General features: G+C 68.0%; 108 protein-coding genes and 1 pseudogene (2 of these 109 cut by a window edge). 69 read left to right on the forward strand and 40 right to left on the reverse strand.

What is annotated here, in order from left to right; translation table 11 throughout:
- On the forward strand, positions 1-209 hold the final stretch of the coding sequence (locus BLS74_RS02940) for an IlvD/Edd family dehydratase (protein WP_093102836.1). It extends 1,522 nt beyond the left edge of the window; only the last 209 of its 1,731 coding nucleotides appear in the window; the start codon falls outside the window, past its left edge; its stop codon occupies positions 207-209.
- Here the strand turns inward: BLS74_RS02940 and BLS74_RS02945 are convergent.
- Positions 206-1,084, reverse strand: a complete 879-nt coding sequence (locus BLS74_RS02945; RefSeq protein WP_093102838.1) for a LysR family transcriptional regulator — start codon at positions 1,082-1,084, stop codon at positions 206-208. The two genes, BLS74_RS02940 and BLS74_RS02945, sit on opposite strands and share 4 nt — an antisense overlap.
- A gap of 106 nt (positions 1,085-1,190) precedes the next feature.
- Here BLS74_RS02945 and BLS74_RS02950 point away from each other — a divergent pair, with 106 nt between their 5' ends.
- Both BLS74_RS02950 and BLS74_RS02955 read left to right on the forward strand, forming a co-directional pair.
- On the forward strand, positions 1,191-2,129 hold the full coding sequence (locus tag BLS74_RS02950; RefSeq protein ID WP_093102839.1) for a dihydrodipicolinate synthase family protein: 939 nt from the start codon (positions 1,191-1,193) through the stop codon (positions 2,127-2,129).
- Between the two features lie 63 nt (positions 2,130-2,192).
- Positions 2,193-3,203, forward strand: coding sequence for an aldo/keto reductase (locus BLS74_RS02955; RefSeq protein ID WP_093102841.1), 1,011 nt, complete (start codon positions 2,193-2,195; stop codon positions 3,201-3,203).
- A 24-nt stretch (positions 3,204-3,227) separates the two neighbouring features.
- Here BLS74_RS02955 and BLS74_RS02960 read toward each other — a convergent pair whose 3' ends face one another.
- Positions 3,228-4,211 (reverse strand): ABC transporter substrate-binding protein, encoded by a 984-nt coding sequence (locus BLS74_RS02960; protein ID WP_093102842.1) that lies wholly within the window; start codon positions 4,209-4,211, stop codon positions 3,228-3,230.
- Positions 4,212-4,340: 129 nt separating this feature from the next.
- On the opposite strand from BLS74_RS02960, the gene BLS74_RS02965 reads away from it, so the two are divergent.
- The 3 genes from BLS74_RS02965 to BLS74_RS02975 are packed head-to-tail and all read left to right on the forward strand — an operon-like array spanning position 4,341 to position 8,393.
- Positions 4,341-6,839 (forward strand): sensor histidine kinase, encoded by a 2,499-nt coding sequence (locus BLS74_RS02965; protein WP_093102844.1) that lies wholly within the window; start codon positions 4,341-4,343, stop codon positions 6,837-6,839.
- Positions 6,840-6,897: 58 nt separating this feature from the next.
- Positions 6,898-7,275 (forward strand): response regulator, encoded by a 378-nt coding sequence (locus tag BLS74_RS02970; RefSeq protein WP_093102845.1) that lies wholly within the window; start codon positions 6,898-6,900, stop codon positions 7,273-7,275.
- Entirely contained in the window at positions 7,272-8,393 is a 1,122-nt protein-coding gene (locus tag BLS74_RS02975; protein WP_093102847.1) for an adenylate/guanylate cyclase domain-containing response regulator, read from the forward strand. The genes BLS74_RS02970 and BLS74_RS02975 overlap by 4 nt, the downstream gene beginning before the upstream one ends.
- 23 nt (positions 8,394-8,416) lie before the next feature.
- Here BLS74_RS02975 and BLS74_RS02980 read toward each other — a convergent pair whose 3' ends face one another.
- The gene (locus BLS74_RS02980; RefSeq protein ID WP_093102848.1) at positions 8,417-9,055 is read right to left on the reverse strand and encodes a Crp/Fnr family transcriptional regulator; all 639 of its coding nucleotides are present in this window, start codon (positions 9,053-9,055) and stop codon (positions 8,417-8,419) included.
- A gap of 168 nt (positions 9,056-9,223) precedes the next feature.
- On the opposite strand from BLS74_RS02980, the gene BLS74_RS02985 reads away from it, so the two are divergent.
- Positions 9,224-10,873, forward strand: coding sequence for a phospholipase D-like domain-containing protein (locus BLS74_RS02985; protein ID WP_093102850.1), 1,650 nt, complete (start codon positions 9,224-9,226; stop codon positions 10,871-10,873).
- A gap of 34 nt (positions 10,874-10,907) precedes the next feature.
- On the opposite strand, the gene BLS74_RS02990 is transcribed toward BLS74_RS02985, so the two are convergent.
- From BLS74_RS02990 to BLS74_RS03010, 5 genes are all read right to left on the reverse strand, one after another.
- Complete coding sequence (locus BLS74_RS02990; protein WP_093102851.1) at positions 10,908-11,180, reverse strand: DUF4148 domain-containing protein; 273 nt, start codon at positions 11,178-11,180, stop codon at positions 10,908-10,910.
- A gap of 120 nt (positions 11,181-11,300) precedes the next feature.
- Positions 11,301-12,527 (reverse strand): M20 family metallopeptidase, encoded by a 1,227-nt coding sequence (locus BLS74_RS02995; protein WP_093102853.1) that lies wholly within the window; start codon positions 12,525-12,527, stop codon positions 11,301-11,303.
- Complete coding sequence (gene uraD / locus BLS74_RS03000; RefSeq protein ID WP_093102855.1) at positions 12,524-14,305, reverse strand: 2-oxo-4-hydroxy-4-carboxy-5-ureidoimidazoline decarboxylase; 1,782 nt, start codon at positions 14,303-14,305, stop codon at positions 12,524-12,526. The genes BLS74_RS02995 and uraD overlap by 4 nt, the downstream gene beginning before the upstream one ends.
- A 163-nt stretch (positions 14,306-14,468) precedes the next feature.
- Positions 14,469-15,404, reverse strand: a complete 936-nt coding sequence (gene puuE, locus BLS74_RS03005) for an allantoinase PuuE (protein ID WP_093102856.1) — start codon at positions 15,402-15,404, stop codon at positions 14,469-14,471.
- 5 nt (positions 15,405-15,409) lie between these two features.
- Entirely contained in the window at positions 15,410-16,084 is a 675-nt protein-coding gene (locus BLS74_RS03010) for a GntR family transcriptional regulator (protein ID WP_093102858.1), read from the reverse strand.
- A 74-nt stretch (positions 16,085-16,158) separates the two neighbouring features.
- Between BLS74_RS03010 and uraH the strand changes: the two genes are divergently transcribed.
- Complete coding sequence (gene uraH / locus BLS74_RS03015; RefSeq protein WP_093102860.1) at positions 16,159-16,509, forward strand: hydroxyisourate hydrolase; 351 nt, start codon at positions 16,159-16,161, stop codon at positions 16,507-16,509.
- Here the strand turns inward: uraH and BLS74_RS03020 are convergent.
- Entirely contained in the window at positions 16,494-17,030 is a 537-nt protein-coding gene (locus tag BLS74_RS03020) for a hypothetical protein (protein ID WP_093102861.1), read from the reverse strand. The genes uraH and BLS74_RS03020 overlap by 16 nt on opposite strands.
- Before the next feature lie 53 nt (positions 17,031-17,083).
- Here BLS74_RS03020 and xdhC point away from each other — a divergent pair, with 53 nt between their 5' ends.
- From xdhC to BLS74_RS03035, 3 genes are all read left to right on the forward strand, one after another.
- Positions 17,084-17,890, forward strand: a complete 807-nt coding sequence (gene xdhC, locus BLS74_RS03025) for a xanthine dehydrogenase accessory protein XdhC (RefSeq protein WP_093102863.1) — start codon at positions 17,084-17,086, stop codon at positions 17,888-17,890.
- Between the two features lie 171 nt (positions 17,891-18,061).
- The gene (locus BLS74_RS03030) at positions 18,062-19,267 is read left to right on the forward strand and encodes a urate hydroxylase PuuD (RefSeq protein ID WP_093102864.1); all 1,206 of its coding nucleotides are present in this window, start codon (positions 18,062-18,064) and stop codon (positions 19,265-19,267) included.
- 34 nt (positions 19,268-19,301) lie between these two features.
- Positions 19,302-20,630: a glycerate kinase type-2 family protein gene (locus BLS74_RS03035; protein ID WP_093102866.1), complete on the forward strand. Its 1,329-nt coding sequence runs from the start codon at positions 19,302-19,304 to the stop codon at positions 20,628-20,630.
- A gap of 34 nt (positions 20,631-20,664) precedes the next feature.
- On the opposite strand, the gene BLS74_RS03040 is transcribed toward BLS74_RS03035, so the two are convergent.
- The 6 genes from BLS74_RS03040 to BLS74_RS03065 form a co-directional block, all read right to left on the reverse strand.
- Positions 20,665-22,185: an esterase/lipase family protein gene (locus BLS74_RS03040; RefSeq protein ID WP_093102868.1), complete on the reverse strand. Its 1,521-nt coding sequence runs from the start codon at positions 22,183-22,185 to the stop codon at positions 20,665-20,667.
- A 21-nt stretch (positions 22,186-22,206) separates the two neighbouring features.
- A complete protein-coding gene (locus BLS74_RS03045; protein WP_170855483.1) occupies positions 22,207-24,330 on the reverse strand; it encodes a TCAD7 domain-containing protein in 2,124 nt (707 codons plus the stop codon).
- A gap of 13 nt (positions 24,331-24,343) precedes the next feature.
- Positions 24,344-24,721, reverse strand: coding sequence for a GYD domain-containing protein (locus BLS74_RS03050; protein WP_093102871.1), 378 nt, complete (start codon positions 24,719-24,721; stop codon positions 24,344-24,346).
- A gap of 10 nt (positions 24,722-24,731) precedes the next feature.
- Positions 24,732-26,378 (reverse strand): hypothetical protein, encoded by a 1,647-nt coding sequence (locus tag BLS74_RS03055; RefSeq protein WP_093102872.1) that lies wholly within the window; start codon positions 26,376-26,378, stop codon positions 24,732-24,734.
- Positions 26,375-27,637 carry a CHAT domain-containing protein gene (locus tag BLS74_RS03060; RefSeq protein WP_139191617.1) on the reverse strand — a complete coding sequence of 421 codons (1,263 nt, stop codon included), beginning with the start codon at positions 27,635-27,637 and terminating at the stop codon, positions 26,375-26,377. The genes BLS74_RS03055 and BLS74_RS03060 overlap by 4 nt, the downstream gene beginning before the upstream one ends.
- Before the next feature lie 213 nt (positions 27,638-27,850).
- Positions 27,851-28,753, reverse strand: coding sequence for a LysR family transcriptional regulator (locus tag BLS74_RS03065; RefSeq protein ID WP_093102875.1), 903 nt, complete (start codon positions 28,751-28,753; stop codon positions 27,851-27,853).
- Between the two features lie 99 nt (positions 28,754-28,852).
- Between BLS74_RS03065 and BLS74_RS03070 the strand changes: the two genes are divergently transcribed.
- The 5 genes from BLS74_RS03070 to BLS74_RS03090 all read left to right on the forward strand — a co-directional run bounded on the left by BLS74_RS03070 (position 28,853) and on the right by BLS74_RS03090 (position 33,913).
- On the forward strand, positions 28,853-29,725 hold the full coding sequence (locus BLS74_RS03070) for an HpcH/HpaI aldolase/citrate lyase family protein (RefSeq protein ID WP_093102877.1): 873 nt from the start codon (positions 28,853-28,855) through the stop codon (positions 29,723-29,725).
- A 112-nt stretch (positions 29,726-29,837) separates the two neighbouring features.
- A complete protein-coding gene (locus BLS74_RS03075) occupies positions 29,838-30,782 on the forward strand; it encodes a tripartite tricarboxylate transporter substrate binding protein (protein WP_093103248.1) in 945 nt (314 codons plus the stop codon).
- Complete coding sequence (locus tag BLS74_RS03080; RefSeq protein ID WP_244503733.1) at positions 30,779-31,657, forward strand: amidohydrolase family protein; 879 nt, start codon at positions 30,779-30,781, stop codon at positions 31,655-31,657. The genes BLS74_RS03075 and BLS74_RS03080 overlap by 4 nt, the downstream gene beginning before the upstream one ends.
- A 41-nt stretch (positions 31,658-31,698) precedes the next feature.
- Positions 31,699-32,682 (forward strand): Bug family tripartite tricarboxylate transporter substrate binding protein, encoded by a 984-nt coding sequence (locus tag BLS74_RS03085; protein WP_093102878.1) that lies wholly within the window; start codon positions 31,699-31,701, stop codon positions 32,680-32,682.
- Between the two features lie 16 nt (positions 32,683-32,698).
- On the forward strand, positions 32,699-33,913 hold the full coding sequence (locus BLS74_RS03090; protein WP_244503734.1) for a CaiB/BaiF CoA transferase family protein: 1,215 nt from the start codon (positions 32,699-32,701) through the stop codon (positions 33,911-33,913).
- A gap of 9 nt (positions 33,914-33,922) precedes the next feature.
- Here the strand turns inward: BLS74_RS03090 and BLS74_RS03095 are convergent, their stop codons facing one another.
- Positions 33,923-34,624 carry a TetR/AcrR family transcriptional regulator gene (locus BLS74_RS03095; protein WP_093102881.1) on the reverse strand — a complete coding sequence of 234 codons (702 nt, stop codon included), beginning with the start codon at positions 34,622-34,624 and terminating at the stop codon, positions 33,923-33,925.
- Between the two features lie 108 nt (positions 34,625-34,732).
- On the opposite strand from BLS74_RS03095, the gene BLS74_RS03100 reads away from it, so the two are divergent.
- From BLS74_RS03100 to BLS74_RS03120, 5 genes are read left to right on the forward strand one after another with little or no spacing between them, the layout of a single operon-like run.
- Positions 34,733-35,761: an HlyD family secretion protein gene (locus BLS74_RS03100; RefSeq protein WP_093102883.1), complete on the forward strand. Its 1,029-nt coding sequence runs from the start codon at positions 34,733-34,735 to the stop codon at positions 35,759-35,761.
- The gene (locus BLS74_RS03105) at positions 35,761-37,521 is read left to right on the forward strand and encodes an ATP-binding cassette domain-containing protein (RefSeq protein WP_093102884.1); all 1,761 of its coding nucleotides are present in this window, start codon (positions 35,761-35,763) and stop codon (positions 37,519-37,521) included. Before BLS74_RS03100 ends, BLS74_RS03105 begins: the two co-directional genes overlap by 1 nt.
- Complete coding sequence (locus tag BLS74_RS03110) at positions 37,518-38,639, forward strand: ABC transporter permease (RefSeq protein WP_093102886.1); 1,122 nt, start codon at positions 37,518-37,520, stop codon at positions 38,637-38,639. The genes BLS74_RS03105 and BLS74_RS03110 overlap by 4 nt, the downstream gene beginning before the upstream one ends.
- Before the next feature lie 10 nt (positions 38,640-38,649).
- On the forward strand, positions 38,650-39,780 hold the full coding sequence (locus BLS74_RS03115; protein WP_093102887.1) for an ABC transporter permease: 1,131 nt from the start codon (positions 38,650-38,652) through the stop codon (positions 39,778-39,780).
- A 13-nt stretch (positions 39,781-39,793) separates the two neighbouring features.
- Positions 39,794-41,278 carry an efflux transporter outer membrane subunit gene (locus tag BLS74_RS03120; RefSeq protein WP_093102889.1) on the forward strand — a complete coding sequence of 495 codons (1,485 nt, stop codon included), beginning with the start codon at positions 39,794-39,796 and terminating at the stop codon, positions 41,276-41,278.
- Here BLS74_RS03120 and BLS74_RS03125 read toward each other — a convergent pair.
- Positions 41,275-41,967, reverse strand: a complete 693-nt coding sequence (locus tag BLS74_RS03125) for a winged helix-turn-helix transcriptional regulator (RefSeq protein ID WP_212733613.1) — start codon at positions 41,965-41,967, stop codon at positions 41,275-41,277. The two genes, BLS74_RS03120 and BLS74_RS03125, sit on opposite strands and share 4 nt — an antisense overlap.
- Before the next feature lie 110 nt (positions 41,968-42,077).
- Between BLS74_RS03125 and BLS74_RS03130 the strand changes: the two genes are divergently transcribed.
- The gene (locus BLS74_RS03130) at positions 42,078-42,947 is read left to right on the forward strand and encodes a class I SAM-dependent methyltransferase (RefSeq protein ID WP_093102890.1); all 870 of its coding nucleotides are present in this window, start codon (positions 42,078-42,080) and stop codon (positions 42,945-42,947) included.
- A gap of 4 nt (positions 42,948-42,951) precedes the next feature.
- On the opposite strand, the gene BLS74_RS03135 is transcribed toward BLS74_RS03130, so the two are convergent.
- Entirely contained in the window at positions 42,952-44,301 is a 1,350-nt protein-coding gene (locus BLS74_RS03135) for a M20 metallopeptidase family protein (RefSeq protein ID WP_093102892.1), read from the reverse strand.
- Positions 44,302-44,474: 173 nt separating this feature from the next.
- Here BLS74_RS03135 and BLS74_RS03140 point away from each other — a divergent pair, with 173 nt between their 5' ends.
- Positions 44,475-45,365: a LysR family transcriptional regulator gene (locus BLS74_RS03140; RefSeq protein WP_170855484.1), complete on the forward strand. Its 891-nt coding sequence runs from the start codon at positions 44,475-44,477 to the stop codon at positions 45,363-45,365.
- A gap of 40 nt (positions 45,366-45,405) precedes the next feature.
- Here BLS74_RS03140 and BLS74_RS03145 read toward each other — a convergent pair whose 3' ends face one another.
- Entirely contained in the window at positions 45,406-46,371 is a 966-nt protein-coding gene (locus tag BLS74_RS03145) for a LysR family transcriptional regulator (RefSeq protein ID WP_093102895.1), read from the reverse strand.
- A gap of 121 nt (positions 46,372-46,492) precedes the next feature.
- Here BLS74_RS03145 and BLS74_RS03150 point away from each other — a divergent pair, with 121 nt between their 5' ends.
- The 4 genes from BLS74_RS03150 to BLS74_RS03165 are packed head-to-tail and all read left to right on the forward strand — an operon-like array spanning position 46,493 to position 50,033.
- Entirely contained in the window at positions 46,493-47,650 is a 1,158-nt protein-coding gene (locus tag BLS74_RS03150) for a CaiB/BaiF CoA transferase family protein (protein ID WP_093102896.1), read from the forward strand.
- A gap of 12 nt (positions 47,651-47,662) precedes the next feature.
- On the forward strand, positions 47,663-48,643 hold the full coding sequence (locus BLS74_RS03155; RefSeq protein ID WP_093102898.1) for a hydroxymethylglutaryl-CoA lyase: 981 nt from the start codon (positions 47,663-47,665) through the stop codon (positions 48,641-48,643).
- Positions 48,640-49,020: a VOC family protein gene (locus BLS74_RS03160; protein WP_093102899.1), complete on the forward strand. Its 381-nt coding sequence runs from the start codon at positions 48,640-48,642 to the stop codon at positions 49,018-49,020. The genes BLS74_RS03155 and BLS74_RS03160 overlap by 4 nt, the downstream gene beginning before the upstream one ends.
- 44 nt (positions 49,021-49,064) lie before the next feature.
- Entirely contained in the window at positions 49,065-50,033 is a 969-nt protein-coding gene (locus tag BLS74_RS03165) for a Bug family tripartite tricarboxylate transporter substrate binding protein (RefSeq protein ID WP_093102901.1), read from the forward strand.
- Between the two features lie 47 nt (positions 50,034-50,080).
- Here BLS74_RS03165 and BLS74_RS03170 read toward each other — a convergent pair whose 3' ends face one another.
- Positions 50,081-50,878, reverse strand: a complete 798-nt coding sequence (locus BLS74_RS03170) for a DUF1266 domain-containing protein (RefSeq protein WP_093102902.1) — start codon at positions 50,876-50,878, stop codon at positions 50,081-50,083.
- A 119-nt stretch (positions 50,879-50,997) separates the two neighbouring features.
- Entirely contained in the window at positions 50,998-51,363 is a 366-nt protein-coding gene (locus BLS74_RS03175; protein ID WP_093102904.1) for a bleomycin resistance protein, read from the reverse strand.
- 525 nt (positions 51,364-51,888) lie between these two features.
- Here BLS74_RS03175 and BLS74_RS03180 point away from each other — a divergent pair.
- From BLS74_RS03180 to BLS74_RS03195, 5 genes are all read left to right on the forward strand, one after another.
- Positions 51,889-52,272 (forward strand): VOC family protein, encoded by a 384-nt coding sequence (locus BLS74_RS03180; RefSeq protein ID WP_093102905.1) that lies wholly within the window; start codon positions 51,889-51,891, stop codon positions 52,270-52,272.
- Between the two features lie 88 nt (positions 52,273-52,360).
- Entirely contained in the window at positions 52,361-52,750 is a 390-nt protein-coding gene (locus tag BLS74_RS03185) for a GFA family protein (RefSeq protein WP_093102907.1), read from the forward strand.
- 60 nt (positions 52,751-52,810) lie between these two features.
- Positions 52,811-53,248, forward strand: coding sequence for a GNAT family N-acetyltransferase (locus BLS74_RS03190; RefSeq protein WP_348272412.1), 438 nt, complete (start codon positions 52,811-52,813; stop codon positions 53,246-53,248).
- Positions 53,249-53,329: 81 nt separating this feature from the next.
- Positions 53,330-53,464, forward strand: coding sequence for a hypothetical protein (locus BLS74_RS35640; RefSeq protein ID WP_348272413.1), 135 nt, complete (start codon positions 53,330-53,332; stop codon positions 53,462-53,464).
- 175 nt (positions 53,465-53,639) lie between these two features.
- Positions 53,640-54,047 carry a hypothetical protein gene (locus BLS74_RS03195; protein WP_093102908.1) on the forward strand — a complete coding sequence of 136 codons (408 nt, stop codon included), beginning with the start codon at positions 53,640-53,642 and terminating at the stop codon, positions 54,045-54,047.
- Positions 54,048-54,190: 143 nt separating this feature from the next.
- Here BLS74_RS03195 and BLS74_RS03200 read toward each other — a convergent pair whose 3' ends face one another.
- Positions 54,191-54,514 carry a hypothetical protein gene (locus BLS74_RS03200; RefSeq protein WP_093102910.1) on the reverse strand — a complete coding sequence of 108 codons (324 nt, stop codon included), beginning with the start codon at positions 54,512-54,514 and terminating at the stop codon, positions 54,191-54,193.
- Positions 54,515-54,955: 441 nt separating this feature from the next.
- On the opposite strand from BLS74_RS03200, the gene BLS74_RS03205 reads away from it, so the two are divergent.
- Genes BLS74_RS03205 through BLS74_RS03215 form a run of 3 tightly spaced genes read left to right on the forward strand, consistent with a single transcriptional unit; the run spans position 54,956 to position 56,451 of the window.
- Complete coding sequence (locus BLS74_RS03205; protein ID WP_093102911.1) at positions 54,956-55,342, forward strand: RidA family protein; 387 nt, start codon at positions 54,956-54,958, stop codon at positions 55,340-55,342.
- Between the two features lie 29 nt (positions 55,343-55,371).
- A complete protein-coding gene (locus tag BLS74_RS34950) occupies positions 55,372-55,599 on the forward strand; it encodes a hypothetical protein (protein ID WP_093102913.1) in 228 nt (75 codons plus the stop codon).
- A 15-nt stretch (positions 55,600-55,614) separates the two neighbouring features.
- Positions 55,615-56,451 (forward strand): class I SAM-dependent methyltransferase, encoded by an 837-nt coding sequence (locus BLS74_RS03215; protein ID WP_212733614.1) that lies wholly within the window; start codon positions 55,615-55,617, stop codon positions 56,449-56,451.
- Between the two features lie 3 nt (positions 56,452-56,454).
- Here BLS74_RS03215 and BLS74_RS03220 read toward each other — a convergent pair whose 3' ends face one another.
- Positions 56,455-56,931, reverse strand: a complete 477-nt coding sequence (locus BLS74_RS03220) for a DUF2147 domain-containing protein (RefSeq protein ID WP_093102914.1) — start codon at positions 56,929-56,931, stop codon at positions 56,455-56,457.
- 225 nt (positions 56,932-57,156) lie between these two features.
- Here BLS74_RS03220 and BLS74_RS03225 point away from each other — a divergent pair, with 225 nt between their 5' ends.
- From BLS74_RS03225 to BLS74_RS03245, 6 genes and pseudogenes are all read left to right on the forward strand, one after another.
- Positions 57,157-57,558 carry a surface-adhesin E family protein gene (locus BLS74_RS03225; RefSeq protein WP_244503749.1) on the forward strand — a complete coding sequence of 134 codons (402 nt, stop codon included), beginning with the start codon at positions 57,157-57,159 and terminating at the stop codon, positions 57,556-57,558.
- Positions 57,559-57,672: 114 nt separating this feature from the next.
- Complete coding sequence (locus BLS74_RS03230) at positions 57,673-59,055, forward strand: amidase family protein (protein WP_093102917.1); 1,383 nt, start codon at positions 57,673-57,675, stop codon at positions 59,053-59,055.
- Positions 59,056-59,150: 95 nt separating this feature from the next.
- Positions 59,151-59,327, forward strand: a complete 177-nt coding sequence (locus BLS74_RS34270; protein ID WP_170855485.1) for a hypothetical protein — start codon at positions 59,151-59,153, stop codon at positions 59,325-59,327.
- Between the two features lie 28 nt (positions 59,328-59,355).
- Complete coding sequence (locus BLS74_RS03235; protein WP_170855486.1) at positions 59,356-59,910, forward strand: GNAT family N-acetyltransferase; 555 nt, start codon at positions 59,356-59,358, stop codon at positions 59,908-59,910.
- Positions 59,907-61,326, forward strand: a pseudogene (locus tag BLS74_RS03240) (8-oxoguanine deaminase). Before BLS74_RS03235 ends, BLS74_RS03240 begins: the two are co-directional and overlap by 4 nt.
- Before the next feature lie 112 nt (positions 61,327-61,438).
- Positions 61,439-62,944, forward strand: a complete 1,506-nt coding sequence (locus tag BLS74_RS03245) for a PhoX family protein (protein WP_093102920.1) — start codon at positions 61,439-61,441, stop codon at positions 62,942-62,944.
- A 46-nt stretch (positions 62,945-62,990) separates the two neighbouring features.
- On the opposite strand, the gene BLS74_RS03250 is transcribed toward BLS74_RS03245, so the two are convergent.
- The 7 genes from BLS74_RS03250 to BLS74_RS03285 all read right to left on the reverse strand — a co-directional run bounded on the left by BLS74_RS03250 (position 62,991) and on the right by BLS74_RS03285 (position 70,798).
- Positions 62,991-63,452: a hypothetical protein gene (locus BLS74_RS03250; RefSeq protein ID WP_139191618.1), complete on the reverse strand. Its 462-nt coding sequence runs from the start codon at positions 63,450-63,452 to the stop codon at positions 62,991-62,993.
- Between the two features lie 297 nt (positions 63,453-63,749).
- Complete coding sequence (locus tag BLS74_RS03260; protein WP_093102924.1) at positions 63,750-64,163, reverse strand: acyl-CoA thioesterase; 414 nt, start codon at positions 64,161-64,163, stop codon at positions 63,750-63,752.
- 23 nt (positions 64,164-64,186) lie between these two features.
- A complete protein-coding gene (locus tag BLS74_RS03265) occupies positions 64,187-65,170 on the reverse strand; it encodes a Bug family tripartite tricarboxylate transporter substrate binding protein (protein WP_244503735.1) in 984 nt (327 codons plus the stop codon).
- A gap of 20 nt (positions 65,171-65,190) precedes the next feature.
- On the reverse strand, positions 65,191-66,798 hold the full coding sequence (locus BLS74_RS03270; protein ID WP_093103254.1) for an indolepyruvate oxidoreductase subunit beta family protein: 1,608 nt from the start codon (positions 66,796-66,798) through the stop codon (positions 65,191-65,193).
- A gap of 16 nt (positions 66,799-66,814) precedes the next feature.
- Complete coding sequence (locus BLS74_RS03275) at positions 66,815-68,968, reverse strand: thiamine pyrophosphate-dependent enzyme (protein ID WP_093102927.1); 2,154 nt, start codon at positions 68,966-68,968, stop codon at positions 66,815-66,817.
- Positions 68,969-68,987: 19 nt separating this feature from the next.
- Entirely contained in the window at positions 68,988-69,605 is a 618-nt protein-coding gene (locus tag BLS74_RS03280; protein WP_093102928.1) for a c-type cytochrome, read from the reverse strand.
- On the reverse strand, positions 69,605-70,798 hold the full coding sequence (locus BLS74_RS03285) for a PQQ-dependent sugar dehydrogenase (RefSeq protein WP_212733615.1): 1,194 nt from the start codon (positions 70,796-70,798) through the stop codon (positions 69,605-69,607). Before BLS74_RS03285 ends, BLS74_RS03280 begins: the two co-directional genes overlap by 1 nt.
- A gap of 86 nt (positions 70,799-70,884) precedes the next feature.
- Between BLS74_RS03285 and BLS74_RS03290 the strand changes: the two genes are divergently transcribed.
- Both BLS74_RS03290 and BLS74_RS03295 read left to right on the forward strand, forming a co-directional pair.
- Positions 70,885-71,796 (forward strand): LysR family transcriptional regulator, encoded by a 912-nt coding sequence (locus BLS74_RS03290; RefSeq protein WP_093102930.1) that lies wholly within the window; start codon positions 70,885-70,887, stop codon positions 71,794-71,796.
- 106 nt (positions 71,797-71,902) lie between these two features.
- Positions 71,903-72,502, forward strand: a complete 600-nt coding sequence (locus BLS74_RS03295) for an ORF6N domain-containing protein (RefSeq protein ID WP_093102931.1) — start codon at positions 71,903-71,905, stop codon at positions 72,500-72,502.
- A gap of 151 nt (positions 72,503-72,653) precedes the next feature.
- Here the strand turns inward: BLS74_RS03295 and BLS74_RS03300 are convergent, their stop codons facing one another.
- Positions 72,654-73,199 carry an Rrf2 family transcriptional regulator gene (locus BLS74_RS03300; protein ID WP_093102933.1) on the reverse strand — a complete coding sequence of 182 codons (546 nt, stop codon included), beginning with the start codon at positions 73,197-73,199 and terminating at the stop codon, positions 72,654-72,656.
- A 239-nt stretch (positions 73,200-73,438) separates the two neighbouring features.
- Here BLS74_RS03300 and xdhA point away from each other — a divergent pair, with 239 nt between their 5' ends.
- The 10 genes from xdhA to BLS74_RS03350 all read left to right on the forward strand — a co-directional run bounded on the left by xdhA (position 73,439) and on the right by BLS74_RS03350 (position 87,052).
- On the forward strand, positions 73,439-75,019 hold the full coding sequence (gene xdhA / locus BLS74_RS03305; protein WP_093102935.1) for a xanthine dehydrogenase small subunit: 1,581 nt from the start codon (positions 73,439-73,441) through the stop codon (positions 75,017-75,019).
- Between the two features lies 1 nt (position 75,020).
- Positions 75,021-77,447, forward strand: a complete 2,427-nt coding sequence (xdhB, locus tag BLS74_RS03310; protein ID WP_093102936.1) for a xanthine dehydrogenase molybdopterin binding subunit — start codon at positions 75,021-75,023, stop codon at positions 77,445-77,447.
- A 150-nt stretch (positions 77,448-77,597) separates the two neighbouring features.
- Positions 77,598-78,545, forward strand: a complete 948-nt coding sequence (locus tag BLS74_RS03315; protein ID WP_093102938.1) for a LysR family transcriptional regulator — start codon at positions 77,598-77,600, stop codon at positions 78,543-78,545.
- A 92-nt stretch (positions 78,546-78,637) separates the two neighbouring features.
- Entirely contained in the window at positions 78,638-79,984 is a 1,347-nt protein-coding gene (locus BLS74_RS03320; protein WP_093103257.1) for an NCS2 family permease, read from the forward strand.
- Positions 79,985-80,049: 65 nt separating this feature from the next.
- The gene (locus BLS74_RS03325; RefSeq protein WP_093102939.1) at positions 80,050-81,582 is read left to right on the forward strand and encodes an ABC transporter ATP-binding protein; all 1,533 of its coding nucleotides are present in this window, start codon (positions 80,050-80,052) and stop codon (positions 81,580-81,582) included.
- The gene (locus tag BLS74_RS03330; protein ID WP_093102941.1) at positions 81,575-82,729 is read left to right on the forward strand and encodes an ABC transporter permease; all 1,155 of its coding nucleotides are present in this window, start codon (positions 81,575-81,577) and stop codon (positions 82,727-82,729) included. The genes BLS74_RS03325 and BLS74_RS03330 overlap by 8 nt, the downstream gene beginning before the upstream one ends.
- 85 nt (positions 82,730-82,814) lie before the next feature.
- A complete protein-coding gene (locus tag BLS74_RS03335) occupies positions 82,815-83,735 on the forward strand; it encodes an ABC transporter permease (protein WP_093103259.1) in 921 nt (306 codons plus the stop codon).
- 51 nt (positions 83,736-83,786) lie between these two features.
- Positions 83,787-84,956, forward strand: coding sequence for a BMP family ABC transporter substrate-binding protein (locus BLS74_RS03340; RefSeq protein WP_093102942.1), 1,170 nt, complete (start codon positions 83,787-83,789; stop codon positions 84,954-84,956).
- 66 nt (positions 84,957-85,022) lie between these two features.
- Entirely contained in the window at positions 85,023-86,012 is a 990-nt protein-coding gene (locus tag BLS74_RS03345) for an aromatic ring-hydroxylating oxygenase subunit alpha (protein ID WP_093102944.1), read from the forward strand.
- Positions 86,012-87,052 carry an adenosine deaminase gene (locus BLS74_RS03350; protein ID WP_093102945.1) on the forward strand — a complete coding sequence of 347 codons (1,041 nt, stop codon included), beginning with the start codon at positions 86,012-86,014 and terminating at the stop codon, positions 87,050-87,052. The genes BLS74_RS03345 and BLS74_RS03350 overlap by 1 nt, the downstream gene beginning before the upstream one ends.
- A 23-nt stretch (positions 87,053-87,075) precedes the next feature.
- Here BLS74_RS03350 and BLS74_RS03355 read toward each other — a convergent pair whose 3' ends face one another.
- Positions 87,076-87,423 (reverse strand): hypothetical protein, encoded by a 348-nt coding sequence (locus BLS74_RS03355; protein WP_093102947.1) that lies wholly within the window; start codon positions 87,421-87,423, stop codon positions 87,076-87,078.
- Between the two features lie 137 nt (positions 87,424-87,560).
- Positions 87,561-88,832 (reverse strand): MFS transporter, encoded by a 1,272-nt coding sequence (locus tag BLS74_RS03360; RefSeq protein ID WP_093102948.1) that lies wholly within the window; start codon positions 88,830-88,832, stop codon positions 87,561-87,563.
- A gap of 81 nt (positions 88,833-88,913) precedes the next feature.
- On the opposite strand from BLS74_RS03360, the gene BLS74_RS03365 reads away from it, so the two are divergent.
- Entirely contained in the window at positions 88,914-89,843 is a 930-nt protein-coding gene (locus BLS74_RS03365) for a LysR substrate-binding domain-containing protein (protein WP_093102950.1), read from the forward strand.
- Between the two features lie 5 nt (positions 89,844-89,848).
- Here the strand turns inward: BLS74_RS03365 and BLS74_RS03370 are convergent, their stop codons facing one another.
- Positions 89,849-90,469: a pyridoxamine 5'-phosphate oxidase family protein gene (locus BLS74_RS03370; RefSeq protein WP_093103260.1), complete on the reverse strand. Its 621-nt coding sequence runs from the start codon at positions 90,467-90,469 to the stop codon at positions 89,849-89,851.
- 5 nt (positions 90,470-90,474) lie between these two features.
- Positions 90,475-91,632 (reverse strand): MFS transporter, encoded by a 1,158-nt coding sequence (locus tag BLS74_RS03375; protein ID WP_093102951.1) that lies wholly within the window; start codon positions 91,630-91,632, stop codon positions 90,475-90,477.
- A 79-nt stretch (positions 91,633-91,711) separates the two neighbouring features.
- Between BLS74_RS03375 and BLS74_RS03380 the strand changes: the two genes are divergently transcribed.
- The 3 genes from BLS74_RS03380 to BLS74_RS03390 all read left to right on the forward strand — a co-directional run bounded on the left by BLS74_RS03380 (position 91,712) and on the right by BLS74_RS03390 (position 94,253).
- Positions 91,712-92,599, forward strand: a complete 888-nt coding sequence (locus BLS74_RS03380) for a LysR substrate-binding domain-containing protein (RefSeq protein ID WP_093102953.1) — start codon at positions 91,712-91,714, stop codon at positions 92,597-92,599.
- 82 nt (positions 92,600-92,681) lie between these two features.
- Positions 92,682-93,077, forward strand: a complete 396-nt coding sequence (locus BLS74_RS03385) for a hypothetical protein (protein ID WP_093102954.1) — start codon at positions 92,682-92,684, stop codon at positions 93,075-93,077.
- A gap of 78 nt (positions 93,078-93,155) precedes the next feature.
- Positions 93,156-94,253 (forward strand): BMP family ABC transporter substrate-binding protein, encoded by a 1,098-nt coding sequence (locus tag BLS74_RS03390; RefSeq protein ID WP_093102956.1) that lies wholly within the window; start codon positions 93,156-93,158, stop codon positions 94,251-94,253.
- A gap of 20 nt (positions 94,254-94,273) precedes the next feature.
- Here the strand turns inward: BLS74_RS03390 and BLS74_RS03395 are convergent, their stop codons facing one another.
- A complete protein-coding gene (locus BLS74_RS03395; RefSeq protein ID WP_093102957.1) occupies positions 94,274-95,155 on the reverse strand; it encodes a LysR family transcriptional regulator in 882 nt (293 codons plus the stop codon).
- A gap of 98 nt (positions 95,156-95,253) precedes the next feature.
- Here BLS74_RS03395 and BLS74_RS03400 point away from each other — a divergent pair, with 98 nt between their 5' ends.
- Positions 95,254-95,856 carry a short chain dehydrogenase gene (locus BLS74_RS03400; protein ID WP_093103262.1) on the forward strand — a complete coding sequence of 201 codons (603 nt, stop codon included), beginning with the start codon at positions 95,254-95,256 and terminating at the stop codon, positions 95,854-95,856.
- Positions 95,857-95,903: 47 nt separating this feature from the next.
- On the opposite strand, the gene BLS74_RS03405 is transcribed toward BLS74_RS03400, so the two are convergent.
- Both BLS74_RS03405 and BLS74_RS03410 read right to left on the reverse strand, forming a co-directional pair.
- On the reverse strand, positions 95,904-96,566 hold the full coding sequence (locus tag BLS74_RS03405; protein WP_212733616.1) for an acyltransferase: 663 nt from the start codon (positions 96,564-96,566) through the stop codon (positions 95,904-95,906).
- Positions 96,563-97,708: a glycosyltransferase family 4 protein gene (locus tag BLS74_RS03410; protein ID WP_093102959.1), complete on the reverse strand. Its 1,146-nt coding sequence runs from the start codon at positions 97,706-97,708 to the stop codon at positions 96,563-96,565. Before BLS74_RS03410 ends, BLS74_RS03405 begins: the two co-directional genes overlap by 4 nt.
- Before the next feature lie 195 nt (positions 97,709-97,903).
- Between BLS74_RS03410 and guaD the strand changes: the two genes are divergently transcribed.
- Positions 97,904-99,184 carry a guanine deaminase gene (gene guaD, locus BLS74_RS03415; protein ID WP_093102960.1) on the forward strand — a complete coding sequence of 427 codons (1,281 nt, stop codon included), beginning with the start codon at positions 97,904-97,906 and terminating at the stop codon, positions 99,182-99,184.
- On the opposite strand, the gene BLS74_RS03420 is transcribed toward guaD, so the two are convergent.
- Positions 99,181-99,783 carry a phenylacetic acid degradation protein PaaY gene (locus tag BLS74_RS03420; protein WP_093102962.1) on the reverse strand — a complete coding sequence of 201 codons (603 nt, stop codon included), beginning with the start codon at positions 99,781-99,783 and terminating at the stop codon, positions 99,181-99,183. The two genes, guaD and BLS74_RS03420, sit on opposite strands and share 4 nt — an antisense overlap.
- Before the next feature lie 16 nt (positions 99,784-99,799).
- Positions 99,800-101,458, reverse strand: a complete 1,659-nt coding sequence (paaN, locus tag BLS74_RS03425) for a phenylacetic acid degradation protein PaaN (protein WP_093102963.1) — start codon at positions 101,456-101,458, stop codon at positions 99,800-99,802.
- A gap of 176 nt (positions 101,459-101,634) precedes the next feature.
- Between paaN and BLS74_RS03430 the strand changes: the two genes are divergently transcribed.
- The 10 genes from BLS74_RS03430 to BLS74_RS03475 all read left to right on the forward strand — a co-directional run.
- The gene (locus tag BLS74_RS03430) at positions 101,635-102,438 is read left to right on the forward strand and encodes an enoyl-CoA hydratase-related protein (RefSeq protein ID WP_093103265.1); all 804 of its coding nucleotides are present in this window, start codon (positions 101,635-101,637) and stop codon (positions 102,436-102,438) included.
- A gap of 12 nt (positions 102,439-102,450) precedes the next feature.
- The gene (gene paaI / locus BLS74_RS03435) at positions 102,451-102,888 is read left to right on the forward strand and encodes a hydroxyphenylacetyl-CoA thioesterase PaaI (RefSeq protein ID WP_093102965.1); all 438 of its coding nucleotides are present in this window, start codon (positions 102,451-102,453) and stop codon (positions 102,886-102,888) included.
- Positions 102,889-102,906: 18 nt separating this feature from the next.
- Entirely contained in the window at positions 102,907-104,226 is a 1,320-nt protein-coding gene (paaK, locus tag BLS74_RS03440; RefSeq protein WP_093102967.1) for a phenylacetate--CoA ligase PaaK, read from the forward strand.
- 12 nt (positions 104,227-104,238) lie between these two features.
- A complete protein-coding gene (gene paaA, locus BLS74_RS03445; protein WP_093102968.1) occupies positions 104,239-105,249 on the forward strand; it encodes a 1,2-phenylacetyl-CoA epoxidase subunit PaaA in 1,011 nt (336 codons plus the stop codon).
- Complete coding sequence (gene paaB, locus BLS74_RS03450; protein WP_093102970.1) at positions 105,246-105,536, forward strand: 1,2-phenylacetyl-CoA epoxidase subunit PaaB; 291 nt, start codon at positions 105,246-105,248, stop codon at positions 105,534-105,536. The genes paaA and paaB overlap by 4 nt, the downstream gene beginning before the upstream one ends.
- 10 nt (positions 105,537-105,546) lie before the next feature.
- A complete protein-coding gene (paaC, locus tag BLS74_RS03455) occupies positions 105,547-106,320 on the forward strand; it encodes a 1,2-phenylacetyl-CoA epoxidase subunit PaaC (RefSeq protein WP_093102971.1) in 774 nt (257 codons plus the stop codon).
- Complete coding sequence (gene paaD, locus BLS74_RS03460) at positions 106,314-106,838, forward strand: 1,2-phenylacetyl-CoA epoxidase subunit PaaD (RefSeq protein ID WP_093102973.1); 525 nt, start codon at positions 106,314-106,316, stop codon at positions 106,836-106,838. The genes paaC and paaD overlap by 7 nt, the downstream gene beginning before the upstream one ends.
- Positions 106,835-107,917 carry a 1,2-phenylacetyl-CoA epoxidase subunit PaaE gene (gene paaE, locus BLS74_RS03465; protein WP_093102974.1) on the forward strand — a complete coding sequence of 361 codons (1,083 nt, stop codon included), beginning with the start codon at positions 106,835-106,837 and terminating at the stop codon, positions 107,915-107,917. The genes paaD and paaE overlap by 4 nt, the downstream gene beginning before the upstream one ends.
- A gap of 34 nt (positions 107,918-107,951) precedes the next feature.
- Positions 107,952-109,103 carry an ABC transporter substrate-binding protein gene (locus BLS74_RS03470; RefSeq protein WP_093102976.1) on the forward strand — a complete coding sequence of 384 codons (1,152 nt, stop codon included), beginning with the start codon at positions 107,952-107,954 and terminating at the stop codon, positions 109,101-109,103.
- 72 nt (positions 109,104-109,175) lie between these two features.
- Positions 109,176-110,076, forward strand: partial view of a branched-chain amino acid ABC transporter permease gene (locus tag BLS74_RS03475; protein WP_093102977.1) — the 5' portion only. Its footprint extends 128 nt past the window's final position; 901 of the gene's 1,029 nt are visible here — the first part of the coding sequence; it begins with the start codon at positions 109,176-109,178; its stop codon lies beyond the right edge, outside the window.

Below are 110,076 nucleotides of genomic sequence, written 5' to 3' on the forward strand. Positions count from 1 at the left end.
ATGTCCGCAACGGCGACCGCATCCGGCTGAGCGTGGCGAAGCGCGAAATATCGCTGCTGGTATCGGACGACGAACTGGCGCGCCGCGCGAAGGAGTCGCCGGTGGTCGAACCGATGGCCGAACGAGGCTATCGAAGGCTCTTTCTGCAGACCGTGATGCAGGCCGACAAGGGCGTCGACTTCGACTTTCTTCGCGCGCCGAAACCTTAAGCACGCCCTTTGCAGACGGCCTGCGCCTCGGCAAGAAGGGCCTTCGCCAGCCCGGCGCGCGGCCCGTGCGTGGCCCAGATCAGGCCCACGCGCCGCACCGGCGCGCGCGCCGGCAGCGCCACGCGTGCGATCGCGAATCCGCTGTTCCACATCGGCCCCCAATCCGGCAGCAAGGCCACGCCCAGCCCCTGGCCGACCAGTGCCGCGACCGCCATCAGGTTGTCGATCTCCAGCCGCTGCCGCACGCCGATGCCGTGGTCGCGCAGGTAGCGGTCGGCCAGTTGTCCGCCCACCACCGAGCGGTCATAGCGGATGAAGGGCTCGGTCGCGAGCAGCTCATGGGCCTTGCGCCGGGCCAGGGCCTTGGGCGCGACCACGACCAGGCGCTCCTCGAACAGCGCCTGGAAGGTGCAGCCCTTGCCGATGGCGAATTGAGGCTCGACCACGATGGCGGCGTCGAGCGCGCCGGTCGTCACCTGCCGGCACAGTTCCACCGAGCTGCCGGGCGCGACGAAGACCGACAGATCGGGAAAGCGCGCGTACAGCCGCTTGAGCACCAGCGGCAGCACGCTGGTCATGGCCGAGACGAACACGCCCAGGCGCAACTCGCCCAGCGACGCGCCGTCGCTGGTGACCGCCCGCAGGTCGCGCACGTCGCGCAGCACGTTGCGGGCGCGATCGAGCATCTTGAGCCCCGCCTCCGTGGGGCGCACGGAGCGGCCGGAGCGTTGGACCAGCGGCAGGCCGATGTCTTCCTCGAGCGCCTTGACGCGCGCGGCGATCGCGGCGGGCGTGAGGTCGAGCCGGCGCGCCGCCTCGGCCATCGAGCCCAGTTCGGCGACGGCGACAAAGCTCTGAAGGTAGCGCGTATCCATCGGCGCGAATGTACAGGCCGGCCCAGCTCAAACCCAAAAAATCTTTTGCTTTGACCGTGCTGGCTTCTTGCCCTCGAGAACACCCGTCATTCGATACTTCATCCGCATGAACTCCCATACGACGAAGCGGCTGCGCGGCGTGATCGCGCCGGTGCTCACGCCTTTCAACGACAAGCTCGAGCCCGACGTCGTGCGCTTCATCGCCCACTGCCGCTGGCTGGTGGACAACCATGCGGGGCTGGCGATCTTCGGCACCAATTCGGAGGCGGCATCGCTTTCCGTCGGCGAGCGGCTGTCGTTGGCGCAGGCCTTGGTGGAGGCCGGCATTCCCGCCGCGATGCTCATGCCGGGAACGGGGGCCTGCGCATTGCCGGACGCGGTGGAACTGACCCGCCACGCCACCCGGATCGGCGCCTCGGGCGCGCTGGTGCTGCCGCCCTTCTATTTCAAGGGCGTGTCCGACGATGGCGTGTTCGCCTATTACGCGGAGATCATCGAGCGGGTGGGAAGCGGCTGCGTGCCCATCTACCTCTATCACATCCCGCAGCTCAGCCAGGTGCCCATCACGCTCGACCTGATCGAGCGTCTTCTGGAGCGCTACCCGGGCACGATCGCGGGCGCCAAGGATTCCTCGGGCGACTGGAACAATTCCAAGGCCATGATCGACAACTTCGCCACTGCAGGCTTCGACGTGTTCCCGGCCAGCGAGTCCTTGCTCTCCCAGGCCTTGCCGATCGGCGGCGCGGGTTGCATCAGCGCGACGGTGAACATGAATCCGGCCGGCATCCATCGCCTGTTCGAAGGCTGGCAAGGTCCCGAAGCCGCCGAGCTGCAAGCCAAGGCGGACGCCATTCGCACGATCTTCCAGGCCGCGCCGATGATCCCGGCGATGAAGCACGTGGTCTCCAGCTTCGCTGCGCATCCATCATGGCGCAGGGTGCGTCCGCCGCTCGTCGCGCTGGGCGACGCCGCGGGCGGCGAGGTCCTGGCCCGGCTGGACGCCGCCGGGTTCGACATGTCCGGCTACCCGCGACGCCCTCAGTGAAGCTCTGCACGTTCGCGCCGCGATCACTATGATGGCCTGCCGCCACCGCATCGCAGCAAACCCATGAGCATTCCCACCACCCGCCTGGGCCGCACCGGCCTGACCGTGTCGCGGCTCGCGCTCGGCACCATGACCTTCGGGCTGCAGACCGACGAAGCCGTCTCGCAGCGCATCCTCGACAAGGCGACCGAGGCCGGCATCAACTTCCTGGACACCGCCGACGTCTACCCGCTCGGCGGCACGGTCGAGACCACCGGCCGCACCGAAGAGATCATCGGCCGCTGGCTGCAAGCTAAAGGGCCGGGCGCGCGCCGCCGCTTCGTGCTCGCCACCAAGGCGGTCGGCAAGGTCGGCCCGAACCCCTGGGACCAGGGCGCATCGCGCAAGCATTTGCTCGATGCCATCGACGCCTCGCTCAAACGGCTGCAGACCGACCATGTCGACCTGTTCCAGCTCCACAGCGACGACCGCGAGACGCCGCTCGACGAGAGCCTGGAGGCGCTCGATGTCATCGTCAGGTCGGGACGCGCGCGCTACATCGGCGTCTCCAACTTCCTGGCCTACCGGCTGGCGCGTGCGCTGGGCCGCTCCGAGCTGCACAAGCTCACGCGCTTCGTCTCGGTGCAGCCGCGTTACAGCCTCTTGTTCCGCGAGATCGAGCGCGAGCTGCTGCCGCTCTGCGGCGAAGAGGGCCTGGGCGTGATTCCCTACAACCCGCTCGCGGGCGGTCTGCTGACCGGCAAGTACAAGGCCGGCGCCAAGCCCGAGGACAACACGCGCTTCACGCTCGGCACCGCGGGCACGATGTACCAGGACCGCTACTGGAACGAGCGCAGCTTCGCGAGCGTCGCGCAATTGCATGCGCTGGCCGACGAAGCGGGCGTGCCGCTCGCGACCCTGGCCGTCGCGTGGGTGATGGCCAATCCGCTGATCACCGCGCCGCTGCTCGGCGCCAGCCGGCCGGAGCAGCTCGATGCCACGCTCGCGGCGGCCGACTACAAGCTCGATGCGGGACTCAAGCAGCGGCTTGACGAACTCACCGCCGACTACCGCAAAGGCGACGCGCCGCGCTGACACAAGAGACAAGAGGGCACGCCGTCACTGGATCACCTTGTCCGCCCGGTTCAGCACCGAGCGCGGGATGGTGAAACCGATGCGCTTGGCGGTCTTCAGGTTGATCAGCAGCTCGAACTTTGTCGGCTGTTCAATGGGAAGATCCGCCGGCTTGGCGCCTTTCAGGATCCTGTCGACGTAGCGGGCGCCGTCCTTGCCTTCCATGCCGTAGCCGGGTCCGTAGGCCATGAGGCATCCGTTTTCCGCATAGTCGCCCCGTGCGCAGATCGACGGCAAGCCGCTGGCGATGGCCAGCTCGGCAATGAGCTTCTGGTTCGAATTGGCGACCGGGTTGAGCGTGATCCAGACGGCGCTGCTGCGCGCCTTGACGGCTTGCGTGAACGCAGCCACGTACTCGTCGACGCTGCTCACCTCCATCGAATAAAGCTGCAGACCCAGCTTCTCCGCGGGCGCCTGGCTGGCTTCCCACTGTGGAATGGAGCCCGGCGCCTTGCGGTCCCAGAGCACCGCGACCCGGCTGGCCTTGGGCATGGTTTCCTTCAGCAGCTCCAGCCTCTTGCCGGCCAGGACCGCCGCCACGTTGGTGATCCCCGTGCTGTTGCCGCCCGGCCGCGCCAGGGTTTCGGCCAGGCCGGTGGTGATCGGGTCGGTGACGCCCATGAAGACGATGGGAATGGTGCCGGTCGTCTTCTTGGCAGCCAGGGCTGCGTTGGTCGTGACCGTGACGAGGACGTCGACGTCCAGTCGGACCAGCTCGGCCGCATGGCCGGGAAGCCGCTCGAAATCCAGGCTTTCATGGCGGTAGTCGATCTGGATGTTCTGCCCTTCGACATAGCCGAGGTCGCGCAGGCCTTGCCGGAATGCCTCGAGCCGGGGTGCGTCCGCGCTGGCCGAAACGGCCGCCAGATAGCCCACGCGCGGCACCTTCCTGGGCTGCTGGGCCTCGGCGACGGGGCCGGCGGCAAGCATCAGCGCGCAAAGAAGAAGCCGCAGGTTCTTGCCGTTCATCAGGTTTCTCCTTCGGAGCTTCCGTCTTCCATAGGCTGATTGGTGGATTTCGCCGAGTCCGCAAAGGCGGAAAATCGGCGCCGCGCCGCTGTGAATGGCGCAGCCAATCGACGACAAAGTGATCGAATCATGAAAGCCCCGGCCGCGTGGACCTCGCTGGGCTTCCGTGGCAACGCGCCATCAGCAGTCGAAATGAAAGCAGCCGAGGAAGATGGCCGTGCCATGCCCGATGTCGCTCTGCCGGCAGAGTCCGCGCGCGACATCCACCGCGGGCACCTGTTCCGCAAGTACCTGCTGCTGATCCTCTCCTTGGTCATGGCTGTGCTGCTGGCGTCGGGCGCGATCAGTCTCTACTTTTCCTATCAGGAAAACAAGGCGGCGCTGGCCAGCCTGCAGCAAGTCAAGGCCGTCGGCGCGGCGTCGCGGATCGAGCAATACATCCAGCAGCTCACCGAACAGCTGAGCTTCGCGTCGGTTCCGCTGTTCGACGAAGCGGACCTGGAAGCGCGCCGCATCGAGTTCCTGCGGTTGCTGCGCCAGGTTCCCGAGGTGACCGACGTGGCGCAGCTCGATGGCAGCGGCCTCGAACGGGTTGCGGTGTCGCGCCTTGGCATGGACTCGGTGGGCTCCGGAAAGGATCGCTCGTCGGAAGCGCCGTTCCAGCATGCCCGGGCCGGCTCGCCCTGGTTCGGGCCGGTGTACTTCCACAAGGACACCGAGCCCTACATGACCGTGGCGATCCGGTCGGAAGGCGACAAGAGCGCCGTGACGGTGGCCGACCTCAATCTCAAGTTCATCTGGGACGTGATCTCGCGCATCAGCACCGACGACGCGGGCAAGGCCTACGTGGTGGACCGCAACGGCCTGCTCGTGGCGGACCCGGACATCGGCCTGGTGCTGCGCAAGACCAGCCTCGCATCGTTACCGCACGTCCGGGCGGCGGCGGCGGCGAAGGCGCCGGGCCCGCAGGCCATGGTGACGCACGACCTGCAGGGCGCGCAAGTGCTGGTTTCGGTGGCGCCGATCGAGCCGCTGGGCTGGAACGTGTTCGTCGAGCGGCCGATGGCCGAGGTGTATGCCAAGCTGAACGCCTCGATCCTGCGCACCGGCCTGCTGTTGCTGGCCGGCCTGATGGTCTCCGCCGTGGCGGCATGGGTGTTGGCGCGCAACATGGTGCGGCCGATCCGCACGCTCGCCGCGGGCGCGCGGCGCATCGGCGAGGGCGAACTGGACGCGCAGATCGTCGTCAAGACCGGCGACGAGCTGGAAGCCTTGGCCGATCAGTTCAACCGCATGTCGGCGCAGCTGCGCGAGTCGTACGGAGAGCTGGAGCGCAAGGTCGAACAGCGCACGGCGGAACTGACGGCGTCGCTCGAATTCCAGACCGCGGCGGCGGAAGTCCTGCGGGTGCTCAGCCACACGCCGTCGGATCTGCAACCGGCCTTGCAGGCGATCGCCGAGCGCTCCGTGCTGCGCTGCCGCGCCGATGCCAGCAAGATCTGGCTGCAGGAGGGCGATCACTTCCGGGCTGTCACCGGCTATCCGGTCAAGGGCGGTTCCGGGCCGGGCCGCGACGATGCCCTGCCGATGAGCGCCAGGTCGGTGGTCGGCCGGGCATTCGTCGAAGGCCGGACGGTGCATGTCGAGGATGTCGCCCAGTTGGTCGATTGGAGGCCCCCGGCATCGCGCAAGGCGCCGAAGCGCAACGACGTTCACACGGTGCTTGCCGTGCCGATGGTGCGCGAGGGCGCGTCGATCGGGATCATCGCCGTCCTTCGCAAGGAAGTGCAGCCCTTTTCGGATGCGGAAGTCCGCCTGGTCGAGACCTTTGCCGACCAGGCCGTGATCGCGATCCAGAACGCGCGGCTGTTCCGCGAGATCGAGAACAAGGGCCGCGAGCTCGAGGTGGCCAACCGCCACAAGTCGGAATTCCTGGCCAACATGTCGCACGAGCTGCGCACGCCCTTGAACGCCATCATCGGCTTCTCGGAGGTGCTGACCGAGCGGATGTTCGGCGAGGTCAACGACAAGCAGATGGAATACCTGCAGGACATCCATTCGTCCGGCCAGCACCTGCTGACGCTGATCAACGACGTGCTCGACCTGTCGAAGATCGAGGCGGGCCGGATGGAGCTGGACCTGAGCTGCATCGACCTCGGCCTGCTCATGGACGACGCACTGACCCTGGTGCGCGAGCGCGCGCAGCGCGACGGTGTGCTGATCTCCCTCGAGATCGGCGATGGACTGACGGAATGGGTGGCCGATGCCCGAAAGGTCAAACAGGTGGTCGTGAACCTGCTGTCGAATGCGGTGAAGTTCACGCCGGCCGGCGGCAGCGTGCGCCTCCGCGCCCGGCGCCTCGATGCGGCCGGCCAAAGCGTCGCCGAGGTCAGCGTGGCCGACACCGGCGTGGGCATCGCCCCGGAGGACCAGGCCCTGGTGTTCGACGAGTTCCGCCAGGCCGGCAGCGACGCTTTGCGCAGGGCGGAAGGCACCGGCCTGGGCCTGGCGCTGGCCAAGCGCTTCGTCGAACTCCACGGCGGAACGATCCGCGTCGAAAGCCGGCCCGGCGAAGGCGCGACCTTCAGCTTCCTTTTGCCGATGCAGGTTCCGGAGGCTGTGATATGAGACGCCGGGCCGCTCCCAAGTCGAATAGCGCCGCAGCGCATGGCGCGGAGGTTATCGAATGAGCACCATCCTGATCATCGAAGACAACGAGAAGAACATGAAGCTGATGCGCGACGTCCTGCAGCACGCGGGCCACGCCACGCTGGAGGCGAGGACCGGGGAGGCGGGCGTGCAGCTGGCCATCGACCACCCGCCCGACCTGATCCTGATGGACGTGCAGCTGCCGGGCATGGGCGGCATCGCGGCCCTGCAGAAGATTCGCGAGCAGCCGGCATTGCAGGCGGTGCCGGTCATCGCGGTGTCGGCCTCGGTCATGCCCGAAGACCATCGCAGCATCGTGAACTCGGGATTCGACGCCTTCATGACCAAGCCGATCGCCCTGAAGACCCTGCGCGCGACCGTCGATCGCTTCCTGAAACAGAAGGGACCGCGATGAGTGCCCACATCCTGGTCGTCGACGATGTCGAAAAGAACGTCAGGCTGCTCGCCGACGTCCTGACGGCGCGCGGCTATCAAACGAGCACCGCGGCCTCTGGCGAGGAAGCGCTGGCATGCATCGCGGCCGACCTGCCCGACCTGGTCTTGCTGGACGTGATGATGCCGGGGATGAACGGCTACGACGTGTGCCGCGCGATCCGTGCCGATCCGGCTTGCGCGGTGCTGCCGGTGGTGCTGGTGACCGCGCTGGACCCGGAACACGAGCGCGTGAAGGGGCTGGAGGCGGGTGCGGACGACTTTCTGAGCAAGCCCATCCACCAGGCCGAGTTGATGGCGCGCGTGCGTTCGTTGCTGCGCGTCAAGGCCTTGTACGACGAGGTCCAACGGCAGAGGGCCGAGCTGCAGGCCTGGAACCTCACGCTCGAGGAGCGCGTGGCCGATGCCGTAGAGCAGCTCGAACGCGTCGGGCAGCTCAAGCGCTTCTTCTCGCCGCAACTGGCCCAGGCGATCCTGGCCGGCGGCGCCGACGATCCGCTCAAGAGCCATCGGCGCGAGATCACCGTCGTCTTTCTGGACCTGCGCGGCTTCACCGCCTTCACCGAGACGGCCGATCCCGAGGAGGTGATGGCCGTGCTGGGCCAATACCATGCGGCGATGGGCCGGCTGGTGCTGGCCCACGAGGGGACGCTGGAGCGCTTTTCCGGCGACGGCATGATGATCTTCTTCAACGATCCGCAGCCGGTGCCTGATGCGCCGGTGCGCGCGGTGCGAATGGCCGTCCGGATGCAGGAGGAGATGTGCCACCTCAGCGGCCAGTGGCTCCGGCGCGGCTACGACTTGCACATGGGCATCGGCATCGCCCAGGGCTTCGCGACGATCGGCAGCATCGGTTTCGAAGGGCGTATCGACTATGGAGCCATCGGAACCGTGACCAACCTGGCCGCACGGCTGTGCGGAGAAGCGGAGGGTGGCGAGATCCTGCTGTCGCAGCGCGTCCAGGCCGCCTTGCAGGAGGCGCGGCCGGAAGGCGAGTGGTCGATCCAGCAGGCCGGCGAACTGGCGCTCAAAGGCTTCCAGCGCAAGGTGCCCGTATGGCGCGTCGTGCCGGATTCCTGAACTGGGGCTGTTAGCAGGCCCCGCTACCAGGCGGCCGGCAGCTTGCGCAGGATCACCAGGCGGCCGTCGCGCTGGGTGACATAGCCGCCGGCGGTGAGTTCCTTCATGACCCGGTTCACCATCTCGCGCGAGGAGCCAATGCGATCGGCGATGTCCTGCTGCGTCACCTTGTGGCGCAGCACGCGCTCCTCGCCGGCCGGCGCGGACAGCTCGATCAGCACCCGCACCATGCGGCCGTAGACGTCCTGCAGCGCAATGCTGCGAACCTGCTCGGTCAGGCGGCGCACCATGCGGATCAGCTTGCGGGTCAGGTGCACCGCGAAGTCAGGGTGCTCCGCGAGGAACTGGCGCAACTCCGAACCCTGGACCACGCGGCAGCTGCACGCCGTGAGCGCCTTGATCGACGCCGAGCGCTTCTCGCCGTCGATCGAGAGTTCGCCGAAATACTCGCCGGGACCGTACTCGGCGAGCACCACCTCGCGGCCGTCCTCCGAACTGGCGTAGACCTTCACCCGTCCGCTCAGCAGGATGTAGAGCGAGTCGGTCGCGTCGCCCTCGTTGATCAGGATCGCGTGGGCCGCGAACGAGCGCGTCGACCCGTGCGGCGCGATGGCATCGAGCAGAGGCTGCGGCAGGCGGTCATTGGCGTCGGCGGAATTCATCGGTCACTCCGGGTGCTGCGCAGGGGCACGGCCAGGCGGCTGCATGGCGGCAAACGATTATCGGGCGCGCCGCCGCCTGTGACCAATGTCACATCCGCGCGGCGCACTGCGCACTCGTGACAAAGGGGGGCTCTGCCTAGATTAGAGGCCTACCAGAGAGAGCCCGCCATGACCTCCCTTTTCCCTCGCTCCCCCCTGCTGATCGCCCATTGCGTCGGCCTGCGCCTGATCGCGCTCGCCCAAGCCAAGGCCGACCCGCGCCTGGCGGTGTGGGCCTTCGTCGTGGTGCTGTTCGGGATGCTGACGGCCTGTGCCGGCTTGCCGAGCGGCGTGCAGCGCCCGAACTCGCAAGCCCGCATCGACGTGGCCGACACCCGCCTCGCCGCGGTGGCCGCCGCATCGATGCCGGCCGGCAACGGGCAGCTGTCGGGCATGCGCCTGCTGCCCGCCGGCGACCAGGCTTTCGAGGCCCGCCTCGCGCTGGCCCGTGGCGCCGAGAAGAGCGTCGACGCGCAGTACTACCAGATCGCCGACGACCTGTCCGGGCGGCAGTTCCTGCGTGCGCTGGCCGACGCCGCCGCCCGCGGCGTGCGCGTGCGCCTCCTGGTGGACGACCTGCACGCAGCCGGCCAGGACGCGCTGCTGGCCGGCCTGGCCGCCCGCCCGAACCTCGAAGTGCGCATGTTTAACCCCTTGGCGGTGCGCGACGGCAGTGTCGCCTCGCGCGTGCTGTTCTCGCTGCACGAGTTCTCGCGCGTCAACCGGCGCATGCACAACAAGCTGTTGGTCGCCGACAACGTGTTCGCGATCACCGGCGGCCGCAACATCGCCAACGAGTACTTCGGCCGCAGCGAGCCCGCCAACTTCATCGACATGGACATGTTCGCGGCCGGATCGGTGGTGCGTGAGCTGTCGGCGGTGTTCGACGCCTACTGGAACAGCGAGCATGCCTATCCGATCCAGAGCCTCGCGGCACCGGAGTTCTCATCGGAAGCCGCCCGGCGCCAGTTCGACGACACCGTGCGTGCAGCCGGCGCCGCCGACCTGACGGTGGCGGCGCGCGACCCGCTCGGCCAGAGCAGCGTCGGCTCGCAGCTGGCCAATGGGCGCCTCGAACTGCACATCGCCGCCGCCCGCGTGATCGCCGATGCGCCGGCCAAGGCCGCGCCGGGCGATGCGTCGCTCGCCTACGGCGCCGTCATGAACGGCAAGCTCGAGCTGATGCAGTCGGCGCGTTCCGAGGTGCTCGTCGCCTCGCCCTACTTCGTTCCGGGTCGGCGCACGATGGAGATCCTCAAGCAGGCCACCGACAACCGGGTGCGCGTGTCGGTCATCACCAACTCGCTGGCCACGACGGACGAGCCGCTGGTGCACTTCGGCTACGCGCGCTACCGCGGCGCCTTGCTGCAGATGGGCGTCTCGCTGTTCGAGCTGATGCCCGGCGCCGAGACGCGGGACAGCGCCGCCGGCGAACTGCGCGGCTCGCTCGGCCGCCTGCATGCCAAGGTGGCGGTGGTGGACCAGCGCTGGCTCTACATCGGCTCGCTGAACATGGACCGCCGCTCGGCCCACTCCAACACCGAGATGGGGCTGATCGTCGACAGCCCGGAGCTGGCCGGCCAGGTGGCGAGCCTGCTGCAAGGTGAACGGCTGCCCAGGAGCTACCAGGTTCGCAGCACCGCCGACCAGCCGGGACTCCAGTGGGTCGCGCAGGACGGACAGGACAAGGTCGTGTTCGCAGACGAGCCGAACTCGAACTGGGGAATGCGGCTGCGCTTGTCGGTGGTGTCCATGTTCGTGGACGAAGAGCTTCTCTGAAGACGACGGCGGCGCCTCAGCGGCGCCGCTGTTCTCAGTTCTCGCCGTAGGTGGCTGCGCCGTTGGCCGCAATGGCCCGTGCGCCCGCGCGGACCGTGGCGCGGTCGGCCACGCTGATGGGAGCCCGCACGCCGGTGCCGCCATTGCTGATCTGGACGGGGGTTCTGGCCTGCGCCTGGACCGCGGCCCGCGTCATCGTCGACTGGAAGGGCGGTGGCGGCAGGGGGTTCTGCTCGCCCTGGAAGGCTTGCGCAGCAAAGGCTGCGAGGCTGCCAAGGGCGGCGATGGCGATGAGCTTCGTATTCATGGCGGGACTCCAAAAAAAGGGTGGGTCGGGCCGCCAGGAAATGCTGCTGCTTCGCCGGCGGCTGCCAGATATACGCCGCCGTGCACGCATTGGATTCATGCGGGGCGCACCCGCCCGGGCTCAGTTCAGCAGGTCGCTGAGCGTGCGCGCGATCACCTTGGTCGCGCGCCGCAGGTCTTCGAGCACCACGCGCTCGTCGTTGCGCTTGGCGTGCGATTCGAGCACGGTGCGCGGTCCGGCGCCGTAGATCACGCCCGGGATGCCGGCTTCGCCGTAGAGCCGCACGTCGGTATAGAGCGGCGTGCCCATGGCCTTGATCGGCTCGCCGAAGATCTCCTGGCCGTGCTTCTGGATCGCCTCGACCAGCGGCTTGTTGCCGGGCAGCGGCTTCATCGAATTGGCCAGCAGCAGGCGCTTGATCTCGACCGTGATGCCGGGCAGCGTTTCCGCCGCGTCGGCGATCACCTTTCGGATCGTGGCCTCGACTTCGACCGGGTTCTCTTCCGGGATCATGCGGCGATCCAGCTTGAAGACCACCTTGCCGGGCACGACATTGGTGTTGGTGCCGCCCTCGATGCGCCCGACGTTGAGATACGGGTGCGTGATGCCCTCGACCTTGGACGTGACCTGCCGGTAGAGCGTGTTCTGCGCATAGAGCGCGTTCAGGATCTGCACCGCGCCCTGCAGCGCGTCGACGCCGGTCGTCGGGATCGCGGCATGCGCCATTTTGCCGTGCACCGTGACTTCCATCTGCAGGCAGCCGTTGTGCGCCGTCACCACCTCGTAGCTGAAGCCGGCCGCGATCATCAGGTCGGGCTTGGTGAGGCCGTTCTTGAGCAGCCAGCCCGGGCCCAGGATGCCGCCGAATTCCTCGTCGTAGGTGAAGTGCAGTTCGACGCTGCCGCGCGCCGGCCTGGCCACCGCTTCGAGCGCGCGCAGCGCAAAGGTGAAGCTCGCGAAGTCGCTCTTGCTGACCGCGGCGGCGCGGCCGTAGAGGCTGCCGCCCTCGATCTCGCCGCCGTAGGGGTCGTGCGTCCAGCCTTCGCCGGGCGGCACCACGTCGCCGTGGGCATTCAGCGCCACGGTGCGGCCCTCGCTTCCGTACTTGCGCCGCACGATCAGGTTGGTGATCGATTCGAGGCCGTAGTCCTTCACCTCCTGCTCGGGCACGGCGTGCTTCTCGGCCTCGAAGCCGAAGTCCTTCAGCAGCTCGGCCGTGCGTTCGGCGTGGGGTGCGTTGTTGCCCGGGGGCGTATCGGTCGGCACGCGCACCAGCTGTTGCAGGAACTGCACTTCCTCGTCGAAGTGGGCGTCGATCCAGGCGTCGAGTTTGTTGTAGTCGGTCATGAGGGTGCTTGTTCGGTGGCGAGGTTGTTCAGCAGCAGCTGGAAGGCTTCCACCGCCAGCTGCATGTCGTCGTTGGTGCTCGATTCGAGCGGGTTGTGGCTGATGCCGGAGTTGATGCCGCGCACGAAGAGCATGGCCTGCGGCATCACCTCGTGCAGCTTCATCGCGTCGTGGCCGGCGCCGCTGGGCATGCGGAACAGCGGTACGCCGAGCGTGTCCACCGCCTTCTCCCAGCGCTGCTGCCATTCGGGCGCGCTCGGCGCGGCCGAGGCCCGCATGCTTTCTTCCAGGGTGTAGCGCACGCCGCGGCGCTCGCAGATGGCCTTGAGCTCGGCCAGCACATCGGCCGTCAGCGCGTCGCGCTGCGGGTTGTTCGGAGCGCGCATGTCCAGGCTGAACTTGCAGCGGCCGGGCACCACGTTGATCGAGCCGCTCGGCACTTCGAGCATGCCGACGGTGGCGACCGAGTCGCCGTCCTTCGCGGCGCGCTGCTCGGCGAAGAGGATCAGCTCGGCCACCGCGGCGGCGGCATCGCGGCGGCGGTCCATCGGCGTGGTGCCGGCGTGGCTGGCCATGCCGATCACCTCGCCCACGTAGCGCACGCCGCCGTTGATCGAGGTCACGATGCCGAGCGGGATGTCGAGCTCGTTGAGCACCGGGCCCTGCTCGATGTGCACTTCGACGAAGCCGAGGTACTTGGCCGGATCGCGCTGCAGCTTGGCGATATCTTCTTCCTTGAGGCCGGCGATCTGCCGTGCCTCGCGCATGGTGATGCCGTCGGCGTCCTTCTGGTCCAGCCACTTGGGATCGAAGTGGCCGATCAGCGCGCCCGAGCCCAGGAAGGTGGCCTTGTAGCGCTGGCCTTCCTCTTCGGCAAAGCCCACCACCTCGAAGGCAAAGGGCAGGCGGCGGTTCTGGCGCTTGAGCTCACGCACGCAAGCCATGGGCACGAAGATGCCCAGCCGCCCGTCGTACTTGCCGCCATTGCGCACGGTGTCGTAGTGCGAGCCGGTGAGCAGCGTCTTGGCGCCGGGCGTGGCGCCCTCGTAGCGGCCGACCACGTTGCCGACGGCATCGATGTTCACAGTGTCGAAGCCCGCTTCGCGCATCCCGTCGGCGATCTGCTGCGCGCAGGCGCGGTGTGCCTCGGTCAGGTAGGTCACGGTGAGCTGGCCCTTTTCGGCGTAGCCCAGGTCGGTGTGCACCGAGAGTTGTTCCTGCCAGTCCCACACCTCGTTGCCGAGCGCGGGTAGGGCGCCGAACTTGTCGTCGAGACGGATCTCGGCGATGCGGTGGATGTTGCGCAGCGCCTCGCCCAGCTCGAAGCCCGGATGGTTGTGCAGACGGCGCTCGAAGGTGTCGATGATCTCGCGCTTGCTCAAACCGGTGCCGCGCGGCCCGCGCACCGCGAGGATGAAGGGGAAGCCGAACTTCGCGTTGTAGTCAGCGTTGAGCTGCTGGATCTTCGCGAACTCCTCGGGCGTGCAATCGGTCAGGCCGGCCTTGCCCTGCTCGTTGGTGGATTCGGCGGTGAGCGTCTTGCTGACCATGGCCTTGCCCGCGAGCTCGGGATGGGCGCGGATCAGGCCCAGCTGCTCGTCGGCGGAGGCGCCAACGACGACCTGCACCAGCGCGTGCTTGAGGTGCGCGAGCGAGCGCAAGGGGCGGGTGGCGGCGGCACGTTTCGCGATCCACGGCGAATGCTCGTAGGTGCCGTCGAGCAGGGCGGTGAACTCGTCCGGCGTGACAGTGTTGAGCTGTTCGATAGTCAGTTGCATATCAGTGACTCCATGGCGCCATAGCGCAGGACATGAAAAGAGCGGCCGGCGCAGCCAGGCCCGTTCGGGGGACACCGCGGAACCGGCTTTGCCGGCCCGCTGGTGTCGCCCCCGGTGAGGGGGTTGGCGTAGCGACACGAAGTGGGCGAAGCCTGGGGGAGAGTCATGTGCATGGGTGCGTCGCCTTCCAGTGGCGCGCGATGTCGAGGCGGCGGCACACCCACACGCGGTCGTGCTTCGCGATGTGGTCCAGGAAGCGCTGCAGCGCCGTGATGCGGCCGGGGCGGCCGAGCAGGCGGCAGTGCATGCCGATGCTCATCATCTTCGGCGCCTCCTCGCCCTCGGCGTAGAGCGCGTCGAAGCTGTCCTTCATGTACTGGAAGAAGGGGTCGGCGTGCGAGTAGCCTTGCGGCAGCGCGAAGCGCATGTCGTTGCAGTCCAGCGTGTAGGGCACGATGAGCTGCGGCACGACGTTGCCGTCGGTCTTCTGCACCTTCATCCAGAAGGGCAGGTCGTCGCCGTAGTAGTCGCTGTCGTATTCGAAGCCGCCATAGTCGGCGACCAGGCGGCGCGTGCGCGGGCTGTCGCGGCCGGTGTACCAGCCGAGCGCGCGCTCGCCGGTGAGCTTCTGGATCGCTTCCATGCCCAGGCGCATGTGCTCGCGCTCGGTGGCCTCGTCGAGGTTCTGGTAGTGGATCCAGCGCCAGCCGTGGCAGGCGATCTCGTGGCCCAGTTCCTTGAAGGCGGCCGCGACCTCGGGGTAGCGCTCGAGCGCCATGCCGACGCCGAACACGGTGAGCGGCAGGCCGCGCTTCTCGAACTCGCGCAGGATGCGCCAGACGCCCGCGCGCGAGCCGTATTCGTAGATGCCCTCCATGCTGATGTGCCGGTCGGGGAAGCTCGCCGGGTTGAACATCTCGGAGAGAAATTGCTCGGAACCCGCGTCGCCATGCAGCACGCAGTTCTCGCCGCCTTCCTCGTAGTTGAGGACGAACTGCACCGCGATGCGCGCGCGGCCGGGCCATTGCGCATGGGGCGGGTTGCGGCCGTAGCCGACCAGGTCGCGCGGGTAGGGCAGGGTGGTGTCGTAAGTGCTCATGCGCTTCAGGCTAATGCGAGGCTGATGTCGTGGGTGGGGACCTTGCGGTCGAAAACGAGGTTGGCCTCGACGTTCAGCAGGTGCTCGGTCATGAGCTGCACCGCGAGCTCTTCGTCCTTGGCGGCCAGCGCCTTCACGATGTCGGCATGCTCGTCGTTCGAGTGCTCGGCCGCGCTCGCGCTCTGGTACATCAGCGTGATGAGGGCGCAGCGCGAGATCAGCTCGCCGAGGATCTGCGCCAGCACCGCATTGCCCATGAGCTCCGCCATGCGCACGTGGAAGTCACCGAGCAGCTCGGTGCGGCCCGAAACGTCTTCGCCCGAGACCGCGGCTTTCTCGAGCGCCACATGCTCCCTGAGCGCCTTGATCTTGGCCGGTGTCACGCTGCGCACGAAGGCGCGCGTCATCTCGGCTTCCAGCATGCGGCGCACCGCGAACACCTGCTTCGCCTCGTCGACCGCCGGCGCCGCGACGAAGGCGCCGCGCGCGGGCTCGAGCCGGATCAGCTTGTTCTGCGACAACTGGAACAGCGCCTGGCGCACCAGCGTGCGCGAGACGCCGAAGTGGTCGGCCAGCTTCTGTTCCGCCAGCTTGCTGCCGGGTTGCAGCCGGTGTTCCACAATGGCTTTGGTGAGTGCGTCGACGATGGCGCGGGTCGTGGTCGAGTCCATGTTTTTCATGATAGACCCAAAGCCGAGAACTGTATACACTTTTGTCGACCGGAATTTCCCGAATGCCTTGAAGGAGCACAACCATGGGCTTGAGCACCCACGTACTGGACACCATGCACGGCGGCCCCGCGGCCGGCATGGAGGTCGCGCTGTTCACCACCGACGGCGAGCAGGCGACGCTCGTCAAGCGCTTCACGCTCAATTCGGATGGCCGCAGCGACGCACCGCTCTACGACAACAGCACGCTGAAGGTCGGCACCTACCGGCTGGTGTTCGACGTGGCGGGGTACTTCAAGGCCAAGGGTGTGAAGCTGCCCGAGCCCAACTTCCTCAATCGCGTGTCGCTGGATTTCGGCGTGGCCCACACCGACCAGCACTACCACGTGCCGCTGCTGGTGAGCCCTTGGAGCTACTCCACCTACCGCGGATCTTGAAACGAAGAGAGCTGGCCTTCGGTCAACGTATCGAGCTGGAAATGCCCACCCTTGTCCCACAGCCAGGTGTCGGTCCAGACCAACTTGCCGATGCGGCTGGCGGCCGGGTAGGGCGAGGCTTCGAGCACGGTGCGCTCGATCTCCGCGATCACTTCGGGCGCGTGCTTCGGCGCGCGCATCCAGTGCATCGAGACGACCTTGCCGTTGGCGTCGAGGCTGACCTGCAGCGTGCCGACCGCATAGAGCAGCGGCGGCAGCTTGCCGCTGTAGATGCGTGCGCCGTTGCGCGCATAGATGTGGCGCGCGGCGTCCTGGCGGTACTCGCGGGCGTTGGCTGCGTTCGACGGCCTAGGCATCGCGTGGGCCGTCGAGCCATCGGGAACGGCGCGGGTCAATTGGCCGGGCACCGTCGAAGTGATCGGTGCCGTGGGGCTGGGCGTGCCGCAGCCGGCCAGGCCGAGTGCGGTCGTCAGGGTGGCCGCGAGGGCGCGGCGCAGCGGCGTGAAAAGTTGCAGATCCATCAGTGGATTTATACCTTGCGCACAAGGCGCTCCCACTACAGAGGGTATCGCTCATGAACGGCATGGTCGACGAACTGCTCGCACGGCTCGCGCGCGAAGAGGGCGTGCTGGTGCGCGTCGAGAAGACGCAAGGCTCGGCACCGCGCGAAGCCGGCACCTGGATGACGGTCTGGGCCGAGGGACTCACGGCCACCATCGGCGGCGGCCAGCTCGAGTTCCAGGCCACCGAGGAAGCGCGCGCCTGGCTTGCCGGCGGCGCGGCCATCGAAGGCGTGCGGCGCTATCCGCTGGGCCCGAGCCTGGGCCAGTGCTGCGGCGGCGTGGTGTTCCTCTCGTTCCGCCGCATCGCGGCATCGGACGCGAAGGCGCTGCAGGGCGAACTGCTCGCGCACCTGGAGCCGGTGGCGCTGTTCGGCGGCGGCCACGTGGGCGCGGCGCTGGCGCGGCTGCTGTCGACACTGCCCTTCACCGTGCGCTGGATCGACAGCCGCGACGGCGTGTTCCCCGATGCGCTGCCGGCGCAGATCGAGACCGAGCATTCGGAGCCGGTGCAGGACGCGGTGGCGCAGCTCGCGCCGGGTTCGCGGGTGCTGATCATGAGCTTCAGCCATGCCGAGGACCTGGACATCGTGATCGCCTGCTTGAAGCGCCTGCGCGCGCGCAACGACCTGCCTTACGTCGGCCTGATCGGCAGCAAGACCAAGTGGGCGACCTTCAGCCATCGGCTGGAGGCGAGGGGCTTCACGGCCGACGAGCTGGCGCGCATCACCTGCCCGATCGGCGTGCCGGGCATCACGGGCAAGGAGCCGGAAGTCATTGCCGTGGCAGTGGCGGCACAGTTGTTGCAATCGCTGAGCTAGGGTTTTCCAGCACGGCTGCGTGAAGAAAACCCTCGAACTCCAGCTAAAAAGTGTATACACTCCAGTCCACAAGCCGCAGCGGAGCGAGGCCCCCACGAGGGTCTGCGTTCGCGGCACTCTCTCTGCTTACAGCGCCCGCAGTGGTGAGCAGGCCAATGCAAGGTTGAGCACATGGAAAGCTACTACCTCGACTGGGCCAATCTGCTGCTGCGCTGGGTCCACGTCATTACGGCCATCGCCTGGATCGGCGCGTCCTTCTACTTCGTGATGCTGGACAACAGTCTCGAGAAGCCGCAGGACCAGGAATCATTGGACAAGGGCGTCGGCGGCGAGCAGTGGGCGGTGCATGGCGGCGGCTTCTACAACATGCAGAAGTACGCGCTGGCGCCGAAGAAGCTGCCGGACCACCTGCACTGGTCCTACTGGGAGAGCTACTCCACCTGGATCACCGGCTTCGCGCTCTTCACCATGTCCTACCTGTGGAACGCGAGCACCTACCTGATCGACAAGTCCAGGATGGACTGGCAGCCCGGCGCCGCAATCGGCGTGGCGCTGGCCTTCTTCGTCGTCTTCTGGATGGTCTACGACGGCATCTGCCAGCTCTTCGGCCGGCGCAAGAACGGCGACACCATCGTCGGTGTGCTGGTCGCGCTCTTCATCGTATTCGCGACCTGGCTGGCCTGCCAGTGGTTCGCGGGCCGCGCGGCCTTCCTGCTGGTGGGCGCGATGATGGCCACGACCATGAGCGGCAACGTGTTCTTCTGGATCATCCCGGGCCAGCGCAAGAACGTGGCGGCGCTGCGTGCCGGCCTGCCGGTCGATCCGATCCACGGCGAGCGCGGCAAGCAGCGCAGCGTGCACAACACCTACTTCACGCTGCCGGTGCTGTTCGCGATGCTGAGCAATCACTACAGCTTCACCTACACGCACAAGTACAACTGGATCGTGCTGCTGCTCATCATGCTCGGCGGTGCGGCGATCCGGCAGTTCTTCGTGGTGCGGCATCGCTTCAAGCTCGGCAACGCGGGCAATCCGCTGCCCTATGCGATGGTCGGCGTCGTGGTGCTGGGCCTTTCCATCGTCTGGATGCGGCCCGAGCCCGCGGCCGCGCCGGTGGCGGGCGCCGCGGTACCGAAGGTGGCCTTCGGCGACGTCAAGAAGGTGCTGGAGCAACGCTGCTACATGTGCCACGGCGCGCAGGTGCAGATGAAGAACGTGCGGCTCGACACGCCCGACCAGGTGGCGGCGCATGCGCAGGGCGTCTACCAGCAGGTGGTGGTCACGAAGATCATGCCGATGAACAATTCCACCGGCATCACCGACGCGGAGCGCGCGCTGATCGGCAAGTGGTTCGAGACCGGCGCAAAGACGAATTAGCGCCTGTGGACAATCGGGCCTGGAGACACTCGCAATGAAGCCAACAAATCCCGTACCCGATCCCCATTCCGCGCCGCGCGAATTCCTCGAACATCTCTACCGTGCCGCGGTCGAACGCGCGCTGCCGCTCGCCAGCATGGGCCCCTACCTGCCCAAGCCGCCGAAGGGCCGCACGCTGGTGCTCGGCGCCGGCAAGGCCGGTGGCTCGATGGCGCAGGCGCTCGAGGCGCTGTGGCCGGCCGACGCGAAGCTCGAAGGCCTGGTCGTCACGCGCTACCACCACATTCCGCCACGTCCCGAAGGCGTGGCGCAGCGCATCGAGATCGTCGAGGCCGCGCATCCGGTGCCCGACGAGGCCGGGCTCAAGGCGGCCGAGCGCATCCTCGCGCTGACCGAAGGCCTCACGGCCGACGACCTGGTGCTGTGCCTGATCTCGGGCGGCGGCTCGGCCCTGCTCACGCTGCCGGCCGAAGGACTCACGCTGGCCGACAAGCAGCGCATCAACAAGCAACTGCTCGAATCGGGTGCCCACATCGGCGAGATGAACTGCGTGCGCAAGCATCTCTCGCGCATCAAGGGCGGCCGGCTCGCCGCGGCCTGCGCGCCGGCGCAGGTGGTCACGCTCACCATCAGCGACGTGCCGGGCGACGACCCGGCCGTGATCGCGAGCGGGCCCACGGTGCCCGATGCGACGACCTGCGCCGACGCCCTGGCCATCCTCGACCGCTACGGCATCGAGGTGCCGGCCGCGGTGCGCGCGCAGCTCGAAAGCGGCGCGCTCGAAACGCCCAAGCCGGCCGACGCGGTGTTCAAGGGCCATGCCACGCACCTGATCGCCACGCCGCAGCAATCGCTCGAAGCCGCTGCCGCCGTGGCGCGCGCGGCAGGCATCGAGGCCCACATCCTGAGCGACGAGATGGAGGGCGAATCGCGCGAGGTCGGCAAGGTGCACGGCGCGCTGGCGCGCGCGGTGGCGCTGCGCGGCGCGCCCTTCGCGAAGCCCTGCGTGATTCTTTCGGGCGGCGAGACGACCGTCACGATCCGGCCGCGCCAGCCAGGCCAGGCCAAGGGCCGCGGCGGCCGTGCCGGCGAGTTCTGCCTCGGGCTCGCGGGCGCGCTGGCCGGGCAGAAAAATGTGTGGGCTCTTGCCGCCGACACCGATGGCATCGACGGCGTTGAAGACAATGCCGGCGCCTTCGTCACCCCCGACACGCTGGCGCGCGCCGAGGCCTCAGGCCGCAAGCTCGCCGACCACCTGGACCGCAACGACGCCTACGGCTACTTCGATGCCATCGGCGACCTCTGCGTGACGGGACCGACGCACACCAACGTCAACGACTTCCGGGCCTTGCTGGTGCTGTAGACGTCATTGGCATCGCCCTTCGAGCCGGCCGGCATCACGACAGCCAGTTCAGCAATTTCTCGGACACCGAAGTCTGCTGGAACACCTGCGTGTGGATGACGCCCTGCGGCTCGTTGAACAGCAGCACGCGCTGCGAGGGCAAGGGGAAGCGCGCATTGCCGTTCTTCTGGTAGACGCCATCCGTCGGAACGACCAGGTCGTTGCCCGCGTCGCCGAAGACCTGGTCGAGCACGCTGTCGGCCGCTCCGGAAACGAGGCCGCGCAGCCCGGCATCCGTGGGTTCGTAGTTCGACGCGATGGCGAAGTAGTCGCCGGGCTGCCCACCCCCGCCGTTGAGCGCGTCAAGGAATCTGCCCGTCGGACACATGCTCGCCAGGCCATCCAGTCCCTTCAAACCCCCATGGCCGAGCACCTTGATGACGGTGATTAGCGCCTCCAGCGTTTCCGTCACGGGTCCGCTCGGGAACAGGGCGAGCGCCGTCGTGAGGCGGTCGACCATGTTCACCATGTGATCGGGATCGGCCAGCAGGGTGCCGTTGTTCGGCACCGCAGCCAGGACGATGCGCCGGACCTTGATATGCCCGGCACTGAGCCCGAACGATGCCGGTGCTTCGGCCAGCACGCGCGCCACCAGGCCGCCGCGGCTGTGGCAAACGATGTCGACCTCCATGCCGGACGCGGGAAGCCGGGACAGCAGCCATTCCACATTGGTTCGCGGGTCGTCGCTCAGAGTCGGGTGGTCGAAGGCGATCACGCGGGAGCCGTAGCGTCGATCCAGTTCTGCCATGGTGGCGGGAGGCAATTGGCCGAAGCCGCCATGGGCAGTGCTGAAGGTGCCGTGGACGAACAGCAGCACTGGCCCCTGCGCCGCCATGGCCGACAGATCGGAGGCGCTCGGGATCGTCGCCTCGCTCACCTGGTAGTCCTGCGGCGAGAAGCGGCGCAGCCGATAAGGACGCTTGCGCTCTTCCCAGTGCTTGGCGATGAAGTCGACGGCAGCGCCCGTCACTCCGTCCGTCAGCGGATACACCAGCACCTTGAGCAGCTTGCGCCCGAGCACGCCGAACAGGCTGCGCTGGGGCGCCGATGCGGGAGCGCCGGAAGGCGCAGGCGCGGCGGCGGCAGGAATCCGGAAACGGGTGGTGCCGCCCGCGCCCCGCGACACGGGTGCGGCCGTGCCGGCGCCGACGGGCAGGTGCCAACGCAGCGCGCCGGCGTCATCGATCGACAGCATCAACTGGCCATGATCGGGGCCGGCATCGGGGACGTCGAGCTCGATCTCGGCCGCGCCTTGCGCGCTGCGCAGGGTTCCCGCGGCCAGTGTGCCGTGAGCGGGTTGCAGCGTCAGGTCGATCTGGCGCGTCTCGGTGACCTGCGTCTCGCGCAGCGCGGCCTCGAGCGCGTCGAGTCCGCCGTCGAGCCCTCGCATCGCGGAGCGCGTGGTCGTCGCGCCCCCCGCGTGGACTTCGGCCGTGCCGCGCCACCCCGGCGTGCGCAGCGCGTAGCCCGGGCCGAGCGAAACGGATCGGGCGGAACCGTCGAGTGAAATGGACATGAGCAACTCCTTGGACCGAGATCATGGGACGCGCTGCAGCGTCAATCGGGGATGGCCGTAGTACACGTAGGCGAGATACGTGGGCACCGGCGAGGACATGGCGTCGCCGGCGTATCGGGCGCGCAGTTCCCGCAGGATCGCGCCGATAGGCTCGCCGCGCGCCGGCGACGGCGGTAGTGCCCGCTGCCAGAACTCCAGCGCGACGTCATGCGCGATGGCATCGTCGACCTCCCACAACGCGCCTAGCACGCCGCCGAAGCCGCCGCGCAGCGAGTGGCCGGGAAAGCCGGCCATGTCGCCGAGCAGCTCGCCGCCGATGCCGAGCATGCAGGCGTTCAGGAACAGCAGCGGCTGCCGCTCGCCGCCGTAGTTCGCGGAGCGGAAGAGCAATGAACGCAGGGGCGTTCCGTCTTCCAGGAACAGGGCCGAGCCGTCGGGCCGGTTCGGATCGAAGTCGCCGTGGCCCGCGAAATGCACCGCCTGGACCTGGATGGCGTCGAAGTCGCGCATCAGCGTGGCGTTGAGTAGCTGGGTCAGCGCTTCCGCTCTCGCGGCCAGCGGAACGCCGCGGTAGGTGGTCGCCAGCAGCTTCGCTTCGTCCTCGGCTTTGGGCAATTTGCGAAGGCCGGTTTCGGCCTTGTACCAGGCCGCCATCACCGCCATGTTGCTGACGTTCAGCGTCGAAAGCGGATGCGTTGCCGGCCGTGGGACCACGACCTTCCTCGCGGCGCCGGACGGTGGCATGTCGTTGTCGCGTAGCCAGCGTCCCAGCAGGACCTGGGCGCCGAGATAGCTGGGCCGCTTCGCGTCCAGGGGCGTCTCCATCCAGGCGAGCTCCCATGGAACGTAGGGCTCGGCGCTGGTGATCAGCACCGCCGGCACGGCGTCGGGCGCGAGCTTGGCGCCCAGTTCACTCAGCGCGTCGAAGGCCTGCGGAGGCAGTCTCTCCGCAACGAGAAGCCCGATGCTCTTGAGCGCGCTCTGCACCAGTGCGCCGCCCGAATACTGGCGCACATCCTCGACCAGGCTCTTGGCGAAGGTCTTCGCGTTCTGGCCGAGATCCATCGGGAAGGGCCCGCGCTCGGTGGCGAGTTCGTGCGGCGAAGAGAGCTGGCAGACATAGTGGCCGCTGGACGCGTTGCGATCGGGCTTGGTGATCTCGATCGTCAGGTCGGGCGCTAGGGCGTCGGCCGTCAGCGTCACCGGCGTCGCGGTGACGGGCATGTCCTGCCAAGCGGTGCCGAAGCCCGGGCCTGCCGGCTGGTTCGGGCCGGCGGCCGGCAGGATCACGAGCGGACGCGCCGCTGTGCCGCACACGGTTCCGGCGAGCAGATAGCGGACCTCGAGCATGGTCAGCCACGCGCGTTCGCGATTGGTCGGCTCCGTTCCCCTAAGCCGAAAGCTGACTTCCGCCGCGCTCACGTCGTTGACTGATACGCGAAGATCGCGGCTCCAGCCCTCGAGCGCCTCGACGCCCGTGCCGGTCGAGAGTTCGATGCGCAGGTCCAGCGCTTCCACGCCCGGCTCGAAGGGCAGCGCGACCGGCCCGCCGATGAGCCCAGCCTGCTGCGCAGCGCCGAAGCCGACGATCACGTCGAAGGGCTGCGCGGCAGGTTGGCAACTGGGCGCTTCGATGCGCGGCCAAGCCTGCACGGGTGCCGGGGGCTCCGCGGGCGCAGCGCCCACGGGGCCGGAGCGCGTCGCGAGCTCGGCCGCCTGCGGCGACCCCGGGCGCGCGGCAGGGAGCCAGCTGTCGTCGTCCAGAGAGACGGCCATCGGCTGGCCTTTGTCCATCACGACGCTGTTCGAAAGGAGGATGCCGCTGTCCGCCCATTCGACCGGCGGCCTGCTGTCGGGCTCGTGCAGGGCCAGCACGTCGACAAGCAGTTCGCTCGCCTGCGCCGCGGCGCAGCGCTCCAGCACCTCCTGCAGCGCGCGCGCATACCAGAGCACATGCGTGCCCCATTGCCGCCTGATCGCGGCGCCGAAGCGGTGCGCATCGCGCGCCAGGCTGCGCGCGACGGCATCGAGCGGACGGTTCGAGGCGGCGCTCACACGCTCCAGCCTGGCGCGGGCGTCGGGCTGCGTCGCGTCGACCCAGAAGCCGTTGAGTGCGAGTCGCTTGAGCACCTCGGATGCGGTCATCTCCGCGTCCAGGTCAATGGCCGGTCGCAGCATTGGAGCTCCTCGGTGCAGCGGCACTGTCGCGCGCCTTGTCGGACTTCAGGATGGTCTGCGCCAGCCGGATGGCCTTCATGCCGTTTTGCGGCAAGAACAGCGGCGTGGTCCGAACCGAAAAGACCCGTCCCTGTCCATAAATCGACATGACGCAGGCCAGTGCCGTCGTCTCGTCGGCGAATTCCGAGATCGCCGCCCCGTCGTACTCGCCGAAGCAGTAGAAGAAGCTGTGCATCGCACCACCGAAGGCTTCTATCGCTGTGCGGACGAGCTCTGCACGGTCGATTTCCTCAACATCGTCCAGCATCTGCCGGATCTGCTGGTCCTTGTAGCACCACTGGTGCAGAAACATGGGCATGTTGCGCTCCTCAGGCAGAGACTTGGTCGACGACCCGTTGTTCGATCGGTGGCTGCTTCCTCAAACCGGTCGGGATGCCGGCGGCAGGCTTCATCTCATGGAGTACGTCGAAGTCGGACGCTGGAAGCAGCAAGGCGGCGTTCGGTCCATGCAGGCCATCGTTGCGCACTAGGTGCGGAATCAGGTAGCCGATGAGGGAACCGAAGATGAAGCCTCCAGCGACGAACGCCAATGTCGTCCAGCGGATGAACCCGTCCATGGAACGCGTGAGCAGGAACGCCGCGAGCAGCGAGGCAGCGAACCAGGCCAGTCCGAGTACGGCGGCGTCGCGCAGACGCTGCGCGCGCGGAGAGGTCACGGCCGTCCAGCGATGGTCCTGCACCAGCCATGCCACCGTGCCGGCGGTGAAGAAGCCTGAGTGGAGGTAGGGCGCGCCCGCAGTCAGGCGCAGCCAAGCGCCGTCTGCGCCGCCGAGGAACAACGCACCCGCGGCGAGATTGACGAGGATCGAGAACACGACGGCGCACGCGCCCGCGAGCACGACGAAGGCCCAGGGCGTCTCCCGATGCAATCCGCCGTTGGCGAATCCCCAGCGCAGCTTCGGGACGATCGCGACTGCCAGCGACCCGAGCACGATCAGCGTGATGACCGGGATGCGTTGTGCCAAGGGCAGGTCGGTGCCTTTGGGCGGCCGGGCCGATGGCACGACCAGAAAGAAGATCCAGAGACCGATGTAGAGCAGGCAAGCCGCATAGAGCAGCGCGCGGTAGGGGTTCGACGCCTTGCTGTTCTTGGGCGTGAACCCGAGGCGGGAGATCGCGGCATCTCGGCCCCGGCGCGTCGCTTCCGTCGCCATGATGCCCCTGGCCGTCAGCACGCAGGTATCGCGATAGAACAGGCTGATGTCATCGCAGACGTCCGCGATCGTGTCGCTGACCAGCTTTCTCAGGCGGTCGTCCAGTTCCGGGCAGTCGGCGGCCCGCTCGGAGAGCACTTGCTTGATCTCGCCCAGCTGCTCTATGAACGCAAGCGCGCGGGACACGCGGAACGTCAGTCGATCGAAGCGTTGGCGCAGTCTGAAAAGTTCGTTCTTCGCCTCGCGGCTGAAGCCCGCGAACCTCGGTTTTTCCTCCCATGCGCGCAACTGGATGAAGAGCTCCGTCGTCCTCGACAACAGCCGGTGCATGGGCTGCGCCAGGGGAAGCCAGTCGCGCTCTGCGTCGATGCCGCGCGCCACGAGCAGCGCTCTGGCTTGCGCATGGACGCTCTCGTTGGCGTCGAAGTCCGTCTCGGCAAGAAACTTCGCGAAGCGTCCGGCGCCCGAAGGAATGTCGCCGAGGCGATGCAACCAGTTCCGCACGCGCCTCGCGATCGGTGCAATGGCGCGGACACACGCCACGGCAGCGAGGGAGAGCCAGAGCACCCAGAATCGGTCGGACGGCCCGCTCGCTTCAGGGTCGGCTGTGAGCCGCGCGAGGAACGCGTAGACGGTGAATAGCAGCAGAACGTACAGCACCACATGGGCCGTCAAAGCCATCCGGTAGCGCGCAGCCGTCGTGTAGCTGCGCGCCCAGGTCGGCCGATTGAAGCCGACCGACGCCATCAGCATCGTCATCGCGACGGCGAATGCCAGGGCGAAAACATCTGCGCCGCTCATGAGGACAGCCCCCAGAGTTCCCTGAGCTTTTCCTGTGCCTTCGTCATCTGCAAGGGCGGCGGCGAAGCCGTGGCCGGTCCGGCCGCGGGGGCGACCAGACCTTCGGTCTGCATGGCGCCTACGGCCGCCGGCTCGAACAGGACGCAAGAGCCGGCTCGGGTGAAGAAGACCGGAATCCCCCATTCGACGCTGGACTGCAGGCGCATGTACTGCCGGGCCACGGTGAGCGCCTTCTCGATGGTCGCGCCGGTCTTCAGGGACTTGTAGAACATCCCGGAAAAACGCGATGCCGCGATGTTGGTGATGGCGAACTGCATGGCGATCGCCATCGGAATGCCCGAGTCCACCAGTGCGGCGCCTGTGCTCGAAGACGAGTTGCCACGCGCGCTCTCGCAGCAGTTGAGCACCGCGAGATGGACATTGCCGTTGCCAAGAATCACCCCGAGCTCGGAGGCCGATACCTTGACCGGACTGCCCAGGCCGTCCTGCATGACCACGAAGCCCTCGCTCCGATAGGCCCCCTCGCTGGCGAGGTAGCGATCCGTCCCTCCATGCCCGATGAAATGAAAGATGTGCCACGGCCCTTGCAGCATCAGATCGAACAGGTCGTCGGGTGTGCCGCCGAGCACCCATCGGAAGTGGACCGGGAGCTTCGAGTCCTGCAGCACCTCTTCCATGCGGCGGCGCTCGGCCTCGGTATCGAGCCATTCCCACTCGCCGCCAGGATTGGCAATCATGGCTAGGATGCGAAGCGGCCTGTCGATATGGACCTGTCCCGGGCCGTCGGCATTGCCCATGAACCGCACCAGAGGAGACAGGTTCTTCAAGCACAGATAGCTGTCGGTCTTGGTGGATTCATCGAACACGTACTCCCAGGGAAGCATTGCGAGCTCGGGTGGGTCCACGCGCAGGTTCAGGCGCAGTCCCGTGTTCGGCCGCTGGCGCAGCTGGTCGAAGCTGCTCATGAACTTCTGCGCCACCGAGTCCGAATTGCGGAAGACGGCCTTGAACACTTCGGCGCCGAACTCGCGAAGGATTTTTTCTTCGCCGGAGATCAGTCCGCCGCGGCTCCCTCGGCCCCGGAGAATCGCGTTCTCGAGTTTCAGCAGAAGAACGTCGTGCGGCTCGTTGCCGAACGGCCACCGCAGAACGACGCGATCCGACGGGCCTGCCGGCGAATTCGATACCTCGGCGAGGTAGCGATCGCCTTCCCTCCAGATGCGGAGATCGAAATTCTCGTACTGCGTCTCTGTTGTCATGAGAGGCCCCACAACGTGACGACCAAACCCGGACAGGGGGTCTGCTCAGGCCGGTGCGAGATCGAGCGCCCCGCAGACTGGCAGCGAATGTGCGCTTTTGAAACGCCGGTGACAATCCTTCAAACTGGGGAGGGAGCTATCGGCCGGGCTATGGCAAACGGCCGGAGCAAGGCGATCGGCGGTCTCTGCGTGACGAGGCCGACCACATCGACGTCAACGACTTGGGCGCCTTGCTCGTCCTGTCGCGACAGGGAAGAGAGCCACCGCTTCCTCGCGCACGGCCTCGACCAGCCGCAGCCGAAGCGACGCACGCGACCAGATCAGCCCGATGCGGCGCGGCTCGAAGGGCAGCGGCAGCGGGATTCGCGTGAGCCGCAAGCCCTCGGGCCAGGGCCGGATCCAGTCGGGCACCAGTGAAACGCCGAGACCGCGGTCGACCATCACCGCGATGGCACCGAGCGCGTTGAGCTCGAAGCGTTCGCGCGGTTTGATGCCGGCCTTGCGCAGGTACTGCTCGGCCTGCCTGCCGCCCCATTGCGTGCGGTCATAGCGAATCAGCGGCTGCGTCGCCAGCAGCTTGTGCGGATCGGCGCCGGCCCATTTCGCGGGCGCCAGCACCACCAGCGGCTCCTCGCGCAGCAGCTGCCAGCACAAGGCCTTGGGCAAGGCGACCGGCGACTGCAGCACGATGGCGGCGTCGAGCTCGCCGCGCTGCACCGCGGGGTGCATGTCCACCGAATAGCCGGGCTGCACGTAGACGTTCACGCTCGGGTAGCGCTTCACCAGGCCGGCCAGGATGTCCGGCACCATGCCGAGCAGCGCGTTGGTGCCGGCGCCGAGCCTCAGGTCGCCCGACAGCGTCGCGTCGTTGGCCACCGTGCGCAGGTCGACCACCTGGACCAGCAGCTCGCGCGCGCGCAGGGCGATGCGGTCGCCGGCCTCGGTGGGCGCCACCGTGCGGCCCATGCGCTTGACCAGCGGCGTGCCCATCTCGCGCTCCAGCGCGCGCACCTGCTGGCCGATCGCCGCCGGCGTGAGATTGAGCCGGCGCGCGGCTTCGGCCATCGACCCGTGCTCGATGACCGCGACGAAGCTCTTGAGGAAGTCGGTATTCACAGTAAATGAAATCTATATTCTGAAAATAGCACAAGGCGATTTTTCTTTTGGATGCCTGCGCGCAGACTCGGTTTCGGAATTTCTTCTGGAGACAAAAAAGTGCGCAGCAAGCTTTTTGTGCCCGGCTCGCGCCCGGAGCTCTTTCCCAAGGCGCTCGACGGCCCTGCCGATGCGCTCTCCTTCGACCTGGAGGACGCCGTTGCGGAGGATCGCAAGGCCGAGGCGCGGACACAGGTCGGCGCGCTGTTGCGCTCGGCCGCGGCGCAGGCTTCGGGCAAGACGCTGATCGTGCGCGTCAACGCGATCGACACGCCGCACTTCGAGGCCGACGTTGCGGCCGTGGCGTGCGAGGGCCTGCATCTCTTGAATCTTCCCAAGGCCGAATCCATCGAGCAGGTCATGGCCGCAGTGGCCGCGCTGGAAACGGCCGAGCGGGCGAACGGCGTCACGCGCCCGGCGCGCCTGCTGCTGAACGTGGAGTCGCCCAGGGGCCTGCGCCAGGCCGCCGCGATGGCGCAGGCGCATGCGCGCGTGGCCGGCCTGCAGCTCGGCTTCGGCGACCTGTTCGAGCCGCTCGGCATCGCGCGCCGCGACATCGCCAACGTGCATGCAGCCATGTTCGCGATGCGGCTGGCGGCCGGGGAGGCCGGCGTGTTCGCCTACGACTCGGCCTTCGCCGACGTCAAGGACGCCGAAGGCTATCTGGCCGAGGCCGAGATGGCGCGCCGCCTCGGCTACCTGGGCAAGAGCTGCATCCATCCCAGCCAGGTGGCGCTGGCGCACCGGGTGTTCCGCCCCTCGGAGGCTGACATTGCGCGCGCACTGTGCGTGACCGAAGCGGCGCGCGAAGCGCAAGCCCGCGGCGTGGGCGCCTACCTGGTCGACGGCCGCATGGTGGACGCGCCTTTCGTGCGCAGCGCCGAGGCCATCGTGGCCGACGCGAAGCGGCTCGGCCTGCTGCCGGAGCGCTGAGCGCCGGCGGCACCCATCGATCGACCTTCACAAACAGACCGGAGACAACATGACCATCGCTCGCCACTTCATTCCCTCTCTCGCCGGGCGCCGTCGCGCGGCAGCCGCCCTGATGTCGATGCTCGGCGCCGCCGTCTTCTGCGGCAGTGCGACAGCACAGGAGCCCTGGCCTTCGCGGCCGATCACGATCGTCGTGCCTTATCCGGCGGGCGGCTCCAACGACGTGTTCGCGCGGGCCGTGGGCCGCCGTCTTTCCGAGGCGCTGGGCCAGCCGGTGGTGATCGACAACAAGCCCGGTGCCAGCGGCACGCTGGGCACCGGCATCGTCGCCAAGGCAGCGGCCGACGGCTACACGCTGGCGGCGGTGTCCTCGAGCTTCGTGACCAATGCCGCGGTGCAGCCGCGCTTGCCTTTCGATCCGGTGAAGAGCTTCGCGCCGGTGGCCATGATGGCGCAGGGACCTTTCGTGGTTGCGGTGCGCGCCGACCTGCCGGCAAGGACGCCGGCCGAGCTGGTAGCGCTGGCCAAGCAGCGGCCGGGCAAGCTCAACTACGCGTCGTCCGGCCCCGGCAGCACCAACCAGTTCGCGACCGAGCTGCTGAAGGGGAGTGCCGGCATCTTCATCACGCACATTCCTTACCGCGGCATGGCGCCGGCCACCACCGATCTGATGGGCGGCAACGTCGACGTGCTGATCGCGAGCGGCCCATCGCTGCAGGCGGCGCTGCGTTCGGGCAAGGCGCGCGCGATCGGCATCACCAGCGCGAAGCCTTCCGCCATCGCGCCGGAGCTGGCGCCGATGGCGCAGGCTGTGCCCGGCTACAGCTTCAGCATCTGGTGGGGCCTGCTCGCGCCCGCGGGCACGCCGCCGGCGGTGGTGCAGCGCCTCAATGCCGAGATCAACAAGATCGTCGAAGGGCCGGAGATGAAGTCCTTCCTCCAGCGCGAAGGCGCCGAGCCCGCGGGATTGACCGCGGCGCAGTTCACCGCGCAGATCCAGCGCGAGATCCCGTACTGGCAGAAGGTCGCCAAGGACGCGGGCATCTCGACCGAATGATGGCGACGAACGCTTTCCCCAACTCCGCCGGCAGTGCGCTCCCGCGCCAACCGGCGCCGGCTGAAGCCTGCGATGCGCACATCCATGTCTTCGATGCGCGCTTTGCGGAAGCGCCCGGCGCGAAGCTGGTCGCGACGCCGGCGCATGCCACGGCCGCCGACTATCGGCTGATCCAGCAGCGGCTCGGCACGCGCCGCGCAGTGGTGGTTCAGCCGCGCGCTTACGGCACCGACAACAGCGCTACGCTCTATGCGATCGCGCAGCTTGGGCCCGCGCACACGCGCGGCATCGCGGTGCTGACGCCCGAGGTGAGCGAGGACCACCTGCAACGGCTCGATGCGGGCGGGATCCGCGGGCTGCGGCTCACGCTGCATGCCGCCACCGGCGCGCCGACCCGCTTCGACATGCTGTTGCCGCTGGCCGAACGCATCGCGCCGTTTGGCTGGCATCTGCAACTGCATTTCCACGCGGCGCAGATCGTCGAACATGCGGCCGTGCTGCGGCAGCTGCCGTGCCCGGTCGTCTTCGACCACATGGCGCGCCTGCCGGTGGGCGGCGAAGCGCGGGATGCGGCCCTGGCCGTCGTGCAGGAACTGCTTCGCGAAGGTCGCGCCTGGGTCAAGCTCAGCGGCGCCTACCTCAACACGCGCACCGGCGCGCCGGACTATGCGGACACGGTGGACGACGCCCGTGCGCTGGCCGCCATCGCGCCCGACCGGTTGGTGTGGGGGAGCGACTGGCCGCATCCCACCGAGGAAGAACATAAGCCCGACGATGCGCGGCTCCTGGACCTGCTCGCCGAGTGGGTCCCCGATGCCGCGACGCGCAGGGCCATCCTGGTCGACAACCCGGCGCGCCTCTACGGCTTCGCCTGAAGCCCTGGCCGCCTCCGTTCTTTTTTCGAAAGCGACTTCCCATGCTCTCCTCGCGCCGAGCGTTCTGCTTCTTTTCGCTGCCGCTCCTGATCTCCCTGCCGGCGCTCGCGCCACGCGCCCAGGCGCAAGCCGACTATCCGAATCGCCCGGTGAGGCTGATCGTGCCAATCGCGGCCGGCCAGGCCACCGACATCCTGGCGCGGCTGGTGGCCGACCAGCTCGCGCGTTCGCTCGGCCAGCCTTTCGTGGTGGAGAACAAGGCCGGCGCCGGCACCACCATCGGCACCGACTTCGTCGCCAAGGCTGCGCCGGACGGCTACACGCTGGTGATGGCCACCAGCGCCGGCTTTGCGGTGGCGCCGGCCATCTATGCCAGGTTGCCCTACGACCCGGTGCGCGACTTAGCGCCGGTGACCAACGTGGGCCTCGTGATCCAGACCATGGTGGCCAGCCGCGACGCGCCTTTCGACAACCTGCAGCAGTTCATCGCGAAAGCGAAATCGGGCGCGATGAACTACGCCTCCGCGGGCAACGGCTCGACCTCGCACCTGACGACCGAGATGTTCCTGCACCAGGCCGGCGTTCCGGCGGTGCACGTGCCGTTCAAGGGCGCGGCGGAGGCGCAGCCGCAACTGATCGGCGGCCAGGTGCAGTTCATGTTCGATGCGTTGCCGGCGGTGCTGCCGCAGGTGCGCGCGGGCAAGCTCAAGGTGATCGGCGTCGGCTCGGCAGAGCGCACGCCCTTGCTGCCCGAGGCGCCGACCCTGGCCGAGCAAGGGCTCAAGGGCTTCGAGGCCGTGGGCTGGATCGGGCTGGCCGCGCCCGCGGGCACGCCGCCCGCCGTCCTGGACAAGCTCAACCAGGCAGTCGGCCGCGCGATGGCGATGCCCGAGATGCAGGAGCGCCTGAAGGCGCTGTCCTTCACGCCGGCAGCCGACACGCGCGAGCATTTCGGCCGCTTTATCGCGGGCGAGATCGGCAAGTGGGGCCAGGCCGCGAAGAATGCGCGCATCGCTCCCCAATGAACCGGAAGGCGCTCCCATGACGATGACGAACATCGAAGAAGACGCAGTCCGCGGCCCACTGTCGGGCATCCGCGTGCTCGACCTCAGCGCCTACATCGCGGGGCCCTACGGCTGCACGCTGCTGGCCGACATGGGGGCGGCCGTGGTCAAGATCGAGCCGCCTGCCGGCGACAACCTGCGCAAGTACCCGTCCACGCTCGAGGCCGAGAGCCGTGCCTTCATCGGCGTCAACCGCAACAAGCGGGGGCTGGCGCTGGACCTCAAGAAGCCCGAAGGGCTGGAGGTGCTGCATCGCCTGCTCGGCGAGGCCGACGTGCTGGTGCACAACTTCAGGCCTGCGGTGCCACAGCGGCTCGGCATCGCCTACGAGCAGCTGCGCGAACGCTATCCGGCGTTGGTCTATTGCGCGGTCACGGGCTACGGCGAAGTGGGGCCGCTCAAGGACAAGGCCGGCTACGACCAGGTGCTGCAGAGCATGACCGGCATCTGCGCCATGCAGGGCAAGGCGGGCGGCCCGCCGGAGATCGTCTACGGCTCGGTGGTCGACTACTACGCGGCCTCGATGCTGGCCATGGGCGTCAGCGCCGCGCTGGTGGAGCGCGCCCGCAGCGGCCTCGGGCAGTATGTCGGCGTCTCGCTGCTGCGCAGCGCGCTGGCCATGCAGTCGGCGCGCCTCGTGTGGGCCGACTGCGAGGGCAGGGAGGTCGGGCGCGACATGCGCTCCGGCGGCGTCACCGGACTGCATCCGACGCGCGAGGGTTACCTCTACCTGTCCGCCAACACGCCGCATTTCTGGTCGGCCCTGTGCGAGCGCACCGGCCTGCAGGCGCTGGCTGCCGATCCGCGCTACGACACGGTGCGCAAGCGCGCGCAGCACGCGGGCGAGATCGTGCCGCGCCTGCGCACCGCGCTGCAGCAGCACAGCGCGCTCGAATGGGAAGGCATCTTCGGCGAAGCCGTGCCCTGCGCGGCGGCGCGTGCGGTCGAGGACATGTTCGTGAACGAGCAGGTGCTGGCCGAGCAGATGGTGGCGCACTACACGCATCCGGAGGTGGGCGGCTATCGCGGCTTCGACAAGCCGGTCAAGTTCGGCAGCACGCCCGGGCCCGCACCCTTCGCATCGCCAAGCTTCGGCCAGCATGCGGCTGACATCCTGGCGGCGCACGGCTACAGCGAGGAAGAGATCGCGCGGTTGCGTTCGCTCGACGTGCTGCCGGCGCGGATGGCTTGAGCCGGGCGCCTAGGCGCGCGAAGCGCGCGCGGGCTTGCGGTGCGCGCCCGCGAGCGCATCCAGCCCGGCGAACATGTAGCGCATCAGGTCTTCGAGCAGCCCCTCGCTGTCTTTGGCGATCGCGGGCAGGACCTTGCTCGGTATCTCCTTCGGCGCGACCAGCATCACGATGCAGGGCAGCACCGAGAACACAAGGGCGCGCTGCACCGCGGGATGGTCCGGCGGCAGTTCCAGGATTTCCGAGATCAGGCCCAGCAGCAGCTTGGCCTTGGGCCGCACCGCCTTGTCGACCAGCGCCGGCGCCAACGGCCCCGGCGACATGATCTCGCGCAGCACGACGCGAAAGCCCCAGGGCGCGGCCTCGCGCGAGGAGGGCGCCAGCATGTGCGCGAGCAGCGCGCGCAGCTTCTGCCGCGGATCGCCGAGCGAGCGCGTCATCTCGATCAGCTCGTCCACGCTCACGATCTGGCGGTGCGCCTCGACCAGCACCTCTTCATACAAGGCCTCGCGACTGCCGAAGTGGTAGTTGACCGAGGCCATCGGCGTGCCGGCGCGCTCGCAGATCTCCTTGCTGGTGGCATCGGCATAGCCGCGCTCGGCGAACACCTGGCCCGCGGTCTCGAGCAGATGCGATCGGGTAGCGGCACCGTCGGGGCGCGGGGCGCGCCTGGCGGGCGCGATGGAAGCTTTCTTTTTCGCAGTGGATGGCATATGACAGGCCTATGGAAAGGCCGGGATTAGTTTGAATTGGAATTCAAATTCGATATCATCCAGTCTACTTCATCGACGACGCACCGGCGAGAAAGCAAGAGCAGACCCATGAACAAGAAGCCCCTCATCGTTGGCGCCATCGTCCTGCTGGCGGCCGTCGCTTCGGCCGCCTGGTACTTCAACCGCAAGCCCGCCGACAGCGACAGCCTGGTGCTCTACGGCAACGTCGACGTGCGCCAGGTCTCGCTGGCCTTCAACGGCAGCGAGCGCATCGGCAGGCTCGAGGTGCAGGAGGGCGACCATGTGAAAGCTGGCCAGGTGCTGGGCATGCTGGACACGCGCACGCTCGAGTTGCGCGCGGCCCAGGCGCAGGCGCAGATCGGCGTGCAGCAGCAGGCGCTGCAGCGCCTGAAGACCGGCAGCCGCCCCGAGGAAGTGGCGCAGGCCCGCGCCGGCGTGTCGGCCGCCCAGGCCGATGCCGAGCTCGCGCGCCAGCAGCTCGACCGGCTGCAGGGCATCCGCCAGACCACGGCCGGCCGCGCGGTGAGCCAGCAGGACCTCGACAGCGCGCAGGCCCGGCAGAAGGTGGCGCAGGCGCAGCTCGAGAATGCGCGCAAGGCGCAGCAGCTGGTCGTGACCGGGCCGCGCAAGGAAGACATCGCGCAGGCCCAGGCCCAGCTCGAAGTGGCGCGTGCCGAACTCGCACTGCTCAACCACCAGCTCGCGCAGGCCGAGCTCAAGGCGCCCATCGATGCCGTGGTGCGCGCGCGCCTGATGGAGCCGGGCGACATGGCCTCGCCGCAGCGCCCGGTGTTCACGCTCGCGATCACCGATCCCAAGTGGGTTCGCGCCTACGTGACGGAGGTCGATCTCGGACGCATCAAGCCCGGCATGGCGGCCACGCTCACGACCGACAGCCACCCCAGCCAGCCGCTCGCCGGCAAGGTGGGCTACATCTCCTCGGTGGCCGAGTTCACGCCAAAGACCGTGCAGACCGAGGAGCTGCGCAGCAGCCTGGTCTACGAGATCCGCGTGCTGGCCGACGACAAGGAAGACCGGCTCCGGCTGGGCATGCCGGTCACGGTCCGGCTGTCGCTCGACGGCGCCAAGCTCGCGGCGGCCGGAGGCGCGCGCTGATGAACGCCGCGGCGCCGGCGCTCGCCGGGCAGGGGCTGCACAAGGGCTTCGAAGTCAAGGGCTCCAAGCTGCTGGTGCAGGCCCTCGGCGACGTGTCGCTGCAGGTTCCCGCCGGCACGCTTTGCGCGCTGGTCGGCCCCGACGGCGCGGGCAAGACCACGCTGCTGCGCCTCGCGGCCGGACTGCTGCGCGCCGACCGCGGAACGCTGCACGTGCTGGGCATCGACGTTGCGGCCGATCCGCAGGCCGTGCAGGACCGCATCAGCTACATGCCGCAGCGCTTCGGGCTCTACGAAGACCTGAGCGTGCAGGAGAACCTCGACCTCTATGCCGATCTGCACGGCGTGCCGAAGAATGTGCGGCGCGAGCGCTATGCGCGGCTGATGGAGATGACCGACCTGGGCCATTTCACCGCGCGCCCGGCCGGCAAGCTCTCGGGCGGCATGAAGCAGAAGCTGGGCCTGGCCTGCACGCTGGTGCGCTCGCCCGAACTGCTGCTGCTCGACGAGCCCACGGTCGGCGTCGATCCGCTGTCGCGGCGCGAGCTCTGGGAGATCGTGCGGCAGCTGGTCGACGACGAGCGGCTTTCCGTGATCGTGAGCACCGCCTACCTCGACGAGGCCGAACGCTGCGCCCAGGTCTTCGTGATGCACGAAGGCCGGCTGATCGCGCAGGGCGCACCGGAGCAGATCCGCGACAACGCGCGCGATCTGTGCTTCATCGCCAGGCCGCCCGAGAGTGTGCCGGCGCGCACGCTGCAGGCGAAGCTCTTGGATGCGCCGGCGTCGATCGTCGATGCCGTGCCGCAAGGCGGCGAGGTGCGCTTCATCCGCCGGCCCGATGCCGACGAGCAGGCGCTGGCCGCGCTGTTCGACGGCGCGCCCGTCGAGCCGGTGCCGGCGCGCCTGGAAGACGGCTTCATGGTGCTGCTGCGCGCGAAGCAGAAGAAGGAGAAGGAAAAGGGCGCTGCCGCAGCGCAACCGCAGATCGCGACCGTTGCCGTTGCGGGCGAGCCCGACGAGGTCGTGATCGAAGTGAAGGAGCTGGTGCGCAAGTTCGGCGACTTCACGGCTGTCGCGAGCACCAGTTTCGATGTGCGGCGCGGCGAGATCTTCGGCCTGCTCGGCCCCAACGGCGCCGGCAAGACCACCACCTTCCGCATGCTCTGCGGCCTGCTGCCCGCGACCAGCGGCTTCCTGCAGGTGGCGGGCGTCAATCTGCGCCATGCGCGTGCACAGGCCCGCAGCCGGATCGGCTACGTCTCTCAGAAGTTCGCGCTCTACGGCAACCTCACCGTCGTCGAGAACCTCGAGTTCTTCGGCGGCGCCTACGGCTTGCGCGGGCAGCGCCTGCGGGATCGCATGCAGACGGTGCTGCAGCAGTTCGACCTGCTGGGCCAGGAGAAGGCCACCAGCGGCCTGCTGCCCGGCGGCTTCAAGCAGCGCCTGGCCATGGCCACGGGCCTCTTGCACGAGCCCGAGATCCTGTTTCTCGACGAACCCACCAGCGGCACCGATCCGCTGGCGCGGCGTGAGTTCTGGCGCCGCATCACCGCGCTGTCAGAAGCCGGCGTGACGGTCATCATCACCACCCACTTCATGGAGGAGGCCGAGTACTGCGACCGCATCGTGATCCAGGACGCCGGCAAGCTGCTGGCCATCGGCACGCCGCAAGAGGTGCGGGTGCAGGCGGGCAGCGCGCCGGACATGGAAGAGGCTTTCATCGGCATCGTCACGCAGTCACGCGAGGCAAGGGCATGAGCGGTTTCTGGCGCCGACTCATCGCACTCACGCGCAAGGAAACGCGGCAGCTCGTGCGCGATCCGAGCAGCATCGCCATCGGCATCCTGCTGCCGATCATCCTGATCCTGATCTTCGGCTTCGGCCTCTCGCTCGACGTCAAGAACGCGCCGCTCGCGGTGGTGATGGAGGACAGCTCGCCCACGGCCGCCGATGCGGTGGCCGGCCTGCAGCTCACGCCCTACATCGCGCCCGTCATGCTGAGCTCGATGCGCGAGGCCGAGCTGCTGATGCGCGAGCGCCGGGTCGACGGCATCGTGCGCGTGCCCGGCGACTTCTCGCGCCGTCTCGCGGCCGGCGATGCGCGCATCCAGGTCATCGTGCACGGCGCCGATGCGGGCCGCGCCAGCATCGTGCTGCGCTACGCCACGGCCGCGCTCGGGGGCAACGCACAGCGGCAAGCCGACCGCGGACAACCCGGCACCAGCATCGGCGCGGTCAGCATCGAGCAGCGCATGTGGTTCAACAGCGCCAACACCAGCACCTGGTACCTGGTGCCGGGCCTGATCGTGCTGATCATGACGCTGGTCGGCGCCTTCCTCACTGCGCTGGTGATGGCGCGTGAGTGGGAGCGCGGCACGCTGGAGGCGTTGTTCGTCACGCCGGTGCGGCCGGTCGAGATCCTGCTGGCGAAGATCATTCCCTACTTCGGTATCGGCATGGTCGGGCTCGCGCTGTGCCTGGTCGCCGCGCGCTTCCTGTTCGAGGTGCCGATGGTCGGCTCGCTCGCGCTGCTGATCCTCGCCGCCATGCTCTACATGCTGGTCGCGGTCGGCATCGGGCTGGTCATCTCCTCGGTCACGCGCAACCAGTTCCTCGCGAGCCAGGTCGCGCTGCTCGCGAGCTTCCTGCCCTCGCTGATGCTCTCGGGCTTTCTGTTCGACCTGCGCAACGTGCCGACGGCGGTGCGCATCGTGGGCCAGGCGCTGCCGGCCACCTACTTCATGGAGCTGATCCGCACGCTCTTCCTCGCCGGCGACGTCTGGCCGCTGGTGCTGCGCAACTGCGCGATCCTGGTTGTCTATGCCGTGCTGCTGCTCGGCCTGGCGCGCTTCGTCACGCGCAAGAAACTCGACTGAAGGCTTCGCCATGCACGGTTCGTTCATCGCGCTACTGCTCCGTATCGCCAACCTCTGCCACAAGGAGTTCCTGGCGATCCTGAAGGACCCGTCCAGCCGCGCCATCCTGGTCGTGCCTGCGCTCATGCAGAGCCTGCTGTTCGGCTATGCGGCCACCTACGACCTGAGCAACGTCGACTACGCGCTGCTCGACCAGAGCAGGAGCGGCGCCTCGACGGCGCTGGTCGCGAAGCTCGACGGCACCGGCGTCTTCCGCCGCGCCGCGACGCTCGCCAGCCAGGCCGACATCGCGCGCGTGATCGATGCGCAGCAGGCGCTGCTGGTGCTCCAGATCGGCCCGCAGTTCGAAGAGCAGTTGCGCGCGGGCGAGAGCGCGCCGATCCAGCTCGTCATCGATGCCCGCAACTCCAACACGGCGGGCTCTGCCGGCGGCTACATCGCTTCCGTGGTCGCGGACTTCAACGACGAGTGGCGGCTGCAGCACGGCGGCGCGAAGGCGCCGGTGACCATCGCCTCGCGCGCCTGGTACAACCCGAACCTCGAGACGCGCTGGAACCTGATGCCCGGCATGATCGCCGCGCTCAGCATGCTGCAGACGCTGCTGCTGACGGCCCTGTCGGTGGCGCGCGAACGCGAGCAGGGCACCTTCGACCAACTGCTGGTCACGCCGCTGTCGCCGATGGAGATCATGGTCGGCAAGGCGGTGCCGCCGGTGCTGATCGGGCTCGTGCAGTCCACCATCGTGCTCTTGGTCACGCTCCTGTGGTTCAAGGTGCCGATGGCCGGCTCCTTCGTCACGCTCTACACCGGCCTCGCCTGCTTCACCATTGCAAGCGTGGGCATCGGGCTGTCGATCTCGGCGGTGTCGGCCAGCATGCAGCAGGCCATGCTCTACACCTTCGTGCTGATCATGCCGCTGATGCTGCTGTCGGGCCTGGTCACGCCGGTGCGCAACATGCCGGAGGTGCTGCAGATCGCGACGCTGGCGAATCCGCTGCGTTTCGCCATCGACCTGGTGCAGCGCGTCTACCTCGAGGGCGTGGGCCTCTTGACCGTCTGGCACAACCTCATTCCGCTGCTCGTCATCGCGGTCATCACGCTGCCGCTCGCCGCCTGGCTTTTCCGCAACCGTCTTGTCTGAAACGGAACGCGACATGAAGAACTCGCAACACCTTCGCTTTTCCCGTCTGCTGACGGTGCTCGCGGCGCTGATGCTCGCCGGCTGCGCCGTCGGGCCCGATTTCAAGGCCCCGATGCCCGAGGCGCCCGCCGACTTCTCGGCCTGGCATGGCGGTTCGCCGGAACTGGCCGACCCGCAGCTTCGAAGCACGGCGAGCATGCCGATCGGCTGGTCCGTTTTCGCCGACCCGGTGCTCGACGCGCTGCAGGCCAAGGCGCTCGCCGCCAACCACGATCTGCAGACGGCAGCGCTGCGCTTCGCGCAAAGCCGAACGCAAAGGCAAGCGGCGGAGGCCCAGCGCGGGCCGCAGCTCAACGCCAGCGCGGCGGCGACGCGCCAGCGGCAGAGCGAGTTCGGTTCGGGCACGCGCCTGATCGACGCGCTCAATCCTTCGAACCGCGAGGAGCTGATCGGCGTGCTGAGCGAACCGCACAACCTCTACCAGGCCGGCTTCGATGCCGCCTGGGAGCTCGATCTCTGGGGCCGCGTGCGGCGCTCGATCGAGGCCGCCGATGCCAACCTCGCGGCCTCACAGGCGATGCTGGCGCAGGTGCAACTGAGCGTGCAGTCCGAGCTGGCGCGCAACTACTTCGAGCTGCGCACCGCGCAGCGCCAGCTGCGCATCGCGCGCGCCGAGATCGCCGCGGCCGAGGAGACGCTCGAGCTGGTCAAGGCGCGCGCCGACGGCGGCCTCACGACCGACCTCGACGTGACGCGCCAGCGCGCGCAAACGGCCGATCTGCGCGCGCGGCTGCCGCAATTGCTGGCGCAGGAGGCACAGGCCATCAACCAGATCACGCTGCTGGTCGGCGAACGGCCCGGCGCGCTCCAAGCGCAGTTGACCGAGCGCGCCGATGCGCGGGCGAGCGCATTGCCCGACCTCTCGCCCGGCCTGCCCTCGGAAGCAGCGCTGCGCCGGCCCGACATCCAGCGCGCGCAGGCGCAACTGCATGCGGCCACCGCCAGCATCGGCGTCGCCGTCGCCGACCTGTACCCGCGCATCACGCTGGGCGCGAACTTCGGCTTCGAATCGGTGGGAAGCCGCAGCTTCGGCGAATGGGGCAGCCGGCAGTGGGCGATCGGCCCGAGCTTGCAGCTGCCGATCTTCGACGGCGGCCGGCGTCGCAGCACCGTGACCCTGCGCGAGCTGCAGCAGCAGGAGGCCGCGGTGGCCTGGCAGCAGACGGTGCTGAAGGCCTGGCACGAGATCGACGATGCCTTGAGCGCCTACACGGCAGACCGGCAGCGCCATCTGCAATTGGTGGAGAAGGAGCGCCACAGCCGCGACGCCTGGGAATTGGCGCGCGTGCGCTACGACAACGGCTTGACCGATTTCCTGGTCCAGCTCGATGCCCAGCGCACGCTGCTGCAGGCGCAGCGCGACGAGGTCGCCAGCAGCGGGCGGCTGGCGCTGGACCTCGTGATGCTGACCAAGGCCCTCGGCGGGGCGGCGCACTAGGCCCTCCGGGCGGCCTCGCGCGTCTCGGCGAAAGCGCTGCGGCCCAGCCAGTGCCACAGGTCGCGCGCATCGCGCGCGGTGCCCGTGACGCGCAACCGGCGTTCGCGGATCAGGTCGTCGGCGTCCCGGTCACCGGTCCAGACTTCGGTCAGTGCCAGCACCGTCGATTCGACGATCAGCGTGGCGTCCTCACCGGGATCGTCGCGGCACAGGTCGGCGCTGCCCTTGTCCACCACCAGCCACCAGCGGCGCTCGCCCTCGGGCGCATCGGTGAAGCGGAAGTGGACGACGATGCAGCGCCCGCGCGGGCATTCGTCGGGCCGCACGAAGCGGCGGATGTCCCACATCAGAAAGCCGGCATCGAGCTGGCCGCGCTTCAGGCGGCTGCCGATCCAGCGTGCGCCCCAGTGGCCGAGCGCCATCACGATCGGCCGCAACTCCTCGCCGGCACCGGTGAGGTGGTACTCCGCCGACACGCCGGTGCCCTGCACGCGCTTGACGACGCCGACCTCCTCGAGCTTGCGCAGCCGCTGCGCGAGCAGCGAGCCCGACATGCGCGGCACGCCGCGCCGGATGTCGTTGAAGCGGGTGCTGCCGCACATCAGCTCGCGCACGACCAAGGGCGTCCAGCGCTCGCAGAGCACTTCGGCGCCGCGCGCGACGGTGCAGAACTGGCCGTAGTCGATCATGGAGCGAATCTATTCCTCTCGCCCCGGCAAGGCCAGTTCTAATTCTGGACTGGCGCGCAGGGCCAGGCGCAGCGATGCTTCGTGCACCTTCTTTCCCCTGGAGACGCACCATGAACACCGTTCTGCAGCCGGCATTCGATGCCGCCGCCTTCAAGACCACGACACGCGCGCAGTGGCAGGCCGCCGCCGAGGCCTGGCACCGCTGGGGCCCCTTCCTCGGCGACTGGCTCGGCGAGGCGACCGAGACCATGTTCGACCTGGCCCGCATCGGCCCGGGATCCCGCGTGCTCGACATCGCCGCGGGCGCAGGCGAACAGTCGATCTCGGCAGCACGGCGCGTGGGCGAGAGCGGCCATGTGCTGGCCACCGACATTGCGCCCGCCTTGCTTGAACGCGCGGCGGCCGACGCCAAGGAAGCCGGGCTCTCCAACGTCGAAACGCGCGAGCTCGACGGCGAGGCGCTCGACGTGCTGCCCGCCGGCTCCTTCGACGCCGCGATCAGCCGCGTCGGCCTGATCTACTTTCCCGACCAGCAGCGCGCGCTCGCGGGCATGTGCCGCGCGTTGCGGCCGGGCGGGCGCGTGGCGGCCATCGTCTACTCGACACCCGAGCGCAATGCCTTCTTCTCCATTCCCGTGAAGATCATCCGCGAGCGCGCCAAGCTGCCACCGCCGCTGCCTGGCCAGCCGGGCCCGTTCTCGCTCGGTGCCGAGGGCGTGCTCGAAGCCGCCTTCGCCAAGGCCGGCTTGCGCGACATCGAGGTGCGCAAGGTGCCATCGCCGGTCAAGCTGCCGAGTGCGGCGGAATGCGTGCGCTTCGAGCGCGAGTCCTTCGGTGCCTTGCACCAGATGATGGTGGGCCTGAGCGAGACCGAGCGCGCGCAGGCCTGGCAAGCCATCGAGGAAGCCTTGCGCGCCTTCGAAACCGGCGATGGCTTCGTCGGGCCGTGCGAGATGCTGGTGGGCGTAGGAACGGTCTAGCTGCTCAGCGCGAGGCCGTCAGCTCCCCGTTCGGCCGGGTCGTCATGTAGGCCAGCGTGCTGCCCACCAGGGCGCGCACGCCTAGGCGCAAGGCCTTCTCGTCGATCACGAACTCGGACGAATGGTTGGGCGCGCCCGGCCTGTCGCCGAAGGGCGAGGCATTCAGGTTCCAGAACACCACCGGCCGGTTCTTGCCGAAGGAGCCGAAGTCCTCCGAGCCCATGCGCGGCCCGATCTCGCGCGCCTGCGCGCCGGGGCCGGCCGCCGCCTCCAGCGCGTTCGCCACCACCTGGGTGGCGCCCGGGTCGCTCACCAGCACCTCGTAGCCGGTGTCGATCTCCACCTTGGCCGTCAGGCCGTGCTGCTCGGCGATCTTCTGCGCCTTCAGGCGGATGTTCTCGTGCGCCACCTTCTGGTTCTTGGCCGACAGCGAACGCACCGTGCCGGCCACTTCCGCGGTGTCGGGCAGGATGTTCACGCGGTTGCCGCTCTGCAGCATGCCCACGGTGACCACGGTAGGGCCGTCCAGCGGGTCGATGCGATGGCTCACGATGTTCTGCAGTGCCAGCACGATCTCGGCCGCCGCCACCGTCGGCTCCTTCGCGGTCCAGGGCGAGGAGCCGTGGCCGCCTTGCCCCTTGAGCGAGATCTTGAACACGTCGCCGCTCGCCATCAGGCTGCCGCGCCGGTAGCCGATGCCCAGCGGGCCGCCGGCGTTGATGTGCTGGCCCATCACCACATCCACCTTCGGGTTGTCCAGAACGCCGGCCTGCACCATCGCGGGCGCGCCGCTGAGCACCGGGCCGGGGCCCTGCTCCTCGGCCGGCTGGAACAGGAAGACCACCGTGCCTGGCAGTTCGGCACGCATGCTCCACAGCGCCTGCGCCGCGCCCAGCAACATCGCGACGTGGGTGTCGTGGCCGCAGGCATGCGAGACCGGCACTTCCTTGCCCAGCCAGTCGCCCTTGGCGGTGGACTTGAAGGGCAGGTCGTTGCGTTCCTCCACCGGCAGCGCGTCCATGTCGGCGCGCAGGGCCACCACCGGTCCGGGCTTGCCGCCGCGCAGCACGGCCTTGATGCCGGTCTTGGCGATGCCGGTCTGCACCTCGATGCCCGGCATCCGGGCCAGCGCCTCGGCCACGTAGGCAGCGGTGCGTTTCTCCTGGAACGACAGCTCGGGGTTCTGGTGGATGTGGCGCCGCCACGCGATCACCTGCGCCTCGGTGGCGTCGGCCAGGGACAGTCCGCGCTGCTGCAGCGCGTCAGGGGCCGCGGCGGTGCCGCTTTGGGCCAGGGCGTTCAGGCTCAACAGGCTGGCCGCGGCCAGGGTGGCGAGGGAATGCAGACGCTTCATGCAGGTTCTCTGGAATGGTTCGAAAAGGAGGAGGGGAATGGCCGCCCAAGGTCATGGGGCCGCCGGGTCCGCGCGACGGTAGTGCATGCCGGGATAAAAGAAAAGACACGGGATTCTTGCAAGCGATCAAAATTCTTGTTCACCATCATTCCAACCAACCGATGCCTTCTCCGATGAACCTGCGACACCTGGAGATCTTCCGCCGCGTGGCCGAGGCCGGCGGCATCCGTGCCGCGGCGCGCGATGCTGCGCTGACGCAGCCGGCCATGACCTACGCGATCCGCGAGCTGGAGCGCACGGTCGGCGTTGCGCTGTTCGTGCGCAGTGCCCGGGGCGTCGTGCCGACCGAGATCGGCCAGGCCCTGCTGCGGCGCGCCGCGGTGCTGTTCGACGAGGTCCGGCGCACCGAGGACGAGATTGCGCAGCTGCGCGACGGCGGCGGTCACCTGCGCGCCGCGTTCAGCTCGCTGGCGGCGGCACGGCTGCTGCCCGATGCGCTGCTGGCCTTCCGCCGGCGCTGCCCCGGCGTCGCGCTGGAGCTGGTGGAGATCACCAGTCCCGAGGCGACCGGCCCGGGATCGGGCCACGACCTGGCGGTGCTGAGCGAGCTGGAGGGGACGGCGGAAAAGGACGGCCTGGAGCGCGAGGTGCTGCTGCAGGCCCCGCTGGCGGCCATCGCGCGCGCCGGCCATCCGCTGGCGCGGGTGCGCACCCTGCGCCGTTTGGCCGAAGCGCTGTGGGCGGTTCCGGCCTACGGCGTGCAAGCCCTGCAGCAGGCCGGGCTCGCGGCCCCGCGCAACACCGTGGTGTGCCAGTCGATCCAGTTCGGCCTTTCGCTGGTGCGCAACGCCGACGCGCTGACCCTGGTCGCCGCGTCGCTGGCGGAGGACCCCGTCGCCTCCCGCGGCCTGGTGCGCCTGCGCCTGGCGGAGCCGCTGCCGCGCGTGCAGGTGTCGGTGCGCCTGCAGGCCTGGTCGCGGCTGACGCCGGCGGCGCGGGCCTTCGTCGAGTGCCTGCGCGAGGCCGCGGCCGGCCCGGCGCGTCGGCGGCGCGCGCCGGGCTGACGCGTTCGACGAACGAGATCCGGCCTGGATCCGACCTTCGTCAGGACCGGCGGTCTCGAGGCGCGGGCAACGATGCGCCCGCAACCGACGTCGGCGCCTGGCTCGAAGCCGCGAGATGCTGCAGCAGCAGGCCGGCTGCGGGCGACAGCTGCTCGCCGGTCTTGGTCGCCATCAGCAGCCGCCGCACCGCCCACGCGTCCTTGAGCCGCACGACCCGCAGATCGAGCGCGCTCACCTGCGCCTTGCAAGCCGCGAAGGGCACCACGCCGATGCCGAGGTTGGCCGCGATCATGTGGCACATGGCGTCGAAGCTGCGCACCTGCACGCGCAGGCGCATCGGGATGCCGGCCTGCTCGGCGGCGCGCGAGGTCAGCTCCAGCAATGAGCTGCTGCGGTTCAGGCCGACGAATTCGTGCGCGAGACAGGTCTTGAAGTCGGCGCGCCGCGTGCGCGCCAGCGGATGCTGCTTGGCGCACAGCACGACCAGCTCGTCGGTCTGGAAGGGCGCCACGTCCAGGCCGTAGGTGGGCGTGTTCTCGGCGAACACGCCGACGTCCGCGAGGCCATCGACGAGCGCGCGGACGATGTCGCCGCTCAACTGTTCCTCGACCTCGACGCGGATGTCGGGATGCCGCTCCAGGAAGGTCGCCAGCGCCGCCGGCAGGAACTCGGTGAGCGCCGACATGTTGGCCCACAGGCGCACATGGCCGCGCACGCCGCTCGAATAGTCCTTGAGCTCGGTGCTGAACTGCTCGAAGCCCTGGAACAGCCGCATCGCATGCTGCATCGCGACGTGGCCGGCCGGCGTCAGCGCAATGCCCTGCGAGCTGCGGTCGAGCAGCTTCGAGCCGGTGGCATTCTCGAAATCCGACAGGCGTCGGCTCGCGGCCGACAAGGCGAGGTGGCAGGCCTCCGCGCCCTTGGTGATGCTGCCGGACTGGGCCACCGCACAGAACAGGCGCAGCGTGACGAAGTCGACGCGGGCCGGATTGATGGTGCTGGCCATCGGGCCATTCTAGGCCGGGGCTTCGCGTTTCGCGAAGGGGTGCTGCCGTCATGGCAATTCCGCGAATCGTGATGTTTTTCTACAGTGCAGCCATCGAACAGCAAAGAGAGACAAGCAAGCCATGAATGCACTCGAAGGCCTCAAGGTCCTGGAGCTCGGCCAACTCATTGCCGGCCCCTTCGCCGGCAAGACGCTGGCCGAATTCGGCGCCGACGTGATCAAGGTCGAACCGGCCGAGGTCGGCGATCCGCTGCGCAAGTGGCGCATGCTGCGCGACGGCAGCTCGGTGTGGTGGGAGGTGCAGTCGCGCAACAAGCGCTCTGTCTGCCTGGACCTGCGCAGCGAAGAGGGGCAGGAAGCGGCCCGCGCGCTGGCGCTCGAAGCCGACGTGCTGATCGAGAACTTCAAGCCCGGCACGCTGGAAGGCTGGGGCCTCGGCTGGGAGCAGCTGCATGCGCTCAACCCACGCCTCATCATGCTGCGCATCTCGGGCTACGGCCAGACCGGCCCCTACCGCGACAAGCCGGGCTTCGGTGTGCTCGGCGAATCGATGGGCGGGCTGCGCTACCTGAGCGGCGAACCGGGCCGCGTGCCGGTGCGGGTGGGCATCTCGCTCGGCGACACGCTCGCGGCGCTGCACGGCGTGATCGGCGTGCTGACCGCGCTGCACCACCGCACGGCCCACGGCGGCGAGGGCCAGTTCATCGACGTGGCGCTCTACGAGTCGGTCTTCAACGTGATGGAAAGCCTGGTGCCCGAGTACGACGCCTTCGGCGCCGTGCGCGAGCGCGCCGGCAGCGCGCTGCCCGGCATCGCGCCGACCAACGCCTACCGCTGCAACGACGGCCACTACGTGCTGGTCGCCGGCAATGGCGACAGCATCTTCCGCCGCCTGATGCGTGCCATCGGCCGGCCGGACCTCGAGGAAGACCCGGCCCTGCGCCACAACGACGGCCGCGTACAGCAGGCCGAGGCGCTCGATGCCGCCATCGAGGCCTGGACCAGCCGGCGCAGCCGCGACGAGGCGCTCGCGGCGCTCGATGCGGCCGGCGTGCCGGTCGGTCGCATCTACTCGGTGGCCGACATCGCGACCGACCCGCAGTACCTGGCGCGCGAAATGATCGTCGAGGCCCCCACCTCCGACGGCCGCACGCTCAAGGTGCCGGGCGTGGTGCCCAAGCTCAGCGCGACGCCGGGCCGCATCGCGTACCCCGCGCCGCGGCTCGGTGAACACGACGACGACCTGCGCTCGGGCGGCTGGCCCGCGCGTTCACGCTGAAGGAGCAAGAACATGAACACCGGCAACGGCACGCGCCTCCTCGTCAACGAGGTCGCCACGCGCGACGGCTTCCAGATGGAAAGCCGCTTTATTCCTACGGAAGACAAGATCGCGCTGGTCGATCGGCTCAGCGGCCTCGGCTACGCGAAGATCGAGGTCACTTCATTCACTTCGCCCAAGGCCATTCCCGCCCTGCGCGACGGCGAGGAGGTGATGATGCGCATCGCGCGCCAACCTGGCGTGGTCTACACCGCGCTGGTGCCCAACCTGCGCGGCGCCGAGCGTGCGCTCGACAGCCACGTCGACGAGTTCAACATCGTCATGTCGGCGAGCGAAAGCCACAACCTCAGCAATCTGCGCATGACGCGCGAGCAGTCCTTCTCGCAGCTGTCGGAGGTGATCGCGCTGGCGCGGCAGGCCGCGGTGCCGGTCAACGTGTCGCTGTCCTGCGTGTTCGGCTGCCCTATGGAAGGCGAGGTGGCGCTTTCCACGGTGCTGGGCTGGATCGGGCGCTTCGCCGCGCTGAACGTGCGCGGCATCACCCTGTGCGACACGACCGGCATGGCTTATCCCACCCAGGTGCAGGCCGTCTGCGCCGCCGCGTCGGAGCGCTTCCCGGCGCTGGACTTCACCGCCCATTTCCACAACACGCGCGGCATGGGGCTCGTCAACACCGTGGCGGCAGTCGAGGCGGGCATCCGCCGCCTCGACATGTCGCTCGGCGGCATCGGCGGCTGCCCCTATGCGCCGGGTGCGACCGGCAACGTCGCGACCGAGGACGTGGTCCACATGCTGCAGTGCATGGGCTACGACACCGGCATGGACCTCGACGGCCTGATCGGCGCCGCGGCGCAGCTCGAAGACCTGGTGCAGCACGATCTGTCGAGCCAGGTGTCGCGCGCCGGCCATCGCCTGACGCGGCATGCACCGCCGGCGGATTTCGAGGACATCGTTGCGCGCGCGAAGGCGCGCGAAGAAAAGGAGCAAGCATGATCGACCATCTGGACCACCTGGTGCTCACCACCGCCAACGAGGAGGCCTGCGTGCGCTTCTATGTCGAGGTGATGGGGATGTCGCTCGAGACCTTCGGCGGCGGCCGCAAGGCCTTTCGCTTCGGCAACCAGAAGATCAACCTGCATCTGAAGGGGCACGAGTTCGAGCCCAAGGCAGAGGTGCCGATGCCGGGCGCGCTGGACCTGTGCTTCATCGCCGCGGTGCCGCTCGACGCAGTCATCGCGCGCCTGAACGAGAAGCAGGTGCCGATCCTCGAAGGGCCGGTGATGCGCACCGGCGCCACTTCGCGCATCCGCTCCGTCTACCTGCGCGACCCCGACCTGAATCTCATCGAGATCTCGGAGCTCGCGCCCTGAAGGGCCGAGCGCCGCGACACGTTCACACACTACAGGAGACAAACATGAAACCTCTTCGCTGCCTTCTCGCAGCCTGCCTTGCCTTGGCCGCCGCCGCATCGCACGCCGACACCTGGCCCTCGAAGCCGATCACCATGATCGTGCCGACCGCGCCCGCCGGCTCCACCGACATCATGGCGCGCATGGTCGCCGATCCGCTGCAGCGCGCGCTGGGCCAGCCGGTGGTGGTCGACAACAAGCCGGGCGCCAGCGGCAACATCGGCGCCGAGGCCGTGGCCCGCGCCGCGCCCGACGGCTACACGCTCCTGATGCAGTACTCCGGCTACCACGTCGGCAACCCTTCGCTGTTCCAGCAGATCAAGTGGAGCCCGACCAAGGACTTCGTTCCGGTCGCGCTGGTGATGCGCGCGCCGCACGTGGTGGCCGTCAGCGGCAAGCTGCCGGTGAACTCGATGAAGGAGCTCGTCGAGTACGGCCAGAAGAAGGGCGGCGGCGGCCTTTTCTATGCCTCCTCGGGCAACGGCTCGATCCAGCACATCGCGGGCGAACTGCTGTCGCGCCAGGCCAAGCAGCCGATGACCCACGTGCCCTACAAGGGCTCGGGTCCGGCGATCAACGACCTGATCGCGGGCAACGTCGACATGTTCATCACCACGCCGCCTTCGGTCATCGGCCACATCGCGAGCGGAAAGCTCAAGGCGCTGGCCTACACCGGCAGCAAGCGGCATCCCTCGATGCCCAATGTGCCGACCTCGGCCGAGGCGGGCTTCCCGGGCTACGAGGTCGAGTCGTGGTTCGCCGTCTTCGCGCCGGCCAAGACGCCGCCCGAGACCGTCGCCAGGCTCAGCACCGAGATTCGCAAGATCGTCGAAAGCGAAGCCTTCCGCAAGAAGGTCGACGACCAGGGCGCCTTCGCGGTCTACATGGACCCGCCGGCGCTCGGCAAGTTCGTCGACCAGGAACTGGCTCTGTGGTCGCGCGTGATCAAGGCGGCCGACATCAAGGCGGACTGAGCAGCAGGCGAAGAAGCTCGCTTGCGACATCTCCTTGGCCGGAGCGCTCAGTGGAGCGGCAGGTCTTTGTACGGGCTGCGCGGGTCGCTGAACAGCATCGCATTCGTGCGCACCAGCGCTTCCTGCCGTGCTTCCGAATAGTTCCAGATCAGGCCGGCTGCCACATAGGCAGCGCTGACCTGGGCCCAGTTGCCGTAGGCGGCGCGCACCGGCCCGGCCAGCCCGGAGGCAAAGCCCGTGAACTCGCCGCGGTCGATGTAGCCCAGGTCCACCGCCCAGCGCGACAGGCTGGCCAGCCGCACGGCGTCCCATGCGACCAGGTCGGTGATCTCCGCGGGCTGTACCCCCAGCGGCTTGCGCAGATCGTCCATCCAGTCACTGTAGGAACCCATCAAGGTGGCGATGTCGGCGACGCTCTTGCCGGTCTGGCTGGCAAAGGCCTCGTAGTCCAGCTCGCCCCGCAGTTTCAGCATGAACAGGCCGGGGAAGACCAGCGAGGCCACGGAGCGCAGCAGCAGAGGGGCGGACCGGTGGGCGGTGTCGAGCTTGACCAGGCCGTGCCACACGCCCCGGTATTTCTCGCGATGCCCCTCGTCGACGATCCAACGGGCCGTCTGCTCGAAGCTCTTGCGGTCCTGGACGCCCCACATGCCGGCGACACCTTCGCGCAGCGCCTCCGGGCTCTGGCCGGTCTCGACCGCGTTGACGAAGTTGCCGTTGAAGGCGGAGAGCGGCGCGCTCAACGCCACCAGCCATCGCTCCTCGGGCGAGCACCGGCTCTCGGTGGCGAAGTGCAGTTCGTCGTTGTCCATCAGCGCATGGCCGATCTGGTCCATCAAACCCATGGGTACTCCTGTTGCGAAGAAGTGATCGGCCGCGAGTCTATGCGCAGGACTGGCCTCTTGCCAGATCGAAAAAGGTTCACATGTCCATGGCCAAGCGGCGACGCGCTCCGCGGCGCGCGTTACGGTGCGACAGGAGACTCTTGGCCGAACTTGATGAGATTGCCGTCCGGATCGATCACATAAAGCTCGTCCATGCCCCAAGCCGTGCGGACCACGCCTTGGATCGAGGGCAACTGGGCACTGAGCTCCGTGTGCACAGCGGCGATGTCCGCGACGCGGATGTAGCACGAGGTGTTCTCAGCGATGTGCTTGTCGTCGCAGGCCCAGAAGTGCAACTCCGTTTCGCCGCGCATTGCCATGCCATAGGAAAAGTCCTCGAAGTGCCGCGTTTGGAAGCCGAGCACGTTCTTGTAGAAATCCAAAGTGCGTGCCAGATCAAGTGAGGCGAGTACTGGGATTGCCTTGCCGAAGTTTGCTTGATTCATTGCGAGGTCCAGTTTCCTTGATGAAGCAATTGTGCAATGGCTGGTCTGGCGTCTGCTGAAGTCCGGGCGCGTCGCCAAGTCCTACACGTAGATCCCATCGACGACAGCGCGACCATGAAGCGCGGCAGCTATGCTCGAATGCCAACGATAGAAGGACCACGCCATGAAGAAGCTAGTCGCTGCACTTCTCGCAACAGCCATGCTCGGGGGCTGCGCTGTCTACCCCGACGGTCCAGGATATCCCGGTGGCGGATACGGGAAGCAATGCCCGCCAGGACAGGCAAAAAAGGGCAACTGCTAATCCCGGCTTCGCCCTCGGCCCGGCTCGGCACGAATGGCCAAGGGCAACCTGCCCTTCGGGACATCGCCAGAGTCCGGCCGACCGCCCGTGTTCCTTGGTAGCCTCTGGCCTTTCTGGCCTTTCTGGCCGGGCGCACGGTAGGACGGCCCTCGGCCAGGAGCAGACGGTCGCAAGTGGATGCCGGGACACGTCTTAGGCGCTCATTTTTCAGCATGGGAGTTCTGATGCCTGTACCCAGTGACCTGCGCCCCTTTGCGTACGTGCTCGCGGTGCCCGACCTCGAGCGAAATACGGCGTACTTCCGTGATGCACTCGGCTTCAGCGTCCAGTGGGGAGGCCGGTCGGACTGGCAACTGGTTTGCAGGGGAAGTGTCAGCGTCATGCTCGGTCACTGTCCAGACGCGCTTCTGCCCTCGGCGACAGGCGACCACAGCTACTTTGCTTACCTGCATGTCGACGATGCGCAGGCGATGCACGACGAGTGGGTCGGTCGAGGGGCTATCGTGATACATCCACCCATCGACCGAGACTGGGGTATGCGTGAGTTCGCCGTCACTACGCCTGACGGACATCGACTTATGGTCGGGCAAGTGCTGCCGGCGGACTGAGGCCGATCTCTGCCGCAATAGCAGCGCCGCGCAACACCACTTCGCTGGCCGCTGGATGGCATGATGGCGAAACAAGCGAGGTACAGCCATGACTGATCACCAGACTTACTTGGGCAGCTGTCACTGCGGAAGAGTCAAGTTCGAACTGCAAGCCACGGTCGCATACGCCATGGAATGCAATTGCTCCCTTTGTCGTCGCAAGGGTGCGCTGTGGCATGGCGCGTCAGACAAGACTCTGCGTATTGTTTCAGGTGAACAGGATCTGACCCTGTACCAGTTCGGAACGTTGACCGCCAAGCACTACTCCTGCAGGCATTGCGGCATTTCGCCGTTCACTCGTCCGCGGCTGGACCCGGCTCGATGGGCCGTCAACCTCCGGTGCATCGATGCACTGGATCTCTCGTCGCTCGAGATTCGAAAATTCGACGGCGTGAACTGGGAAGAGGCTGCGCAAGCCATTTATGCGAAACCGAAATAGCGCCAAAGACGACCGTTCGCGGGCCAAGACCGGACATTCCCTCGCTCCTCCCAGTGCCAGATGACCCGTGAAATTCCAGAACTGCAGACACCGCGGCTTCGTCTTAGGGCGTGGCGAGACGAGGACCTGCCTCTTTTCGCGGAACTGAACGCTGACGAGCAGGTGAACCAGTACCTGCTCGGCCCGCTCACGCGAACGCAAAGTGAAGCACTCGTCGGACGCATCACCGAGCACTTCCTCCGTGAAGGCTTTGGCTTCTGGGCGGTCGAAGCGCCAGGCGTCGCCAGCTTCATCGGAATGGTCGGCATTGCGATCCCCAGCTACACGGCACCTTTTGCACCGTGCGTCGAAGTGGGCTGGCGCTTGGGTTGCCAGTACTGGGGGCAAGGCTTCGCCACCGAGGCAGCTCGAGCAGCCCTGGAGTTCGGTTTCGAAAGCGTTGGCCTATCGGAAATCGTGGCGCTTACCGTGCCGGCAACGCGCGTTCTCGTGCGGTGATGTCCAAGCTCGGGATGACGCGAACGGCCTCCGATGACTTCGAGCATCCACTTGTCCCTGCCGGTCACCAGCTGACAAGGCATGTCCTATATCGCTTGTCCAAAGAAGCATGGCTACGGACGCGCGGGCGCGCCGAAGAATTTGAGCGCACCGCTGCTTGAACAGGTCCGTGAGCTGCTGGTCCTGAGCATCGGCCTGTCGGCCTCGCTCCCCTGAAACTTTAGACTTCAGGCCCTGCAGCACACCGGAACGTGAATCAGCCCCCACTGCCCAGATTCGCGAGAAACGAACTCTTTCAGCGTAGGACCGAACCGCGATTTGCCGGCATGCCTGCGCTGCCGACCCTACGATAGCGCCCGGAGTCTAGTGAGAACTCCCAGGAGGTTCGGCCATGGATCATCGCGATGAGGGCCTCGAGATGGTGCCTCGCAATCTGGATGCCTGTCCTACGGGATCTTGCGCCCCGAAGGATCGAACGACGCTCGCGGCGGCGAACTTGCTTCGCCAAAACGGTAGCGCAGACATCCCCCTTTCCATGATCGACAAGCCTTGGTCACCCGCAAACGATGCAGAAGCGCAGCAAGCGGCGCTGAGGTCCATCCTGTTCAAGCATTGGGACGTAATCAAGGCCGAAGGCATCACGGCATCGCAGTTTGTCGACTTCCTGCAGCCACTTGCCGACCTCGACGGAATCACTGTCTCGTATATTGACGGCGACGAAGATAACAACGAACGCGTGTACGACCACCGCCGCAGAGAGCCCGACGTTCACAGCCCGCGTTCGCAGGCTATCCCGTAGAAGAAGCTGTCCAAAGAAGGCGCTGAACTTCGCGCTCGACGACCAGGGTCGCGTGCTGGATCGGGAGCGACTTCCTCGGACTGCGAACGCAGCCAGTGATCGGACGGCTTCCGTGCGCGCAGGCAGGGCAAGCACAACGCCCCCTAGGGCCCCGTCTTGGTGGTCTTGCAGTTCTTCTGATCAGCGATCATGTCCGATAGGTAGCTGACCGTACCCTCGCCTGCGACGCGATCAATTCTCAAATCGGCACGACCGGCTTCCTCTTGCCACTTGAACTCAGTGTCGGAGATCGTGCATGGCTGCCCGTTGCAAGTTCGTGCGTCCAGGTCAATGCGGTTCGTTTTGTCGTCAAGCTGACCCAAGCGCTTGTGCCAATACTCACATTTCACTTCAAGCTTCTCGGCGCTCACCGTGGGCACCCCGAATGCCAGCACTGCGACCGTCAACAAAACCCGAACGTTGGTCATTGAGGCCTCCTTAGCGCTTTGTAGATCGGCCATGGCCCGACGGGCACACGATCAGTCTAGTCATGAGTCGCGAGCGATGCAAAAGCCGTAGTCGAGGGCGACGATGCGTAGCTTCGAGCGGCTACAGTCGGCCCCGTGCACACGAAGTGGACTGAAGCGAGCAGGCCGTTGCCGCGACCGCAGAAGCTCGAGTTCGATGGGCATTCATGATGGACTTCCTCGCGCATGGGTGCGGAGCCAGTTTGCCTGCCCGAAGGCGGCCTTAACATCCTCCATCTTGAGCTTGCGTTGGAGCGCGGACCTGAAAAATACTGGACGATCACCCAGGGCGGCCCCGAGCCGGATGCCCTTCGCTTCAGTTCTGAATAACCATGGCTATCGGCGCTAAGCTCGGCCGCATGGCGAGAAACAGCACCGCGTGAATGGAAAGGACGAATCCTGATGACGGTGATCCAGCACAACCCGGAGGGCGTGTTTCCTCCCTACCGCTGCTACAGCCATGCCATGGAGATCAGGGGCGATTCGCGCCTTCTGGTCATCAGCGGACTCAACGGCTACCTCGCAGACGGGATCACCATGCCCGAGTCCTTCGAGGAGCAGGGCGATCTGATCTGGACCCACATGGGGACCATCCTGCGATCGGCCGGCATGGACTACCGGGACCTGGTCTCCGTTCGCACCTACCTGGCCGCGCCCGAGTTCGACGAGGCGAACGTGCGCCTGCGCGTCAAATACCTGGGCGACCATCGCGTGTCGCTGACGGTGGTCTGTTCGCAGTTGCTCGATCCGCGCTGGAAGCTCGAGATCGAGGCAATGGCTGCAAAATAGCCGGTATCGCGCTCTTTCAGGAGACACCCGTGGCCGTTGCTCCCCGCGCCCAGCCGGAAGACTTCTTCAGCACCGAGGAATGGCAGGCGCTGACCGCGCGCTCGTCGTGGAGAGGGCTGTGGGTGGTGGCGCACTGCTGGGCGGTGATCGGTGCGGCGATGGTGGCGCACCGGTTGCTCGAGCGCCGGGGTGTGACCGCACGAATGGAAACGCAGCCCGGCTACGCGAGCTTGCTGACGCTGGCCGCGGCCGCCTGAACCCGGCTTCGCGCGATGGCAGTGACCACCGAGAAAGTCACTCTCACCCGGGAGAAAGAAACCCTCCTCATCACGCTCTATGCCAAGGGCGAGGAGAGTCGGCTGCCCGATTCGCTGCTGCACGACCACTTCGCGGCCGAGGCGATGAGCCGCATCGACTACGACTTCTCCAAACTGCAGGTCAGTCGCGACGACATGATCGGGCTTGCGATGCGCGCCCACATCCTCGATGGCTGGACCCGCGAATTCATTGCGAAGTATCCGAGAGCGACGGTGCTGCATCTGGGCTGCGGCCTGGACAGCCGCGTGTTCCGGATCGACCCGCCGCCCACCATCCGATGGATCGACGTCGACTATCCGGAGGTCATCGCGCTGCGCCGGCGCCTCTATCCGGAGCGCGAGAACTACGCCCTGATCGGCGCGTCGGTCACCGAGCCCGGCTGGCTGGCCTCGGTGCCCTCGTACCGTCCGGCCATGGTCGTCGCCGAAGGGCTTTTCATGTACCTCGCCGAAGACGCGGTGCCGCAACTGCTCGCGCGGCTCACGCGGCATTTTCCGGGCGGCCATGTGGCCTTCGACAGCTTCAGCCGGCTCGGCCTGCAACTCGTGCGCTACCACCGGTCGGTGCGAGCCACCGGCGCCACCCTGCGCTGGAGCATCGACGATCCGCACGAGCTCGAACGCCGCATCCCCAAGATGAAACTGCTGACCGATCTGACGGCCTATGGCCCGAGCGGCTATGACCCGCAGCAGATCGCCAGGATGTCGTGGCCGGCGCGCATGGCGGTGCGGGTGTTTGCCATGGTCCCGCCCCTGGGCAGGCTCGGCCGGCTGCTGCGCTACAGCTTCTGAGGGTCATTGCGCGGCGACCACGCGCGACCAGCGCTGCGTCTTGCCGAAGAGCGGAATGCCGACATACGCGTGCAGCACCAGTTCGCCCGCGGGCTGCTCGGCGGTGCTGACCGTCATGTGGCAGCGGTAGGTCTTGCCGTTCTCGCGGTTGTGGATCTCGCCGCTCCATTCCGTGGGCGGCCGGGCGGCATCGCCGCCGTCGACCGGCGCGAAATCGCGCAGGATCGTCATGCCCAGCGCGGGGCGTGCATCGGCGGCTTCCATGGCCGCGCCCTCGCGGCTCATGGAGCGGTTGCCCAGCACCTGGGTGACCGTGCCGCAAAGTGCGGCGCCGCAGGGCGCGACCTCGACTTCGAGGTTGCCGTTGGCGGTGATCCAGCGGCCGCGCGGGTCGGCAGCCGCGGCGGGTTGCGCAGCTGCGTGCATGACGGTCAAGGCCAGGCTCAGTGCGAGAAAGGCAGGGCGGGAGAAGAGAGTCATGTCGGGCTCCGGAGTGTTGGAAGACGAGGGTTATTGGAGAGTGCGGTCGTATCGCGCGTGTGTCTCCCGCGAGGCGTTTCGTCACCTTGCATGTCCAGATGGCCCCCAGACAAAGAGCGATACAAACGCGCATCGCGAGGGCTACGTGTTCTGCGCCGAAGCCCACGCGGCCCTAGAATCGTTACGGTCATCGACAGCAAAGGATTCGGTGTGAGAAGGTGGTTTGTGTTGCTCGCCCTGACTCCTGCCGCCGCGCAGGCCCAGACCGCTTGGTTCACTGTGACAGGCAATCCGGACGATGCCTCCGTCAACACGGTCCAGGTCGACCCGGTGGCGATCAAGTCCGCGGGTGACTTCAAGACCATGCACGTGCGCGTGAGCCGCTCGGAGCCGCGGATCAACTGGGACGGCGTTCCCTACCGCTCCTACGAGTCGCGGGTTGTCTTCGATTGCCGGGCCGGCAAGGCCAGCTACCTGTACGCGAGCTACTACCTGGAGCCGCTGTGGCAGGGCGCGTCGCACAAGACCGTGGACTATGTGGGCAATCCGCGTCCCATGCTGTTTCGCAACATCGAGCCGAATCCCACCCAGCGCATCGTCCGCGCGGCCTGTCGCCCCAGCGTCTAGGCAGCACACCCCGAACTGCGCAAGATTCGTCAAGCGCAGCGCAAGAGGGATCAAGCCGGACAGCGAAAGCCGGCGCACCATGGGGCCATGTGCGACTCATCCGGCAGGCGACCCATGGACTACTACCAAAGCACTCGCGAAACCGCCGCCGCCCTGCAGGCGCGGCAGGTGTCGGCCGTCGAACTGCTCGAGCGGTCGATTGCGCGCATCGAGCGCTTCGACCGCCAGATCAATGCCGTCGCCGTGCGCGACTTCGAACGCGCGCGTGCCGCGGCACAAGCGGCCGATGCGGCGCTGGCGCGCGGCGAGCGGCGTCCGCTGCTGGGCGTGCCGTTCACCGTCAAGGAGGCCTTCAACGTCGCGGGCCTGCCGACGACCTGGGGCATTCCCGGCACCGGGAAGGCGCTGGCGCCTGAGGATGCGGTGGTGCTCCGGCGCCTCAAGGCCGCGGGTGCCGTGCTGATCGGCAAGACCAACCTCGCGCTGCATCTGGCGGACTGGCAGAGCGACAACCCGCTCTACGGCTTCACGCGCAATCCCTGGGACGAGGGCCGCACGCCCGGCGGCTCGTCCGGCGGTTCGGCCGCGGCGCTGGCGGCAGGCTACGTGTCGCTCGAATTCGGTTCGGACCTGGCCGGGTCGCTGCGCGTGCCGGCGCATTGCTGCGGCATCTTCGCGCACAAGCCGACGCACGGCCTGGTGCCGATGCGCGGCTTCGCGCCGCCGGGCACGCCTGTGCTGTCGGTGAGCGCCGATGTCGATCTTGCCGTGGTCGGCCCCATGGCCCGGAGCGCGGGCGACCTGGCGCTGGCGCTCGACCTCACGGCCGGCCCGGACGATGACCGGGCCGTGGCCTGGCGGCTCGCGCTGCCGGCCGCGCGCCACGGCGCGCTGGCGGATTTCCGCGTGCTGGTGCTCGACACCCATCCGCAACTGCCCGCTTCGCAGGCCGTGCGCGCCGCGCTGGACCGCATGGCGGAGCGGCTCGCCAAAGCCGGCTGCAGGATCGCGCGCACGAGTCCGCTGCTGCCGGACCTGGCGCGGCTGGCCGCCACCTGGGGCACGCTGGTGGAGGCCCTGGTCGGCGCCGACATGCCCGATGCCGACTCGATCAGCCATCGCGATTGGGTGCATGCCGACCGCGCACGTGCTGTCTTCACGCACCAGTGGCGGCAGTTCTTCGTGGAATTCGACGTGATCCTCTGCCCCGTGCTGCCCACCACCGCATTTGCGCACGACCACGGCGAGATGGAGAAGCGGCGCATCGTGGTCGACGGGCAAGCGATCCCCTACGGCGCCCAGTCGGTCTGGGCCAGCGTCGCCACGCTCACCGGCTTGCCGGCGACCGCGATGCCGATCGGGCTGGCCGATGACGGCCTGCCGGTCGGCATGCAGATCGTCGGGCCGTACCTCGAGGACCGCACGACCCTTGCCTTTGCCGAACTGGTGGAGCGCGAGTTCGGAGGCTTTGTTGTGCCGCCGGGATTCGAGGGCTGATCCGGCATCGCGTCACGGCCGTTACACGTTCATCTGTTCGAATCTCGGCCACTCCGCAACCCGGTAAGAACCAAGTGATGGTGAGGCAGCCAATCGTGAATCAATCTTCGGCGCGCGTGGACGCGTCCTTCGAACAGTGGACGCGCCTGACGGACGCCTATGCCAAGCAGTTCTTCCTGCTGCAGCGCGGCGTCCGCTCCGCGCGCGCCGAGGCCATGCGGCTGGCCCAGGAGCTCCAGCGCGTCAACCAGGCGATGCAGAGCGGCGCCTAGGGAGATCCGCGACCCGCACAATGGGTCCATGAAATCCGCAGCCCCCGCGCACATCGAACCGGCCGCGCTGGCGCACTGCCGCGAGATCGCGGAAGTCCACGTTCTTTCCTGGCAGCAGGCCTACGCCGGACTGATTTCCGGCGAGTATCTGGCCGCGCTCTCGGTCGACGGGCGCGAGACCGCTTGGCGCGAGGCCGTGGTCAAGGGCGCGCCGCAACTGCTCGTGGCCATGGCCGACGGCCGGGTGGCGGGCTTCGTCGCCTTCGGCCCTTCGCGCGACAAGGACGCGGCGCCCGGCACTGCCGAGGTCTGGGCGCTCTACCTGGCGCCCGCCTGCTGGTCGCAGGGCACCGGCCGTGCGCTGTGGCTCGCCGCGCTGGAGCGCATGCGTGCCGAGACCTGCACCTCGGTCAGCCTGTGGGTGCTGGCCGGCAACGAGCGCGCCCGGCGCTTCTATGCCGCCGCGGGCTTCACGCCGGACCCGGCCTCGGCGCGCGAGTTCACGATCGGCGGCGCGCGCGTGAGCGAGCTGCGCTATGTTCTGGCGCTGATGCCGGCGCCGCCGGATGGAAACATGACATGAGCACCTCCGCGACACCACCACGCCCCTTGATCCTGCGCCATGCCGAGGTGCTGGTCACCATGGACGCCGCGCGGCGCGAGATCGCCGACCGGCGCGGTGGTGATCGAAGGCCCCGCGGTCGCCTGGGTGGGCGCTACGGCCGAGTTGCCCGCAGCCTACATCGATGCGCTGCGAAGCGGCCAGGCTGAAGCCATCGACCTGCACGGCCACGTCGTGATGCCCGGCCTGGTCAACACGCACCACCACATGTACCAGAGCCTCACGCGCGCCGTGCCCGAGGCGCAGGACGCCGAGCTCTTCGGCTGGCTCACGAATCTCTATCTGCTGTGGGCCCGGATCACACCCGAGATGATCCGCGTCTCCACGCAGACCGCGATGGCCGAGCTGATGCTCTCGGGCTGCACCACCACCAGCGACCACCTCTATCTCTTTCCCAACGGCTCGCGCCTCGACGATTCGATAGCGGCGGCCGAGGTGATGGGCATGCGCTTCCATGCCGCGCGCGGCAGCATGAGCGTGGGCAGGAGCCTCGGCGGCCTCCCGCCCGACGAGCTGGTCGAGAGCGAGGAGGCGATCCTCGCCGACAGCGAACGGCTCGTCGGCCGGTACCACGACGCGGGGCGCCATGCGATGCGCCGCATCGTGCTCGCGCCCTGTTCGCCGTTCTCGGTCTCGCGCGAGCTGATGCGCCTGTCGGCGGAACTCGCGCGCGAGCGCGGCGTCTCGCTGCACACGCACCTGGCGGAGAACGACAACGACGTCGCCTACTCGCGCGAGAAGTTCGGCATGACGCCGGCCCAGTACGCCGAAGACCTCGGCTGGGTCGGCCGCGACGTCTGGCACGCGCACTGCGTGAAGCTGGACGAGGCGGGCATCGCGCTCTTCGGCCGCACCGGCACCGGCGTGGCGCACTGCCCCTGTTCCAACATGCGGCTCGCCTCGGGCATCGCGCCGATCGGCGCCATGCGCCGCGCCGGCGTGCCGGTGGGCCTGGGCGTGGACGGCAGCGCCTCCAACGACGGCGCCCACCTGCTGGGCGAGGCGCGCCAGGCCATGCTGCTGCAACGCGTGGGCTACGGCCCCGCGGCCATGACGGCACGCGAGGCGCTGGAGATCGCCACCCTAGGCGGCGCCCGCGTGCTGGGCCGCGACGACATCGGTGCGCTGGCGCCCGGCATGTCGGCCGACATCGTGGCCTTCGATCTGCAGGACGTCGGGCATGCCGGCGCGGGGCACGATCCGGTGGCGGCGCTGGTGTTCTGCCAGCCGGGCTCGGTGGCGCTGAGCGTGATCAACGGCCTTGTCGTCATCCGCGAAGGGGCGTTCGAGAAGCTCGAACTGAAACCCCTGCTGGCGCGGCACCGCAAGCTGGCGCGTGCGCTGTTCGAACGTGCGCGTCATCCGCATATTGCATAGGCAGGCGCTCAGTGCCGTTTCAGTTACCTGATTGCACTCGCGACAGCCGCTGTAACGGCGCTGACACCGCGACACTCTCCAATGCGGGAACCCCACACCCCCAGGAGCTCTCATGTCGTTAAATTCCCGCCGCGGTTTTCTGCGCGGCTCGACCTCGGTTGCGGCCCTCTCGTTCATCGGCACCATGCAGGCGCTGCAGGCTCGAAACGCCAACGCCGCCACCGGCAGCACCGGCCTCGTCGCCAGCCCGTACGGTCCAGTCGCGCCGGCGCTCGACGAAGCCACGGGCCTGCCGCTGCTGCAACTGCCTGAAGGCTTCGCCTACCGTTCCTACGGCTGGACCGGCGACCAGATGGACAACGGCCAGCCCTGCCCGAGCAACCACGACGGCATGGCGGTGATCGCCTCGTACGGTCGCGGCAACAGCGTCGACGTGGTGCTGGTGCGCAACCACGAGCGCGGCCAGTCGACGAGCCTGATCCAGGCGCCGGCGATGTACGACACCGCCTCGAGCAGCGTGAACGGCCGATTTGCCGGCGGCGGAACCACCAACCTGCGCTTCAAGGGCCGCCAGTGGCTCGGCATGGAGGCGAGCCTGGGCGGCACCCTCACCAACTGCGCCGGCGGCCCCACGCCCTGGGGCACCTGGCTCACCTGCGAAGAGACCGGCAGCAATCTCGAGTCGCAAGGCGGCAAGAAGCACGGCTACGTGTTCGAGGTGCGCGCCAACGCGGCTGAGACGACGGGCAAGCCGATCGTCGCGATGGGCCGGTTCAGCCACGAGGCCGTCGCCGTCGACCCGAAGACGCGCTTCGCCTACCTCACCGAGGACAACCGCAACAAGTCGGGCTTCTATCGTTTCATCCCCAACGATGCGAGCGGCCGCCCGGGCAGCTATGAAGCGGGCGGCAAGCTGCAGATGGCCAAGGTGGTCGGCAAGGCCAACGCCGACCTCAATGTCGCCTCGACCGGTGACACGCACAGCCTCGAATGGGTGGACATCGCCGCTCCCGATGCGAACCCGGCGTCGATTGCGCTGCCCGGCTTTGTGGGCACCACGTCGGTGGCCGGCCCGTTCGCGCAGGGCTGGGCGCAAGGCGGCTTGCGCATGGCGCGCGGCGAAGGCATCTGGTATCGCGACGGCAAGCTGTTCATCGTCGACACCGCCACCGGCGTGAACGCCGCGGGCGCGGGCGCGGGCGGCAACGGCGAAGGCGCGGTGTGGGAGTACGACCTGGCCACGGGCATGCTCAAGGCGGTCTTCGTGTCGCTCGACGCGGTGGCCGCCAACAACCCCGACAACATCACGATCAGCCCGCGCGGCGGCGTGCTGCTTTGCGAGGACGGCGGCGGCGTCGACGACCAAGGCCAGGGGCGCATCGAGCGCCTGGTCGGCCTGACGCCCGACGGCGCCAGCTTCGTGTTCGCGCGCCACAACGTGAACCTCGGCGCCGAGCAGATCGCTTCGGCCGGCAAGATGGTCGCGCCGGGCGACTACCGCAGCAGCGAGTTCTGCGGAGCCTGCTTCGATCCGGCGGGCAAGGTACTGTTTGTGAACGTGCAATCGCCCGGTATCACGTTCGCGATCTGGGGGCCTTGGGCACGCGGCCCGCTTTGATGCCGCTATCCGGCTTGGCGCCGAGCTGTTCGCGCCTGCTCGCAACTCACTCGAGGTAATCGAGAAACAGCGGCGTCACTTGCTTGAGAAACGAGACCTCCTGCGCGTCGATGCTGCGAGGCTCCAGATCGAAATGGATGAACGTGCCATAGGGCGTCCCGGAATCGCGTATCAGCAACCGCCCGTAGTACGACTCGACAAGACCGACATAAGGGCGGTAGCTCATCAAGGACTTGTCTTTGGAGACGTGGCTGGTCGTGAATTCGCCCTCCTCGATCGCGTGTTGGCAAAAGCTCTTGTCCAGGGGAACTGCTTTCAACCAGGTGCGGTATTCAGAGGAGCGATCGAAGACGTGCTCTGCCCGCAACGCATCGCCGCTCAACTTGTAGATGGCCGTGTATCGGTACTGCGTCCTGTCATTGAGCAGCGCCAATGCGCGGCGAATTCCATGGGTGGCAAGAACACTGCGAACCGCTGCTGTTTGCGCAGTCAAGTCAATCTCGGGCATTGGGGATCAAAGTTAGGCGAAGTGCGCAGCTCTTGGCGGGGGTCGTCGACACGGATTTTATTGACGTCCCCAAAGACCTGGGGGGCCAGGGGATGAATTCCCTCGCTCTGCCCAAGCGATTGACCGTCGAGGGGCCGAGTCTGGCGTTGTCGGGTATTCGTTTTGCAGTTTAGGCGGCACATCCACGGCAGCGAATGGCCAAAACGATGAATCCGATTGGCACGAAATCATTACGCGAGGCCCATGCGCTTGGCGCAGTGGCCGAGCGCATCCGTCTGCTTGAGCTGGGCGCGGGGCCTACTCGCAGAGCCGTCGGATCTCCGGCGGGATCGGTACCGCGCGGATGCCGCCGCCTTCGCGCGTGGCGGCGAAGATGCGCACCTCTTCGCATTCGAGGATCAGATCTTCGCCGCGCTTCATGCGGTAGGTCTGCAGGAAGCTCTTGTCGCGCCACTCGGGAATGGCCACCGCGATCGACAGCGTGTCGCCATAGCTCGCGCTCTTGACGAAGCGCGTGTGGGTGTCCACCAGCGGCGTGCCGATCACGCCGAGGGTCTGTGCCGTCTCTTCCCAGCGCGGCACGCCGCGCTCGGCAAAGAAGTGGCGCGAGGCCGCATCGATCCAGCGGAAGAAATTGGGAAACCAGACGATGCCGGCCGGGTCGCAGTCCCCGAACTCGACGCGCACGGTGTAGATGACTTGGGGGCTCATGCGGTGAAGGCTCAGGCGGGGGTCTAGTCCGCAAGTATCTTGCGCTCGCGGATGATGGCAGCGAAGCGCGTGGAATCCGCTGCGATGCGCTCCTGAAAAGCGGCCGGCGTGCCGGGCAGCGCTTCGCCGCCCAGGCTGGCGATACGTTCCTTGATTGCCGGCATCGCGAGGATGCGGTTGATCTCGCGGTTGAGCCGGGTCACGATCTCGGGCGGCGTTCGGGCCGGCGCGTAGAAGCCGAACACCGTGTCGGCATCGAAGCCCTTGAGGCCGGCTTCGTCCAGCGTCGGCACATCGGGGAACAGCGGCGAGCGCTTGGGGCTGCCCACGGCCAGCAGGCGCAGCTTGCCGGCGCGCACCTGGGCGAGCCCGATGCCCGGGTCGAAGTAGTAGTCGAGCTGGCCGGCCAGCAGGTCCTGCAGCGCCGGCGCCGCGCCGCGGTAAGGCACATGGACCGCGTACAGGCCCGTCTGGCTCTTGAACATCTCGCCCGCGAGGTGCGGCGAGCTGCCGGTGCCGGGCGAGCCGTAGGAGAGTTTGCCGGGGCGCTCCTTCACGTAGGCGATGAAGTCCTTGATGTTCTCCGGCGGCAGCGAGGGCTTGGTCACCAGGAACACCAGCACGCGCGCAGCCGCGGCGACCGGCATCAGGTCCTTGGCGGGGTCGAAGGCCATCTTCGGATAGATGTGCGGGTTGACCGACACCATGCCGCCCGAACTCATGAGCAGCGTGTAGCCATCGGCCGGCGCCCGCGCTGCGACCTCGCCGCCGATGTTGCCGTTGGCGCCGCCGCGGTTCTCGATCAGCACCGGCTGCCCGAGCGCTTCCTGCAGCGGCAGCGATACCGCGCGTGCGATCTGGTCGGCCGCGCCGCCGGGCGGGAAGTTCACGACGATCTTGATCGGCTTCGAAGGCCAGGCGCTGCCTTGCGCGTAGGCCGCGGGCGCCGCGGCGGCGGTGGCCAGCAGCAGGGCGAGCAGGGCGCGCCGGGATCTTGGTGTTGTCATCGTTTGTCTCCTCATGTTGTTCAGGGGGTCGCCGCCGGCGGGCGCTTCATCCAGCGGATCGGCTGCGCGATCACCGGCCTGGGCGGCGCGCCGTGGCGCACCAGCGTGGCGTCGAGCGCGGTGCCGGCCTCGTCGGCCAATGCCGCTTCGCGCGCGGCGGCGATCGCCGCCGCGCGCGCGGCCGGCGAGCCGTCGGGCAGCGGCGCCACGGCCAGATGATCGATCACGTGCAGCAGATTGCGCTTGCCGCGCTCGTTGGTGCTGCCGTAGCCCTTGATGAGCCGGCCGCACAGCGCGATCTCGTGGCCGAGACGCCAATCGGTGCGGGTGCCCTGCACGACGGCAGCCAGCCAGCGTTCGATCAGCGCCTGTTCTTCGGCGAAGCGGCTGCCGCGCTTGCGCAGCCAGCGCAGCGAGGCCAGCACGCGCAGCGAGGCCATGCCGGCGACCGAGTGGCTGCCGACCTTGAGCGGCAGGGCGAAGGGCGTCTTCCTTCGCCGGTCCCAGGCCGCGACGCGGTGCGCCAGCGAGGCCGGCAGCAGCGCCGCGAACTCGGGTGCGCCGGGCTTGAAGTGGTCATACACCTTGACGATGTCGTCCTCGCCGGCCTTGACCTCGTTGCGCACGCGCTGCGTGCGGCTGGCGCGGCTCTTGAGCTCGGCCACGCGCACGATGTCGTCGAAGGCCATCCACAGCGCGAGCCAGCGCGCCATCTCGCGCGTGACCGCGAAGCCGTTGGCGCCCGCAGGGTCGGGCGCGCGCTCGGCGGCCAGCACCTGCTGCAGGCGTTCGAGGTAGAGCCCGGCATAGGCGTCGTCCTGGTAGTCGACGAGCCGTGCATGTCCGAGCGCGAGCATGTCGTGCACCGGCGGCGGGAAGGCGCGTGCCAACTCGGCGCTCAGCGTGGGCTGCACTGGCGCTTCGTCGCCTCCGCTCGACAGCAGTCGCGTCACCAGCGCGGCCTGCGCGCGCGGCATGCCGACGATGTCGAAGGCCTTCGCGAAACCGCGCAGGCTGGCCGCCGCCATCTTGTTGAGCTTCTCGGGCGCGCTGGTGTCGCCGCCGCGCACCACCTGCTCGTAGGCCTCGCGCGGGAACGGGAACAGCCCGCTGCCCGCGATCGCGCCGAGCATCACCGCGCTGACCACCGTGCCGGCCTCGCGCGCCGCGGTGCCCATGTCGAACACATGGTGCTCGCGGCTGAAGGCCTTGACCACATCGAGCAGCCGCTGGGCATCGGCGCGCCCGTCACCGGGCTGCATGCGCTCGGCCGTGGTCAGCGTGCGGCCCGAGGAGGTGATGACCAGCGTGCGCTGCGGTGCGCTCATGCCATTGCCGACCTGGCGCGTGGTCTCCAGCAGCTCCGAGGAGACGATGGCGTCGAGCGCGCCCGGCACCGGGCTCAGGCTGAACACCGGCCGGCGTCCGCCGAGCTCGGCCAGCGGCACCGGAAAGACCTCGATGTAGTAGGTGGTGGCGCCGGTGCGCTGCGCGACGCCGGGGATGGAGGTGCTCTGCGCGGCGTAGCCGGCATGACGCGCCGTATCGACCAGCCATTCGGTGAGCACGCCACCGCCTTCGCCGCCGAGGGCGCAGACGAGCAGGGTGATGGGTTGGGTTCGGTTCATCGTGGTCATGTGGAGCTCACGCGGGTTGCAATGCGCGAACGATGGCACCGCGCAGCGAGTGCAGCAGCCGCTCGTGCCACTTCGGGTTCTGCACCACCTCGGCGCGGTAGAAGCTGGGACACAGCGTGGCCGCATGCGCGTTCTCGCCGCACAGGCCGCAGCCGACGCAGCCGTCGATCACCACCGCGACCGGGTCGACCTTGAGCGGATCGGGGTTGTCCTTGATGGTGAGCGTGGGGCAGCCCGAGAGCCGGATGCAGGCGTGGTCGCCATTGCACACGTCCTCGTCGACGCCGTACTTCACGCGCACCACGCGCTCGCCCTTCTTCAACAGGCTGGCAATCCAGGGCTTGATGCGGCGCTGCCGCTCGAGCTGGCATTCGCCCTCGGCGATGATCACCTTGAGGCCGTTGAAGTCGCTCGTGAAGGCGTCGTTGAGCGTCTTGCGCATCTTCTCGACGTGGTAGGTGTGCACGGTGCGCAGCCACTGCACGCCCAGGCCCTTGAGGGTCGATTCGATGGTCTGGTTCTTGTCGACCAGGCTCTGCTGCTTGTCGACCGCATGCGCCTTCATCTCGTCGTCGGGCGTGGAGATGATGTCCTGCGTGCCGGTGGCCGAGGTGTAGCCGTTCTTGAAGATCAGGAGCACCGCGTCGTCGCCGTTGAAGAGCGCGCTCTGCACGCCGGTGAGCAGCCCGTTGTGCCAGAAGCCGCCGTCGCCCATGATCGACAGCGCCCGTCGCTGCATCATCGGCGACACGCCCGCGCGGCTCGCCAGGCTCATGCCGTAGCCCAGGATCGAGTGGCCCATCGAGAAGGGCTCGAAGGTGCCGAAGGCGTGGCAGCCGATGTCGGCCGCGATGTGCACCGGCCCGCTGTCCTGCTGCGCGAGCTTGAGCGCGGCGAACACGGGCCGCTCGGGGCAGCCGATGCAGAAGCTCGGCGGGCGGGCCGGCAGCGGCGCCTCGAGTTGCGTGGCCACCGCGGCGCGGCGGTCGCGGTTGCCCATGAGCCAGCCCTGGGCCGAGTCCTGTGCATGCTGCGGCAGGTAGCGTTGCGCGAACCGGCCGAGGCCGGTCGCCAGCACCTCGACGCCATATTCGCCGGCGGCCGGCAGCATGTCGCAGCCGTGCAGCGGCGTCTGGATGTCGCGCCGGCGCAAGAGCGTCGCGATCTCCTGCTCGATGTACTCGGGCTGGCCTTCTTCCACCACCAGCACCGCGCGCTTGCCCACGCAGAAGTCGGCCACCTGTTCGGGTACCAGCGGGTAGGCGACGTTGAGCACCAGCAGGGGAATGTCGGTCGCGCCGAAGGCGTCGGCCAGGCCGAGCTGCTGCAGGCTGCGGATCAGCGCGTTGTAGAGCCCGCCCTGCACCACGATGCCGAGGTCGGCATGCGTGCCAGGGATCAGCTCGTTGAGCTGGTTCTCGGCGATGTAGCGGCGCGCGGCCGGCAGGCGCTCGTCGCCCTTCAGCTTCTCGTGGCGGAAGGTGACGGGCGGATGCGCGAGCCGCATGTAGTCGAAGCCGGCCGGCTCTTCCATCAGCGCGCGCGTCGAGATCAGCGGCGGAAGGTTGTTCTTGCACTCGAAGCTGCCGCGCACGTGGCAGGTACGGATGCGCAGCTCCATCATGCAGGGCATGTTGGAGTATTCCGAGAGCCGGAAGCCGTGCTCCACCATGTTCACCATCACGCCCAGGTCGGGCCGCGGATCGAGCAGGCACATGCTGGACTTGAGCGCATAGGCATGGGTGCGCTCCTGAATGACGCTGGCGCCTTCGCCGTAGTCCTCGCCCACCACGATCAGCACGCCGCCCTGGACGCCGGGCGAAGACAGGTTGGACAGCGCATCGGCCGCCACGTTGGTGCCGACGATGGACTTCCAGGTTACGGCGCCGCGCAGCGGGTAGTGGATGGAGGCGCCGAGCATCGCCGCGGCGGAGGCCTCGTTGGAGCAGGCCTCGACGTGCACGCCCAACTCGTCCATGTAGGGCTTGGCCTGCACCATCACGTCGAGCAGGTGCGAGACCGGCGCGCCCTGGTAGCCGCCGACGTAGGCCACGCCCGACTGCAGCAGGCCCTTGGTGATCGCGAGGATGCCCTCGCCATGAAAGGTGTCGCCGGCGCCGAGGCGCAGGGCCTCGATCTCTTTGCTGAATGAAACTTCCAAAGGTCTTCTCTCGTGGGGATTACTTGCGGCCCGGGAAGCGGGCCAGGTAGTAGGCGAGGGTGTCCAGGTCCTCGTTCGGGATGCGGCCGACCGCCTCGGCCATGGCCATCGTGTAGCCGACGCGTTTGCCGGACTTGAATTCGCGCAGCGTGAGTTGCAGGTAGTCCTCGCGCTGCTGCGCGATGCGCGGAACCTGCTGGCCGCCGCTGAAATCGGCACCATGGCAGAACACGCATTTGTGTTCCTGCGCCAGGGCCTGGCCACGGGTCATGCGTGCCGCATCGGGCGGCGTCGCCGGTGCCGGCACAGGCACCGGCGGCAGCGTGGCGATGAAATCGGAGAAGCCGCGCAGGTCATCGTCCTTCATGGTCTTGGCCACCGCGGTCATGGCCTCGTTCGCGCGCCGGCCTTCGCGAAACAGGAACAGCTGCGAGATCGCGTAGAAGGAGTGCTGGCCGGCCAGCACCGGCGTGCCCGGCATCTCGCTGCGCCCGTTGGCGCCGTGGCAGGCCACGCACAGCGCCGCATAGCGCTGCGCGTACGCGCCCGCCGAAGGGGCCTGGGCGCCGGCCGGCGCCGCGAGCCAGAGAAACGCTGTCGCTGCGGCCGTGAATGCGAAGGTTCGCGTTCCTCTCATCACTTGCCGTAGCTGATGCGGTAGATGGCGCCCGCGTGGTCGTCGCTCACCAGCAGCGAGCCGTCCTTCAGCACCAGGAAATCGGCCGGGCGCCCGAGGTAGCTGTTGTTCTCGACGAAGCCGGTCATGAAGGGCTCGACCTTGGCGCCGCCCTTGCCGTCGGGCCAGGCGACCGCGACGTCGGCGTACTTGATCGTGCGGTTCCACGGGCCGTGGCGGGCGATGAACATCGCGCCCTGGTACTTGGCCGGGAACATCTTGCCGCGGTAGAAGTTGAGGCCCAGCGAACCGGCATGCGGCCCGAGCAGCGCGGCGGGCTTCGTGTAGTCGCCGCACGACTTGCCCCAGCCGAATTCCGGATCGGCGATGTTGCCCTGGTGGCAGAACGGATAGCCGAAGTGCTGGTTCGGCCCGGTGACGACGTTGAGCTCGTCGTTGGGCAGGTCCTCGCTCATCCAGTCGCGGCCGTTGTCGGTGAACCAGAGCCGGTCGGTCTTGGGGTCGAAGTCGAAACCCACCGTATTGCGCACGCCGCTCGCGATGGTCTCCATGCCGCTGCCGTCGAGGTTCATGCGATAGATCTTGGCGTACTCGCCGGGGTCGCAGATGTTGCAGGGCGCGCCGATCGCGAAGTAGAGCTTGTCCTTGTGGATGCGCAGGTACTTCCAGCTGTGGTCCTCGCCGCCGGGCAGCTTGTCGTAGAGCACGACCGGCGTGCCGGGGTTGTCCAGCTTCGAATCGATGTTGTCGTAGCGCAGGATCTGCTTGTGCGTGGCCAGGTAGAGCGCGCCCTTGTGGTACTCGAGGCCGGTGGCCTTCTCCATCTTGTCGATGATGGTCTTGACCTCGCGCGCGTTGCCCTTGGGAGTGATCGCATAGACCTTGTTGGCGACGAACAGCGTGCTCACGAACACGGTGTCGTTGGCGCCCTGGCGGAGTTCGCGGGCGTCGAGCACGCCCGAGGCCCAGGTCTCGACCTTGAAGCCCGGCGGCAGCTTGAACTTGGCGGTCGGCAGCTTGTCGGCCGGGGTCGGAATCGGGAAGGCCGGCACCGGCGCCATGCGCGTGGCGGCCTCGGTCTTCGGGCGGCCCTTGGCCCAGCCCGGCTCTTCGGCGGGCGGTTGCTGGGCCGTGGCGGAGAGGGCGGCGCATAGCAGCGCGGCCATTGCACAGAACGAGCGGGTCTTCGGCATGGCGATGTCTCCTTTCTACGTTGTTCGAAGCGGCGAGTGTGGGACGCATGCCGCCCGGGTTCAATAGAATAATCGAGCTAAGCGACATGAATGCCATGCATATCGACACCATCGATCTGAACCTGCTGCGCCTGTTCGACGCCGTCTACCGCGCGCGCAGCGTGAGCCGCGCCGCCGATTCGCTGGGCCTCACCCAGCCGGCCGCGAGCCACGGCCTGGGCCGGCTGCGGCTGCTGCTGGAGGACGCGCTGTTCACGCGTACCGCCGGCGGCGTGGCGCCGACGCCGCGCGCCGAGCGGCTCGCCGTCGCCGTGCAGTCGGCGCTCGGCACGCTGGAGGAGGCGCTCAACGAGCCCGACCGCTTCGAGCCCACGGCCTCGCGCAAGACCTTCCGCATCCACATGAGCGACATCGGCGAGGGCCGCTTCCTGCCCGCGCTGATGGCGCGCCTGGGCGAGCTCGCGCCCGGCGTGCGGCTGGAGACCCTGCCGCTCGCGCCGACCGAGATCGCGCCCGCGCTCGACAGCGGCCGCATCGACTTCGCCTTCGGCTTCCTGCCCAAGGTGCGCGACACGCAGCGCGTCCATCTGCTGAAGGACCGCTACATCGTGCTGCTGCGCAAGGGCCATCCTTTCACGCGCGGGCGGCGCAGCGGCAAGGCGCTGCTGGAGGCGCTGCAGAAGCTGGAGTACGTGGCGGTGCGCACGCACGCCGAAACGCTGCGCATCCTGCAACTGCTCAACCTCGAGGACCGCGTGCGCCTGACCACCGAGCACTTCATGGTGCTGCCGGCCATCGTGCGCGCCACCGACCTGGCGGTCGTGATGCCGCGCAACATCGCGCGCGGCTTCGCGGAAGAGGGCGGCTACGCCATCGTCGAGCCGGCCTTTCCGCTGCGCGACTTCACCGTGTCGCTGCACTGGAGCAAGCGCTTCGAGGCGGATCCGGCGAACAGCTGGCTCAGGGGGGTGATGAGGGAGTTGTTCGGGGAGGGGTGAGGCGGGCTTGCCGCTATGCTCGGACCTGCGCGATTTCACACGGCAGGGAGTAAAGAAAAATGACTGTTGTCACCGGAAAGCGTTTGTCCGTTGCCAGGGCGGCCTCATGAGCGCCGCGGGGCCGTCGCTTGCGCTCGAAGCTATCACGCAGCGCATCTTCGTCTTGCGCGGGCAGAAGGTGCTGCTCGACAGCGATCTGGCCGATTTGTATGGCGTAGACACGCGCCGCCTCAATGAGCAGGTGCGCCGCAATCGAGAGCGCTTCCCGAAGGATTTCATTTTCGAGCTGACGCGTGAGGAGTACACCAACTTGAAGTCGCAATTTGCGACATCAAGCTGGGGTGGCCGGCGCAAGTTGCCGCTGGCGTTCACGGAACACGGCGCGATCATGACCGCGACCTTGCTGAGCAGCCCGCGTGCGGTGGACGTATCGGTCTATGTGGTGCGGGCGTTTGTGCAATTGCGCGAACTGGCTCGCAGTCACGCAGACTTGGCCAAACGCCTCGATGCGTTGGAGGAAAAAACCGAGTTGATCGCGATGCAGCATGACGCCTTTAGTCGTAACACGCGCGTTCAACTGCGCCAGCTTTTCGATGCGTTGCGCGAACTTACCGCCCACCCTGAACCGCCGAAACGGACCATCGGATTTGTGCCGCCCCAGGAGAAGAAGAACGCGAAGAGTTCGCGAGGCAAAAGCAAGAGGTAGAGCCAAACCCGCCTCCTCAAGGCAGGTTCTCCCTGGAGATCACCGGGCTGCGCGTGCTCTCCACGCCGGCCAGCACCTCGCGCTGGTCGCGCAGGTTGGTGAAGACCGTGCTCAAGGGCGGGCAGATGGGGGAGAGGCGTGTTCGAGCGTCTCACGAACGCTTCGTCGCCAGCATCCGCCCCAGCGCGAAGACCGAGTTGGGCGTGTCCGGAAGCAGTGGCTTGGCTCGCGCGGAAGAGGCCGGGGCCCGCCGCTCGGCCTGCTTGCTTTCGGGCTGCATGCCGCTCGCGATCTGTTCGTCGACCAGGCTTTGGAGTGTGACGGCATCGAGGAACTCGACGGCGCAACGGTTCACCGAGGCCCAGAGTTCGTCCGTCGCATAGCGGCTCGGGTGGCCGGGAGCAGCGGCTCGCCCTTGCTTCGCCGCCTCGGCGGCGGCAGGGTCGTCGATCGCAAAGATGATGTCCGCCACGCTGATGTCCGCAGCCTTGCGGCCGAGCGAGTAGCCGCCGCCGGGCCCGCGCGTCGACACCACCAGACCGTGGCGGCGCAGCTTGCCGAACAGCTGTTCCAGATGGGAGAGGGACACCTGCTGGCGGCGGCTGATGCTGGCCAGGTTGACCGGGTCCGCCTGTCCGTGGAGGGCCACATCGATCATCGCGCTGACGGCGAAACGACCTCGGGTGGTGAGTCGCATCGAATGTTCTTCTTTCCTTTGCGTTCGACCCTTGGAGGCCGAAGTGACCCGGCGGGACGTGGAGCGCGGATCTTAGCCGTCGGCTCGGCTGGCTCGCGCCTAGACCAAGGGTTTTCCCGGGCGTCACATACCGGCCCCCACATAGGCCATATGGGCACGATGGTATGCATGCGGCTTGTGAAAGGACTAACTTCGCAGGCACGGTTTTTGATCGCCACCACGAGTTGCCTCCCACGAGCATGAGCATGACCCCGAGCACCCAACCCATCCGCTTCTTCCACCGCGGCCGGATCGTCGACGTGAGCGGCGTGCATCCGACGCGTTCGGTGCTCGACTGGCTGCGCGAGGACGCGCGCTGCACCGGCACCAAGGAAGGATGCAATGAGGGCGACTGCGGTGCCTGCACCGTGGTGATCGGCGAACTGGCCGAAGCCGGCGAGGCGAATGCGGTGGGCGGACTGCGCCTCTCGACGGTGAATGCCTGCATCCAGTTCCTGCCCACGCTGCACGGCAAGGCGCTGTTCACGGTCGAAGACCTCAAGGCGCAATGCAGCAAGGGCCGCGACACCGCGCAGCACGACAAGCACGCGGTGACGCGCCTGCATCCGGTGCAGCAGGCCATGGTCGACTGCCACGGCTCGCAGTGCGGCTTCTGCACGCCGGGCTTCGTGATGTCGCTGTGGTCCACCTACGAACACCACCAGGCCGGGGGCACGCGGCCGACGCGCCAGCAGCTGGCCGACGATCTCTCGGGCAACCTGTGCCGCTGCACCGGCTACCGCCCGATTCTCGATGCCGGCCAGCGCATGTTCGACCTGCCCGGCGTGCGGCTCGACGCCGAGCCGGTCGTCACCGCGCTCGCCAGCCTCAAGCACGAAAACAGCTTCGACTACGCCGCGCCGCTGGGGCAGCGCATGGACCACTTCCACGCCCCGACCACGTTGGCCGACCTGGCCGCGCTGCGCGAAGCCAAGCCCGCGGCGCAGCTGCTCGCGGGCTCGACCGACGTCGGCCTGTGGGTCAACAAGCAGTTCCGCGACCTGGGCGACATCATCTTCGTCGGCGACGTCGCGGAGATGAAGGTGGTGGAAGAGCGCGGGGATGCCCTCTACATCGGCGCCGGCGCTTCGCTCGAGGCCGCCTTCGGCGCGCTGGCACGACGCCTGCCCAGCCTGACCGACGTCTGGCTGCGCTTCGCCTCGCCGCCCATACGCAACGCCGGCACCATGGGCGGCAACGTCGCCAACGGTTCGCCGATCGGCGATTCGCCGCCGGTGTTGATGTCGCTCGACGCCGAGATCGAGCTGCGCCGCGGCGAGCGGGTGCGCCGCATGGCGTTGCCCGACTTCTATGTCGACTACATGAAGAACCGCCTGGAGCCCGGCGAGTTCGTGCAAGGGCTCGTGGTGCCGCTCGCAGCCATGCAGCGCCAGGTGCGCGCCTACAAGATCAGCAAGCGTTTCGACTGCGACATCTCGGCCCTGTGCGGCGGTTTTTCCATCGCGCTCGACGATGACGTGGTGAAGGAGGTGCGCCTGGCCTTCGGCGGCATGGCTGCGGTCGTCAAGCGTGCGGCGCAGGCCGAGGCGGCGCTGGTGGGCAAACCCTGGACGCAGGCCAGCGTCAACGCGGCCAAGCTTGCGCTGGCGCAGGACTTCAAGCCGCTGACCGACATGCGCGCCAGTGCCGACTATCGCCTGCAGGTGGCGCAGAACCTGCTGCAGCGGCTGTGGCTCGAAACGCGTACCGCCGACCCGCTGCCGGTGGAAGCCACCAGCGTCTGGAGCGTGATGCCCCATGCGGCCCTGCAAGGAGTCTGAGATGAACAAGCCCATCGACCTCGCCCTGCTGCAATCGGCAGAGGCCTTTGCCGACTACCTGAAGAACACCGCCGCGCGCATCGATGCGCGCGCCGAGGCCAAGGCGCACGACGACGGTGCGCGCGTCGGCATCAGCCGGCCGCACGAATCGGCCCACCTGCACGTGGCCGGCGAGGCCACCTACATCGACGACATCCCCGAACTCGCGGGCACTCTGCACTGCGCGCTGGGGCTGTCGCCGGTGGCCAATGGCCGGCTCCAGAACATGAAGCTCGAAGCCATCTGCGCCATGCCCGGTGTGGTGGCGGTGCTGACGGCGGCCGACATTCCGGGCAGCAACGACTGCGGCTCGATCATCCACGACGACCCCATCCTCTGCAGCGGCGACATCCGCTACCTGGGCCAGCCCGTGTTTGCCGTGATCGCCGAGACGCGCGACGCCGCGCGCCGCGCTGCGGCCTGCGCCAAGGACGCGCTGGACGTCGAGGCCGAGCCGCCGGTGATCACGCCGCAGCAGGCGCATGAGAAGGGCCAGTACGTGCTGCCGCCGATGCATCTCGTGCGCAGCACGAACGAGGGCGGCGCACAGGCCGCGATCGCGAAGGCGCCGCATCGGCTGAAGGCCACGCTCGACGTCGGCGGGCAGGAGCAGTTCTACCTCGAGGGCCAGATCAGCTACGCGATCCCGAAGGAGGGCGGCACGATGCACGTGCACTGCTCGACCCAGCATCCGAGCGAGATGCAGCACCTGGTGGCGCATGCGCTGCACCTGCATGCGAACGAAGTGCACGTCGAGTGCCGGCGCATGGGCGGCGGCTTCGGCGGCAAGGAGTCGCAGTCGGCGCTCTTCGCCTGCGTGGCGGCGGTGGCGGCGAATAAGCTGCAGCGCCCGGTCAAGCTCAGGCTCGACCGCGACGACGACTTCCTGATCACCGGCCGGCGCCACTGTTTCTGGTACGAGTACGAGGTCGGCTACGACGACGAGGGCCGCATCCTCGGCGCGGAAATCTCGATGGTCTCGCGCGCCGGCCACTCCGCCGATCTTTCGGGCCCGGTGATGACGCGCGCGCTGTGCCACTTCGACAACGCCTACTGGCTGCCCGACGTGGCGATGCACGGCTATTCGGGCCGCACCAACACGCAGAGCAACACGGCGTTCCGCGGCTTCGGCGGCCCGCAGGGCGCGATCGCGATCGAGAACATCCTCGACACCGTGGCGCGCGAGCTGGGCCGCGACCCGCTCGACGTGCGGCGCATCAACTTCTACGGCAAGACGGAGCACAACGTCACGCCCTACGGCCAGCTCGTCAGCGACAACATCATCCACGAGCTGGTGGCCGAGCTCGAAGGCACCAGCGGCTACCGCGCGCGGCGCGAGGAGATCGCGGGCTTCAATGCCAAGAGCCCGGTGCTCAAGCGCGGCATCGCGCTGGCGCCGCTGAAATTCGGCATCTCCTTCAACGTCAAGCACTTCAACCAGGCCGGCGCGCTGGTCCATGTCTACACCGACGGCTCGATCCTCGTGAACCATGGCGGCACCGAGATGGGGCAGGGGCTCAACACCAAGGTGGCGCAGGTGGTGGCGCACGAACTTGGCGTGAGCTTCGAGAGCGTGCGCGTCACCGCCACCGACACGCAGAAGGTGGCCAACACCTCGGCCACCGCCGCATCGACCGGGGCCGACCTCAACGGCAAGGCCGCGCAGGACGCCGCGCGCCAGATCCGCGATCGCCTGGCCGCCTGCGCGGCGGCGCGCCACGGCGGCGAGGCGAGCGCGGTGCGCTTCGCCAACGACCAGGTCGAAGTCAACGGCCGCTCGCTGTCGTTCAGCACGGTCGTCGGCGAGGCCTACCTCGACCGCGTGCAGCTCTGGTCCGACGGCTTCTATGCCACGCCGGGCCTCAGCTGGGACAAGGACCGGATGCAGGGCCGCCCCTTCTTCTACTACGCCTACGGCGCTGCCGTGAGCGAGGTGATCGTCGATACGCTCACCGGCGAGTGGAAGCTGCTGCGCGCCGACATCCTGCACGACGCCGGCAAGTCGCTGAACCCGGCCGTCGACATCGGCCAGGTCGAAGGCGCCTTTATCCAGGGCATGGGCTGGCTCACGACCGAGGAGCTGGTGTGGCATCCGAAGACCGGCCTGCTCACCACGCACGCGCCCAGCACCTACAAGATCCCGACGGCCAACGATTGCCCGCCGGTGTTCAACGTGCGCCTGTTCGAAGGCCAGAACTTCGAGGACTCGATCCATCGCAGCAAGGCGGTGGGCGAGCCGCCGCTCCTGCTGCCCTTCTCGGTCTTCTTCGCGATCCGCGATGCCGTGTCGGCCGTGGGCAAGCACAAGGTGGACCCGCCGCTGACCGCGCCGGCCACCAGCGAGTCGATTCTCCGAGCGATCACTGCGGTGCAGAGCGCATCCGCATAACCCAACCCGTTCGCCCTGAGCCTGTCGAAGGGCCGCGCAAGGCTTCGACCCTTCGTCAAGCTCAGGACAGGCCAAGCTCAGCGCGAACGGACTTAACGTGAATTCAGCGCTGTATAACTGCCCACACATTCAGCAACATGCGGGCAGCTTATGAGAGACCAGGCGCTTCTCGACAAGATCGATCTTCATCTCATCAGGGTTCTACATACCGTGTTGACCGACCGCAGCGTCTCGCGCGCCGCCATCCGCCTGGGCATGTACCAGCCTGCAGTTTCTGCAGCGCTGAAGCGCCTGCGCGAGCTCTCGGGCGACCCATTGCTGGTGCGCTCGGGCTCGGGCATGGTGCCGACCGATGCGGGGCTGCGCATGATCGATCCGGCCGCCAGCATCCTGCGCGCCGCGGAGATGCTGTTCTCCGATGCGCGCGGCTTCGATCCCCAGACCGCGTCCACTACCTTCCGCATCGCGGCCAGCGACTACCTCGACCCTTTGTTCCTGCCGATGCTGGTGGCGCAGGTCAAGGCGCAGGCGCCGTTGTGCCACATCGAGATCCATTCGCTCTCGTCCGATTCGGACTATCACGCGCACCTGTCGCTCGGCCAGGTCGACCTGGTGATCGGCAACTGGCTCAAGCCGCCGGAAGACCTGCACATGGCGCGGCTCTTCGCCGACGACATCGTCTCGCTGGTCAACAAGGACCATCCGGCCGTGCGCCGCGGCTGGGAGCTCGAGACCTGGCTCGCGGCCGAGCACGTGGCGCCGACCCCCATGCACCCCGGCGCGCGCGGCATCATCGACCAGATGCTCGACGAGCTGGGCCGGCAGCGCAACATCACGGCGCGCTGCGCGCACTTCAGCCTGATCCCCGACATGGTGGCCTCGAGCCTGCTGGTGCTGACCACCGGTCGCCAGTACTGCGAGCGTTTTGTCGACCGCCTGCCGGTCGCGATCCTCGAGTGCCCGATCGCGCTGCCGCGCCTCATGTACTACCAGCTCTGGCATGAGCGCACCCATTCATCGAGCTCCGCGCGCTGGCTGCGCGAGCGAACCAAAGCCGTGGCGGCCTCGCTGAGGCCGTCGCTTCCCGCTGCCGGCTAGGCAGTTCTTCCACTCGCGCCGGGCGTCGCGACTGCGACCCACGCCATATACATAAGAGAGACGGAGACAACGCGATGAACCGCACACAACAGATGCTCGACATCAGCGAGCACGACACCAGCTCTGCACGCCCGGCCACCGGCTGGGCCGAGCGCATGTTCAAGCTCAAGGAGCACAACACGACAGTGCGCACCGAGCTGGTGGCAGGCCTCACGACCTTCCTGACGATGGCCTACATCATCTTCGTCAACCCGTCGATCCTCGGCGATGCGGGCATGCCGAAGGACGCGGTGTTCGTCGCCACCTGCCTGATCGCCGCGCTCGGCACCGCGATCATGGCCTTCTACGCCAATTACCCGATCGCGCTGGCGCCCGGCATGGGGCTCAACGCCTACTTCGCCTACGTGGTCGTGCTGCAGATGGGCTTCACCTGGCAGGCGGCGCTCGGCGCGGTCTTCGTCTCGGGCTGCCTGTTCCTGCTGGTCACGCTCTTCAAGCTGCGCGAGCTGATCATCCGCGGCATCCCGCAGTCGATAAGGCTGGCCATCACGGTCGGCATCGGCCTCTTCCTCGCGATCATCGCGCTCAAGAGCGCGGGCATCGTCGCGCCGTCGAAGGCCACCTACATCACGCTGGGCGACCTGCACACGCCGCAGGTGGTGCTGGCGACGCTGGGCTTCTTCACGATCGTGGTGCTCGACCGGCTCAAGGTGCCCGGCGCGATCCTTATCGGCATCATCGCGGTGACGGTGCTGTCCTTCTTCTTCGGCGGCAACACCTTCCACGGCGTGTTCTCGGCGCCGCCCTCGATCGCGCCCACCTTCCTGCAGCTGGACATCAAGTCGGCGCTCTCGGGCGGCATCCTGAACGTGATCCTGGTCTTCTTCCTGGTCGAGCTCTTCGACGCCACCGGCACGCTGATGGGCGTGGCCCGGCGCGCCGGCCTCCTGGTGCCGGGCAAGATGGACCGGCTCAACAAGTCGCTCTTGGCCGACAGCGGCGCGATCTTCGCGGGCTCGCTGCTGGGCACCTCGAGCACCACGGCCTACGTGGAAAGCGCGGCCGGCGTGCAGGCGGGCGGGCGCACCGGCCTCACGGCGCTCACGGTGGCGGTGCTGTTCCTGGCCGCTCTGGTGATCTCGCCCCTGGCCGGCTCGGTGCCGGCCTATGCGACCGCACCGGCGCTTTTCTTCGTGGCCTGTTTGATGCTTAGGGATATCACCGAGCTCGACTGGGACGACACGACCGAAGTGATCCCGGCCGCCGTCACGGCGCTGGCGATGCCCTTCACGTACTCGATCGCCAACGGCCTGGCCTTCGGCTTCATCACCTATGCGGTGCTGAAGCTGTTCACCGGCCGCGCCAGGCAGGTGCACTGGATGGTGTGGCTCATTGGCGGCGTGTTCCTTTTCAAGTTCATCTATATCGGCGGACACTGACGAAAATACGGCGATCGTCCCAAGGGCGGTTCAGGGCAACAACAACCCAAAGGCCAGGCACAGGCATGACAATCCAAAGGCTTCAGCTCGCGCACATTACGAAGCGCTATCCCGCGGTGGTCGCCAACAGCGACGTCTCGCTCACGGTGGCGCCGGGCGAAACCCATGCCGTGCTCGGCGAGAACGGCGCCGGCAAGTCCACGCTGATGAAGATCATCTACGGTTCCGTGAAGCCGGACGAAGGCAGCGTGACCTTCAACGGCCAGCCGGTCACCGTGCGCAACCCGCAGGAGGCGAGGGCGCTGGGCATCAGCATGGTGTTCCAGCACTTCAGCCTGTTCGACACGCTCACCGTGGCCGAGAACGTCTGGCTCGGGCTCGACAAGAGCCTGGCGCTGGCCGAGGTCACGCGCCGCATCACGGCCAAGGCGAGCGAGTACGGGCTCGACATCGACCCGTCGCGGCCGGTGCACACGCTCTCGGTCGGCGAGATGCAGCGGGTGGAGATCATCCGCGCGCTGCTCACCAACCCCAAGCTCCTGATCCTCGACGAACCGACCTCGGTACTGACCCCGCAAGCAGTGGTCAAGCTCTTCGTGGTGCTCAAGAAGCTGGCCTCTGAAGGCTGCAGCATCCTCTACATCAGCCACAAGCTGCACGAGATCCGCGAGCTTTGCACCGCCTGTACGGTGCTGCGCGGCGGCAAGGTCACGGGCGTGTGCAACCCGCAGAACGAAAGCAACGAATCGCTGTCGCGCCTGATGATCGGCGCCGAGCCGCCGCCCCTGCAGCACCGGCCGGTGCATGCGGGCGCGGTGGCCTTGCGGGTCAAGGGCCTGACGCTGGCGCGCGAAGACCAGTTCGGCGTCGACCTCGACGGCATCTCGCTCGACGTGCGGGCCGGCGAGGTGGTGGGCATCGCGGGCGTGTCGGGCAACGGCCAGAAAGAGCTGCTCTACGCGCTCTCCGGCGAGGACACGCGCGCCGAGGCGCCGATGATCGAGGTCTTCGGCCAGCCGGCCGCGCATTTCAGGCCGCGCAGGCGGCGCGCGCTGGGCCTGCATTTCGTGCCCGAGGAAAGGCTGGGCCGCGGCGCGGTGCCGACGCTGAGCCTCGCGCACAACATGCTGCTCACCCGCAGCAACGCGGTGGGCCAGGGCGGCTGGATCCGCACCGGTGCGCTGCAGCAGCATGCCGGCGAGATCATCCGGCGCTTCAACGTCAAGGCCGGCGGGCCCGGCGCGGCGGCGCGTTCGCTCTCGGGCGGCAATCTGCAGAAGTTCATCGTCGGGCGCGAGATCGACGCCAATCCGAAGATCTTCATCGTCTCGCAGCCGACCTGGGGCGTGGATGTGGGCGCCGCGGCGCTGATCCGAGGCGAGATCCTGGCGCTGCGCGACGCCGGCTGCGCGGTGCTGGTGGTGAGCGAAGAGCTCGACGAGCTGTTCGAGATCAGCGACCGGCTGCACGTGATCGCCAAGGGCCGGCTCTCGCCCTCGATCGACCGCGCGGCGGCCACCGTGCCGCAGATCGGCGAATGGATGAGCGGCCTGTGGAACGCCCCCCAGGCTGCAGCGAAGGAGGTGGCCCATGCTTAAGCTCGAACCCCGCCCGCAGCTCTCGCGCTTCTGGAGCTACGGCTCGCCGATCCTGGCCCTGCTCATCACGGTGCTGATCGGCATGGTGCTCTTCGCGCTGCTGGGCAAGGATCCGGTCAAGGGCCTCGCGGTCTTCTTCTGGGAGCCGATCAAGAGCGGCTATGCGCTGGGCGAGCTGATGGTCAAGGCCACGCCCTTGCTCATCATCGCGCTCGGCCTGGCCGTGTGCTTCCGCTCCAACGTCTGGAACATCGGTGCCGAAGGGCAGTTCGTGTTCGGCGCGATCGCGGCCGGCGGCGTGGCGCTGCTGGCCGACAAGACCACGGGCTCGTGGATCGTGGCTGCGATCCTGGTGGCCGGTATCCTCGGCGGCATGGTCTGGGCCGGCATCGTGGCCTTCCTGCGCGACAAGTTCAACGCCAACGAGATCCTCGTGAGCCTGATGCTGGTCTACGTCGCGACGCTGCTCCTGGGCTACATGGTCTACGGACCCTGGAAAGACCCGATGGGCTACAACTTCCCGCAGACCAAGACCTTCGAGGCGGTGACGCAGATCCCGCGGCTCATGAAGGGCTCGCGCGTGAGCATCGGCCTGGTCATCGCGCTGATCGGCGCGGCGGCCCTGTGGGTGTTCCTGTTCCGCACGCGCTCGGGCTTCGCGCAGCAGGTCGGTGGCCTGGCGCCGGCCGCCGCGCGCTATGCCGGCTTCTCGGCGCGGCGCGCGGTGTGGATCGCGCTGCTCACCTCGGGCGGCGCGGCCGGCCTCGCGGGCGCGCTCGAAGTGGCGGGCCCGATCGGCCAGCTCACGCCCTATGTGCCGGCGGGCTACGGCTTCGCCGCGATCATCGTGGCCTTCGTCGGCCGGCTGCATCCGGTGGGCATGATCTTCTCGGCCATCCTGATGAGCATGTTCTACATCGGCGGCGAGCTCGCGCAGTCGCGCCTGGGCCTGCCCAAGTCGCTGACCGGCGTGTTCCAGGGCCTGCTGCTCTTCACGCTGCTGGCGTGCGACACGCTGATCGCCTACCGCATCCGGCGCAAGTCGGCGCCCAAAGCGGTGGCTGCGCCGGCCGGTACCTCGTCACTTCAGGCCAGCACGCCACTGACTGCCCCTGTCCCCGCCCAGGTCACCGAAGGAGCAATTTAATGAACCCCCACGCTCATCACTTCGTGTATTCGCTGCCCCCCGAGGGGACGCATGCCACCCTTGGGGCGGCCCGGCGGGAGGCATGATGGAAAGCTACGCGCTCCTCCTGGGCTCCACGCTCAGCGCCGGCACCGTGCTCGCGATCGCGGCGCTGGGCTTGCTGATCAACGAAAAGGCCGGCATCGTGAACCTCGGCGCCGAGGGCATGATGCTGTGCGCCGCGATCGCCGGCTTCGCCACGGTGGTGGTCACGCACAACACCTGGCTCGGCTTTCTTGCCGGCGCTGCGGCCGGCGCGCTGCTGGCGGCCTTCTTCGGCGTGCTGGTGATCTGGCTCAACACCAACCAGTATGCGACCGGGCTCGCGCTGAGCCTGTTCGGCGTCGGCTTCTCGGCCTTCGCGGGCATCAACTTCGTGCAGGCCAAGCTGCCCGAGAGCACGAACTACGCGCTGCCGGTGCTGGGCGACATTCCGCTCATCGGGTCGGCCTTGTTCCGGCACCACCCCATGGTCTACTTCGCGGTGCTGCTCACCATCGGCCTCATCTGGTTCCTCTATCGCACCCGCGCCGGGCTGGTGCTGCGCTCGGTCGGCGAGTCGCCGGAGTCCTCGCATGCGCTGGGCTATCCGGTGCGGCGCATCCGCTTCCTGGCGGTGATCGCGGGCGGTGCGCTGTGCGGCCTTGCAGGCGCCTATTTGTCGACGGTCTACACGCCGCTTTGGGTCGAAGGCATGGTGGCGGGCCGCGGCTGGATCGCGCTGGCGCTCACCACCTTTGCGACCTGGCGGCCGGTGCGCGTGCTGCTCGGCGCCTACCTGTTCGGCGGCGTCTCGATGCTGGGTTTTCACCTGCAGAGCACGGGCGTCGACGTGCCCAGCCAGTTCCTCAGCATGCTGCAGTACATCGCGCCGATCGTGGTGCTGGCGCTGATCTCGCGCAACCCGGCCTTCATCCGCGTCAACATGCCGGCATCGATCGGGAAACCCTTCTACCCCGGCTCATAATTGAGTTTCGTTTTGTTTCTCTGCCAACCTGTCCTTTTGAGGATTTCGACAATGAATGATCTGAACAAGCGTTCCCTGCTCAAGCTGGCTGCCGTCACCGCGGTCGCTTCGGCCGCCCTCATCGGCTGCGGCAAGAAGGAAGAAGCGCCGGCGCCTGCACCTGCTGCGCCGGCACCGGCTCCGAGCGCCGCGGCGCCCGCGCCCGCAGCGCCGCTGAACGTCGCGTTCGCCTATGTCGGGCCGGTGGGTGACGGCGGCTGGACCTTTGCGCACGACAACGCGCGCAAGGCGGTCGAGAAGGAATTCGGCGCCAAGATCAAGACCACTTTCGTCGAGAGCGTGCCCGAGTCGGCGGACGCCGAGCGCGTGTTCCGCGACATGGTGGGCCAGGGCAACAAGCTGATCTTCGGCACCACCTTCGGCTACATGGAGCCGATGCTCAAGGTCGCCGGCGACAACAAGGATGTCAAGTTCGAACATGCCACCGGCTACAAGACGGCCGAGAACATGCGCACCTACGACAGCCGCACCTACGAAGGCGCGTACATGGCCGGCATCATCGCGGGCGCGATGACCAAGAGCAACACGCTGGGCGTGGTCGGCTCGGTGCCGATCCCCGAGGTGCTGCGCAACATCAACTCCTTCACGCTGGGTGCGCAATCGGTCAATCCGAAGGTCACGACCAAGGTGGTGTGGGTCAACGAGTGGTTCAGCCCGCCGAAGGAGACCGAGGCCGCCACCGCGCTGATCAACGGCGGCGCCGACGTGCTGTTCCAGAACACCGACTCGCCGGCCGTGCTCAAGACCGCGCAGGAAAAAGGCAAGCGCGCCTTCGGCTGGGATTCGGACATGACCGCCTACGGTCCCAAGGCCCACCTGGCCTCGGCCGTCATCAACTGGACGCCGTACTACACCAAGGCCGTGCAGGACGCGCTCGACGGCAAGTGGGCCACCGGCCAGACCTGGTGGGGCGTGAAGGAAGGCGCGATCGACATCGTGTCGCTGGCCGAAGACGTGCCGGCCCCGATCAAGACTAAGGTCGAGGAAGTCAAGAAGGGCCTGAAGGACGGCAGCTTCTCGATCTGGAAGGGCCCGATCGTCGCGCAGGACGGCAAAGAACTGGTTGCCAAGGACGCAGTCGCCGACGACAAGTTCCTCTCGGGTGTGAACTTCTACGTCAAGGGCGTCGAGGGCAAGGTGCCGGGCGGCGACAAGAAGTAAGCCGTCGGAGTTTTCGTTCTGAAGGGTTGCCGATCGGCAACCCTTTTTCGTTTCCCAACGCTCACGATGATCGAAAAAGAACTCTGGCATCCCGTTGCGCTCACCGATGAAGTAGCTGGCGCACCGTTCGCCGCGCGCCTGCTCGGCGAAAACCTCGTGCTGTGGCGCGACGCCGCCGGTGCGGTGCAGGCCTGGGCCGACCGCTGCCCGCACCGGGGCGCGCAGCTCTCGCTGGGCCGCGTGGTGGCCTGCGAAGGCGGCACGAGGCTGGAGTGCCCGTATCACGGCTGGCAGTTCGCGACCGGTGGGCGGTGCGCACACGTGCCCGCGCTGCCAGACTTCCAGCCGCCGGCCACGCACCGCGCGACGATGCATGCGGCGCAGGAAGCCCATGGCTTGGTCTGGGTGCGCTTGCAAGGCGAGGGTGGCGCGCTGCCGGCCTTCGCGGCCGAGCACGACGTGCAGCTGCGCAAGCTCAACTGCGGCCCTTACGACGTCGAGACCAGCGCGCCGCGCCTGGTCGAGAACTTCCTCGACATGGCGCACTTCGGCTTCGTGCACGAAGGCTGGCTCGGCGCGCGCGACATGACGGCCATCGACGACTACCGCGTCGAGGCCACGCCCGGCGGCCTGCTCGCGACCGGCTGCAAGGCCTGGCAGCCGCAGTCCACGATCAATTCGACGGCGCCGGCGAAGGTGGAGTACAGCTACGAGGTGACCGCGCCCTATGCCGCGGTGCTGACCAAGATCCCCGAAGCGGCGAGCGTGGGCATCGACGGCTACCAGGAATCGATCGCGCTCTTCATCTGCCCCGTCGATGCGGAGTGCAGCCGGGTGTGGTTCCGTCTCGCCACCGCCGACTTTGCGCGCGATGATGCGCAACTGCGCGCATTCCAGGACACCATCTTCCTGCAGGACAAACCGGTGCTCGAATCGCAGCAGCCCAAGCGCCTGCCGCTGGACCTGCGCGCCGAGCTGCACACCGCGGCCGACAAGGCCTCGTCTTTCTACCGCCGGCACCTCTTGGCGCGCGGCATCACTTTCGGAGTCTGCTGATGACCTACACCGTTCCTCCCGTTGCCGCCGACCGCCTGCCCGCGCTGCTGCGCGCCATGCCCAAGGCCGAGCTGCACATGCACATCGAAGGCTCGCTCGAGCCCGAGCTGATCTTCGCGCTCGCGCAGCGCAACAGCGTGGCCATTCCCTACGCCAGCGTGGAAGAGCTGCGCCGCGCCTACGCCTTCACCAACCTGCAGAGCTTCCTCGACATCTACTACGCGGGCGCCAGCGTGCTGCTTGCGGAGCAGGACTTCTACGACATGGCCTGGGCGTACCTCGAACGTGCCGCGGCCGACAACGTGGTCCATACCGAGATGTTCTTCGACCCGCAGACGCACACGGTGCGCGGCGTCGCGATGCAGACCGTGATCGACGGCCTGCACCGCGCCTGCGTCGACGCGAAGAGCAAGCTCGGCGTGAGCGCCGCGCTGATCCTGTGCTTCCTGCGCCACCTGAGCGAGGAAGACGCCTTCGCCACGCTCGAACAGGCGCTGCCGTTTCGCGACCGCTTCATCGGCGTTGGCCTCGATTCCAGCGAGCTCGGCCATCCGCCCGAGAAGTTCGCGCGCGTGTTCGCGCGTTGCCGCGAGCTCGGCTTCCACCTGGTCGCGCACGCGGGCGAAGAGGGTCCGCCGGCCTACGTGTGGAGCGCGCTCGACGTGCTCAAGGTCGAGCGCATCGACCACGGCGTGCAGAGCACCAAGGACGCCGCGCTGATGAAGCGCCTGGCAGCGGACCGCATCCCGCTCACCGTCTGCCCGCTGTCCAACCTCAAGCTCTGCGTGTTTCCCGATCTCGCGCAGCACAACCTCGGCGCCTTGCTCGACGCCGGCCTGGTCGCGACCGTGAACTCGGACGACCCGGCCTACTTCGGCGGCTACATGAACGAGAACTTCGTCCAGACCTTCGCAGCGACCGGCCTGACGGCGCAGCATGCGTGGCAGCTGGCGGCCAACAGCTTCGAGGGGAGTTTTGTCGACGCGGCGACGAAGGGGCGCTGGATGGATCGGCTGAACGAGGCCTTTGCGCGGGCTTGACGCAGGGCTGTGACGAGATTTCGCTAGGCGGGCATCGGGACCCGGTCCGGTTGATAGCACATAGGTCGCTCGTCGAACGCCAGCCAACCAAGCTGGTCGCACAGGCGCTGAACGATCGCTGAGTGGTCCGCTCGCAGCGAGCATCGCAGGCTGAGTGTGCCCTTTGCCGCAGGAACGTGAAGTTCAATCCATTGACCGTCGATCTGGGTGCGACCGACATGATCACTGTCCCAATCGATGGCATGAATCGCGCGTGCCAGTGCTGCCCGCATTGCAACACCGTTGTTCAACGGAAGGACCGTAGCCTCGCTAAGTTCGTGCGGCTCGAGCGGCAGACGCGTGGGTTGGAAGAAGAGATACGTGTACGCCATGGGCTTCGTGCGTTTGACATGAACGGCAGCTGGAGGCTCTTGCTCTTGCTTCCTGTTGACCCTGAATTCACAGCACTATTCTGCCGATGTCTGTGCGTTGGATTCTGCCTTTGTACTGATTGCGGCACGTGTACCTCTCACGGTCGTACGCCCACGGCCTCGACCCGGGTCCTCTGTATTGGTACGAGCAGCGGCAGCGCCATCAACGCGCAGGCGCTGGCCGCAAACCACACCAGTGGCCAGCCCTGCAAGGCCTGCAGGTGCGGAATCGACAAGGGTGTGAGAAAGCAGACCGCGAACACGCTGGTGTTGGCCATGCCCAGCGCGGTGCCGGCGCGCGCAGCGCCCGCGAGCACGGCGAGCTCGGTGTAGGCCACGCCGTGCCAGGCCGAGACGCAGACGCCGCAAGCGGCCAGCAAGACGATCAGCACGATGCGCAGCGTCGATGAATCGACAACCGTCGCATCGCCGGCCAGCGACACTGCGCCGAGCGCGGCGAACAGCAGCACGCTGAGCATGCTGCAAGCGCGCAGGTAGGCCGGCCGGTTCCTGCGGCGGTCGGTCCAGCGGCCGCTCCAGACGCGCATCGCCATCGCGCCCACCTGCACCGTCACCATGGTGGCGGTGATCGCGGCGAGGCCGGCATGGCCGAAGTCGTGCAGGAACACGGTGCCGAAGGACAGCACCGCGAACTGCGGCGCACAGAGGATGCCGATGCCGGCAACGATGCGCCAGACGCGCGGGTCGCGCAGCGGGCCGTTGTGTGGCGCGGCAACGTGCGCTGCGGGTGTTGCGCGCGGCGCGGCCGGCGGCTCATGCACCCAGGCCCGGCAGAGCAGGGCGCTCAGTGCGCACAGCGCGGCCAGCAATCCGTACAGCGCCGCGAAACCGAAGTGCAGCGCGACCACGGGCAGCACCAGCGCGCCGATGCCGCCGCCCAGCGGCACGGCCGTCTGCCGGATGCTCATCGCAAGGCCGTGCTCGCCGTCCGCGAACCAGGTCATCACGGCGCGCCCGCTGGCGCCGTTGACGCTGCCGCCGAGCAGGCCGACAAGGAGCAGGCCCGCACCGAGCCAGCCGAGGCCCGGCACTTGCTGCGCCGTGGGCGCGGCGAACAGCGCCATTGCGACGAGCGCCGCCGTCGTGGCGCCGAGCCCGGTCAGCAGCACGGGCCGATCGCCCCAGCGGTCGGTGAGCAGGCCCCAGGGCAGTTCGCTGACGGCGATGCCCAGGCCCATGAGGCCGAGCACCAGGCCCAGCGTCGCGTTGTCGAGCCGGTAGCCCGAGCGCATGAGCACGGCGGTCATCGGAATGCCGCTGAAGGCGACCGAGAAGGCGGCGTTGGCGGCCACGCCGGCGGCGAGCACCTTCCAGCGGTGCCGGGGAGAGAAATGAGGATCGGATGACATCGTGCGACGCAGTGTCGGCTGTTGCCATAGTTCTGAAAATCAGAAAATAATCAACCAATCATCCCAAAAAACAGGATCGTCATGGCCCAGGTGATGTTCGACCTCGATGTGCTGCGCAGCTTCTCCACCGGCATCGCGCTCGGCAGTTTTGCGCGCGCGGCCGACAAGCTGGGGCGCTCCACCTCGGCCGTGAGCGCGCAGCTCAAGAAGCTGGAGTCGCAGGCCGGCACGCCGTTGTTCCGCAGGGCCGGGCGCGGCCTCGACCTGACGGACGCGGGCCAGACCATGCTGGCCTATGCGCACCGCCTGCTCGAGATCAACGACGAAGCGGCGGCTGCGATGCGCGGCGTCGATCTGCAGGGCTGGGTGCGCTTGGGCCTGCAGGAGGACCTGGGCGAGACGCTGCTGCCCGGCGTGCTCGGCCGTTTTTCGCGCGCGCATCCCAAGGTGCGCATCGAGGCTTGCGTGGCACGCAGCGCCGAGTTGCGCGAGCGGCTCGACCTGGGCCAGCTCGACCTGGCACTGATCTGGGAGGTGGAGGGCAGGCTGTCGCTGGCGCACGGCGAGCGCCTGGTGCGCCTTCCGCTGCAATGGGTGGGCCCGGCGGCGCCCGAGGCGCTCGATGTGCCGTGGTGGACCGAGCGCCAGCGGCCCGGCGCGCGCAAGTCGAAGGAGGCGCTGCCGCTGGTGCTGCTCGACGCGCCATGTCCGTTGCGCGAGATCGTCACCACCGTGCTCGACCGCGCGGGCATCCCGTGGCGGCATGCGTTCACCAGCGCCAGCCTCGCGGCGCTGTGGGCCGCGACCTCGGCAGGGCTCGGCCTGTCGGCGCGAACGCCCTTCGGATTGCCTTCGCATGTGCGCGTGCTCGATCGCGCCGGCACCGGTCTGCCGGCCTTGCCGCAGATGGCGCTGGCCATGTACCGCGCGCAGGCCGAGCCCGAAGCGCCGGTGGCGCGGCTGGCGGAGCTGTTGCGCGAGGCGGTGCGCGCGGGTGTGCCCGGCGCGTGAGCATGTCAGTAGAGCGTGCGTTCCTGGCGCGCCGGCAGTTCGCGGTCGTAGGTCGCGCCATCGAACTCGCCGGCGGTGAGCGCGGCCAGGATGGCGCCCGGCGTCGGTACCGACCGCTCTGCATCGACCGGCAACGGCGCCCACAGCCGGGAACGCTGAATGGCTCGCGCGCACTGGAAGAACACCGACTCCACGCGGATGATGACCACGCACTGGGGCTCTTTGTCATCGACCGCGAAGCGCTCCAACAGATCGGGCGCGACCGTGATGCCGGCGCGGCCGTTCACGCGCAGCGTTTCGCCGACGCCCGGGATGAGGAACAGCAAGGCCACGCGTGGATCGGCCACGATGTTGCGCAGGCTGTCGATGCGGTTGTTGCCGCGGCGCTCGGGCATGAGCAGCGTCTTCTCGTCCTGCACCGCGACGAAGCCCGGCGGGTCGCCGCGTGGCGAAGCGTCGAGGCCGCCCGGATTGCAGGTGGCAAGCACGGCGAAGGGCGAGGCCGCAATCAGCGCCTGGTAAGAGGGATGCAGATAGGGCACTTCTTTCTTGATCGAGGCCTCGCCGGGATGGCCGAACAGCGCTTCGAGCTGGGCCAGGGTTTCGATGGCATGGGGCTGGGTCATGGAGATCATTTCCTCGGGGCAGTGGATGGGAGGTACACGGCTGGCTTCGACTCTCGCCCGCACGCCAGTGCGGCCAGTGCCAGCAGCAGCGCCGGAAGGCCGTAGAGCCACAGCGGGGAAGCGACCGGCAGCAGGAGCCCCGCGAGCAGGGGCCCGGTGCCGGCGCCGATGTCGCGCCACACCGAGCGTGCGGCCAGCGCCTGAACACGCCCGGGCCCCGGTGTGCGCCGCGCCACGATGGGCGGCAGCAGCGGCAATTGCAAGGCGCGCAGCACGACGATGGCGGCGGCGCAACTCCACAGCCAGCCGGCGCCGAAACCCGCCAGCGCAACGGCGGTGAGCAGCGACAAGATGACCAGCAGGCGCTCGGCGCCCAGCCGCTCGGCCATGCGGCCGCCGACCGGGCTCAGAAGGATTTCCGCCAGGTAGCGCAAGGCCATCAGCAGGCCGGCCACGACCACCGCGCCGCCCGGCAGAAGATCCTTGCCGAGGTAGGACAGGCCGACGATGAAGAGCCCGTCCAGCGTCAACCCTTCCATGAAGGACCAGGCATCCAGGCTGTTGGGCCGCTGGAAGCGCCGCACCGGCGTCGCAATGCGGTGCGGTGCAGAGGGCAGCCTGCGTGCCGCGCAAAGGCCGAGGAGCGACACCGCAGCGAGCACGAAGAAGATCGGCCGCGGCCCGGTCGATTGCGCGAGCAGCGCGCCCACGGGCAGCGCGAGCACCGGCCCGATGGCGATGAAGGCGCGCGAGCGTCCGCTGCGGCGGGCCGCGCCGACCGGATCTGCCGTTGCCAGCGACTGGGTCGAAAGGTTGAGGCCCGCGAAGCACAGGCCCCACAGCAGCCGCAGCGGCAGCAGCGCCCAGAAGCCCGAGAGCGTTGCGTAGCCCAGCGCGCAGAGCGCCGCCGTCGCCACGGCCAGCGTGCAGGTCGGGCGGTCGCCGCGCTGCGCATAGAGGCGCGCCACCTGGCCATAGCCGGCGATGCGCACCAGCCGGTTCGCCGCGAGCAGCATGCCGGCTTCCGCCAGCGTCAGGCCGAACTGCGCCGCGTACATGGGCAGGAGCAGGTAGAGCACGGTGTCCGCCGGCAGCGAGAGCGCCAGTGCGAGGGCGGCGCGGCGCGAGTTCAGGTCGGCGGCAGCGGGCGGGGTTCGAGGCATCAGGACCCGATGGTGCGTTGCGCGGGCTTGCCCTGACAAACGACATTCGTGCGCCGGCATGCGTGAGAAAATCGCACGCATGCCGACCCGCGAACCGCCACTGAACGCCATCCGCGTTTTCGTCGCGGCGGCGCGGCACCAGAGCTTCACGCGCGCGGCGGTCGAGCTTCATGTCACGCACGGCGCGGTGAGCCGGCAGATTCGCAGCCTCGAAGAATTTCTCGGCGTCGCCCTGTTCGAGCGGCGCATCCGGCAGGTCACGCTGAGCGCGGAAGGACAGCAGTTCTTCGCCGAGGTCGGCCCTGCGCTCGAGCAGATCGGCGCCGCGGCGCGGGCGCTCGGCAGAGAGGCGCCCGTCCGCGCGGTGCGGATCAACGTGCGGCCGTCCTTCGCGGTGCGCTGGCTGATCCCGCGGCTGCCTTCTTTCGTCGAACGCCATCCGGACATCGAGCCCCAGGTCGTCACCAGCACGGTCGCGCCGGCGCAGGCCGCCGACGGCTTCGACATCGCGGTGCGGCGCGGACTCGAGGGCTGGCCGCCTTCCATGCGGGTGAGTCCCTTCCTCGAAGACGAGGTGCTGGTCGTCGGCGCGCCGGCGCTCTTCAGATCGCAGCCTCTGGCAGATCTGCGCGCGCTGGCATCGCACGTGCTGCTGTCGGCGAAGACGCGCAAGAGCGACTGGGACGATTGGAAGAAGCAGGTCGGCGCACCGCGGACGAAGCCGGCCGGCCGGCTGCAGTTCGACCACTTGCATTTCGTGCTGCAGGCGGCGGTCGACGGGCTGGGCATTGCGCTGGCGCCGACCTCGCTGCTCGCGCATGACTTCGTCTCGGGGCGATTGCAGCCGGCCCTGCCTGCGCTGCGCATGCCCTTGACGCGCTACTACTACGGCCTCGCGCCCGATGCCGTGCCCGAGGCGCGGTGCGTTGCCGAATGGTTCGAAGAAGAGATGCGGCGCGCGCAATAGTTCACGCAAACGGTCCCCCCAAAAAGCCGGCGCGGACGTACGATGAAGCGCTGAACACATTCGTGTTGAGACGGGGCGGAACATGAAAGCGCGTTGGGAATTTGCTGCACTCGCATCGGCAGCCGTCGTGGGCATCTGCCTTCCGGCCAGTGCCCAGAGCGCAAGAGAACTCGCCTTGGCGGCGCCCAACGAACAGCAGGAGGCGGACTACCGCGTGATCGCCGCGCGCTGCGGCACGCCGGCCTTCGAGAAAGCCTTCTTCCTGCATTCCAGGGCCGCGGTTGCTGCCGGCCTGGTCTCGAAGGGCCGCGACCCGGCGGACGTCGAGAAATCCATCGCAGCGCGGCGGCGCAGCCCGCTCGTCCTGGTCGCCACGCCTTCGGACTGCCCGAGCCAGCTGGCGCAGTTGAAGGAACTGCAGAAGCAGCGCAGCGACGCCATGAGAAGCACGCGCGGAAGCCGGTCGCGTAGCGGCTGAGCGCGCGCCGGTAAAATACCGCCCGGCGCTCCTGCCCCACAGCGCCCTTTTCTTTCTGGGGCCATGTAGAGGAACACCATGTACAAAAACCTCGCGGGCAGCGCCATTGCGGCGCTCGCAGCCGCCTGTTTTCTATCGCCTTCATTCTCCCAACCGAAGCCCGCGGCCGATCCGCTCAAGATCGGCTTCGTGTATGTCGCGCCCATCACCGATGCCGGCTGGGTGCGCCAGCATGAAGAGGGCCGCAAGGCCGTCGAGGCCGCGTTGCCCGGCAAGGTGAAGACCACTTTCGTCGAGAACGTGCCCGAGGGCGCCGATGCCGAGCGCGTGATCCGCGATCTTGCGCAGCAGGGCAACAAGCTCATCTTCACGCCCAGCTTCGGCTACATGGAGCCGACGCTCAAGGTGGCGCGCGATTTCCCGGACGTGAAGTTCGAATCCATCACCGGCTACAAGGCCGCGTCCAACGTCGCGACCGCGAACGCGCGCTACTACCAGGGTCGCTACCTCGCCGGCGTCGCGGCCGGCCGCATGACGAAGACCCATATCGCGGGCTACGTGGCCGGCTTCGCGATCCCCGAAGTGCTGCAGGGCATCAACGCCTTCACGCTCGGCATGCGCTCGGTCGATCCGCAGGCCCAGGTCAAGGTCGTCTGGCTCGATGCGTGGTTCGACCCGCCGAAGGAGCGCGATGCCGCGATGACGCTGTTCAACCAGGGCGTGGACGTGATCGCCTTCCACACCGGCTCCACCGCCGTCATGGCCGCGGCGCAGGAGCGCGGCAAGATGGCCGTGGCCTACCACTCCGACATGCGCAAGGTCGCGCCCGATGCGCAGATCGTCGCCGTCACGCACCAGTGGGGCGCCTACTACACGCAGCGCGCGCAGGCCGTGCTCGACGGCAGCTGGAAGGCCACCAGCGTTTGGGGCGGCGTCAAGGAAGGGATGATCCGCGTCGGCGACTTCGGGCCCAAGGTGCCGAAGGCGGTGCAGGAGGAGGTGCTGGCGCGCCAGCAGGACATCGCCAGCGGCAAGCTGCAGGTCTTTCGCGCGGCCGAGGACGTGCGCGACAACGAGGGCAAGCTCGCCATCGCCAAGGGCATGAGCCTGCGCGACGACCAGATCCTCACGATGAACTGGCTGGCCGAGGGCGTGCAGGGGCGCATCGCGCGCTGAGCGCCTGAACAGGCCCTCCCTCAGCCGAGGCGTTCCACCACGAAGTCGACGAAGCTGCGCAGCTTGGCGCTGGGCCGGGCCTCCGGCAGCCGCACGATGTGCACCTCGCGCGTCGGCAAGTCCCAGTCCGGCAGCAGCTGCACCACCTGGCCCGAGGCCAGCGCCGGCGCGAGCAGCGGATCGGCCTGCACGATCACGCCGACGCCGGCCAGGGCCGCCGCGAGCAAGGCCTGCCCATTGTTGGTGGCCAGTGGGCCGCGCACCGGCACGTGCGCCGTCTCGCCGCCGCGCGTGAAGCGCCATGAATGATCGGGCCCCCAGGCGGCGAAGCCGAGCAGCGGCAGCGCCTCGAGCTCGCGCGGATAGGCCGGCATGCCATGGCGCGCGACGAAGGCCGGGCTCGCGACCGCGAACATGCGCGAGCGCGCCAGCGGCCGCGCGATCAGGCGTTCGTCCATCGGCGTGCCCGAGCGCACGCCGCAGTCGAAGCCTTCCTCGGCCAGGTCGACCATGCGGTCATTGAGATTCAGTTCCACCTTCACTTGCGGGTGCGCCGCCAGGTAGTCGCCGATCACCGGCGTCAGGCGGTGCGCGCCGTAGGCCACCGGCGCCGTGACGCGCAGCGTGCCCTGCGGCACGGCCCTGAGCGCTTCGGCCACGCCGTCGGCCGTGCGCACGCTCGCAAGCACGTCGCGGCAGCGCTCGAGGTAAGCGGCGCCGATCTCGGTCAGCGTGTGGCGGCGCGTGGTGCGTTGGAGCAGGCGCGCGCCCAGCTCGGTTTCGAGCGCGCGGATGTGCTTGCCGACCATCACGGCAGAGATGTCCAGCGCTTCCGCCGCAGCCGCGAAGCTGCCGGCATCGATCGTCGCGACGAACACTTCCATGGCGCGCAGCTTGTCCATATTGCTAACCGTTGCTTTCGAATGGACGAAGCGTAGCGTCATTTATCGATCGAGCGATGCACAGAAGAATCTGCTTCTTTCAATCGATGGAGCAGGTCATGAAGATTCTTGTGGTGGGCGCGAACGGCGCGGTGGGCAGTGCGGTGGTGGAGGCGCTGGCCGAACGCCACGAGGTGCTGAGCGCAGGCCGCCAGCACGGCGACTGGCGCGTCGACATCACCAGCGATGCCAGTGTCGAGGCGCTGTTCGCCGCCGTCGGCCCGCTGGATGCCATCGTCTCGGCGGCCGGCAACCTTTTCTTCGGGCCGCTGGCCTCGATGCGGCCGGCCGATTTCAATGTGGGCCTGCAGGACAAGCTGCTCGGCCAGGTGCGGCTCGCCTTGCTGGGCCAGCACGTGCTGCGCGACGGCGGCTCGATCACACTGACCACCGGCATCGTGGCCGAGGAGCCGATCCGCCAGGGCGCCAACGCGACCGCGGTCAATTCGGCGGTCGAAGGCTTCGTGCGCGCGGCCGCCACCGAGCTGCCGCGCGGGCTGCGCATCAATGCGGTGAGCCCGACGGTGCTGACCGAATCGCTGCCAAGCTACGGCTCCTTCTTTCCCGGCTTCGAATCGGTGCCGGCCGCGCGGGCGGCGCTGGGCTATGTGCGCAGCGTCGAAGGCTCGCAGACGGGGCGCGTGTACTGCGTGTGGCAATGAGCCGCGCCGGGATGGGCGATGTTCATCAGACGCCAACGGCGGCCGGCTCAGTGCACGAAGCCGCGCTCGCGGTGGAAGTACTTGGCGTCGCGATCGAGCGTCTTGACCTGCACCGCCGGCGAGCCCGCATAGACCGCGTACTCCTCGGTGTGCGCCTTGTTGAGCACCGAGCCCGCGCCCAGCATCGAACGGTCGGGCAGGGCGGCGCCGCCGAGCACCGTGACGCGCGTGCCGACCAGGCAATAGGCGCCGATGCGGATCGGCTTGCAGTCCTGCCGGTTGTCCACCACGTTGATGCCGTGCGTGATCAGCTGCGAGCGGTAGCCCGCGATGGTGGTGAAGGCGCCGATGTCGACGCGATCGGTGCAGTCGATGATGTGCTGCTTGGTGACGGCCGCGTGCTCGCCCAGCGTCAGGGTCGGATCGCGATCGGCGCGATGGGTGAAGTGGGCGCCTTTCGGCGGATGGCCGGTGATCCAGTTGGAGCGGTCGATCACCGAATGCGCGCCGCATTCGAGCCGGCCCAGGTGGATGGCAACGTTGAAGTGGCCGATGTAGGCCCCTTCGCCCATGACCAGCTGCCCCGGAAAGACATAGGACATCCCGATGCGCGCGCCGTCGGCGATCTGGTAGCCCCAGAAGCGGCGCAGCACCCGGCGCTTGAGCGCCCAGGGCAGGAACACCACGGCCAGCGCCAGCAGCTTCTTCACCGGGCGGTCTTTCGCTCTTCGATCACCCGCCGGTAGGCCGCCACGTAGTTCGATGCCATCTGCGCCGCGCTGTAGTGCGTGGCGTTTTCGATGCCGAGCCGGCGCATCTCTTCGAAGCGCGGCGCCGCCTGCTCGATGGCCGCCGCGATGGCGGCGGGATCGTGGGGGTTCACGTAGACCGCGCCCGGCCCCCCGATCTCGTTCATCGGTGCGAGGTCGGAAGTGAAGACCGGGCAGCCGCAGGCCTGGGCTTCGATGATTGGCCAGCCGAAGCCTTCCTGCAGCGAGGGGAAGAGCAGCGCCGTCGCGCCGGCGTAGAGGGCGCGCAGCTGCTCGTGCGAGACGCCTTGCACTGTCTTGACGCGGTCGGCCACGCCGCGCTTGTGCGCCAGCTCGGCCATCTCCGGCACCAGCTCGGGCCCGACGAACAGGAGCTGCTGCACCGGCGCCGCGACGCCGCTCGCGGCCGCGCGCTCCTGCAGCGCGATGAAGGCCTCGAGCACCGTGCGGCGGTTCTTGCGCGCCAGGTCCCAGCCGACATGGATCAGGTACTTGTCGCGCGCCGAGATCCCGAGGCCTTCGACGAGGGGCTGCGCCTCCTCGGGCGGCACGGGCCGGAAATCGTCGTTCAAGCCGTTGAGCACCACGCTGACCCTGGGCTCCTGCGCGAGACCCAGCGCCAGCAGCTCGCGCCGGGTCAGATCCGATACGCAGGTGACCAGATCGGCCGCCGCGAGCCCCTTGACGATCAGCCGCTGGAACAGCCGCCCGGTCCAGCTCACGTTCCAGCCTTCGATCATGCCCTTGGCGGCCTGCACGGCGATCACGTCGTGGCAGGTGATGACATTGGGCTTTTTCTTGACCCAGGGGATGTACATGCCGTTGGAATGGTCGGTCACGTGCACCACGTCGGCCCAGCGCAGATGGCGCCCGATCGAGGGGATGAACAGGATGAACTTGTCCACGTAGCCCAGCCACTTCCACAGGCGCGAAGTGGTCGGCACCCGCAGCACCCGCCGGGGCGGCGTGAGCACGCGCAGCTCGCAGCCGTTGCGGGGGAGTTCACGTTCCAGGATGCGTTTGAAGGCCAGCATGCTGGTCTGGCCGTCGGGGACGTAGTTCCCGATGAGAAGCACTTTCATGTTAGGGACAATACCTGCATGCGCGGCGGTCGGCGTCGCGTGGATTCATCGCTGTTCCTGTTGGGATTGAAGGCGGATTATGTTCGAGCGGCTGGTGCGGCCCTAGGATGTGCCACTGCCGAGCGCGGCTGTCATATAGCCTCCATATGCGCTCGCACATTCCGTACCGGCTTCGCTGCCTTACCCTCCCAGCCCATGCAAGCGTACCGTGCCTCCCTTTTGCGATTCGATGCCGCCGGCCAGCCGGTTTTCGATCAAGACGGCCTGTTGGTGGTCGGCCCCGATGCCGCCGGCCGCCAGCGCGTGCTGGACGCCGGCGCCCATGCGTCGGTGGCGGCCCGCCATCCGGGCGTGGACGTCACGCACTGGCCGGGGCGCATCCTGGCGCCGGGCTTCGTCGACATGCACGTCCACTTTCCGCAGACCGACATCATCGGCGCGCCCTCGGAAGGCCTTCTGCCCTGGCTCGAGAACTACACCTTCCCGGCCGAGAGCCGCTTTGCCGACCCGGCGCACGCGGCGGAGGTGGCCGAGGTCTTCTTCGACGAGCTGCTGCGCAACGGCGTCACGACCTCGCTGACCTTCGCGACCTCGCATCCGCAGTCGGTGCAGGCCTTCTTCGAGGCGGCGCAGCGCCGCCGGCTGCGCATGATCACCGGCAAGGTGCTGCAGGACCGGCATTCGCCCGACGGCGTGCGCGACCAGACGGAACAGAGCCTGATCGACACCGAGTCGCTGATCCGCCAGTGGCACAACGTCGATCGCCTGGGCTATGCGATCACGCCGCGCTTCGCGCCGACCAGCACCGACGCCCAGCTGCGCGGCGCTGGCGAGCTGGCCGCGAAATACCCGGACACCTGGATCCATTCGCACGTGGCCGAGAACAAGGACGAAGTGAAGTGGGCGCGCGAGCTGTTCCCCGGCGCGCGCTCCTACCTCGACGTCTATGCCGGCTTCGGCCTGATGCGCGAGCGCGCCGTCTACGCCCACTGCATCCACTTCGACGACGACGACCGGCGCCTGATGCGCGACACCGGCACCGCCTCGGCCGTGAGCCCGACCAGCAACTTGTTCCTCGGCAGCGGTTTCTTCGACTTCGAGGGCGCCGACCGCATCGGCTATGCCTACGGCCTGGCCAGCGACGTCGGCGGCGGCACCAGCTTCAGCCCCTTCTCGACCATGATGGCCGCCTATTACGTGGGCCGCGAGGGCCAGACCAAGCCGGGCATCAGCATCCCGCCTTCGCAGCTCTGGTGGCGCCACACCGCAGGCGCGGCGCGCGCGCTGGGGCTCGAAGGCGTCATCGGCAACCTGCAGCCGGGCTGCGAGGCGGACTTCCTGGTGATCGATCCGAAGGCCACGCCCTTGCTCGCGCGCAAGACCTCGCTCGCCAACAACCTTGAAGAGCTGCTGTTCGCGATGATCGTGCTGGGCGACGACCGGCTGATCGAGCGGACCGTCATTTCGCAGGCCTAGCCGCGCCGGGTCGCGATCAGCGAGCGCACGTCCGGTGACTTGAGCCGCGGCCGATCGGCCTCCACCGCACGCAAAGGCTCGGCCTCCACCAGGCTGTCCAGGCAGCGGCGCGTGAGGTCCTGGTAGATCTCGGTGCCTTCGCGCTTCCACGCGATCTCGTCGTCGCCGAGCTCGCGCCGCACCGTGGCGGGAATGCCGGCCACCAGGCTCTTCGCCGGCACCCGCATGCCTGCCGGCACGAAGGCGCAGGCGGCGACGAAGGCGAAGGCGCCGATCTCGGCCTCGTCCATCACCACCGCGTTCATGCCCACCAGCGCATCGTGCTTCACCACGCAGCTGTGGAGCACGGCGCCGTGGCCGATGTGGCCGTTTTCCTCGACCACCGTGTCCTGGTCCGGGAAGCCGTGGATCGTGCAGTTGTCCTGCACGTTGGCGCCGCGCTCCAGCACGATGCGGCCGAAGTCGCCACGCAGGCTCGCGCAGGGGCCGACATAGCAGCCGGGGCCGACGATCACGTCGCCGATCAGCACGGCCGTGGGATGGACGTAGGCGCTGGGGTCGACCACCGGCACGACGCCTTCGAGTGCGTAGCAGGGCATGGCAGCTCCCGGTTGATCAAGCGTGGCGGCGGTGCTGCACGACCACGAAGCGGTCGGCCACGAAGGCGAGGGTGGTGTAGGCCGCATTGGCCGCCGGATTGCCGCCGGTGGCGTGGAAGTCGGAGAAGCCGGCCGACTGGTTGACCATCACGCTTTGGGTGAGATTGATCGATAGCGCGACGCGTGCGCGCCGCGCGGCGTTCACCATGTCGTCGATGTACGCCGGGTCGTCGGAGTAGAGACCCAAGGTCATGGCGCCATGTCGGCGGACGCTGCGCTCGGCGATTTCGAGCGCAGCCTCGCGCGAAGGCACGGCCACCAGATAGGACACCGGGCCGAAGCACTCCTGCTCGTAGATGTCGGCATCGTCCACGCCCAAGGCGGCGATCGCCGGCGTGCGCACCTCGGCCTGCGGGTACTCGGGGTGCTCGAGCTTGCGCGAGGCCAGCACCGTGCGGCCGACCTTCGCGGCCTTGTCCAGCCGTTCGAGGGTCTGGGGCGAGCCGATGGCGCCGAGCACCGTCAGCGCCACCTTCGGATCGGCCAGCAGTTGGTCGATCGCCTGCGCGAGATCGGAGCCGACCTGTTCGAAGCTCTTGTGTCCCTGGTCGGTCCGGATGCCCTCAGCCGGCACCAGCAGGTTCTGCGTGGTGGTGCACATCTGGCCGCTGTAGAGCGAGAGCGACAGCGCGAGGTTGCGCAGCATCGCGGCATAGGCATCGGTCGATTCGATGACGACCAGGTTCACGCCGGCCATCTCGGCATAGAGGCGGGCCTGCGTCGCATGCGTCTGCAGCCAGCGGCCGAAGACATTGCCGCCGGTGTAGTCGATGGAGGCCACCGCATGGTGCGTGGCCAGCATCTGCGCCAGTTGCGGTTCGGCGCTGACCGCGAGCGTCACGAGGTTCGGATCCAGCCCCTCTTCGGCCAGCACCTCGCGCAGCACGCTGACCGTGATGGCCGCAGGCAGCACGGCGTTGGGATGGGGCTTGACGATCACCGGGTTGCCGGTAGCCAGCGCCGCGAAGAGGCCGGGGTAGGTGTTCCAGGTCGGGAAGGTCGCGCAGCCGATCACCAGCGCGATGCCGCGGCCCACGACTTCGAAGCGTTTCTTCAGCACCGCGGGCGGGTTCTTGCCCTGCGGCTTTTCCCAGGTGGCCTCGGCCGGCACGTCGGTCATGGCTTTCCAGGCGTTGGCGATGGCTTCGAGCGCGCGATCCTGGGCATGGGGGCCGCCGGCCTGGAAAGCCATCATCGGCCCCTGGCCTGTGGTCAGCATCACGGCATGCGCGATCTCGAAGCTGCGTGCATGGATGCGCTTCAAGGCTTCGAGCACGACGCCCACGCGGCCTTCGGGGCCGATGGCCTGCCAGGCGGGCTCGGCCGCCAGGGCGGCGGCGACCAGCGCTTCACCCTCGCATTCGGGATAGCGGATGCCGAGCGTGGCGCCGAAGGGCGAGCGCTCGGTGGCGACGCGCGCGCGTTCGCCGGGCTGGTCCAGCGGGTAGTCCTTGCCGCAGAGCGCGAGCGCGGCGTTGCGGCCCTCGGCCTGCGCGCTTTCCCCATAGACCTTGGGCGAAGGGGCTTCCGGAAAAGGGGACCAATGGCCGCGGTGGGTGAGGGCGCGCAGGGCGTCGTCGAGCAGCGTGCGATGGCGATCGAACAGGGCGGTCATGGGTGAAGGGTCTCCGGCGATGTTGGAAAAAGGAGTGCCGCGAGCTAGGCTTAAGGGTTAGTACCAAAGGACAAGGCTTGCGGCAGCAAGACCGCGAATCCTATAATCAACCGAACGGTCGGTCAATTATTGAACTCGCCCTTTTGGCCGATCAATCCTCACACCTCAGCACCACGATGGACGAACCCCTGGTACGCATCACACAGTCTGGCGCCGTGCGCACGCTCCAGCTCAACCGGCCGGAAGCGCTCAACAGCTTCAACTCCCAACTGCATGCCGCGCTCATGGCGGCGCTCGACGAGGCGGCGGCCGACAGTGCCGTGCGCTGCGTGGTGCTCGGCGGCGCAGGGCGTGCCTTCTGCGCCGGCCAGGACCTGGCCGACCCGATGGTCGCGCCCGACTACACGCCCGGTGCGCCGCCCAAGGACCTGGCCCACGTCATCGAATCGCTCTACGCACCGCTGGTGCTGCGCCTGCGCTCGATGCCGGTGCCGGTGATCGCCGAGGTCCACGGCGTCGCAGCCGGTGCGGGCGCCAACCTCGCGCTGGCCTGCGATCTCGTCGTGGCCGGGCGCTCCGCGAGCTTCATCCAGGCCTTTACCAAGATCGGGCTGGTGCCCGACACCGGCGGCAGCTGGCTGCTGCCGCGGCTCGTGGGCCAAGCGCGTGCGCTCGGCCTCGCCCTGCTGGGCGAGAAGCTGCCGGCCGCCGAGGCCGCCCAGATGGGCCTGATCTGGAAGTGCGTGGAAGACGCCGAGCTGGCGCTCACGGTCGAGACCCTGGCCACGCGCCTGGCCGACATGCCGATTGCCGCACTGGTCGCCACGCGCCAGGCGCTGGCCGATGCGCAGCAGCTCGATCTGGAGTCCGCGCTCGCGATGGAAGCCAGGCTGCAAGGCGGCCTCGGTGCCGCCAACGACTACCGCGAGGGCGTCGAAGCCTTCCGCGCCAAGCGCCCGCCGCGCTTCACCGACCGCTGAGGAGTTCCGTCGATGAGCGAGACCCATCCCCAACACACCGCCGAACGCGTGCGCGATGCCATGTTCGCCAACGACCGCGCCGTGCGCGGTCTCGGCATGGAGGTCGAGGCCATCGGGCCTGGCCGCGCCGACATCGCCATGACCGTGCGCGAAGACATGCTCAACGGCCACGACATCTGCCACGGCGGCTTCATCTCGACCCTGGCCGATTCGGCCTTCGCCTATGCCTGCAACTCCTACAACGAGGTGACCGTCGCCTCGGGATTCGGCATCGATTTCGTCGCGCCGGCGCGCCACGGCGACCGGCTGGTCGCGCGCTGCGTCGAAGTGTCGAAGGCGGGCCGCATGGGCGTCTACGACACCGAGGTCCTGAACCAGCGCGGCGAGCGGATCGCGGTATTCCGCGGACGCTCCTACACGATCAAAGGCAAGCCCGTCGTTGCGGCTTGAAGAGAAGGAGACACCCCCATGCCCGTTCAACGCCCGGCACCCGGCGACCTCGAGGCGATCGAGAAGGCCAGTCGCGACGAGATCGCCGCGCTGCAGCTGCAGCGCCTGCAGTCCAGCCTGCGGCGCGCCTACGACAAGGTGCCGCACTACCGCAAGGCCTTCGATGAAAAAGGCGTGCACCCCGGCGACCTCAAGCAATTGAGCGACCTCGCGAAGTTTCCGTTCACCGTCAAGAAGGACTTGCGCGACAACTACCCCTTCGGCCTCTTCGCCGTGCCGCGAGAACAGGTCGCGCGCATCCATGCGTCTTCCGGCACCACCGGCAAGCCGACGGTGGTGGGCTACACCTTGAAGGACATCGACAACTGGGCCGACCTGGTGGCGCGCTCGATCCGCGCGGCGGGCGGACGGCCCGGCGACATCGTGCACGTGGCCTACGGCTACGGCCTCTTCACCGGCGGACTGGGCGCGCACTACGGCGCCGAGCGCGCGGGCTGCACCGTGATCCCGATGTCGGGCGGCCAGACCGAGAAGCAAGTGCAGCTGATCCGCGACCTTCGGCCCGACATCATCATGGTCACGCCCAGCTACATGCAGGTGATCATCGAGGAGTTTCAGCGCCAGGGGCTGGACCCGCGCGAGAACTCGCTCAAGGTCGGCATCTTCGGCGCCGAACCATGGACCGAGGCGATGCGCCGCGAGATCGAGGCCAAGGGCGGCATGGACGCGGTCGACATCTACGGCCTCTCGGAAGTGATGGGTCCCGGCGTCGCCAGCGAGTGCATCGAGAGCAAGGACGGGCCCGTGGTCTGGGAAGACCATTTCTATCCCGAGATCATCGATCCCGAGACCGGCAAGGTGCTGCCGGACGGCGAAGAGGGCGAGCTCGTCTTCACCTCGCTGACCAAGGAAGCGCTGCCCATCGTGCGCTACCGCACGCGCGACCTCACGCGCCTCTTGCCGCCCACCTCGCGCAGCTTCCGCCGCATGGGAAAGATCGTCGGGCGCAGCGACGACATGCTGATCATCCGCGGCGTCAACGTGTTCCCGACGCAGATCGAGGAGATCGTGCTCGCGCACGAGAAGCTCTCGGGCCAGTACCTGATCAAGGTCGGGCGCGAGGGCCATCTCGACAGCGTGGAGCTGCATTGCGAAGTGCAGGCCGGCGCCGGCGACCTCGGCGACGCCGAACGCGAGCAGATCGCGCAATGGGTGCAGCAGCGCGTGAAGACCATGGTCGGCATCTCGACCACCGTGCTGGTGAAACGCCCCGACTCGATCGAACGCACGCTGACCGGCAAGGCCCGGCGCGTGGTCGACGAGCGCCCCAAGACCTGAAAGGAAAGCGTCATGTACACCCAAGCCATGGACACCATGGGCAAGGAATCCGGCGACGGCAAGAAGGTCGTCCGGTCGGCGGAGGAAATGGTTCTCGAGCAGCGCTTCGACGAACGCATCGATGCCGGCGGCTTCATCGAGGCCAAGGACTGGATGCCCGAGCACTACCGCAAGACGCTGGTGCGCCAGATCAGCCAGCATGCGCATTCCGAGATCGTCGGCATGCTGCCCGAAGGCAACTGGATCAGCCGCGCGCCCACGCTCAAGCGCAAGGCCATCCTCTTGGCCAAGGTGCAGGACGAGGGCGGCCACGGCCTGTACCTCTATGCTGCGGCCGAGACGCTCGGCACCAGCCGCGACCAGATGCTCGATGCGCTGCACACGGGAAAGGCCAAGTACAGCTCGATCTTCAACTACCCCACGCTGACCTGGGCCGACATGGGCACCATCGGCTGGCTGGTCGACGGCGCGGCGATCATGAACCAGGTGCCGATCTGTCGCTGCTCCTACGCGCCCTATGCGCGCGCGATGATCCGCATCTGCCGCGAGGAGAGCTTTCACCAGCGCCAGGGCTACGAGGCGCTGCTCACGATGATGCAGCACGGCACCGAGGCGCAGAAGGCCATGGTGCAGGACGCGGTGAACCGCTGGTGGTGGCCGTCCGTGATGATGTTCGGCCCGCCCGACGAGCAGTCGCCCAACAGTGCGCAATCGATGCGCTGGGGCATCAAGCGCTTCTCCAACGACGACCTGCGCCAGAAGTTCATCGATGCCGCGGTCGAACAGGCCAAGGTGCTCGGCGTGACCTTGCCCGACCCCGATCTCAAGTGGAACGAGGAGCGCCAGGCGCACGACCACGGGCCGATCGACTGGAGCGAGTTCTGGCGCGTGATCGGCGGCGACGGCCCGTGCAACCGCGAACGCCTCGGCGCCCGCGTGAAGGCCTGGGAAGAGGGCGCCTGGGTGCGCGAAGCGGCGCTGGCGCATGCGCGAAAACAGGCTCACCTGAAGGAGGCCGCATGACAACCGATCAAGAGTGGCCGCTGTGGGAAGTGTTCGTGCGCAGCAAGGCGGGCCTGGACCACAAGCATTGCGGCAGCCTGCACGCGCCCGACCCCAAGATGGCGCTGCAGATGGCGCGCGACGTCTACACCCGGCGCCAGGAAGGCGTGAGCGTGTGGGTGGTGCGCTCCGACCAGATCGTGGCCAGCGATCCGGGCGACAAGGACATGTTCTTCGATCCGGCGGAAGACAAGGTCTACCGCCATCCCACCTTCTACGTGCTGCCCAAGTCCGTCGACCACATGTGAACTGAGGCCCATGCAAGCATCCATCGAACTCGACCGCAGCCCCGCCGTGCAGTACCTGCTGCGCATCGCCGACACCTGCCTGATCCTGGCCCAACGCCTTGGCGAGTGGTGCGGCCACGCGCCGGCGCTCGAAGAAGACATCGCCATGAGCAACATGGCGCTCGATCTCGTAGGCCAGGCGCGTGCGCTGCTCACCCGGGCCGGCCAGATCGAAGGCCGCGCGCATGACGAAGACCAGCTCGCCTTCCTGCGCGACGAGCGCGACTATTTCAATCTCACGCTGGTTGAGCTGCCGCGCGGCGACTTCGCCTTCAGCGTGCTGCGCAACGCGATGGTCGCGACGCTGCTCAAGCTGCTGTGGGAGCGCCTGGCATCGTCGAGCGACGAGGAGGTCGCCGCCATCGCGGGCAAGGCGATCAAGGAAGCGCGCTACCACCAGCAGCATTCGGCCGACTGGGTGGTGCGCCTGGGCGACGGCACGGACGAATCGCATGCGCGCATGGAGGCTGCGCTGAAGGAGCTGTGGCGCTTCGTGCCCGAACTGTTCGCCTCGGACGCCGTGGGCGAGGAAGCCAGCGCCAGCGGCCTGGGCCCGGCGTGGGCGGTGTTGCGCGAAGCCTGGTTCGCCGAGATGGGCGCCGTGCTCGACGAGGCCACGCTCGTGCCGCCGGCCGAGTCGGCCTTCCTGAGCACGGGCAAGCACGGCGTGCACAGCGAGCACATGGGCTACATCCTGGCCGAGATGCAGCATCTGCAGCGCGCTTATCCAGGGGGTGTATGGTGAATGTTGCCGCCTTCGCCCCGACGCGATGCGAGCAGGCGTGGGAGGTGCTCGGCACCGTGCTCGATCCCGAAGTGCCGGCCCTTTCGGTGTGCGATCTCGGCATCGTGCGCGACGTGATCGAGCGCGGCGATGCACTCGAAGTCGTGCTGACGCCGACCTACTCCGGCTGCCCCGCTACCGAAGTGATCGAGCGCGACGTGCTCGAAGCCATCGAGAAAGCAGGCCTCGGTCCGGCCCATGTCACGCTGCAGCGTGCGCCGGCCTGGACCACCGACTGGATCAGCGCGGAAGGCCGGCGCAAGCTCTCCGAATACGGCATTGCACCGCCCGGACCGGTGGCGCCGGGCGATGCCGTCCCGATCCGCATCTTCGGACGCGGGACCGGCGCGGCCGTTGCCTGCCCGCGCTGCGGCAGCCGGCACACCGAACGCCTGTCTGCCTTCGGCGCCACCGCCTGCAAGTCGCTCTACCGCTGCCTTGCCTGCCGCGAACCGTTCGAACACTTCAAGCCGATATGAGCGTCATCTTCCACCCCCTGCGCGTGCGCAGGATCGAGCCCGACACCTCCGAGGCCGTGATCGTCTCCTTCGACGTGCCGGAGGAATTGCGCGAGGTCTTCGGCTTCACGCAGGGCCAGTACCTCACGCTGCGCAAGGAGATCGACGGCCAGGACCTGCGGCGCTCCTATTCGATCTGCGCCGGCGTCGACGACGGCGAGCTGCGCGTCGGCGTGCGCAAGGTACAGGGCGGCACCTTCTCCAACTGGATCAACAGCGCGCTCCAGCCGGGCGACACGCTGCAGGTCATGGCGCCGGAGGGGCGCTTCTTCGTGCCGATCGAGCCCGAGGCTCACCGCCACCACGTGGGCATCGCGGGCGGCAGCGGCATCACGCCCATCCTCTCGATCATGAAGACCGTGCTGGCGCGCGAGCCCTTCGCCCGCTTCACGCTGATCTACGGCAACCGCTCACTCAAGTCCACGATGTTCAAGGAGGAGATCGAGGACCTCAAGAACCGCTACATGACGCGGGTCGCGCTGCAGCACGTGTTCTCCGACGAGCACACCGACGTGCCGATCAACATGGGCGTGATGAACCGCGAGAAGATCGCCGAGTTCCTCGAAGGCCTGGTGCCCGCCGGGCAGATCGACCACGTCTACATCTGCGGGCCCTTCCAGATGAACGACGAGGCCGAGGCGGCACTGCTCGCGGCCGGCGTGCCCGAGGAGCGCATCCATATCGAGCGCTTCGGCATCGCCCAACCCGCCGGGCCGGTCGGCGCCGTGGTGCACGAGGCGCAGCCCGGCGATGCCGAGCAGGCGCGCATCACCATCGTGCGCGACGGACTCAGCCGCGAAATCCCGTTCGCCAAGGGCCAGCCGAGTATCCTCGACGCCGCCTCTTCGGCGGGCCTGGAGGTGCCGTATTCATGCACCTCGGGCGTGTGCGGCACCTGCCGTGCCAAGCTGCTGGAAGGGGAAGTGCGGATGGAGCGCAACTTCGCGCTCGACAAGAATGAGGTGGCGGGCGGCTTCATCCTGACCTGCCAGGCGCATCCCTTGACCGAGCGCGTGGTGTTGTCCTTCGACGAACGCTGAAGCGGCCGCAACCTTTTAACCAACGGAGACCTTCATGAAATCATTCACCCGCCTCGGCGTGGCGCTCCTGTGCGCCATGGCCTTTGCCGCGCAGGCCGACGTCAACGTCGGCGTCACGCTGTCGGCGACGGGCCCGGCCGCTTCGCTCGGCATCCCCGAGAAGAACACCATCGGCCTGATGCCCAAGACCATCGGCGGCCAGAAGATCAACTACATCGTGCTCGACGACGCATCCGACACCACCGCGGCGGTGTCGAACACGCGCAAGCTGATCAGCGAGAACAAGGTCGACATCGTGATCGGATCGACCGTCACGCCCAACTCGCTGGCCATGATCGACGTGGTGGCCGAAGAGAAGGTCCCGATGATCTCGATGGCGGCCTCGGCGCGCATCGTCGAGCCCGTGGACGAGAAGCGCAAGTGGGTCTTCAAGACGCCGCAGAACGACATCATGATGTCGCTCGCCATCGCCGAGCACATGGCGGCCAACGGCGTCAAGACGGTCGGCTTCATCGGCTTCTCCGACGCCTACGGCGAAGGCTGGTTCCAGGAGTTCGGCAAGGCCGCCGCGCTCAAGAAGCTGCAGGTGACGGCGAACGAGCGCTACGCGCGCAGCGACACCTCGGTCACCGGCCAGACGCTGAAGCTGATCTCTGCCAAGCCCGATGCGGTGCTGATCGCCGGCTCCGGCACGCCGGCCGCGCTGCCGCAGAAGACGCTCAAGGAGCGCGGCTATGCCGGAAAGATCTACCAGACCCACGGCGTCGCGAACGCCGACTTCCTGCGCGTCGGCGGCAAGGACGTCGAAGGCACGCTGCTGCCCTCCGGCCCGATGCTGGTGGCGGCGCAACTGCCCGATTCGCATCCGCTGAAGAAGTCGGCGCTGGCCTACGTCAACGCCTACGAGGCGGCCAACGGCAAGGGCAGCGTCTCGACCTTCGGCGGCCACGCCTGGGATGCAGGCCTGCTGATGAGCGCCGCGATTCCGGCCGCGCTCAAGAAGGCGCAGCCCGGCACGCCGGCTTTCCGCGCCGCCTTGCGCGACGCGCTCGAGTCGGTGAAGGACGTTCCCGGCGCCCATGGCATCTTCACCATGTCGCCCACGGACCATCTGGGTCTGGACCAGCGCGCGCGCGTGATGGTCAAGATCGAGAACGGCACCTGGAAATACCAGCCTCAAGACTGACCTTCAACCGGAGCGTGCGTGCGAGCGCGTACGCGGGCCGGGGGCCTGCGTGCGCCACGCCGGAGTGGATGCATGGACATGCAAATCGCCCTGATACTGGGGCAGGACGGTATCGTGAACGGGGCGATCTACGGGCTCATGGCGCTGGCGCTGGTGCTCGTGTTCTCGGTCACCCGCGTCATCTTCATTCCCCAGGGCGAGTTCGTCGCCTTCAGCGCCCTGTCGGTGGTTGCCTTGCAGGCCGGCCGCGTGCCGGCCACGCTGTGGCTGCTGGTGGCGCTGGCCGTGATGGCGCTGGTGGTGGAGCTGTGGCGATGGAAGCGGGGTGCCGCGGTCGACTGGGCATCGACGCTCGCCTGGTGCGTGGTGCTGCCGCTGGTGGCTTGCGCGCTGGTGCTGCTGCTGCGCCCGGAATCGCTGGTGATGCAGACGTTGACGGCGCTCGCGGTGATCGTGCCGCTCGGCCCGCTGCTCTATCGGCTGGCCTACCGGCCGCTGGCCGATGCCACCGTGCTCACGCTCTTGATCGTATCGGTGGCGCTGCACGGTGTGCTGGTCGGCCTGGGCCTGCTCTTCTTCGGCGCCGAGGGTTCGCGCACGCCGGCCTTCTCGGACCTGCGGCTCGACCTCGGCGGCGTGGCGTTGACGGGCCAATCGCTGGTGGTGGTCGCGGTCACCGCCGCGCTGGTGGTGCTGATGTTTCTTTTCTTCGAACGCTCGATCGTCGGCAAGGCGCTGCGCGCCACCGCGATCAACCGCGTCGGCGCGCGGCTGATGGGCATTCCCACCGGCCTCTCGGGTGACCTGAGCTTCGCGCTGGCGGCGGCGATCGGCGCGGTCTCGGGCCTCCTGATCGCGCCGCTGACCACCATCTACTACGACACCGGCTTCCTGATCGGCCTCAAGGGCTTCGTGGCTGCCATCGTCGGCGGCCTGGCCAGCTATCCGCTGGCGCTCGTGGGCGCGCTGATCG

It is taken from the genome of Variovorax sp. CF079, from assembly GCF_900101545.1.
GTDB lineage: Bacteria > Pseudomonadota > Gammaproteobacteria > Burkholderiales > Burkholderiaceae_C > Variovorax.

Excerpts from the sequence above, each read along its gene's own strand:
- uraH (WP_093102860.1), top strand. The coding sequence starts at position 16,159 with ATGGGCTTGAGCACCCACGTACTGGACACCATGCACGGCGGCCCCGCG.
- xdhA (WP_093102935.1), top strand. The coding sequence starts at position 73,439 with ATGAGCATGACCCCGAGCACCCAACCCATCCGCTTCTTCCACCGCGGC.
- BLS74_RS03105 (WP_093102884.1), top strand. The coding sequence starts at position 35,761 with ATGAACGCCGCGGCGCCGGCGCTCGCCGGGCAGGGGCTGCACAAGGGC.
- BLS74_RS03095 (WP_093102881.1), bottom strand. The coding sequence starts at position 34,624 with ATGCCATCCACTGCGAAAAAGAAAGCTTCCATCGCGCCCGCCAGGCGC.
- paaD (WP_093102973.1), top strand. The coding sequence starts at position 106,314 with ATGGTGAATGTTGCCGCCTTCGCCCCGACGCGATGCGAGCAGGCGTGG.
- BLS74_RS03355 (WP_093102947.1), bottom strand. The coding sequence starts at position 87,423 with ATGGCGTACACGTATCTCTTCTTCCAACCCACGCGTCTGCCGCTCGAG.
- BLS74_RS03175 (WP_093102904.1), bottom strand. The coding sequence starts at position 51,363 with ATGAATCAAGCAAACTTCGGCAAGGCAATCCCAGTACTCGCCTCACTT.
- BLS74_RS03380 (WP_093102953.1), top strand. The coding sequence starts at position 91,712 with ATGCCGACCCGCGAACCGCCACTGAACGCCATCCGCGTTTTCGTCGCG.
- BLS74_RS03320 (WP_093103257.1), top strand. The coding sequence starts at position 78,638 with ATGCTCGACATCAGCGAGCACGACACCAGCTCTGCACGCCCGGCCACC.
- guaD (WP_093102960.1), top strand. The coding sequence starts at position 97,904 with ATGCAAGCGTACCGTGCCTCCCTTTTGCGATTCGATGCCGCCGGCCAG.
- BLS74_RS03365 (WP_093102950.1), top strand. The coding sequence starts at position 88,914 with ATGGCCCAGGTGATGTTCGACCTCGATGTGCTGCGCAGCTTCTCCACC.
- BLS74_RS03165 (WP_093102901.1), top strand. The coding sequence starts at position 49,065 with ATGAAACCTCTTCGCTGCCTTCTCGCAGCCTGCCTTGCCTTGGCCGCC.
- BLS74_RS03230 (WP_093102917.1), top strand. The coding sequence starts at position 57,673 with ATGGACTACTACCAAAGCACTCGCGAAACCGCCGCCGCCCTGCAGGCG.
- paaA (WP_093102968.1), top strand. The coding sequence starts at position 104,239 with ATGTACACCCAAGCCATGGACACCATGGGCAAGGAATCCGGCGACGGC.
- BLS74_RS03250 (WP_139191618.1), bottom strand. The coding sequence starts at position 63,452 with ATGCCCGAGATTGACTTGACTGCGCAAACAGCAGCGGTTCGCAGTGTT.
- BLS74_RS03345 (WP_093102944.1), top strand. The coding sequence starts at position 85,023 with ATGATCGAAAAAGAACTCTGGCATCCCGTTGCGCTCACCGATGAAGTA.
- BLS74_RS03040 (WP_093102868.1), bottom strand. The coding sequence starts at position 22,185 with ATGTCCATTTCACTCGACGGTTCCGCCCGATCCGTTTCGCTCGGCCCG.
- BLS74_RS03010 (WP_093102858.1), bottom strand. The coding sequence starts at position 16,084 with ATGAAAAACATGGACTCGACCACGACCCGCGCCATCGTCGACGCACTC.
- BLS74_RS03375 (WP_093102951.1), bottom strand. The coding sequence starts at position 91,632 with ATGCCTCGAACCCCGCCCGCTGCCGCCGACCTGAACTCGCGCCGCGCC.
- BLS74_RS03100 (WP_093102883.1), top strand. The coding sequence starts at position 34,733 with ATGAACAAGAAGCCCCTCATCGTTGGCGCCATCGTCCTGCTGGCGGCC.
- BLS74_RS03335 (WP_093103259.1), top strand. The coding sequence starts at position 82,815 with ATGGAAAGCTACGCGCTCCTCCTGGGCTCCACGCTCAGCGCCGGCACC.
- BLS74_RS03430 (WP_093103265.1), top strand. The coding sequence starts at position 101,635 with ATGGACGAACCCCTGGTACGCATCACACAGTCTGGCGCCGTGCGCACG.
- BLS74_RS03245 (WP_093102920.1), top strand. The coding sequence starts at position 61,439 with ATGTCGTTAAATTCCCGCCGCGGTTTTCTGCGCGGCTCGACCTCGGTT.
- BLS74_RS03115 (WP_093102887.1), top strand. The coding sequence starts at position 38,650 with ATGCACGGTTCGTTCATCGCGCTACTGCTCCGTATCGCCAACCTCTGC.
- BLS74_RS02975 (WP_093102847.1), top strand. The coding sequence starts at position 7,272 with ATGAGTGCCCACATCCTGGTCGTCGACGATGTCGAAAAGAACGTCAGG.
- BLS74_RS03265 (WP_244503735.1), bottom strand. The coding sequence starts at position 65,170 with ATGACAACACCAAGATCCCGGCGCGCCCTGCTCGCCCTGCTGCTGGCC.
- BLS74_RS03145 (WP_093102895.1), bottom strand. The coding sequence starts at position 46,371 with ATGGCCAGCACCATCAATCCGGCCCGCGTCGACTTCGTCACGCTGCGC.
- BLS74_RS03185 (WP_093102907.1), top strand. The coding sequence starts at position 52,361 with ATGACTGATCACCAGACTTACTTGGGCAGCTGTCACTGCGGAAGAGTC.
- uraD (WP_093102855.1), bottom strand. The coding sequence starts at position 14,305 with ATGCAACTGACTATCGAACAGCTCAACACTGTCACGCCGGACGAGTTC.
- BLS74_RS02995 (WP_093102853.1), bottom strand. The coding sequence starts at position 12,527 with ATGACCGACTACAACAAACTCGACGCCTGGATCGACGCCCACTTCGAC.
- BLS74_RS03315 (WP_093102938.1), top strand. The coding sequence starts at position 77,598 with ATGAGAGACCAGGCGCTTCTCGACAAGATCGATCTTCATCTCATCAGG.
- paaN (WP_093102963.1), bottom strand. The coding sequence starts at position 101,458 with ATGACCGCCCTGTTCGATCGCCATCGCACGCTGCTCGACGACGCCCTG.
- paaC (WP_093102971.1), top strand. The coding sequence starts at position 105,547 with ATGCAAGCATCCATCGAACTCGACCGCAGCCCCGCCGTGCAGTACCTG.
- BLS74_RS03050 (WP_093102871.1), bottom strand. The coding sequence starts at position 24,721 with ATGCCCATGTTTCTGCACCAGTGGTGCTACAAGGACCAGCAGATCCGG.
- BLS74_RS03295 (WP_093102931.1), top strand. The coding sequence starts at position 71,903 with ATGAGCGCCGCGGGGCCGTCGCTTGCGCTCGAAGCTATCACGCAGCGC.
- BLS74_RS35640 (WP_348272413.1), top strand. The coding sequence starts at position 53,330 with ATGTCCTATATCGCTTGTCCAAAGAAGCATGGCTACGGACGCGCGGGC.
- BLS74_RS03205 (WP_093102911.1), top strand. The coding sequence starts at position 54,956 with ATGACGGTGATCCAGCACAACCCGGAGGGCGTGTTTCCTCCCTACCGC.
- puuE (WP_093102856.1), bottom strand. The coding sequence starts at position 15,404 with ATGAGCACTTACGACACCACCCTGCCCTACCCGCGCGACCTGGTCGGC.
- BLS74_RS02950 (WP_093102839.1), top strand. The coding sequence starts at position 1,191 with ATGAACTCCCATACGACGAAGCGGCTGCGCGGCGTGATCGCGCCGGTG.
- BLS74_RS02945 (WP_093102838.1), bottom strand. The coding sequence starts at position 1,084 with ATGGATACGCGCTACCTTCAGAGCTTTGTCGCCGTCGCCGAACTGGGC.
- BLS74_RS03370 (WP_093103260.1), bottom strand. The coding sequence starts at position 90,469 with ATGACCCAGCCCCATGCCATCGAAACCCTGGCCCAGCTCGAAGCGCTG.
- BLS74_RS03395 (WP_093102957.1), bottom strand. The coding sequence starts at position 95,155 with ATGGACAAGCTGCGCGCCATGGAAGTGTTCGTCGCGACGATCGATGCC.
- BLS74_RS03300 (WP_093102933.1), bottom strand. The coding sequence starts at position 73,199 with ATGCGACTCACCACCCGAGGTCGTTTCGCCGTCAGCGCGATGATCGAT.
- BLS74_RS03045 (WP_170855483.1), bottom strand. The coding sequence starts at position 24,330 with ATGACCGCATCCGAGGTGCTCAAGCGACTCGCACTCAACGGCTTCTGG.
- xdhB (WP_093102936.1), top strand. The coding sequence starts at position 75,021 with ATGAACAAGCCCATCGACCTCGCCCTGCTGCAATCGGCAGAGGCCTTT.
- paaK (WP_093102967.1), top strand. The coding sequence starts at position 102,907 with ATGCCCGTTCAACGCCCGGCACCCGGCGACCTCGAGGCGATCGAGAAG.
- BLS74_RS03190 (WP_348272412.1), top strand. The coding sequence starts at position 52,811 with ATGACCCGTGAAATTCCAGAACTGCAGACACCGCGGCTTCGTCTTAGG.
- BLS74_RS03280 (WP_093102928.1), bottom strand. The coding sequence starts at position 69,605 with ATGAGAGGAACGCGAACCTTCGCATTCACGGCCGCAGCGACAGCGTTT.
- BLS74_RS03170 (WP_093102902.1), bottom strand. The coding sequence starts at position 50,878 with ATGGGTTTGATGGACCAGATCGGCCATGCGCTGATGGACAACGACGAA.
- BLS74_RS03130 (WP_093102890.1), top strand. The coding sequence starts at position 42,078 with ATGAACACCGTTCTGCAGCCGGCATTCGATGCCGCCGCCTTCAAGACC.
- BLS74_RS03020 (WP_093102861.1), bottom strand. The coding sequence starts at position 17,030 with ATGGATCTGCAACTTTTCACGCCGCTGCGCCGCGCCCTCGCGGCCACC.
- BLS74_RS03215 (WP_212733614.1), top strand. The coding sequence starts at position 55,615 with ATGGCAGTGACCACCGAGAAAGTCACTCTCACCCGGGAGAAAGAAACC.
- BLS74_RS03235 (WP_170855486.1), top strand. The coding sequence starts at position 59,356 with ATGAAATCCGCAGCCCCCGCGCACATCGAACCGGCCGCGCTGGCGCAC.
- BLS74_RS03340 (WP_093102942.1), top strand. The coding sequence starts at position 83,787 with ATGAATGATCTGAACAAGCGTTCCCTGCTCAAGCTGGCTGCCGTCACC.
- BLS74_RS03135 (WP_093102892.1), bottom strand. The coding sequence starts at position 44,301 with ATGAAGCGTCTGCATTCCCTCGCCACCCTGGCCGCGGCCAGCCTGTTG.
- BLS74_RS03150 (WP_093102896.1), top strand. The coding sequence starts at position 46,493 with ATGAATGCACTCGAAGGCCTCAAGGTCCTGGAGCTCGGCCAACTCATT.
- BLS74_RS03055 (WP_093102872.1), bottom strand. The coding sequence starts at position 26,378 with ATGAGCGGCGCAGATGTTTTCGCCCTGGCATTCGCCGTCGCGATGACG.
- BLS74_RS03330 (WP_093102941.1), top strand. The coding sequence starts at position 81,575 with ATGCTTAAGCTCGAACCCCGCCCGCAGCTCTCGCGCTTCTGGAGCTAC.
- BLS74_RS03260 (WP_093102924.1), bottom strand. The coding sequence starts at position 64,163 with ATGAGCCCCCAAGTCATCTACACCGTGCGCGTCGAGTTCGGGGACTGC.
- BLS74_RS03060 (WP_139191617.1), bottom strand. The coding sequence starts at position 27,637 with ATGACAACAGAGACGCAGTACGAGAATTTCGATCTCCGCATCTGGAGG.
- BLS74_RS03110 (WP_093102886.1), top strand. The coding sequence starts at position 37,518 with ATGAGCGGTTTCTGGCGCCGACTCATCGCACTCACGCGCAAGGAAACG.
- paaI (WP_093102965.1), top strand. The coding sequence starts at position 102,451 with ATGAGCGAGACCCATCCCCAACACACCGCCGAACGCGTGCGCGATGCC.
- xdhC (WP_093102863.1), top strand. The coding sequence starts at position 17,084 with ATGAACGGCATGGTCGACGAACTGCTCGCACGGCTCGCGCGCGAAGAG.
- BLS74_RS03420 (WP_093102962.1), bottom strand. The coding sequence starts at position 99,783 with ATGCCCTGCTACGCACTCGAAGGCGTCGTGCCGGTGGTCGACCCCAGC.
- BLS74_RS03400 (WP_093103262.1), top strand. The coding sequence starts at position 95,254 with ATGAAGATTCTTGTGGTGGGCGCGAACGGCGCGGTGGGCAGTGCGGTG.
- BLS74_RS03200 (WP_093102910.1), bottom strand. The coding sequence starts at position 54,514 with ATGACCAACGTTCGGGTTTTGTTGACGGTCGCAGTGCTGGCATTCGGG.
- BLS74_RS03080 (WP_244503733.1), top strand. The coding sequence starts at position 30,779 with ATGATGGCGACGAACGCTTTCCCCAACTCCGCCGGCAGTGCGCTCCCG.
- BLS74_RS02985 (WP_093102850.1), top strand. The coding sequence starts at position 9,224 with ATGACCTCCCTTTTCCCTCGCTCCCCCCTGCTGATCGCCCATTGCGTC.
- BLS74_RS03270 (WP_093103254.1), bottom strand. The coding sequence starts at position 66,798 with ATGAACCGAACCCAACCCATCACCCTGCTCGTCTGCGCCCTCGGCGGC.
- paaB (WP_093102970.1), top strand. The coding sequence starts at position 105,246 with ATGACAACCGATCAAGAGTGGCCGCTGTGGGAAGTGTTCGTGCGCAGC.
- BLS74_RS03410 (WP_093102959.1), bottom strand. The coding sequence starts at position 97,708 with ATGAAAGTGCTTCTCATCGGGAACTACGTCCCCGACGGCCAGACCAGC.
- BLS74_RS03385 (WP_093102954.1), top strand. The coding sequence starts at position 92,682 with ATGAAAGCGCGTTGGGAATTTGCTGCACTCGCATCGGCAGCCGTCGTG.
- BLS74_RS03075 (WP_093103248.1), top strand. The coding sequence starts at position 29,838 with ATGTCGATGCTCGGCGCCGCCGTCTTCTGCGGCAGTGCGACAGCACAG.
- BLS74_RS03120 (WP_093102889.1), top strand. The coding sequence starts at position 39,794 with ATGAAGAACTCGCAACACCTTCGCTTTTCCCGTCTGCTGACGGTGCTC.
- BLS74_RS03325 (WP_093102939.1), top strand. The coding sequence starts at position 80,050 with ATGACAATCCAAAGGCTTCAGCTCGCGCACATTACGAAGCGCTATCCC.
- BLS74_RS02980 (WP_093102848.1), bottom strand. The coding sequence starts at position 9,055 with ATGAATTCCGCCGACGCCAATGACCGCCTGCCGCAGCCTCTGCTCGAT.
- BLS74_RS03090 (WP_244503734.1), top strand. The coding sequence starts at position 32,699 with ATGACGATGACGAACATCGAAGAAGACGCAGTCCGCGGCCCACTGTCG.
- BLS74_RS02960 (WP_093102842.1), bottom strand. The coding sequence starts at position 4,211 with ATGAACGGCAAGAACCTGCGGCTTCTTCTTTGCGCGCTGATGCTTGCC.
- BLS74_RS03390 (WP_093102956.1), top strand. The coding sequence starts at position 93,156 with ATGTACAAAAACCTCGCGGGCAGCGCCATTGCGGCGCTCGCAGCCGCC.
- paaE (WP_093102974.1), top strand. The coding sequence starts at position 106,835 with ATGAGCGTCATCTTCCACCCCCTGCGCGTGCGCAGGATCGAGCCCGAC.
- BLS74_RS03285 (WP_212733615.1), bottom strand. The coding sequence starts at position 70,798 with ATGCCGAAGACCCGCTCGTTCTGTGCAATGGCCGCGCTGCTATGCGCC.
- BLS74_RS03085 (WP_093102878.1), top strand. The coding sequence starts at position 31,699 with ATGCTCTCCTCGCGCCGAGCGTTCTGCTTCTTTTCGCTGCCGCTCCTG.
- BLS74_RS02970 (WP_093102845.1), top strand. The coding sequence starts at position 6,898 with ATGAGCACCATCCTGATCATCGAAGACAACGAGAAGAACATGAAGCTG.
- BLS74_RS03180 (WP_093102905.1), top strand. The coding sequence starts at position 51,889 with ATGCCTGTACCCAGTGACCTGCGCCCCTTTGCGTACGTGCTCGCGGTG.
- BLS74_RS02990 (WP_093102851.1), bottom strand. The coding sequence starts at position 11,180 with ATGAATACGAAGCTCATCGCCATCGCCGCCCTTGGCAGCCTCGCAGCC.
- BLS74_RS03035 (WP_093102866.1), top strand. The coding sequence starts at position 19,302 with ATGAAGCCAACAAATCCCGTACCCGATCCCCATTCCGCGCCGCGCGAA.
- BLS74_RS03195 (WP_093102908.1), top strand. The coding sequence starts at position 53,640 with ATGGATCATCGCGATGAGGGCCTCGAGATGGTGCCTCGCAATCTGGAT.
- BLS74_RS03030 (WP_093102864.1), top strand. The coding sequence starts at position 18,062 with ATGGAAAGCTACTACCTCGACTGGGCCAATCTGCTGCTGCGCTGGGTC.
- BLS74_RS03155 (WP_093102898.1), top strand. The coding sequence starts at position 47,663 with ATGAACACCGGCAACGGCACGCGCCTCCTCGTCAACGAGGTCGCCACG.
- BLS74_RS03350 (WP_093102945.1), top strand. The coding sequence starts at position 86,012 with ATGACCTACACCGTTCCTCCCGTTGCCGCCGACCGCCTGCCCGCGCTG.
- BLS74_RS02955 (WP_093102841.1), top strand. The coding sequence starts at position 2,193 with ATGAGCATTCCCACCACCCGCCTGGGCCGCACCGGCCTGACCGTGTCG.
- BLS74_RS03470 (WP_093102976.1), top strand. The coding sequence starts at position 107,952 with ATGAAATCATTCACCCGCCTCGGCGTGGCGCTCCTGTGCGCCATGGCC.
- BLS74_RS02965 (WP_093102844.1), top strand. The coding sequence starts at position 4,341 with ATGAAAGCCCCGGCCGCGTGGACCTCGCTGGGCTTCCGTGGCAACGCG.
- BLS74_RS03360 (WP_093102948.1), bottom strand. The coding sequence starts at position 88,832 with ATGTCATCCGATCCTCATTTCTCTCCCCGGCACCGCTGGAAGGTGCTC.
- BLS74_RS03160 (WP_093102899.1), top strand. The coding sequence starts at position 48,640 with ATGATCGACCATCTGGACCACCTGGTGCTCACCACCGCCAACGAGGAG.
- BLS74_RS03125 (WP_212733613.1), bottom strand. The coding sequence starts at position 41,967 with ATGATCGACTACGGCCAGTTCTGCACCGTCGCGCGCGGCGCCGAAGTG.
- BLS74_RS03290 (WP_093102930.1), top strand. The coding sequence starts at position 70,885 with ATGAATGCCATGCATATCGACACCATCGATCTGAACCTGCTGCGCCTG.
- BLS74_RS03220 (WP_093102914.1), bottom strand. The coding sequence starts at position 56,931 with ATGACTCTCTTCTCCCGCCCTGCCTTTCTCGCACTGAGCCTGGCCTTG.
- BLS74_RS03140 (WP_170855484.1), top strand. The coding sequence starts at position 44,475 with ATGAACCTGCGACACCTGGAGATCTTCCGCCGCGTGGCCGAGGCCGGC.